Source organism: Collinsella aerofaciens (assembly GCF_040910245.1).
Lineage (GTDB): Bacteria > Actinomycetota > Coriobacteriia > Coriobacteriales > Coriobacteriaceae > Collinsella.
The window spans coordinates 51288-146522 of record NZ_JBDGAY010000003.1 but is presented as its reverse complement, the minus strand read 5'-3'; the positions used below and the strand labels follow the sequence as shown (position 1 = coordinate 146522).

General features: G+C 60.4%; 79 protein-coding genes and 7 tRNA genes. 19 read left to right on the top strand and 67 right to left on the bottom strand.

The window, feature by feature from the left end; translation table 11 throughout:
• Positions 1 to 289 precede the first annotated feature (289 nt).
• From AB5Z20_RS02305 to AB5Z20_RS02245, 13 genes are all read right to left on the bottom strand, one after another.
• The gene (locus tag AB5Z20_RS02305) at positions 290 to 910 is read right to left on the bottom strand and encodes a histidine phosphatase family protein (RefSeq protein ID WP_368156110.1); all 621 of its coding nucleotides are present in this window, start codon (positions 908 to 910) and stop codon (positions 290 to 292) included.
• A 39-nt stretch (positions 911 to 949) separates the two neighbouring features.
• Positions 950 to 2104 (bottom strand): cation diffusion facilitator family transporter, encoded by a 1155-nt coding sequence (locus AB5Z20_RS02300; protein ID WP_368156109.1) that lies wholly within the window; start codon positions 2102 to 2104, stop codon positions 950 to 952.
• A 149-nt stretch (positions 2105 to 2253) separates the two neighbouring features.
• Complete coding sequence (locus tag AB5Z20_RS02295) at positions 2254 to 3468, bottom strand: PTS transporter subunit EIIC (RefSeq protein ID WP_368156108.1); 1215 nt, start codon at positions 3466 to 3468, stop codon at positions 2254 to 2256.
• Positions 3469 to 3508: 40 nt separating this feature from the next.
• Positions 3509 to 5233 (bottom strand): acetyl-CoA carboxylase, carboxyltransferase subunit beta, encoded by a 1725-nt coding sequence (accD, locus tag AB5Z20_RS02290; protein WP_368156107.1) that lies wholly within the window; start codon positions 5231 to 5233, stop codon positions 3509 to 3511.
• Positions 5220 to 6563 (bottom strand): acetyl/propionyl/methylcrotonyl-CoA carboxylase subunit alpha, encoded by a 1344-nt coding sequence (locus AB5Z20_RS02285; protein ID WP_368156106.1) that lies wholly within the window; start codon positions 6561 to 6563, stop codon positions 5220 to 5222. The genes accD and AB5Z20_RS02285 overlap by 14 nt, the downstream gene beginning before the upstream one ends.
• A gap of 10 nt (positions 6564 to 6573) precedes the next feature.
• A complete protein-coding gene (gene fabZ / locus AB5Z20_RS02280) occupies positions 6574 to 6996 on the bottom strand; it encodes a 3-hydroxyacyl-ACP dehydratase FabZ (RefSeq protein WP_368156105.1) in 423 nt (140 codons plus the stop codon).
• Between the two features lie 9 nt (positions 6997 to 7005).
• Positions 7006 to 7482 (bottom strand): acetyl-CoA carboxylase biotin carboxyl carrier protein, encoded by a 477-nt coding sequence (gene accB / locus AB5Z20_RS02275; protein WP_368135049.1) that lies wholly within the window; start codon positions 7480 to 7482, stop codon positions 7006 to 7008.
• Between the two features lie 3 nt (positions 7483 to 7485).
• Entirely contained in the window at positions 7486 to 8733 is a 1248-nt protein-coding gene (gene fabF / locus AB5Z20_RS02270; RefSeq protein ID WP_368156104.1) for a beta-ketoacyl-ACP synthase II, read from the bottom strand.
• A 39-nt stretch (positions 8734 to 8772) separates the two neighbouring features.
• Positions 8773 to 9546, bottom strand: a complete 774-nt coding sequence (fabG, locus tag AB5Z20_RS02265) for a 3-oxoacyl-[acyl-carrier-protein] reductase (RefSeq protein ID WP_368156103.1) — start codon at positions 9544 to 9546, stop codon at positions 8773 to 8775.
• Positions 9547 to 9576: 30 nt separating this feature from the next.
• A complete protein-coding gene (locus AB5Z20_RS02260) occupies positions 9577 to 10503 on the bottom strand; it encodes an ACP S-malonyltransferase (RefSeq protein WP_368156102.1) in 927 nt (308 codons plus the stop codon).
• Positions 10491 to 11435, bottom strand: coding sequence for an enoyl-[acyl-carrier-protein] reductase FabK (fabK, locus tag AB5Z20_RS02255; RefSeq protein ID WP_368156101.1), 945 nt, complete (start codon positions 11433 to 11435; stop codon positions 10491 to 10493). Before fabK ends, AB5Z20_RS02260 begins: the two co-directional genes overlap by 13 nt.
• A gap of 2 nt (positions 11436 to 11437) precedes the next feature.
• Positions 11438 to 11674, bottom strand: a complete 237-nt coding sequence (locus AB5Z20_RS02250) for an acyl carrier protein (RefSeq protein WP_055285196.1) — start codon at positions 11672 to 11674, stop codon at positions 11438 to 11440.
• A 52-nt stretch (positions 11675 to 11726) separates the two neighbouring features.
• Positions 11727 to 12686, bottom strand: a complete 960-nt coding sequence (locus tag AB5Z20_RS02245) for a 3-oxoacyl-ACP synthase III family protein (RefSeq protein WP_368156100.1) — start codon at positions 12684 to 12686, stop codon at positions 11727 to 11729.
• A gap of 176 nt (positions 12687 to 12862) precedes the next feature.
• On the opposite strand from AB5Z20_RS02245, the gene AB5Z20_RS02240 reads away from it, so the two are divergent.
• Entirely contained in the window at positions 12863 to 13639 is a 777-nt protein-coding gene (locus AB5Z20_RS02240; protein WP_368156099.1) for a biotin--[acetyl-CoA-carboxylase] ligase, read from the top strand.
• Between the two features lie 115 nt (positions 13640 to 13754).
• Here AB5Z20_RS02240 and rpsJ read toward each other — a convergent pair whose 3' ends face one another.
• The 6 genes from rpsJ to AB5Z20_RS02210 all read right to left on the bottom strand — a co-directional run bounded on the left by rpsJ (position 13755) and on the right by AB5Z20_RS02210 (position 19265).
• Positions 13755 to 14063 carry a 30S ribosomal protein S10 gene (rpsJ, locus tag AB5Z20_RS02235; protein ID WP_022094184.1) on the bottom strand — a complete coding sequence of 103 codons (309 nt, stop codon included), beginning with the start codon at positions 14061 to 14063 and terminating at the stop codon, positions 13755 to 13757.
• Positions 14064 to 14123: 60 nt separating this feature from the next.
• Entirely contained in the window at positions 14124 to 16223 is a 2100-nt protein-coding gene (fusA, locus tag AB5Z20_RS02230) for an elongation factor G (protein WP_117790123.1), read from the bottom strand.
• A gap of 19 nt (positions 16224 to 16242) precedes the next feature.
• Positions 16243 to 16716, bottom strand: coding sequence for a 30S ribosomal protein S7 (gene rpsG / locus AB5Z20_RS02225; protein ID WP_006235013.1), 474 nt, complete (start codon positions 16714 to 16716; stop codon positions 16243 to 16245).
• 73 nt (positions 16717 to 16789) lie between these two features.
• Entirely contained in the window at positions 16790 to 17167 is a 378-nt protein-coding gene (rpsL, locus tag AB5Z20_RS02220; RefSeq protein ID WP_006235012.1) for a 30S ribosomal protein S12, read from the bottom strand.
• A gap of 552 nt (positions 17168 to 17719) precedes the next feature.
• Complete coding sequence (locus AB5Z20_RS02215; RefSeq protein WP_368156098.1) at positions 17720 to 18796, bottom strand: DUF4179 domain-containing protein; 1077 nt, start codon at positions 18794 to 18796, stop codon at positions 17720 to 17722.
• Complete coding sequence (locus AB5Z20_RS02210; RefSeq protein WP_368156097.1) at positions 18747 to 19265, bottom strand: RNA polymerase sigma factor; 519 nt, start codon at positions 19263 to 19265, stop codon at positions 18747 to 18749. Before AB5Z20_RS02210 ends, AB5Z20_RS02215 begins: the two co-directional genes overlap by 50 nt.
• Here AB5Z20_RS02210 and AB5Z20_RS02205 point away from each other — a divergent pair.
• Complete coding sequence (locus AB5Z20_RS02205) at positions 19158 to 19454, top strand: hypothetical protein (protein ID WP_368156111.1); 297 nt, start codon at positions 19158 to 19160, stop codon at positions 19452 to 19454. The genes AB5Z20_RS02210 and AB5Z20_RS02205 overlap by 108 nt on opposite strands.
• Positions 19455 to 19466: 12 nt before the next feature.
• Here AB5Z20_RS02205 and AB5Z20_RS02200 read toward each other — a convergent pair whose 3' ends face one another.
• The 6 genes from AB5Z20_RS02200 to AB5Z20_RS02175 all read right to left on the bottom strand — a co-directional run bounded on the left by AB5Z20_RS02200 (position 19467) and on the right by AB5Z20_RS02175 (position 31595).
• Complete coding sequence (locus AB5Z20_RS02200; RefSeq protein WP_175406066.1) at positions 19467 to 23945, bottom strand: DNA-directed RNA polymerase subunit beta'; 4479 nt, start codon at positions 23943 to 23945, stop codon at positions 19467 to 19469.
• A gap of 6 nt (positions 23946 to 23951) precedes the next feature.
• Positions 23952 to 27380 carry a DNA-directed RNA polymerase subunit beta gene (gene rpoB / locus AB5Z20_RS02195; RefSeq protein WP_438861063.1) on the bottom strand — a complete coding sequence of 1143 codons (3429 nt, stop codon included), beginning with the start codon at positions 27378 to 27380 and terminating at the stop codon, positions 23952 to 23954.
• 350 nt (positions 27381 to 27730) lie between these two features.
• The gene (locus AB5Z20_RS02190) at positions 27731 to 28639 is read right to left on the bottom strand and encodes a UTP--glucose-1-phosphate uridylyltransferase (protein WP_368156095.1); all 909 of its coding nucleotides are present in this window, start codon (positions 28637 to 28639) and stop codon (positions 27731 to 27733) included.
• 312 nt (positions 28640 to 28951) lie between these two features.
• A complete protein-coding gene (rplL, locus tag AB5Z20_RS02185; protein WP_006235005.1) occupies positions 28952 to 29329 on the bottom strand; it encodes a 50S ribosomal protein L7/L12 in 378 nt (125 codons plus the stop codon).
• 102 nt (positions 29330 to 29431) lie between these two features.
• Positions 29432 to 29953, bottom strand: a complete 522-nt coding sequence (rplJ, locus tag AB5Z20_RS02180) for a 50S ribosomal protein L10 (protein ID WP_117646079.1) — start codon at positions 29951 to 29953, stop codon at positions 29432 to 29434.
• Positions 29954 to 30458: 505 nt separating this feature from the next.
• On the bottom strand, positions 30459 to 31595 hold the full coding sequence (locus tag AB5Z20_RS02175) for a pyridoxal phosphate-dependent aminotransferase (RefSeq protein WP_368156094.1): 1137 nt from the start codon (positions 31593 to 31595) through the stop codon (positions 30459 to 30461).
• A gap of 93 nt (positions 31596 to 31688) precedes the next feature.
• Between AB5Z20_RS02175 and AB5Z20_RS02170 the strand changes: the two genes are divergently transcribed.
• The gene (locus AB5Z20_RS02170; RefSeq protein WP_368156093.1) at positions 31689 to 32348 is read left to right on the top strand and encodes a hypothetical protein; all 660 of its coding nucleotides are present in this window, start codon (positions 31689 to 31691) and stop codon (positions 32346 to 32348) included.
• A gap of 1 nt (position 32349) precedes the next feature.
• On the opposite strand, the gene AB5Z20_RS02165 is transcribed toward AB5Z20_RS02170, so the two are convergent.
• The 6 genes from AB5Z20_RS02165 to AB5Z20_RS02140 form a co-directional block, all read right to left on the bottom strand.
• A complete protein-coding gene (locus AB5Z20_RS02165) occupies positions 32350 to 32913 on the bottom strand; it encodes a DNA-deoxyinosine glycosylase (protein ID WP_368156092.1) in 564 nt (187 codons plus the stop codon).
• Between the two features lie 3 nt (positions 32914 to 32916).
• The gene (locus AB5Z20_RS02160) at positions 32917 to 34293 is read right to left on the bottom strand and encodes an alpha-amylase family glycosyl hydrolase (protein ID WP_368156091.1); all 1377 of its coding nucleotides are present in this window, start codon (positions 34291 to 34293) and stop codon (positions 32917 to 32919) included.
• Between the two features lie 153 nt (positions 34294 to 34446).
• Positions 34447 to 35643 (bottom strand): MFS transporter, encoded by a 1197-nt coding sequence (locus AB5Z20_RS02155; protein WP_368156090.1) that lies wholly within the window; start codon positions 35641 to 35643, stop codon positions 34447 to 34449.
• 121 nt (positions 35644 to 35764) lie between these two features.
• Positions 35765 to 38125: a ferrous iron transport protein B gene (gene feoB, locus AB5Z20_RS02150; protein WP_368156089.1), complete on the bottom strand. Its 2361-nt coding sequence runs from the start codon at positions 38123 to 38125 to the stop codon at positions 35765 to 35767.
• Between the two features lie 751 nt (positions 38126 to 38876).
• Entirely contained in the window at positions 38877 to 40340 is a 1464-nt protein-coding gene (locus tag AB5Z20_RS02145) for a basic amino acid/polyamine antiporter (RefSeq protein WP_368156088.1), read from the bottom strand.
• Positions 40341 to 40449: 109 nt separating this feature from the next.
• Positions 40450 to 41226 carry a dimethylarginine dimethylaminohydrolase family protein gene (locus AB5Z20_RS02140; RefSeq protein WP_117635364.1) on the bottom strand — a complete coding sequence of 259 codons (777 nt, stop codon included), beginning with the start codon at positions 41224 to 41226 and terminating at the stop codon, positions 40450 to 40452.
• A gap of 254 nt (positions 41227 to 41480) precedes the next feature.
• Between AB5Z20_RS02140 and AB5Z20_RS02135 the strand changes: the two genes are divergently transcribed.
• Positions 41481 to 42131 (top strand): GntR family transcriptional regulator, encoded by a 651-nt coding sequence (locus tag AB5Z20_RS02135; protein WP_368156087.1) that lies wholly within the window; start codon positions 41481 to 41483, stop codon positions 42129 to 42131.
• A 423-nt stretch (positions 42132 to 42554) separates the two neighbouring features.
• Here AB5Z20_RS02135 and AB5Z20_RS02130 read toward each other — a convergent pair whose 3' ends face one another.
• Positions 42555 to 43454 carry an alpha/beta hydrolase gene (locus tag AB5Z20_RS02130; protein ID WP_368156086.1) on the bottom strand — a complete coding sequence of 300 codons (900 nt, stop codon included), beginning with the start codon at positions 43452 to 43454 and terminating at the stop codon, positions 42555 to 42557.
• Positions 43455 to 43700: 246 nt separating this feature from the next.
• Between AB5Z20_RS02130 and AB5Z20_RS02125 the strand changes: the two genes are divergently transcribed.
• The 10 genes from AB5Z20_RS02125 (at position 43701) to AB5Z20_RS02080 (ending at position 55850) form a co-directional block, all read left to right on the top strand.
• Positions 43701 to 44264: a PTS glucose transporter subunit IIA gene (locus AB5Z20_RS02125; protein ID WP_368129915.1), complete on the top strand. Its 564-nt coding sequence runs from the start codon at positions 43701 to 43703 to the stop codon at positions 44262 to 44264.
• 234 nt (positions 44265 to 44498) lie between these two features.
• Complete coding sequence (locus AB5Z20_RS02120; RefSeq protein ID WP_368156085.1) at positions 44499 to 46433, top strand: acyltransferase family protein; 1935 nt, start codon at positions 44499 to 44501, stop codon at positions 46431 to 46433.
• Positions 46434 to 46569: 136 nt separating this feature from the next.
• Entirely contained in the window at positions 46570 to 47973 is a 1404-nt protein-coding gene (asnS, locus tag AB5Z20_RS02115; protein ID WP_117635367.1) for an asparagine--tRNA ligase, read from the top strand.
• A 250-nt stretch (positions 47974 to 48223) separates the two neighbouring features.
• A complete protein-coding gene (locus AB5Z20_RS02110; protein ID WP_368156084.1) occupies positions 48224 to 49012 on the top strand; it encodes a hypothetical protein in 789 nt (262 codons plus the stop codon).
• 159 nt (positions 49013 to 49171) lie between these two features.
• Positions 49172 to 50152, top strand: a complete 981-nt coding sequence (locus tag AB5Z20_RS02105; RefSeq protein WP_368156083.1) for an ABC transporter substrate-binding protein — start codon at positions 49172 to 49174, stop codon at positions 50150 to 50152.
• Positions 50153 to 50356: 204 nt separating this feature from the next.
• A complete protein-coding gene (locus AB5Z20_RS02100) occupies positions 50357 to 51280 on the top strand; it encodes an ABC transporter permease (RefSeq protein ID WP_349114972.1) in 924 nt (307 codons plus the stop codon).
• Positions 51273 to 52067, top strand: coding sequence for an ABC transporter ATP-binding protein (locus tag AB5Z20_RS02095; RefSeq protein ID WP_022093887.1), 795 nt, complete (start codon positions 51273 to 51275; stop codon positions 52065 to 52067). Before AB5Z20_RS02100 ends, AB5Z20_RS02095 begins: the two co-directional genes overlap by 8 nt.
• A gap of 297 nt (positions 52068 to 52364) precedes the next feature.
• Positions 52365 to 53132, top strand: coding sequence for a mechanosensitive ion channel family protein (locus AB5Z20_RS02090; protein ID WP_368156082.1), 768 nt, complete (start codon positions 52365 to 52367; stop codon positions 53130 to 53132).
• Positions 53133 to 53226: 94 nt separating this feature from the next.
• Positions 53227 to 55143, top strand: coding sequence for a BMP family ABC transporter substrate-binding protein (locus AB5Z20_RS02085; protein ID WP_368156081.1), 1917 nt, complete (start codon positions 53227 to 53229; stop codon positions 55141 to 55143).
• Positions 55140 to 55850 carry a metallophosphoesterase family protein gene (locus AB5Z20_RS02080; protein WP_368129906.1) on the top strand — a complete coding sequence of 237 codons (711 nt, stop codon included), beginning with the start codon at positions 55140 to 55142 and terminating at the stop codon, positions 55848 to 55850. Before AB5Z20_RS02085 ends, AB5Z20_RS02080 begins: the two co-directional genes overlap by 4 nt.
• 287 nt (positions 55851 to 56137) lie before the next feature.
• Here the strand turns inward: AB5Z20_RS02080 and rplA are convergent, their stop codons facing one another.
• The 17 genes from rplA to disA all read right to left on the bottom strand — a co-directional run bounded on the left by rplA (position 56138) and on the right by disA (position 67176).
• Positions 56138 to 56845 carry a 50S ribosomal protein L1 gene (rplA, locus tag AB5Z20_RS02075; RefSeq protein WP_022093892.1) on the bottom strand — a complete coding sequence of 236 codons (708 nt, stop codon included), beginning with the start codon at positions 56843 to 56845 and terminating at the stop codon, positions 56138 to 56140.
• Between the two features lie 117 nt (positions 56846 to 56962).
• Positions 56963 to 57391: a 50S ribosomal protein L11 gene (rplK, locus tag AB5Z20_RS02070; RefSeq protein WP_022093893.1), complete on the bottom strand. Its 429-nt coding sequence runs from the start codon at positions 57389 to 57391 to the stop codon at positions 56963 to 56965.
• 120 nt (positions 57392 to 57511) lie between these two features.
• Positions 57512 to 58048 carry a transcription termination/antitermination protein NusG gene (gene nusG, locus AB5Z20_RS02065; RefSeq protein ID WP_006234984.1) on the bottom strand — a complete coding sequence of 179 codons (537 nt, stop codon included), beginning with the start codon at positions 58046 to 58048 and terminating at the stop codon, positions 57512 to 57514.
• A gap of 3 nt (positions 58049 to 58051) precedes the next feature.
• Positions 58052 to 58390, bottom strand: a complete 339-nt coding sequence (secE, locus tag AB5Z20_RS02060; protein ID WP_006234983.1) for a preprotein translocase subunit SecE — start codon at positions 58388 to 58390, stop codon at positions 58052 to 58054.
• A gap of 76 nt (positions 58391 to 58466) precedes the next feature.
• Positions 58467 to 58542, bottom strand: a tRNA-Trp gene (locus AB5Z20_RS02055).
• Between the two features lie 13 nt (positions 58543 to 58555).
• Positions 58556 to 58705, bottom strand: coding sequence for a 50S ribosomal protein L33 (gene rpmG, locus AB5Z20_RS02050; RefSeq protein ID WP_022093895.1), 150 nt, complete (start codon positions 58703 to 58705; stop codon positions 58556 to 58558).
• A 279-nt stretch (positions 58706 to 58984) separates the two neighbouring features.
• Positions 58985 to 60175, bottom strand: a complete 1191-nt coding sequence (tuf, locus tag AB5Z20_RS02045; protein WP_035137538.1) for an elongation factor Tu — start codon at positions 60173 to 60175, stop codon at positions 58985 to 58987.
• Positions 60176 to 60271: 96 nt separating this feature from the next.
• A tRNA-Met gene (locus tag AB5Z20_RS02040) sits at positions 60272 to 60348 on the bottom strand.
• Positions 60349 to 60351: 3 nt separating this feature from the next.
• Positions 60352 to 60427 (bottom strand) — tRNA-Thr (locus AB5Z20_RS02035).
• Between the two features lie 10 nt (positions 60428 to 60437).
• Positions 60438 to 60519, bottom strand: a tRNA-Tyr gene (locus AB5Z20_RS02030).
• 784 nt (positions 60520 to 61303) lie between these two features.
• Positions 61304 to 61378: transfer RNA gene (locus AB5Z20_RS02025), tRNA-Thr, on the bottom strand.
• Between the two features lie 224 nt (positions 61379 to 61602).
• On the bottom strand, positions 61603 to 62280 hold the full coding sequence (locus AB5Z20_RS02020) for an NYN domain-containing protein (RefSeq protein ID WP_368129905.1): 678 nt from the start codon (positions 62278 to 62280) through the stop codon (positions 61603 to 61605).
• Positions 62281 to 62283: 3 nt separating this feature from the next.
• Positions 62284 to 63198: a 23S rRNA (guanosine(2251)-2'-O)-methyltransferase RlmB gene (gene rlmB / locus AB5Z20_RS02015; RefSeq protein ID WP_368129904.1), complete on the bottom strand. Its 915-nt coding sequence runs from the start codon at positions 63196 to 63198 to the stop codon at positions 62284 to 62286.
• Between the two features lie 255 nt (positions 63199 to 63453).
• Positions 63454 to 64920 (bottom strand): cysteine--tRNA ligase, encoded by a 1467-nt coding sequence (gene cysS / locus AB5Z20_RS02010; RefSeq protein WP_368129903.1) that lies wholly within the window; start codon positions 64918 to 64920, stop codon positions 63454 to 63456.
• Positions 64921 to 64923: 3 nt separating this feature from the next.
• Entirely contained in the window at positions 64924 to 65418 is a 495-nt protein-coding gene (ispF, locus tag AB5Z20_RS02005; protein WP_368129902.1) for a 2-C-methyl-D-erythritol 2,4-cyclodiphosphate synthase, read from the bottom strand.
• Positions 65408 to 66136: a 2-C-methyl-D-erythritol 4-phosphate cytidylyltransferase gene (gene ispD / locus AB5Z20_RS02000; protein ID WP_368129901.1), complete on the bottom strand. Its 729-nt coding sequence runs from the start codon at positions 66134 to 66136 to the stop codon at positions 65408 to 65410. The genes ispF and ispD overlap by 11 nt, the downstream gene beginning before the upstream one ends.
• Complete coding sequence (gene disA, locus AB5Z20_RS01995; protein ID WP_438265642.1) at positions 66136 to 67176, bottom strand: DNA integrity scanning diadenylate cyclase DisA; 1041 nt, start codon at positions 67174 to 67176, stop codon at positions 66136 to 66138. The genes ispD and disA overlap by 1 nt, the downstream gene beginning before the upstream one ends.
• Positions 67177 to 67551: 375 nt before the next feature.
• Here disA and AB5Z20_RS01990 point away from each other — a divergent pair, with 375 nt between their 5' ends.
• The 3 genes from AB5Z20_RS01990 (at position 67552) to AB5Z20_RS01980 (ending at position 70029) form a co-directional block, all read left to right on the top strand.
• Entirely contained in the window at positions 67552 to 68130 is a 579-nt protein-coding gene (locus tag AB5Z20_RS01990) for a manganese efflux pump MntP family protein (RefSeq protein ID WP_368129899.1), read from the top strand.
• 63 nt (positions 68131 to 68193) lie between these two features.
• The gene (locus AB5Z20_RS01985; RefSeq protein ID WP_368129898.1) at positions 68194 to 68721 is read left to right on the top strand and encodes a helix-turn-helix domain-containing protein; all 528 of its coding nucleotides are present in this window, start codon (positions 68194 to 68196) and stop codon (positions 68719 to 68721) included.
• Positions 68722 to 68724: 3 nt separating this feature from the next.
• Positions 68725 to 70029 (top strand): type II toxin-antitoxin system HipA family toxin, encoded by a 1305-nt coding sequence (locus tag AB5Z20_RS01980; protein WP_368129897.1) that lies wholly within the window; start codon positions 68725 to 68727, stop codon positions 70027 to 70029.
• A 125-nt stretch (positions 70030 to 70154) separates the two neighbouring features.
• Here the strand turns inward: AB5Z20_RS01980 and AB5Z20_RS01975 are convergent, their stop codons facing one another.
• From AB5Z20_RS01975 to AB5Z20_RS01890, 18 genes are all read right to left on the bottom strand, one after another.
• Positions 70155 to 71612 (bottom strand): aminoacyl-histidine dipeptidase, encoded by a 1458-nt coding sequence (locus AB5Z20_RS01975; RefSeq protein WP_368129896.1) that lies wholly within the window; start codon positions 71610 to 71612, stop codon positions 70155 to 70157.
• 213 nt (positions 71613 to 71825) lie between these two features.
• Positions 71826 to 74468: an ATP-dependent Clp protease ATP-binding subunit gene (locus AB5Z20_RS01970; RefSeq protein ID WP_368129895.1), complete on the bottom strand. Its 2643-nt coding sequence runs from the start codon at positions 74466 to 74468 to the stop codon at positions 71826 to 71828.
• A 192-nt stretch (positions 74469 to 74660) separates the two neighbouring features.
• Positions 74661 to 75350: a TetR/AcrR family transcriptional regulator gene (locus tag AB5Z20_RS01965; protein ID WP_368129894.1), complete on the bottom strand. Its 690-nt coding sequence runs from the start codon at positions 75348 to 75350 to the stop codon at positions 74661 to 74663.
• Positions 75334 to 79773, bottom strand: coding sequence for an acyl-CoA dehydratase activase (locus AB5Z20_RS01960; protein WP_368129893.1), 4440 nt, complete (start codon positions 79771 to 79773; stop codon positions 75334 to 75336). Before AB5Z20_RS01960 ends, AB5Z20_RS01965 begins: the two co-directional genes overlap by 17 nt.
• 281 nt (positions 79774 to 80054) lie before the next feature.
• Positions 80055 to 80603 carry a DUF2798 domain-containing protein gene (locus AB5Z20_RS01955; protein WP_270225813.1) on the bottom strand — a complete coding sequence of 183 codons (549 nt, stop codon included), beginning with the start codon at positions 80601 to 80603 and terminating at the stop codon, positions 80055 to 80057.
• A gap of 313 nt (positions 80604 to 80916) precedes the next feature.
• Entirely contained in the window at positions 80917 to 82485 is a 1569-nt protein-coding gene (locus tag AB5Z20_RS01950) for a threonine/serine ThrE exporter family protein (protein ID WP_329738358.1), read from the bottom strand.
• A 339-nt stretch (positions 82486 to 82824) separates the two neighbouring features.
• Positions 82825 to 84789 carry a lysine--tRNA ligase gene (gene lysS, locus AB5Z20_RS01945; RefSeq protein WP_368129892.1) on the bottom strand — a complete coding sequence of 655 codons (1965 nt, stop codon included), beginning with the start codon at positions 84787 to 84789 and terminating at the stop codon, positions 82825 to 82827.
• A 78-nt stretch (positions 84790 to 84867) separates the two neighbouring features.
• The gene (gene greA / locus AB5Z20_RS01940; protein ID WP_117820769.1) at positions 84868 to 85338 is read right to left on the bottom strand and encodes a transcription elongation factor GreA; all 471 of its coding nucleotides are present in this window, start codon (positions 85336 to 85338) and stop codon (positions 84868 to 84870) included.
• 107 nt (positions 85339 to 85445) lie between these two features.
• Entirely contained in the window at positions 85446 to 85721 is a 276-nt protein-coding gene (gene tatA, locus AB5Z20_RS01935; protein ID WP_152073393.1) for a twin-arginine translocase TatA/TatE family subunit, read from the bottom strand.
• 112 nt (positions 85722 to 85833) lie between these two features.
• Positions 85834 to 85910 (bottom strand) — tRNA-Pro (locus tag AB5Z20_RS01930).
• A gap of 49 nt (positions 85911 to 85959) precedes the next feature.
• Positions 85960 to 86856, bottom strand: coding sequence for a 4-(cytidine 5'-diphospho)-2-C-methyl-D-erythritol kinase (gene ispE / locus AB5Z20_RS01925; protein ID WP_270225810.1), 897 nt, complete (start codon positions 86854 to 86856; stop codon positions 85960 to 85962).
• A 2-nt stretch (positions 86857 to 86858) separates the two neighbouring features.
• Positions 86859 to 87155 carry a Veg family protein gene (locus AB5Z20_RS01920; RefSeq protein WP_006234957.1) on the bottom strand — a complete coding sequence of 99 codons (297 nt, stop codon included), beginning with the start codon at positions 87153 to 87155 and terminating at the stop codon, positions 86859 to 86861.
• Between the two features lie 113 nt (positions 87156 to 87268).
• A complete protein-coding gene (gene dtd / locus AB5Z20_RS01915; protein ID WP_270225808.1) occupies positions 87269 to 87715 on the bottom strand; it encodes a D-aminoacyl-tRNA deacylase in 447 nt (148 codons plus the stop codon).
• A 3-nt stretch (positions 87716 to 87718) separates the two neighbouring features.
• Positions 87719 to 88360 (bottom strand): RdgB/HAM1 family non-canonical purine NTP pyrophosphatase, encoded by a 642-nt coding sequence (rdgB, locus tag AB5Z20_RS01910; RefSeq protein ID WP_022094898.1) that lies wholly within the window; start codon positions 88358 to 88360, stop codon positions 87719 to 87721.
• Positions 88361 to 88500: 140 nt separating this feature from the next.
• Positions 88501 to 89226 carry a ribonuclease PH gene (rph, locus tag AB5Z20_RS01905; RefSeq protein ID WP_270225806.1) on the bottom strand — a complete coding sequence of 242 codons (726 nt, stop codon included), beginning with the start codon at positions 89224 to 89226 and terminating at the stop codon, positions 88501 to 88503.
• Between the two features lie 55 nt (positions 89227 to 89281).
• Positions 89282 to 90166 carry a glutamate racemase gene (gene murI / locus AB5Z20_RS01900; RefSeq protein ID WP_117778584.1) on the bottom strand — a complete coding sequence of 295 codons (885 nt, stop codon included), beginning with the start codon at positions 90164 to 90166 and terminating at the stop codon, positions 89282 to 89284.
• A gap of 53 nt (positions 90167 to 90219) precedes the next feature.
• The gene (locus AB5Z20_RS01895; RefSeq protein ID WP_270225804.1) at positions 90220 to 91131 is read right to left on the bottom strand and encodes an HAD family hydrolase; all 912 of its coding nucleotides are present in this window, start codon (positions 91129 to 91131) and stop codon (positions 90220 to 90222) included.
• Positions 91132 to 91165: 34 nt separating this feature from the next.
• The gene (locus AB5Z20_RS01890; protein ID WP_270225803.1) at positions 91166 to 92650 is read right to left on the bottom strand and encodes a Mur ligase family protein; all 1485 of its coding nucleotides are present in this window, start codon (positions 92648 to 92650) and stop codon (positions 91166 to 91168) included.
• A 333-nt stretch (positions 92651 to 92983) separates the two neighbouring features.
• Between AB5Z20_RS01890 and asnB the strand changes: the two genes are divergently transcribed.
• Positions 92984 to 94852, top strand: coding sequence for an asparagine synthase (glutamine-hydrolyzing) (asnB, locus tag AB5Z20_RS01885; protein WP_368129891.1), 1869 nt, complete (start codon positions 92984 to 92986; stop codon positions 94850 to 94852).
• A gap of 57 nt (positions 94853 to 94909) precedes the next feature.
• Positions 94910 to 94985: transfer RNA gene (locus AB5Z20_RS01880), tRNA-Val, on the top strand.
• Positions 94986 to 95235: the final 250 nt, after the last annotated feature.

Below are 95235 nucleotides of genomic sequence, written 5' to 3'. Positions count from 1 at the left end.
GGCCGCGGGGGCGTTCGGCTAACTGCGGGAACGGCCTATTCGCTCAATATGTTCGGTTGAGATCGGAAATCAACCGTTTACGCAGGTAAAGTGCGTGGAGTCGCCTGGGCTTGGCAGAGGGGCGGCGAAATATATTAAGTTTGCTGCTCTACAGTCCTGCGCAAGACGGAAAGCACATTAAGTGCTTTCCTTTGCGTGCGGAACTCGCGACAAACTTAATATATTTCGCCGCCCCTCTGCCAAGCTCGGGAGACGACACGTTGATGTCTGCTTAACTCTGCTCGCTCAGCTAATTACTTTGTTGGGGATCCACAATTTGTTGCAAGGTGAACTTGCATTGGGGCGTATCGTCCTCTTCTCGCGTATCGTCAAAATCGAAGACCATGATGGCGCAGTTGGGGAGTTTTGCTGGGAGCTCGAAGCCCTCTGGGGCTGCAGCCTTGATGAATTGGCGACTGGCGCTGCCGTGGCTTACTGCTAGGAGGGTTTCTATGCCCTCGGCGCCCATGAGATTGGTGAGGGTGTCTACCATGCGCTCTTGCAGCGCGCGGCTTCCTTCTCCTCCGAAGGGGACCAGGTCCTCGCCCGGATCCCAGACGTCGGTGGGCAGCGCGTCGTGCGGGCCTTCCTCGAAGGTGCCGTAGCAGCGCTCGATGATGCCTTTGCAGGGCTCGGCTGCTGCGTCTGCGCCGAGGAGTTCGGTTGCGACGAGCTGAGCTGTGTCCATGGCTCGACCCAAAGGCGACGAGACTACTTTGTCGGGGACAACGCCGTGGGCCTTTAGCCATGCGGCTGCTGTCTGTGCCTGATGACGGCCCAGATCGGTGAGCGGTGAATCGCAGCGACCCTGGACGAGCTTTTTAACGTTGAATTCTGTCTGGCCGTGGCGGAGTAGATATAGACGCTTCATGCTCTCCCCTTCTATATAACTAGCTTTATCGGCGCGGCTCTACTCGTGGGTATGGCCTACATAGTCTTCGTCGATCGTGATCTTGGCAATCGACTTGGGATATTCGGATTCGACACGTTTCGCCAGCGCGTGCTTTAAGTCTTCGGCACTCATCTGCAGATCCGAGGGACGCACACAGTCAAAGATCACGTTGGTGTGCGTAGGACCCGGCACACAGCGCAGGTCGTGAATCGAAAGGCGGCTATCGATCTGTTGGGCCATGGCGTTAATGCGTAAACGCATGCTCGCCACCTTGGGATCGTCGGTCACGATGGGGTCGTAATGGAGCGTGACAATCATGCCGTCTTCGTCCCTAAACGCCTGCTCGATGTTATCGAGCGTGTCGTGACTTTCCAGCGGGCTGGCCTCGGCTGCCATCTCGGCGTGAGCGCTTGCGAACTTCCTGCCCGGGCCGTAGTCGTGAACCATCAGATCGTGAACGCCCAAAACGCCGGGGTAGCTCATGATCTTGTCTCGAATGTGCTCGACGAGCTTAGGATCGGGCGTCTGGCCCAAAAGCGGGCTCACCGTATCTTGGATAAGCTCAAAGCCGCTCCAGCCAATATAGGCGCCAACGGCAAGGCCGACCCACGCGTCAAGATTGATGTGCGTCACCTGCGAAACAATTGCGCACGCCAGCACGGCGCCCGTGGCAAGGACATCGTTCTTGGAATCTTGCGCGGTCGCATGCAGCGTCTCGGACTCAATGCGATCGCCGAGCTTTTGGTTGAGGGCCGCCATCCAGAGCTTTACGACCATCGAAAGCACTAGAACTGCCACCAGGGCAAGCGAGAACTCGACAGGTTCGGGGTGGATGACGCGCTCAACCGAGGACTTCACCAGCTCAACGCCAATCAGCAGCACGAGTGCCGCCACGACCAGACCCGAGAGATACTCGTAGCGACCGTGGCCGTAAGGATGCTCGGGGTCGGCCGGCTTGCTCGCCAGCTTAAAGCCCAGCACGCTCACGATATTCGAGCTGGCATCGGACAGGTTGTTCATGGCATCCGCCACAATCGAAACCGATCCCGAAACCACACCAATTGCACCCTTCGCAGCACAAAGCGCAACATTGGCGACAATACACACCATGCCAGCTAACGTGCCCACACGCGCACGATTGCCCTGTGCGCGCCTAACAATCCACTCGACCATCTACATCCGCCCCCACGGTACTACCTATATATCTATTGCTCAAACGGATTGTAGTGTAGCCACTTTGTCCTCAAGATACAAAAGGCCGCAGCCCACACGAGCCACGGCCTTGGAGTGCGACATGCGGGACTGCACCTTTGTCAATCGATTTATGCGCTTGCCTCGGCCACGCTCTTCGAGGTTTTGGGCGAATCGGCTCCGTCCCCCGTCGCCTGCCCCTTCGCCGGCACCACGCCAAAGCAGTAGCTCAGCGCCGCAGACACCGCAAATGCTGTGCCGCCGGCAAAGCAGCACCACAGCAGGTTCGAAAAACCACCTGTGGCAAAGCCAATGACCATGAGGACATTCGTCATGCCGATGGTATAGGCCGTAACGTGGCCCACGGCAGCAACAAGGCCTCCGACAGCGCCGCCAATGGCCATGCACGTCAGGCACCTGCCATATTTAAAGCCGCAACCGTACAGCGCCGGCTCGCTTACGCCGCCAAGAACACCCGAGATTGAATAGCCCAGCATGAGCGCCTTCTCGTCCTTATCCGCAACGCGGAGCGACGCACCAAAGGGCATGCCCCAAACGGCAAACGTTGCCATCGTCGCGGCGATCAGGATGCACGAATCCGTTCCCATACTCATAAACTGCGCGTAGGCGAGCGATAGGACAACGTTGCTGACGCCCGCGATCTTAAGGAACTCCCAGCCCGCGGCAAGCCCCATGAGCGTGAGCAGCGACACGATGCCACCGGAATTGCCAAGCATAAACATAAGCTTGCCCAGCAACATTCCCAGATAGCTGCCCGCCGGCGCCGTGATACACAGGGATACCGGAACCATGACGAGCATGGTTGCAAACGGAACGAACGAAAACGCCACGGCCTGGGGGATAACGCGCTTAAAGAAACACTCCACTCGCCATAGCACGGGCACCGAGATGAGAACCGGAATAACGGTCGTCGTGTAATCGTTGACCGGCGCGGGAAGCAGGCCATACACGGAAGTCATCGATGCCCCCGTCGTCGGTGCGGCATCGACGAGCTTAAGCAAATCGGGCGCAATCAATACGCCACCCAGCATCATGCCCAGCTGCTCCGAGCAACCGAGCTGGCGAGCGGCCGCCCAACCAAGATAAATGGGCAAAAAGTAGTAGCCGGCGTTATAGAGCCAACTGTAGAACAGGCGATAGATTTCGGAATCGGCAGACCACAGGCCCAGCATGCCTTCGCCCATAATGACGGCGACGGTGCGGAACAACGCCGCGCAGACAATAAACGGCAGCGCCGACATCATGCTTTTGGACAGATAGTCCACCACGGCCATGGCGTTTGATGAAACCGTCGTTGTAAACGAGGTGTTAGAAACTTGTGACATGGAACGCCTTTCTCAATGTGACATGCGGACTGACCCTTTGTCACATCGTGCGGTACTGACCGATTGCGCGGTACTTTTCGTAGCGGAGGTTTGTGAGGGTCGCGTCGTCGAGCCGCCCAAGCGTATCGAAGGCAGCAAATGCCGAGGACATGACGGCGCCGGCGATCTCCTCATGCGACAGGCCCCTATCGTCGACAACGTCGTCGATGATGCCGAGCGCCAACAGATCGGGGGCTGTGAGCTTAAGCGCCTCGGCGGCCTCATTCGCGCGCTCGGTATCCTTCCACAGGATCGACGCACAGGCCTCGGGGCTCACGACCGAATAGGCCGAGCTCGAGAGCATCAGGATGCGGTCGGCCACGGATAGCGCCAGCGCGCCACCAGAGCCGCCCTCGCCTGTCACCACCGAGACAATCGGCGTCTTAAGGCCGCTCATCTCCACGAGATTCTGGGCAATCGCCTCGCCCTGACCGCGCTCCTCGGCACCGATGCCGCAAAACGCGCCCGAAGTATCGACCAGGCACAGAACCGGTCGACCAAACTTTTCGGCCTGGCGCATAAGGCGACGCGCTTTGCGGTAGCCCTCGGGATGCGCCATGCCAAAGTTGCGGCGCATACGCTCTTTGGTCGTGGTGCCGCGCTCGATGGCGATGACCGTTACGGGGCGTCCGTCTTTCCAGCCAATGCCAGCCACCACAGCGGCGTCGTCGCCAAAGTAACGGTCGCCGTGCAGCTCCACAAATCCATCCAGGCCCAGCGAGATCATCTCACCCGCCGTGGCGCGATCTGCCGAGCGGGTCTGCTTGACAATCTCGAGCGCGGTTTTTGGTGCCGGCGAGCGCTTAAACAAGTGTCCCAGCTTTTTGCCGCGGCGACCCGCATGCACGATCTCATGCGGTGCCCCCAGGCTGGGCGCATGCCCTTCGTGCAGCGCCAACAGCTCGCCTACCGTGAGCGCAATCTCGCCACGCGGAACAACGGCATCGCAAAAGCCGTGCTCCAGCAAAAACTCGGAGCGCTGGAATCCCTTGGGCAGGCGCTTGTGCATGTTCTGCTCGATCACGCGCGGGCCGGCAAATGCCGTTAGGGCATCGGGCTCGGCCAGGATAATGTCGCCCTCCATGGCAAAGCTCGCGGTTACGCCTCCGGTCGTGGGGTCGGTGAGCACCGTAATATACAGGCCGCCCGCCTCGCTGTGGCGCCTAACCGCCGCAGAAATCTTGGCCATCTGCATAAGCGAGGTCACGCCCTCCTGCATGCGCGCACCGCCCGAAACGGTAAAGCCGACAACTGGCAATCCCAGCTCGGTCGCACGCTCAAATGCGCGACAGATCTTCTCGCCCACCACGGAGCCCATCGAGCCCATCATAAAGTTGGCGTCCATAAAGAAGAGCGCGGTATCGCAACCGCAGATTTTGCCCCTGCCGCACACAACGGCATCGCGCTCGCCCGAACGCTCGCTCACGCTCTTGAGCTTGTCGGCATAGCCGGGAAACGAGAGGAAGTCCTCCGACGCCAGATTGGCATCCCATTCCTCAAACATGCCCTCGTCGACCGTCATGCGCATGCGCGCGCGACCGCTCACGCGAAAGTGTTTGCCGCAACGAGGGCAGACCTCGAGGTTGTCGTGCAGGCGTGCCTCATCGATCACACGGCGGCACTCCGGGCACTTGACAAACACGTGGCGCGCGGGAAACTCGGCGCACGACTCGGTTATCGGACCCTCGAGGACATTGACCGTCTTCGCTTTTCTATTCATCAGCATAGAGATGCCCCATCAGATCGGTGTGATACATGCCCGACAAGAACTCGTCGTTTGCCAGCACGTCGAGCTGAAGCTCGCTGTTTTCACTCACGCCCTCAATCACGAGCTCGCCCAGGGCCGAGCGCATCTTGCGAATGGCGCCGTCACGCGTGGGCGCACACACGATGAGCTTGCCGAGCATGGAGTCGTAGTACGGCGGAACTGTCGCACCGGTAAACATGGCGGAATCCCAGCGCACGCGCGGACCACCCGGCACACGCAACGCGGTGACCGTTCCACATGACGGCAGAAAGTCCGGCGTTTCGGCATTGATGCGGCACTCCATGGCGTGGTTGCGGACCGGCATGTCCTCCTGCTCAAAGGGCAGAGGTTGGCCGGCTGCCACGCGCAGCTGCCACTTGACCAAGTCGGTATCGGTCACAAACTCCGTAACCGGATGCTCCACCTGCAAGCGCGTGTTCATTTCCATAAAGTAGAAATTGCCGTCGTCCGAATACAGGAACTCGATGGTACCGGCTCCTTCGTAGCCGACGGCACGAGCCAGGTCACGCGCCGCCTTGTGCATGCGAGCACGAATGTCGTCGTGTCCGTCGAGGCACGGCGCGGGGCTCTCCTCGATCAGCTTTTGGTTGCGGCGCTGCACCGAGCACTCACGCTCGCCAAGCGAAAACACATGGCCCTGCTTATCGGCCATAATCTGCACCTCAACGTGGTGCGCCGGCGCGACAAACTTCTCCATGTAGCACTCGCCGTCGCCAAAAACGGCCTCGCCCTCGGCGCGCGCCTCGATAAACGCCTTTGCCGCATCTTCCACGCGCTCGACCTTGCGAATGCCGCGACCGCCACCACCGGCACGCGCCTTAATAAGCACGGGGCAGCCAATGCGTTCGGCCTCGGCCGTTGCCTCCTCGGGGCTTTTGAGCAAATCGCAGCCCGGAACGATGGGCACGCCCGCCGCGGCAGCCGTTCGACGTGCGGCGTCCTTGTCGCCCATGCTGTCGATTACCTCGGCCGAAGGACCGACAAACGCCAGACCATACTTGTCGCAGTCGCGCACGAAGCTCGCCTTCTCGGAAAAGAAACCATAGCCGGGATGAATTGCCTTTGCCCCCGACTTCACGGCACAGGTGAGCACGGCATCGTCGTTGAGGTAGCTCTCGGAAAGACGCGGGCCGCCGATGCAATATGCCTCGTCGGCAAGCTGCACGTGCAGCGCGTCCGCATCGGCCGTGGAATAAACGGCGACGGTCTTGATGCCCATATCGCGGCACGCGCGGATAACACGGACCGCGACTTCGCCGCGGTTGGCGATGAGCACTTTGTCGAACATGAAGCCTTCCTTAACTTTCGTGCATGAGTGCAAAAGACATATCGGCGCGGCAGCAAACCTCACCGTTGATGCTCGCAGTACCCGTCGCAAAGCGGAACGGCCCGCGCGCACGCGTGATGGAGCACACCAGATCAACCGTGTCGCCCGGGCGCACCGGACGCTTAAAGCGCACCTTATCGAGGCTCGTATAGAACGGCGTCGCGCCGCGCGCCTCCTCATCGCCCATCAGCAGCACGCAGCAGTTCTGGGCGAGCATCTCGCACTGAATCACGCCGGGGACGACCGGGTTTCCCGGAAAATGCCCCTGCAAAAAGTACTCGTCGCCCGTAATCGTGATCTTGCCGTGGGCCTCGTCGCCCACTAGCTCGGCTTCGTCGAGCAAAAGCATCGGCTCACGATGCGGCAACAGCTTCTTGAGCTCTTCTTTGTTCATGGATATCACCTATCCGATCCTCATGAGGCAGCTGCCAAACTCCACGAGGTCGCCGTCGGCCACGCAGATCTCGAGCACCTCGCCGTCTGCCTCGGCCGTCACCTCGTTGAGAACCTTCATGGCCTCGATGATGCAGAGGGTCTCACCGGCCTTGACCTTGGAGCCCACGTGCACAAACGGCTCGTCGCCCGGCGCCGGGGCAGCATAGAAAACGCCGACCATGGGAGCGGTCACCTCGGTGCCCTTGGGCTCCGGTGCGGCGACAGGCGCCTGCGCGGCGGGCTCCGGTGCGGCAGCAGGCATGGCGACAGGAGCCACCGCCGGAGCAGTCACGGCACCCGGCATAGGCATGGGCACGGCAACCGGCTGTGCGGCGCTCGCGCGCTCGAGCTCGACCGCGGTGCCATCGGGCTCCTCAACGCGCACGCGCGTGAGGCCGCGGTCCTCCATAACATCGGCTATCTCGGCAAGTCTTTTGGAATCCATGCTCTAGCTCCTTGCATATCTACGCAGCGCGATGGCGGCATTGTGTCCGCCAAAGCCCAGATTGGTCGAAAGCGCCCAGGTAAGGTCGGCGCGAACCGCGCGATTGGGCGTGTAGTCAAGATCGCAGGCGGGATCGGGTGTGTGGTAGTTAATGGTCGGCGGCACCACGCCCTGCTCGAGCGCCATGGCACAGGCCATGACCTCGATGGCACCCGTGGCACCGATCATATGGCCGGTCATCGACTTGGTCGACGAGACGTGCGCGGCTCGTGCCGCGTCCTCGCCGAGCGCTCGCTTGATGCCCGCCGTCTCGGACGAATCGTTGAGCTTGGTCGAGGTGCCGTGGGCATTGATGTAGAGACCCTCGGAAGGCTTGACGTCACCCTCGGCAACCGCCAGCGATATCGCGCGGGCAATGCCGGCAGCCTCGGGATCGGGGCTCGTGATGTGATAGGCATCATCGGTGTTGCCGTAGCCCACGACCTCGGCATAAATGTGCGCCCCGCGAGCCAGCGCGTGTTCCATGCTCTCGAGTACCAGCACGCAGGCGCCCTCGCCCATCACAAAGCCGTCGCGATTCGCATCGAACGGACGGCATGCCGTCGACGGGTCAGGATTAGTGGTGAGTGCACGGCAGGACGTAAAGCCCGCAACGGCATCGGGAATGATTGCGGCCTCGGCGCCGCCAGCCAGGATTGCATCGGCATAGCCGTGCTTGATGGCGCGGAACGCCTCGCCCACGGCATGGGCCGAAGTCGCGCACGCAGTCACCACGGGCAGGGTCGGGCCTTTTGCCTTGTGGCGGATCGCGATATTGCCCGACGCCATATTGGGAATCATCATCGCAATCATATAGGGCGATGCGCGGCGAGGTCCCCGATCGGCGATCGTGTGGACGTTGTCGACGAGTGTCTGCATGCCGCCCACGCCCGAACCCACGTAGACGCCCAGGCGCTCGCGATCGATGGCGCCCTCGACATCAAAGCCCGCATCGTGCATGGCCTCGTCCGACGCTGCCAGGGCAAACTGAACGCAGGGGTCCAGGTGCTTGGCGTCACGCTTGCCAAAGTACTCGTTGCCGTCAAAACCCTTGACCTCGGCCGCCACCTTAACGGCAAACGCATCGGTATCGAAGTGCGTGATCGGGCCGATGCCGCACGTGCCGGCGCACATGGCCGCCCAGGTAGCAAGCGCCGTGTTACCGAGCGGCGATACGGCACCGATACCGGTGATTGCAACTCTCTGTTCCATCATGGTCTCCTCATTCAAGCCGTTGTTCGGCTCTGGTTTCTACATCGCCATTCCGCCGTCGACGCGCACGACCTCGCCCGTAATGTAGGCAGCCGCATCACTCGCCAAAAAGCGCACCACGCCGGCCACTTCCTCGGGGTGCGCCATGCGCTTTAGGGGAATCTGCTCCTCGGTTGCCGCGCGAACCTTATCCGATAGCTTTGCCGTCATATCGGTCTCGACAAACCCGGGGGCGACCGCGTTCACTCGTACGCCGCGTGGCGCAAGCTCGCGCGCCACCGCCTTGGTCAGACCGATGACGCCCGCCTTGGAGGCGGCGTAGTTGGCCTGCCCGGCATTGCCCATCAGGCCCACAACCGAGCTCATGTTGATGACGCAACCGCCGCGCTGGCGCATAAAGGTCTTGGTGAGCGCGCGCGTCGTGTTAAACGTTCCTTTAAGATTGACATCGAGCACGCGATCGAAGGCGTCATCGCCCATGCGCATGAGCAGGCCATCGCGGGTGATGCCAGCGTTGTTGACGAGCGCCCAAATGAAGCCAAAGTCGTTGAGGACCGCTTCCACGCACGCGTTGACGGCAGCGGGGTCGGCCACGTCACATTGATATGCGCGCGCCGTGGCGCCAGCCGCCTCACAGGCTTCGCACGTCTCGCGCGCCGCATCTGCGCTACCGGCATAGACGACGGCGATATCAAAGCCGTCCTCCGCCAGGCCCACGGCACAAGCGCGACCGATGCCGCGCGAGCCGCCCGTGACAAGCGCCACGTGACGTGAGTCGTTGCGCTCGAGCGCGCCGTTGTTCAAGTTGCCCATGTCATTCCTTTCGGGTTACAGCCCTGTGAACTATGCGAGTTCGTCGGCAATAGCTGCGACCTGCTCGGCCGTTTCGCACGAATACACGCGAACGTCGCTCAGCGTACGCTTGACCAGGCCCGACAGCGTTTTGCCGGGGCCGACCTCAATAAACGTGTCGATGCCTTGATCCTGCAGAGCATGCAGCGTGTCGACCCAGCGCACGGCATGACTCACCTGGTTGGCCAGCACCTCCGATGCCGCCTGCGGGTCGGCCGGATAAGGCGCCGCCGTCATATTTGCCATAACAGGAATGAGCAACGGGAACGGCGCGTGACCGGCCTCGATATATGCAGCAAGGCCACAGGTCGCCTCGGCCATATAGGGGCTATGGAATGCACCCGACACCGCGACCTTCATGGCCCGGCCACCAGCCTCTTTTACCAGGACGTCGAGGGTTTGCAACGCATCGGGCGCTCCGGCCACAACCGTCTGCTGGGGGCTGTTGTAGTTGACCGGCCAGCAGTCCTCGCCGGCCTGTTTTGCCAAGCCCTCGACCTGCGCCGCATCGAGCTTGATGACTGCGCGCATGCCGCCCGGATGGCGCTCAGCCGCCGTGGCCATAAGCGCCGCGCGCTCGCACACAAGCTCAAAGCCCGCTCGCGTATCGAACGCCCCCGCAAAGGTGAGTGCAGCGACCTCGCCCAGCGAGAATCCCGCACAAGCGGCAGGCACCACGCCGCGCTCGCGCAGGGCGACGGCGACAGCCAAGTCGTGCACGAACACGCAAGGCTGCGTGTTCTCGGTCTGCGAGAGCTCCTCCTTGGAGGCGCTCCGGCACTGCTCACTGGTTCCCGGACGCACCTCGTCGGCGATCGCAAACACCTCGGCAGCCGCCGGTGATGCTTCGATGAGGTCGACGCCCATCGCGGGATGCTGGGCACCCTGACCGGCAAACAGAAACGCTACGCTACCCATGCGGACGCACCCTTCAGGACATGCTCGGCGCCATCGACCAGATCGTCGACGATTTCGCGTGCGCTCTGGCGTTCGTTGACCATGCCGGCAATCTGTCCGCACAAATACGAACCCTCTTCGTAATTACCGTCCTTTGCGGCTTTACGAAGCGCGCCCGTGCCCATGGCCCCGAGCTCCTCGGGGCTTGCGCCCGCCGCCTCGTTCTTGGCATACGCGTTGGTAAAGGGGCTCTTGAGGGCGCGAACCGGATGTCCCGTCGAGCGACCGGTCGCACGCGTCGACGTGTCGCCCGCCTTGAGCACCAGCTCTTTGTACTGTTCGGATACGGTGCACTCGTTTGCGACCAGAAAGCGTGTTCCCACCTGGACGCCGGCAGCGCCGAGCATAAAGGCGGCCGCCACACCGCGGCCATCGGCGATGCCGCCAGCCGCAACCACGGGAATATCGACCGCATCGACAACCTGCGGCACCAGCGCCATCGTCGAGGTCTCGCCAATATGGCCGCCTGATTCGGTACCCTCGGCAACCACGGCAGTGGCTCCGCGACGCGCCACGAGACGCGCCAGCGCCACCGAAGCCACGACGGGAATAACCTTGATGCCCGCATCGCCCCAGGCCTTCATGTACTTGGTGGGATTGCCGGCGCCGGTCACCACAACGGGCACCCGCTCATCGATCACCACTTGTGCGACCTCGTCGACAAACGGGCTCATGAGCATAACGTTGACGCCAAAGGGCTTATCCGTCTTGGCGCGCAGCTCGTGAATCTGATCGCGCAGCCAGTTTGCGTCGGCATTCATGGCCGCGATAATGCCTAAGCCGCCCGCCTCGGACACGGCAGATGCCAGCGAGGCATCGGCAATCCAGGCCATGCCACCCTGGAACACGGGTTTTTCGATGCCGAGCAGATCGCAGAGAGGAGACTTGAGCATCACTACTTCTCCAATGCCGCCTCGACCGTATCGACGAACTCGCCGACCGTCTTGGGGTTCTCCTCGGTATCGAGCTCAATGCCAAACTCGTCCTCGACGGCGACGAGGATCTCGACGGTGCCCAGACTGTCGAGGCCAATCTCCTCGAGCGTGGACTCGGGCTTCATCTCGACGTCGTCAAGGCCAGCGGTCTCGCGGATAACGTCGCAAACGCGCTCGAAGGTCTTCTGATCTGCCATGGTAGTTCTCCTTTGTTTGTGCCCTAGGGGCGTTTTTATTTCCTATGTGCGACTACTTCCAACGAAGCAGATAGCCACCTATATCCAGGCCGGCGCCAAATCCAACGAGGGCGATGGTGTCGTCCTCATTCAGTGCGTCGGTACGTGCCAGCCGGTCAAGCGCAAAGGGAATGCAGGCGCTCGAAATGTTGCCGGTCTCGCGTAGCGTTCGAACCACGCGCTCGTCTGGCACGTCGAGACGCTTGACCGCCTGACTCAGGATTCGTTCGTTAGCCTGATGGAATACAAAATGATCGATGTCTTCGACCGAAATGCCCGCATCGCTCGCAAGCTTATGGACCGTGTCGCAGATGGCGTTGACGCCGAACTTGAACACGCGGCGACCATTCATGGACAGCACGCTCGCGCTATCTGCGGAGTCCTTAAACGGCGAGGTGCCGACCAGACCGGGAACGCGCAACGTCTCGACGTCGGGCGCCGTCGAAAGCTCAACGGCAAGGGGGTTGTCTCCCCCAGCCCCCATCACTGCAGCGCCCGCGCCGTCGCCAAAGAGCACGCACGTGGCGCGGTCTGACCAGTCAAGGGCGCGCGTCATCTGCTCGGAGGCAACGACAAGCACATGCTTGGCTCGTCCTCGAGCGATATAGCCCTCGGCGACATCGAGCGCAAATACGAAGCCGGCACAAGCCGCCGAAACGTCGAAGGCTGGACATGTGGCACCCAGGCGCTCAGCAACGGCGCACGCTTCGGCAGGAACGAGATGATCGCCCGTCGTCGTCGAGCAGACGATAAGATCCAGCTGGCTCGCATCGAGTCCGGACGCTTGGAGCGCTTGCTCGCTCGCTGCCACGGCAAGGTCGTCGAGTGACTCGGCGGTGCACACATGGCGGCTCTTGATCCCCGTACGGGTAAAAATCCACTCATCCGAGGTGTCCAGGAACTCGGACAGCTCGTCATTGGAAACACTGCGCTTAGGAAGCGCCGAGCCTGTTCCAAGAATCGTGAAACCCATCACTAACCTCCTTTGAGTTGTTGACGTGTTTACATCGACCAAGAGAGGATAGCGCATTTCAGTCGTTGTTGACGTGTTAACATTAAATTGTCCAAATGCGACAAAGGCTTCACATTGTGTCTACTTCTCGACACCATTGCGTTATTCACTTATTCATTAAGGAGGTAGCAGCCGTTATGGATGCCAAATTAACGATAGTCGACGTAACCGGATCGACCAACGATGACCTGCTCGAAGCAGGAAAACAGGGAGCGCCGCACGGCACAGGACTTGCCGCACGGGCTCAGACAGCAGGACGCGGCCGACGCGGCCATAAGTGGGATTCAACCGCTGGTAACTTGTTGCTCTCGATTGTCCTACGTCCACGTGTTGATCCAGCCAAGTACTCCGGTCTTGCCGCCGTCAGCGGCCTAGCGGTGCTCGAGGCGCTCGAAAAGCAGGGTCTTGCAAACAAGATTGGCCTCAAATGGCCCAACGACCTCGTCGCGCGAGGACGCAAGCTCGGCGGCATTCTGGTCGAGGCCGCACGCGATAACGAAGGCAAACCTTTCGCCGTCTGCGGCATTGGCGTCAATGTGAACTATGTGCCCTCGGAGGTTCCCGATGGCGGCCTGCCGGCAATCGGTCTCTCGGATCTCAACGAGAACGTTCCCGCCGTCGATGTGTTACTCAAAGAGGTCTATCACACCGTCGTAAACGCTGTGGACGCGTGGGCAGAGCTGCTCGACGCCATGAAAGAAAACACCGGACCGCTCGCGCCCGTCCACGGCGAATACGTCACTCACCTCAATTGGATCGGAGAGCACGTTATCGCCCGTTCCCCTGCCGGAGACGAGCTGGCACGCGGCATCTTTAAAACCGTCGATACCTTTGGTCGCGCATGTATCGAAACGGAAGGCGGCTCGCGATCCTTCCATTTTGAGGAGGCATCGCTGCGTCCCTTGAGCGAATAGGGCGCTGCAGCCACCTACTCGGCAGTATTACCCGGCAGTCCAAACCATTATTCAAAACAAAAGAGCCCCGCTACCAACATGGCAGCGGGGCTCTTTAAGCTATGAGCGATATCGCTTAGAGCTTGATGTCGATGTCGACGCCAGCGGGGAGGTCGAGACGCATGAGCGAATCAACGGTGCCCGAGGTGGGGTCGAGGATGTCGATGAGGCGCTTGTGGGTGCGCATCTCGAACTGCTCACGGGAGTCCTTGTTCACGTGCGGCGAGCGGATAACCGTGTACAGGTTACGCTCGGTGGGCAGGGGGACAGGACCGGAAACGCGAGCGCCGGTCTTCTGAGCGGTCTCGACGATGAGCTTCGCGGACTGATCGACGACCTCGTGATCATAGCCCTTGAGGCGAATGCGGATCTTCTGGGTAGCCAACTTAAACCTCCAAAGAGTGCGAGAGATGTTCTCGCGGATTACGTAACAGGGAGCTCGAACTTAGGCGTTCTTGCTCATGACCTCGTCCACGATGGACTTGGGCGCGGGCTCATAAGAGTCGAACTGCATCGTGTAGGATGCACGGCCCTGGGTCTGGGAGCGAAGGTCGGTAGCGTAACCGAACATCTCGCCCAGCGGCACCTTGGCACGGATGAGCTTGCTGTTCTTGCGATCCTCCATGCCCTCGATCTTGCCGCGGCGACCGGAGAGGTTGCCCATAACGTCGCCCATGTACTGCTCGGGGGTCTCGACCTCGACAGCCATGATCGGCTCGAGCAGCTGCGGGTCGGACTTCTTGAGAGCGTCCTTGATAGCCATGGAACCGGCGATCTTGAAGGCGGCCTCGGAGGAGTCGACCTCGTGGTAAGAACCGTCGAACAGGGTGACCTTGACGTCGAGGACCGGGAAGCCGGCGATAACACCGGTGTTCAGGGCCTCCTGGATGCCCTTGTCGATGGACGGGATGTACTCCTTGGGCACGACGCCGCCGACGATAGCGTTGACGAACTCGTAGCCGAAGCCCTCCTCCATCTTCTCGAGCTTGATGACGGCGTGACCGTACTGACCGCGACCACCGGACTGACGGACGAACTTGCCCTCAGCCTTCTCGACGTCGTGACCAGCGGTCTCGCGGTAGGCAACCTGGGGCTTACCAACGTTAGCGTCAACCTTGAACTCGCGGAGCAGACGGTCGACGATGATCTCGAGGTGCAGCTCGCCCATGCCGGCGATGATGGTCTGGCCGGTCTCGTGGTTGGTGGACACCTGGAAGGTCGGGTCCTCCTCGGCGAGCTTGGTCAGAGCCAGGGACATCTTGTCCTGCTCAGCCTTGGTCTTGGGCTCGATGGCAACGTCGATAACGGGCTTAGCGAACTCGATCTTCTCGAGGACGATCTCCTTACCCTCGGCGCACAGGGTGTCACCGGTGGTGGAGTTCTTAAAGCCGACGCAAGCGACGATGTCGCCGGCGGCAGCGTCGTCACGGTCGATACGCTCGGCAGCGTTCATCTCGAGGATGCGGCCGAGGCGCTCGCGCTGACCGTTGGAAGCGTTGACAACGTAGGAGCCGGACTCGGCGCGGCCGGAGTAAACGCGGACGTAGGTGAGCTTACCGACGAACGGGTCGGTCATGATCTTGAAGACCAGGCCGGAGAAGGGCTCGTCGAAGGAAGGATGACGCTGGATCTCCTCGCCGGTGTCCGGATCGGTACCGGTGACGGCCTCAACGTCAAGCGGGCTGGGCAGGTAGTCGACGACAGCGTCGAGCAGCTCCTGAACGCCCTTGTTCTTGTAGGCGGAACCCACGAAGACGAGGTTGAGCTCGTTGGCCAGAACGCCCTTGCGCAGAGCAGCCTTGAGCTCCTCGACGGTGAAGTCCTCCTCCATGAGGATCTTCTCCATGAGCTCGTCGTCAAAGCTGGCAGCAGCGTCGAGGAGCTCCTCGCGCTTGGTGGCAGCGATGTCGGCGAACTCAGCCGGGATCTCGTCCATCGGCTCGGGGTAGGTCATGCCCTTGTCGTCGGCCTTGAAGTCCCATGCGGTCATGGTGACGAGGTCGATGACGCCCCAGAAGTTGTCCTCGGCGCCCATCGGGACCTGAGCGGCCACAGCGTTGGCGTCGAGACGATCCTTCATGGTCTCGATAGCGTTGAAGAAGTCAGCGCCCACGCGGTCATACTTGTTGATGAAGGCGATGCGGGGGACGTTGAAGGTAGAAGCCTGACGCCAAACGGTCTCAGACTGGGGCTGAACGCCGGCAACGGCGTCGAAGACGGCGACAGCGCCATCGAGGACGCGCAGGCAGCGCTCGACCTCGGCGGTGAAGTCAACGTGGCCCGGGGTGTCGATGATCTGGATGCGGTAGTCCTTACCGTCCTTGTTCCAGAAGCAGGTGGTAGCAGCGGAGGTAATGGTTACGCCGCGCTCCTGCTCCTGAACCATCCAGTCCATGGTGGCAGCGCCCTCATGGACCTCACCGATCTTGTGGGTCTTACCGGTGTAGTAAAGAATACGCTCGGTCGTGGTGGTCTTACCGGCATCGATGTGAGCCATGATGCCGATGTTACGGGTATCGGAAAGCTTGTACTTAGGCTTAGCCATGTTAGTTCCTTACCTTAACTTACCAACGATAGTGAGAGAACGCGCGGTTGGCCTCGGCCATCTTGAAGACGTCCTCACGCTTCTTGACGGAAGCGCCCAGGCCGTTGGAAGCGTCGAGGATCTCGTTGGCGAGACGCTCGGCCATGGTCTTCTCCTTGCGAGCGCGGGAGAAGTTGACGATCCAGCGGATACCCAGAGCGGTGGAACGACGGGAGTTGACCTCCATCGGGACCTGATAGGTAGCGCCACCGACACGCTTGGGCTTGACCTCGAGCGTGGGCTTGACGTTGTCCATAGCCTTCTTGAAGGTAGCGAGAGCGTCGCCACCCTCGGACTTCTCGGCAACGATCTCGAAAGCGGTGTAAACGATGCGCTCAGCGGTGGCCTTCTTGCCGTCAAGAAGGACCTTGTTGATGAGCTGAGTCACCAGGCGGTTGTTGTAAACGGCGTCAGGCTGAACCTCACGACGATTAGCTGCTGCACGACGCGGCATGTGAAATCTCCTTAAGTGTCTACCGTGCGGCGCTTAGGCGGCACACGGCGAAAGTATCAAAACGTTATCTGGCTTATTTGGCCTTGGGGCGCTTAGCACCGTACTTGGAACGGGCCTGCATACGGTTCTGGACCGGAGCAGCGTCGTAGGCGCCACGGATGACGTGATAACGGACACCAGGGAGGTCACGGACACGACCGCCGCGGACGAGCACGATGGAGTGCTCCTGCAGGTTGTGGCCCTCACCCGGGATGTAGGCAGTAACTTCGATGCCGTTGACGAGGCGAACACGGGCAACCTTACGAAGAGCCGAGTTCGGCTTCTTGGGGCTCGTGGTGAAGACGCGGGTGCACACGCCGCGCTTCTGGGAGTTGTGCTGCAGAGCAGCGTTCTTGGACTTCTTGGGCACGGAACGACGGCCCTGGCGAACCAGCTGGTTAATAGTAGGCAAAGCGTACTCCTTCTCGAATGATTCCAGCTTTCTGTAAAGTGCAACGGCTTGAATCGAGGGGTCAGCATCCCCCTACGAAACACGCAGTTCGATAGGATACGTGGCGTTAGCTGTGCCGTCAACAGACCACGCCGCCGGGCGTATCCCAAAATTGGCACATTTCCGCAAAGCCTACACAAAAGGAATCTTCTTCTGTGCGCGGGGGCGGATCCCCGGCCCGGGCGGCCCAGGTTTTAAGTTTGCTGCTCTACAGTCCTGGCTCGCGCGGAGGCCACATTAAGTGGCCTCCGGCTCGTGCGGAACTCGCGACAAACTTAACCTCCGCGCCGCCCGGGCCGGGAATCCGACGTGCTCGGCGGGGCAACGTTCCCTTCCAAATAGGGACAGGTTTATTATGGTCGGTTTTATCTGGGGAAACGTCGCACTCCAGCGTTGATCTGCTCTCATCTGTCGCATGGAAATCGGCGGCGTCTTCGGAAGTATGTCGCTCGGTCTAACCGTCCATTTAATGCAAAATGGGCCGCCTCCCCTAGTAGGAAGCGGCCCCAAATCTTACGAATAGACGATGGTAAAGGGTACTTCTGTTTCGGTCTCTCCTGTTGACGTGCACCTCGTGCCCTCAAGCGTTACTGAGACCACTTGGTCGACATCAATCAACTTCGTTGGCACCCAGATGTTCTCTCCGCTATTGCGCGCATAAGAAAAATATAAGTTGAACACCCCTGCGTCGTCATCTTCGATAATCTGCTCCGATCCATCCTTGTAGCTGACGGTCAGCTTATTATCAACTGCTTCATAGCCCAAATCATCGATGTGCGTCTGGATGGAAAACGGACTGATCTCGAGAGACGAGTCACCGGAGCGGAGTTCCTTTGTATCGACGTACGCTCCAACGCTAAACTCGGGCGTCGATGCTTTAAACTGCCTCGCACTCTCACCTTCGCCCTCGGTCCACTGGATATTCCAGGTGACCGCATGTTGAAAACCTCGCTCGCGATCCATAGAGGCAAAGTACATCGTGCCATTAATGACCGTGTCGCTTGATGTGTCCTTATCAATTGTGCAGCGTGTGTCAGCCCATTCCTCGCCGAAGTTCATGCTGGGCGTGCCGATTCCTTGTTCTTCTTCACCATAGAGAACAAGTTCGCCAGTCTCTGCTGCCGGCTTGTAGTAGTTAACACCATTTGGATTGGACAACGTAAACGTCACGGCACCGCAACCGTTTTTATCGATAGCCATATCATGAATGTCGAGTGTATAGCCGTTGCCCTCGACGGACAGATTGACCTTCTGTACTGAACCCTCCAAGCTTTGGGGCGCGATACCATCACCAAACTCTCTGGTGTAGGTATATTTAGTCCCCGACGAGCCACCTTGAGTCCAGGTAATGGACTCTCCGTTTCCATGGTTTCCCCAGGCAGAGGCAAAATAACTGGAATTGACGACGGCGTAGGCGACTCCTCCGGTCGCCAGCACTCCGGCAAGACATCCGATTACGGCAACATAGAGAGGCTTCGCGTGGCCCTTTCGATGAAGCGGCTCACCCGCAGCGGTATTAAGGACGCGATCTGCAAGATTGCTATCGGCTTGGATGGACTCGAAGGCCCGCTTGATTTGATTGGATTTCACGGTCGCCCTCCTCTAGGATGAATTTGAGCTTCGATCGACCGCGAGCTAAACGCGTTCGAACGGTAGCGGCTGGCACATGCAGTAACTCGGCAATCTCTGAGGTCGAAAAGCCCAGATAGTAATAGAGCACGATGGGAACACGGAATCGCTCCGGAAGTCGCATAACGTCTGACAGGACCGCCTTGGTCTCATCCTGCGCCGCCGAAAGCGAATCGGCCAGGTTCTCAATATCCTCCACACGCCTCCATGGCTTTCGAAAGAGCGATTTGCATTCATTGATCGTGACCCGGATAAGCCAGCGACGAAGATGTTCCCGACTTTCAAAGTGTCCATCGCTTTTAAGCAACTTAAGAAAGACGTCTTGGGCAACATCGTCGGCATCGGCGCAATCGCGCAGGTACGTCAATGCGATCCGAAACACGACATCCCGGTGATCTTCGACCGCCTGTCTAAATGCTTGTTCTTCCATAATCACCTCCCGGTGACGTTAATGATTATCGATGAGGCCCTCACCATAGATACGCTCTGGCCGGACGAATTGTTTCAAATTCAAGCAGGAAAAACCTACCAAAATAAACCTGTCCCTTTTTGGCAGGTTTTCTTCAACAAAAAAGACCCGCTTCCCTGTTGGGAAGCGGGTCTTTGGAAGGGCGGTTAACGTACTTGGAAGTTACTCCTCGTCGTTGTCCTTGGCCTCTTCGGCGTCGTCGGTGTCCACGAGCTGGTTGAGCAGCTCGTCGAGGGAAGCCATGTCCTCGTTGATGGCACCGTTGGCGGGAGCCTTCTTGTCGTCGATCGGGGCGCCCAGGAGCTCCTCGTCGGCGTCGGCGTGATGCGTCGGCGCGGCAGAGGTGCCCAGCAGGATGTCGTCCGGACCGTCGGGGCTAAAGACCATCTGCAGCAGCTGCGAGAGGTCTTCCTCGTCGGCAACGTCATCGTTGTTCTCGAGGATGTAGAGCAGGTCGTGGGCCTCCAGGCCGTCACGGAGCTCCTCGATCGCCTTGGCACCGATACCATCAATGCGCAGCAGATCCTCCTCGGACTTGCCGACCAGGTCGCCGACCGTCTCGATGCCGACCTCGCTGAACTTGTTGGTCCAGCGCTGCGACACGCCCAGGTCGTCGAACAGGTACAGGCGAGCCTTCTCGGCGGAGATGGTGTGGCCGTTGCGGGTGAACGAACCGTCAGCACCACCGAACTCGTCATAGCCGGCCCAGTCGAGCTGCTGCGGGAGCTGCTCGTCCAGGTCCTTGAGCTCAACCGGAGCCCACTCAGGCAGCGATTTGGCGTTGGGCGAAGCCGGGCCGTCGATGTCCACGTAGCCATCGGCCGTGCGATACGTCAGCTTGGCGTTGGCGTACGGCTTGAGGCCGGTACCGGCCGGGATCTTCTTACCGACGATGACGTTGGACTTAAGGTCGAGCAGGTGGTCGACCTTGCCCTCGATGGCAGCCTCGGTAAGGACGCCGGCGGTACGGATGAACGAAGCGCTCGACAGCCAGGAGTCGATGTTGGACGCGACCTTGAGCGTACCCAGGATGACGGGCTCGGCCACAGGAGCCTGACCGCCCAGACGGGCAACGCGCTCGACCTCGTCGGCAAACTCGTAGCGGTCGACGTACTGACCGAGCAGGTACTTGGAATCGCCGGGGTTGGTGATCTGAACGCGACGCAGCATCTGACGTGCGAGCACCTCGATGTGCTTGTCGTTCAGGTCGACGCCCTGGCTGGTGTAGACGTCCTTGACGCTCTCGACGAAGGTGTGCATCGTCGACTCGATGTCGGTCAGCTTGCGCAGGTTGCGGAAGTTGACGAAGCCCTTGGTGATCTGATCGCCGGCGCGAACCTCGCAGCCGTCCTCGATCTCGGGCATAAAGCGCACCGAAGCGGGGACGCGACGCTCGTCGAGGACACGGGTGTGGTCCTCGGAGTCGGTGAGCGTCAGCACGTACTCGGACTTCTCGGGCTTAATCGAGAGGTGACCGGAGTACGGAGCCAGCTCGGCCTCGCGACCCAGAATCTTCTCGTTGACGTTGCCGACGATATCGAACATACGGCTGACCGTAGGCAGACCCTGCGTAATATCGTCGACGCCAGCGACGCCGCCGGAGTGAATGGTACGCATCGTAAGCTGCGTACCGGGCTCGCCGATGGACTGGGCGGCAATAATGCCGACGGCAGTGCCGATGGCGACCGGACGACGGGTGGAAAGATCCCAGCCGTAGCACTTCTGGCACACGCCGTACTTGGAGCGGCAGGTGAGCAGCGCGCGAAGCTTGACCTTCTTAAGGCCCGCATCGACCATCTTCTGGATGTCGGCGACCTTCTCGATGTAGCCGTCCTGCTCAAAGAGCACGGTGCCATCGGGAGCCACGACGTCCTCAATGAAGCAACGGCCGACGAGGTCGGTGTTGAGGTCGGTGGTGCCGGGGATGATGAGGTTGTAGGTGACGCCCTCGTGCGTACCGCAGTCCTCCTCGCGGACAATGACGTCCTGGGCCACGTCGACCAGACGACGGGTCAGATAACCAGAGTCCGAGGTGTGGGATGCGGTATCGACCAGGCCCTTACGGGCGCCGTAGGTCGAAATGAAGTACTCGAGCGGCAGCAGACCCTCGCGGAAGTTCGCCTTAATGGGAAGGTCGATCGTCTCGCCGGACATGTCTGCCATCAGGCCACGCATGCCACCGAGCTGACGCAGCTGGGTCTTAGAACCACGGGCGCCGGAGTCGGCCATCATGTAGAGCGGGTTCTCCTCGTCGAACATGTCGAGCATGAGCGCTGCAACCTTGTCGGTACAAGCGGTCCACTCGTTAACGACTTCGATGTGGCGCTCCGTCTCGTTGATGAAGCCCTCCTCGAAGTACTCGTTGATCTGGTCGACGTTGGCCTGGGCGCGGTCGAGCAGTTCCTGCTTCTCGGCAGGGATGAGAGCGTCCCACACCGAGATGGTGAGGCCGGCGCGGGTAGCGTAGTGGAAGCCGGAGTACTTGATGGCGTCGAGAATCGGGCCGACCTTGGCCTCGGGATAACGATCGCAGCAATCGGCAACCAGCTTGGCCACGTCGCCCTTGACCATCTTGTAGTTCATGAACTCATAGTCTTCGGGCAGGCACTGGCGGTTGAAGATGATGCGGCCGATAGAGGTCTCGAAGCGCGCGGTCTTGTTGCCGGTGACGTCGTAGTCGACAAACTCGTTCTTGCCGTTCTTGACGCGGAAGATACGGGTGCCGTCCTCGTTGATGACGTTGGCATCGGCAGCGGACACGCGGACCTGGATCTTGGCCTGCATGTCGACCTCGGAGCGGCAGTCATAGGCGTGCAGCGCGTCGTCGAAGCTCGAGAACACGTGGTTCTCGCCCGGCAGACCCTCGCGAACCTGGGTAAGGTAGTACACACCGATGATCATGTCCTGCGAGGGGATGTTGACCGGCTTGCCGGATGCCGGCGAGCGCAGGTTGTTCGCAGAGAGCATGAGCACGCGGGCCTCGGCCTGAGCCTGGCTGGACAGCGGCACGTGGACAGACATCTGGTCGCCGTCGAAGTCGGCGTTGAAGGGCGAGCAGACCAGCGGGTGCAGGTGGATAGCCTTGCCCTCGACCAGCACCGGCTCAAAGGCCTGGATGGACAGACGGTGCAGGGTCGGTGCACGGTTGAGCAGCACGACGCGGCCGTCGATGACCTCTTCGAGGATATCCCACACAAAGGTGGCACCGCGGTCGATAGCGCGCTTGGCGCCCTTGATGTTCTCGACCTTGCCAAGCTCGACCAGGCGCTTCATGACGAAGGGCTTGAAGAGCTCCAGCGCCATGGTCTTGGGCAGACCGCACTGGTGCAGCAGCAGCTTGGGGTCGGTAACGATTACCGAACGGCCAGAGTAGTCGACACGCTTACCCAGCAGGTTCTGACGGAAACGACCCTGCTTGCCCTTGAGGGCCTCGGCGAGCGACTTGAGCGGGCGACCGCCACGGCCAGAGACCGGGCGACCACGACGGCCGTTGTCGAACAGGGCGTCCACGGACTCCTGGAGCATGCGCTTCTCGTTGTTCACGATGATCGCAGGGGCGTCCAGGTCGAGCAGGCGCTTGAGTCGGTTGTTACGGTTGATCACGCGACGATACAGGTCGTTGAGGTCGGACGCGGCGAAGCGGCCGCCATCGAGCTGGACCATCGGGCGCAGATCGGGCGGAATGACCGGGATGACGTCCAGGATCATGTTCGCGGGGCTGTTGCCACCCTTCAGGAAGGCGTCAACGACCTCGAGGCGCTTAACGGCCTTCTCGCGCTTCTGCTTCTGGGAGTCCTCGTCGGCAATGATGGCCTTGAGCTTCTCGGCCTCGGAGGGGAGGTCGATGGCAGCGAGCAGGTCGCGGACGGCCTCGGCACCCATGCCACCCTTGAAGTACATGGAGTAGTAACGGGTCATCTCGCGGAACAGCGGCTCATCGGAAATGAGGTCGCGCTCGCTGAGCTTCATGAAGGCGTTGAAGGCATCCGTGCGGAGCTGCTTCTCGTCCTTGCACTCTTCCTCGATGTCGACGATGCCGGAGGCGATCTCCTCGGGGGTCAGCGGCTCCTCGTCGGAGAACTCGTCAAAGTTCTCGGGGTTGCCCTGCTCCTTGAGGGACTCGATCTGGCGAGCGCACTCGGCATCGATCTCTTCCAGATCGGCGGCGAGCTCCTCGCGCAGGTCGTCGGCGTCGGCCTCGCGAGCCTCGTAGTCGACCTCGGTGATGATGTAGCTGGCAAAGTACAGAACCTTCTCGAGGTCCTTGGACTTGATGTCGAGCATACGGCTCATCGGGAAGCTCGTGGGGCTCTTGAAGTACCAGATGTGGGACACGGGAGCGGCGAGCTCGATGTGGCCCATACGGTCGCGACGCACCTTGGCCGAGGTGACCTCGACGCCGCAGCGCTCGCAGACGATGCCCTTAAAGCGGATGCCCTTGTACTTGCCGCAGGAGCACTCCCAGTCCTTGGCGGGACCGAAGATCTTCTCGCAGAACAGGCCGTCCTTCTCGGGCTTGAGGGTACGGTAATTGATGGTCTCCGGCTTCTTGACCTCACCGTGCGACCAGGAACGGATCTGGTCGGCGGAGGCAAGGGAGATCTTTACCGAGTCAAAATCAGTAGCTTCGAAATCTGCCACAGTCAACTACTCCTTATCAGTGGTCGTGGCGGCGACAGCCTCGGGCGCCTCGGCGGTCTCGGCATCCTCGGCCTCGACGTCGGCATCAACGCCGGCGAGCGCAGCCAGGTCGTCGAGAGCGGAGGTCTCCTCGGCGGTCACAGGGACGGAGGCGTCCTCGTCGGCATCGTGCATGGGCTCGATATCCAGTGCGAGGGAGCGAATCTCCTTGACGAGAACCTTGAAGGACTCGGGGATACCCGGGACCGGGACGTTCTCGCCCTTGACGATGGACTCGTAGGTCTTGACGCGGCCCACGGTATCGTCGGACTTGACGGTCAGGATCTCCTGCAGGACGTTGGAAGCACCGTAAGCGTACAGTGCCCAAACTTCCATCTCGCCGAAGCGCTGGCCGCCGAACTGAGCCTTGCCGCCCAGAGGCTGCTGGGTAACCAGGCTGTAAGGGCCGGTCGAACGGGCGTGGATCTTGTCGTCGACCATGTGGCCGAGCTTGAGGATGTAGGACGTACCCACGGTAATGGGCTCGCGGAACTCCTCGCCGGTGCGGCCGTCGAACAGACGGGTCTTGCCGCGCTCGTCAAGCTGGGTGACGAACTCGGGGCGCATGTGATCGCCAAAGGCAGCGGTGGCCTTGTTGAGCATGTTCTTGTTGGCACGACGGATGACCTCGGCGATCTCGTCCTCCTTGGCGCCGTCGAAGACGGGCGTCGCGGTGAAGAACGGACCGGGGACGTACTTGTCGGAGTCGGCCTGCTCGGTATCCCAACCGCACGCAGCAGCCCAGCCAAGGTGGCACTCGAGCAGCTGGCCGACGTTCATACGCGAAGGAACGCCCAGCGGGTTGAGGATAACGTCGATCGGGGTACCGTCAGCCATGTACGGCATGTCCTCGACCGGCAGAACGTTACAGATAACACCCTTGTTGCCGTGACGGCCGGCGATCTTATCGCCCTGCTGGATCTTACGACGCTGGGCGACGTAGACGCGCACCTGCTCGTTGACGCCGGGGGCCAGGTCGTCGCCGTTCTCGCGGCTAAAGCGGACGACGTCGATGACGCGGCCGTAAGCGCCGTGAGGCATCTTAAGGGAGGTGTCGCGGACATCGTGGGCCTTGGCACCGAAGATGGCGCGCAGCAGGCGCTCCTCGGCGGTCAGAGCGCTCTCGCCCTTAGGCGTGACCTTGCCGACCAGGATGTCGCCAGGGCCGACCTCGGCGCCGATGCGGATGATGCCGTCCTCGTCGAGGTTGGCAAGCATGTCCTCGGAGAGGTTCGGGATCTCGCGGGTGATCTCCTCGGGGCCGAGCTTGGTGTCGCGGGCGTCGATCTCGTGACGGGTGATGTTGATGGTCGTCAGCAGGTCCTCGGCCACCAGGCGCTCGGACACGACGATACCGTCCTCGTAGTTAAAGCCTTCCCACGGCATGTATGCCACGGTGAGGTTCTGGCCCAGTGCGAGCTCGCCGTGATCGGTCGAAGGACCGTCAGCCAGGGGCTCGCCCTGCTCAACGGTGTCACCGACGCGAACGAGCGGACGGTGGTTGATGCAGGTGGACTGGTTGGAGCGCTGGTACTTGGCCAGGTGATACTCGTCCATGCCGCCGGCATGCTTGACGATGATCTTGGCGGCGTCGGCAAAGATGACCTCGCCGGCGTTCTTGGCCAGGGTGACCTCGCCGGAGTCCAGAGCGGCGCGACGCTCCATGCCGGTACCGACATAGGGAGCGGCGGGGTGAACCAGCGGCACGGCCTGACGCTGCATGTTAGCGCCCATCAGCGTACGCTTGGCGTCGTCGTGCTCCAGGAACGGGATCAGCGTGGCTGCGACGGAAAGCATCTGACGCGGCGAGACGTCCATGTAGTCGACGTCCTCGACGGGCACGTCGGCGGGAGCGCCGAAGGAGCCGTCGAAGTCACGGGTACGGGCGATCACGGTGTGCGGACGGTCGATCTTGCCCTCGGCATCGGTCGTGATGAACTCGTTGGTCTTGGGATCGAGCGGCGTGTTGGCCGGTGCGATGATGTGCTTCTCTTCCTCGTCAGCGGTCATCCAGTCGATCTGGTCGGTGGCAACGCCGTTCTCGACGCGACGGAACGGGGCCTCGATGAAGCCGTACTCGTTGACGCGAGCGTAGAGGGCGAGCGAGCCGATCAGGCCGATGTTGGGGCCTTCGGGGGTCTCGATCGGGCACATGCGGCTGTAGTGCGAATTGTGAACGTCGCGGACGGCCGTCGGCACGTTGGTGCGGCGGCTGGAGCCCGACTTGTGGCCGGCAAGACCACCAGGGCCGAGTGCGGACAGACGGCGCTTGTGGGTCAGACCGGTCAGGGGGTTCGCCTGGTCCATGAACTGCGAGAGCTGCGAGGAACCGAAGAACTCCTTGATGGAGGCCACGATCGGGCGGATGTTGATGAGCGACTGCGGGGTGATCTCGTCGATATCCTGGGAGCTCATGCGCTCGCGGACGACGCGCTCCATACGGCTCATGCCGATACGGAACTGGTTGGCGACGAGCTCGCCGACGGTACGGATGCGGCGGTTGCCGAAGTGGTCGATGTCGTCGACCTTGAAGCCCTGCTCGCCGGCAGCGAGGGACAGGAGGTAGCGCAGCGTCGCGACGATATCCTCGTCGGTGAGCACCGTGACCTCTTCCTCGGTGGTGAGGTTGAGCTTCTTGTTGACCTTGTAACGACCGACGCGGGCCAGGTCGTAGCGCTGCGGGTTAAAGAGCAGGCCCTCGAGCAGGCTGCGGGAAGCGTCCACGGTGGGAGGCTCGCCCGGGCGCAGACGACGGTAGATCTCGATGAGGGCGTCCTCGCGAGTGAGGGCGGTGTCGCGCTCCAGGGTGCGCTTGATCACATCGGAGTTGCCGAGCAGCTCGATGATGTCGTCGTTGGTGACGGCGATGCCAAGGGCGCGCAGGAACATCGTGGCGCTCTGCTTGCGCTTACGGTCGATGGAGACCATGAGCTGGTCGCGCTTGTCGACCTCAAACTCAAGCCAGGCACCGCGGGACGGAATGATCTGGGCCTTGTAGATCTGCTTGCCCGAATCCATCTCGGAGCTGTAGTACACGCCCGGGGAGCGGACGAGCTGCGAGACGACGATACGCTCGGTACCGTTGATGATGAAGGTGCCCTGATCGGTCATCATGGGGAAATCGCCCATGAAGACGAGCTGCTCCTTGATCTCGCCGGTCTCCTTGTTGGTGAGACGGACGTCGGTCAGAAGCGGAGCCTGATAGGTCATATCCTTCTCGCGGCACTCCTCGACGGTGTGCGCGGGGTCGCCGAACTGATGCTCGCCGAAGGTAACCTCGAGAACATGGTTCTGGCTCTGGATGGGGCTGGATTCCTTGAACGCCTCACGAAGGCCCTCGTCCTTAAAACGCTCAAAGGATTCCCTTTGAACAGAGATAAGGTTGGGGAGCTCCATGGCCTCCGGGATTTTCCCGAAGCTGACGCGCTTGCGCTCAGTGGCAGTGTATGCGTAGGTCACCAGGTTTTTCCTCCTTCACGGAAATGCTCGGTGGGTTGGCGAGGCATAGCTTCGCCAGTTATCGCAACCTAATAGTTTATCAGGTACCGACCGTTGGGCAAGAAAAGCCTTGACGCGATTGAGTTTTTGGAGTAGCAAAGTTTTTCGACAGAAAACACGCAGGTAGATGTATGTGTATCGAACATCTGTTCATATATTTTCTGTGAACAGAGGGTCGGCAATTGCAGCTCTTATAAAAAACGGGCGCGAACCGAGGTCCGCGCCCGTAAATGTCGATGTCCGAAGGTTTATTTGCGCATCAAGCCGCCGCGCTCGTCGATGGCGTCCCAGAAGGCATCGGCAAAGCGGGGATCGCTTGCAGCCATGAGGGCGTTGGTGGCCATCCAGCCAGAGGGAGTGCCGGTGTCGTAGCCCGAGAGCGGGTCGATGACGACAGCGTACATGGCCTCGCGGTCGAGCGAACGGGCCATGGCGTCGGTGAGCTGGATCTCGCCGCCCTTGCCGGCCTGCTGATCTGCCAGCAGGTCCATGACCAGCGGGCTCAGCAAGTAGCGACCGACGATGTACAGGTTGGACGGAGCCGCCTCGGGAGCGGGCTTCTCGACCAGACCGCCGATACGCCAAACGGCACCGGGCTCGTCGTCGGCAGCTTTCTCGAAGCCCTCGAGCGAGCCAACGCGATCGCCGGCGATAACGCCGTAGCGGCTGACTTCCTCGGGCGAGCAAGCAGCGACGGCGATAACCGAAGCGCCACCGTGCTCCTTGGAAACGGCGAGCATCTTGTCGCAGATGTCGCGGTTAGGCACAACGTAGTCGCCCAGAAGAACCAGGAAGTTCTCCCCTGCCACGGCGTCGGCAGCAGAGCGGATAGCATGGCCGAGGCCCTTGGGCTCGTACTGATAGCGGAAGTCGACCGGCATACCGCCAGCGTGGGCGACGGCATCGGCATAGGCGTTCTTGCCGCGCTCGCGCAGCAGATTCTCGAGCGAGCGATCGGGCTGGAAGTAGCTCAGCAGCTCGGGCTTACCGGGAGAGGTAACGATGATGGCGTCGTCGACCTCCTCGGGGTCGAGCGCCTCCTCAACGACATACTGGATGACCGGCTTGTCGAGCACCGGCAGCATCTCTTTGGGCGTGCACTTGGTGCCAGGCAGAAAACGCGTGCCAAGACCGGCGGCGGGGATGATTGCCTTCATAGTATTCAGGGATCCTTTCGCAGGCGCAAATAGCGCCCGTGCATGCGGCTCACCGGCCGCAAACCAAATTGCGATACCGGATTATCTTACCGCTGTTAATTAACGTTAATGCAGGCAAGCGCCATTCTTCAGCAGGTCAACGCAAATTATTGCGCGAATGGTGCAACTTTATCGCCCAACGGTAGCGACCCCAAAGCACCGCAAGCGGAAGCAATTTGCATGCCGAGTCAGCAAAATAGAGGGATCATAACGAAAAAGACGGGGCTCGCAATGCGAACCCCGTCTGCAAAGAAATCTGGCGAGAAAGCCTGATTACTTGAGGGTGACAGCAGCGCCAGCAGCCTCGAGCTTCTCCTTGGCAGCCTCGGCGTCCTCCTTCTTGGCACCCTCGAGAACAGCCTTGGGAGCGCCCTCGACGACCTCCTTGGCCTCCTTCAGGCCAAGGTTGGTGAGCTCACGGACGGCCTTGATGACCTGGATCTTGTTGTCGCCGAAGCCCTCGAGCACGACGTCAAACTCGGTCTTCTCCTCGGCCTCAGCAGCGCCAGCAGCGGGAGCAGCGACAACAGCGGCAGGAGCAGCGGCGGAAACGCCGAAGGTGTCCTCGATAGCCTTGACGAGCTCGGAAGCCTCGAGAAGGGTCATTTCCTTAAGAGCATCGATGATCTCATCGGTGGTAAGCTTAGCCATTTCTAAGTCCTTTCGGTTTCCGTGCGGATGCACGGAGATCAGTTAAAACACGGCGCGAATGCGCCAGGGGTGCGGCGTTGCCGCCGCGGGCGAAAACAGCAACTAGGCTGCCTTCTGCTCGGAGACCTGCTGGATCGAACGAGCGAGACCAGAGGAAACGCCGTTGACGCAGACAGCGATGTCGCGAGCGAAACCGGAGATGAGACCGGCGATCTGGCCGAGAAGCTGATCCTTGGTGGGCAGCTCGGCGATAGCCTTAACATCATCAGCGGAAACGGCCTTGCCGTCGGAGATACCGCCCTTGATCTCAAGGACGCCCTTGGACTTAGCGGAGAAGTCCTTAAGGGTCTTAGCGGCCTCGACCGGCTCGGTCTCGTAGAACACATAAGCGACGGGGCCGGCGAGGATCTCGTCGAGCTCGGGCTGCTCCTGGTTCTTGAGGGCGATCTTGACCAGGTTGTTCTTGTAGACCTTCATCTCGGCGCCGCACTCGCGAAGCTGATGACGCAGCTCCTGAGCCTGCTTAACCGTCAGACCGTTGTAGTTGACGACGAACAGACCGGCGTTCTCGGCGATACGGGACTCGATCTCTGCAACCTTGTCGATTTTGTACTGCTGGGGCATGAATTACACCTCCTCGAATTCTTTCCGGGCACGGTCCGCCACAAGGACGTGACGGGGGCATGTCCAAAAAGAAAGCCCCCGCGCTGCATGAGCGACGGGGGCGAGAAGACATATCTACTCGACCACCTCGGCTGGCGGGATATCCCATTAAGCTCGCGGGCAATGCCCGTTTGCACCGGCTGTCTCTGGCAGCGGATTCGTGCGTGAACCGAAAGTATTATGGCGGGGACCCCGGCGTCGGTCAACGGAAAACCGGGCTGCACACAATTCCACCATCCGGCACGCGTCGCCGAAGGCCAGGCGCAAGGTTTTCGCTCGGTCAAGTCCTGGCTCGCACGAAGAGCACATTAAGTGCTCTTCGGCTCGTGCGGAATCTACGAAATCCTTGCGCCTGGCCTTCGGCGGCGCGTGCCTGCGTTGACTTTGGGCAGCCCGGGTTTTCGTTGGCTGACGCCCCCACTCATAATGCTTGGGTCGGTGGGCTGATGTTTTGGGTCCCGTTGGGCTACAGGGTTGAAACGAAGGTGGACAGGCGGCGGAGGCCTTCGTCCAGATTTTTGTCGGAGACGCAGTAGCTTAGGCGGATGTGGCCTTCGGTTCCGAAGCAGTCTCCGGGGACTAGGGCTGCGTTTGCCTCTTTGATGGCTTTGATGCAGAAGGCTTCGCTTGTTAGGCCGAATTGTTTGATGCTGGGGAAGGCGTAGAAGGCGCCTGCCGGTTCCACTACGTCGAGGCCCATGGCGTCTAAGGCTACGAGCACGCGTTTGCGGCGGGCTCGGTAGACTTCGAGCATGGGGGTTGGGTCGACGGTCAGGGCTCGCGCTGCGGCGTCCATCTCAAAGGAGACGGCGCTCGATACTAAGTATTGGTGGGCCTTTGCGATCTCGGCGATGACGGGGGCTGCCGCTGCGAGCCAACCCAAGCGCCAGCCGGTCATGGCCCAGGGCTTGGAGAAGCTCTCGATGACCACCGTCTGCTCGCGTAGCTCCGGGTGGCGCTGGGCAAATCGCTCGTAGCCATCCACATAGACCAGACGGTTGTATACGTCGTCGCAGACTACGTAGATGCCCGCCTGCTCCGCTACGCGCGCCACGGCGTCGAGCGATGCCGCGTTGAGAATGCAGCCCGTGGGATTGTTGGGCGAGCAGATAACGATGGCCTTGGTCGCCGGGGTCACGCAGGCGCGAAGCGCTTCCTCGTCAATCTGAAATTGCGCGGGCTCCGTATCCAAAAAGACCGCTTTGGCGTGGTTGGCAACGACGATGCTCTCGTACAGGCCAAAGGCAGGCGTTGGGATAATGACCTCGTCACCGGGGTTGAGCATAGCCATAAATGTTGCCGACAGGGCCTCGGTCGCGCCGTCGGTCAGAATGACCTCGTCGGTCGAAAACGTAAGGCCCACGTCGCCCATATATGCGGACAACGCCTCGCGCAGGGCGGGGCGGCCGTTGTTGGGCGGATAGTGCGTGTCGCCGCGGCCCAGCGCGGTGGTCACCTCGGCGCTAATCACGTCGGGCGTGGGAAAATCGGGCTCGCCGAGCGCAAGCGCGATGCATCCCGGATGCTGAGCGGCGAGCGCGTTGATTCGGCGGATGCCGGAGGGCTTGAGCGTGGCAAGCGAGGTATTCATAGGCAGACGCATGGCGTTCCTTTCGTAAGGGTTGCACTAGGATAGCGCGGCTAGGCGCCGCCAGACGGTGTAACCTAAACGGAAACGGACTGGAAAGGAGATGGCATGGAGGCGATCACACGCGGCGATAAGCCCAAAACACTGCAAACCATTGCGTATATCAGCATTCCCAATAGCTCCGATCTTGAGTTTTTGCTCTGGGACCTGCAAGATGCCATCGCGGCCTATGCCCGGCTTTCCGACACCGTACTCCCCCACCCGGTTGACTTGAAGGCGGATGATGCCGGTGCAGTCGATGGCATGGTGCTCGCTGTTGATGATGCATTTGACGATGAGGCTATGATCGCTGTCGAGCAGATACTCGATCGCCTTGGAAATACAGAGACACGCATCTATGTCGTCGTCCAGGCCGCGTCCAAAAACAACAAGCAGGCGGACGAAGTTCTCGACCGCCTGTATCGGGCATGTCTTCTGCGTGACCTGCCATGGTGCGACGGCGTTGTCATCTGTGCCGGCAGCGGCATCGCAGCACTTCGCCACTCCCCGCGTATGGGCCTCTTGCGTCGGCCATTTTCGGAAGCGATGGATAAGCTTGTGGGCGCTGTGCGCATGGGCTGCTCCATTGAGCATGCGCAGCTGCTTGGCGGCGGCGATGTCGGTAGCGTCGATGTCGACGGCATGGTGCGCGTCAAGCCCGCGCTGCCCGCACCGATCTGGCATGCCATCATGAAACGCCTCGGCACCAGCGCCCAATCAGATATCTAAATTACAGAGCGCCCCAGTCAACGGCCTCGCGCCAGCGCTCGATAAGGCGTTCCAGGCGCCATGCCGCATTGGCGGGACTTGTCGACGGCAGAGCGATGGCCGACAGCCCCGTGCGTTCTTGTAGGTAGCGCTTGTAGAGCCGACCAGCTGTACCACCGTTGCATATCACCTGCTCAATGGGAGCTGCGCCGGTAATGCGCTCGACATGCGCCGGAACGACGTTTTTGATGCTGGCGTCGCTTGAGCCCTTAATGTCGCAGCTCTCGATTACATCACACAGGGCCACGCCGCCGTTGAGCAGCATGGAGCGCTTGGCGGCAATCGAGGCATCGAGCGTCGCGGGCTCACCGCTTGCCAAAGAATCGCCCTCGTTGGGCGGCACGGGCGCACCGAGGCACGCGGCCATCACGCGCCAAAAGCGGTTCTGCGGATTGCCGTAATAGAAGGCATTGGCACGCGAGAGCACCGAGGGAAACGACCCCAGCACCAAAACGCGCGAGCGCTCGTCAAACACGGGTTCAAACCCATGCTCAATATGCTGATAACCCTCATCTGGCGTGGCCACGAGCTAGGCCCTCAACAGATAACGCACCTCATAGGGCGCAAGTTCAAGGGAGCCCGGCAGCTCGACCGTGGGCGCGTCGTCGGCAAGCAGGTCGACGAAGGAGCCGTTGAGTTCGCCGGCTCCAAAGGAATAGGGCTCGTTCACGGCATTGACCGCCACGAGCACCGTCGCGTCGTCGCAGGCGCGCTCGAACAGCAGTTGTTTGTTCTGGATCACCACGTTGCGATAGGCACCATAGTTGAGGGCACGAGCCGCCGCATCGTTTGCCGAGCGCAGGTGCGCCAGCTGCGTGACAAATGTCGTCAGATCGTTGGGCGCAGGCTCATCGAGCGCAGGACGCAGCGCCCAATCGCCATCGGAGCCGCCCTTTTCGCCGGCAATCCCCCACTCGCTGCCATAGTAGACGCACGGAATGCCCGGCATGCCAAACAGCATGCCATAGGCGGGGCGCAGGCAGGACTTGTCCGTCAGGATGCTCGCCAGGCGCGGCACATCGTGGTTGTCGACAAACGACAGCAGGTGTTTGCCACGGTAGATGCACCACGGGTCGCCGCCAAACTGACGGTGCAACGAATGGGCGATCTCGAACATGTTGACCGAGTTAAAGCTGGAGTATAGGCCCTTGTAGCACTCGTAGTTGGTGCAGGAGTCGAGCATTTCCTCGTTGACGATCTGGTTGTAGTCGCCGTGAAGCGTCTCACCAATCAGCACAAAGTCGGGCTTGAGCTCACGGGTAAAGGAGTGCAGGCGGCGCATAAAATCGCGATCGAGCATATAGGCAACGTCCAGGCGCAGACCGTCGACGCCAAAGACTTCGGCCCAGCGACGCACGGACTCAAGCAGGTAATCGACCACGGCGGGGTTTTGCAGGTTGAGCTTCACGAGTTCAAAATGGCCCTCCCAGCCCTCGTACCAAAAGCCGTCGCCGTAGCACGAGTCGCCGTCAAAGCTGATGTGGAACCAATCCTTGTACGGCGAGTCCCACTTGCGCTCCTGCACATCGCGGAAGGCCCAAAAGCCGCGACCGACGTGGTTGAAGACGGCATCGAGCACCACGCGAATGCCATGGGCGTGCAGTGTCTCGCACACGGCGGCAAAATCGGCATCCCCACCCAGGCGACGGTCGAGATGGCGCAGGCTGCGCGTGTCGTAACCGTGGCTATCAGACTCGAGTGGAGGATTGATCAGCACGGTGCCAATACCGAGTCCCTGCAGGTAGTCGGCCCATTGGGCGATTTTCATAATGGGAGCATCGGGGTTGGGTGCGGCGCCGGCAGCTTGGGAGAGTTCATCCTCGGCAACGGGCGCGGCGTTTTCGCGCGGAGCTCCACAAAAGCCCAGCGGATAGATCTGATAGAACGTCGTCTCGTATGCCCACATAGCAACCTCCCGGTAAGCTCAACACAACGACATCCATTGTATGCCCGGCTTGTATCCTCTTCCCCAAAATAAGTTGCGGTGGAATAGTTCCTGCTTGTGCCTTCAGAGGCCTTAAACAAGAACTATTCCACCGCAACTGATGAGGGAACGTGATTAGGCAACAGGCTTTGCGCGGCGAATGGCCGGGAACATCACCGTGATGGCGAGGATGACACCCACGGCGGCGATTGCGCCACCCGCGCAGCCGATCCAGGCGATACCGGGACCCGAAACCACGGCGCCGCCGATCGCGGTACCCGTGCCGATACCGAGGTTGAACAGGCCCGAGAAGATCGACATGGCGACGGCCGACGAATCTGCCGGCGTGTGCTTGATGAGCTCGGCCTGAAACGCCACGTTAAAGGCCGTGGCGCAGCAACCCCACAGTGCGCAGACGGCAAGCACTGTCACGAGCGACGATGCGGCCGGCCCCATGAGCAGCAGGGCCACCGGCACGCCGGAGAGCGTGATAGCCAAGAACGGGAAGCGATGCCCATCGAACAGGCGGCCGAACAGCCAGCTTCCGAGCAGACCGGAGCAGCCGAACGCCGTCAGCGTCATGGTGATAGCGCTTGCGTCGACATGGGCGACCTGAGCCAGGAAAGGCTCGATATAGCTGTAGCTTGCGTAATAGCCGGTCGCCATGAAGACCGTGACTGCGTAGAGCGCGATCAGTAACGGGTTCTTGAGCAGCTCGGGCAGTTGCTTGACGGTAAAGCGCTCGCCCGCCGGCATGGTTGGAAACACGGTCGCCTGGTAGACGACCGCGACAGCAGACAGTGCTCCGACCACGGCAAACGTCATACGCCAGCCCACGGCCAGGCCAATGGCGCGGCCGAGCGGCAGGCCGAAGATCTGTGCGATGGAAGAGCCCGTGGCGATCATGCTGATGGCGAGCGCCCCGTGGCGTGTGTCAACCAGGCGCGACGCCATAATCGAGGCGACCGACCAGAACACGGCATGTGCGCAAGCGACCACCAGGCGCGCGCAGACCAGGATGGGATAAGTCGGCGCCACAGCGGACAGAAACTGGCCGAGCGAGAACACGGCGAGCACGCCCAGCAGCATCCGCTTGAACTCGAAACGCGAAGCGAACACCATGAGCGGCAACGACAGCAGCATGACGCCCCAGGCATAGACCGAGATCATGATGCCCGCCTGGGCCTCGGTGAGCGAGAACGACGCGGCGATATCAGTCAAAAGGCCGATGGGCATAAACTCCGACGTGTTGAACACGAACGCACAGCAGGTGAGCCCGACGAGCGGGAGCCACTGCCTGAGCGTGATGCCGTCTTGCCTTGCCTGACTCATATATAACGTCTCCAATCATTTTGAGTGGAGGCGATTATATAGCAACGGCCCCGCATCCGTCAGCAACAGATGCAGGGCCGAAAACAATTCGATACACAGAGGTTGCGCCGTCAATACATAACTATGCCAACCCCAGCAATATGCCCGCCGAATGCACGACAAACGCCACGATCCAGGCGACTGCCACCTGAAACGCGAACACGGCAACGGCGTAGCGCGCGCCCAGCTCGCTCTTGACGGCGCCGATGGCTGCCACACAGGGCGGGTACAGCAGCGTAAAGACCAGGAACACGTAAGCAGTAAACGGCGAAAACATGGTCGACAGCGCCGCGGGTGACGTTGCACCCAAAAGCACCGTGAGGGTCGAGATGACACTCTCCTTGGCGATAAGTCCGGTGACGAGCGCCGTGGATGCACGCCAGTCGCCAAACCCAAGCGGCGTCAGCGCCGGCGCGATGATGCTGCCGAGGCCCGCAAGCAAACTCTGCGACTGATCGGCGACCACATTAAAGCGGATGTCGAACGTCTGAAGGAACCAGATGACCACGGTAGCGGAAAAGATAATGGTAAAGGCCTTGGTAATAAAGTCTTTGGCCTTATCCCATGCCAGCATCACCGTCGTCTTGACGCTCGGCAGGCGGTAATTGGGGAGCTCCATGATAAACGGCACCGGGTCGCCCTTAAATGCCGTGCGGTTGAGCACCAAAGCCGCGATGCAACCGACCGCAATGCCAATCAGATAGAGCGAGACCATGGCGGGAACCGTCGCCTGCGGGAAAAACGCCCCGCACAGCAGGCCGTAGACCGGCAACTTGGCCGAACAGCTCATGAACGGCGTGAGCATGACCGTCATCTTGCGGTCGTGCTCGGATGGGAGCGTACGGGTCGACATGATAGCCGGCACGGTGCAGCCAAAACCGACGAGCATGGGCACAAAGCTGCGGCCCGACAGGCCAAAACGACGCAGCACCTTATCCATGACAAAGGCCACGCGCGCCATGTAGCCCGAGTCTTCCAGAATGGAGAGGAACAAGAAGAGCACGACGATAATCGGTAGGAAGGTCAGCACGCTGCCCACACCCGTAAGCACGCCGTCGACAGCCAGCGAGCGCACCACGTCGTTGGTGCCGAACGCCTTGAGGCCCGCATCGGCCGAGGCGATGACGGCAGCGATGCCGTCCTCCATGAGTCCCTGCAACGCCGCGCCGATCACGCCAAACGTCAGCCAAAAGACGAGGCCCATGATCACCAGGAACGCCGGAATGGCTGTGTAACGACCTGTCAGGATGCGGTCGATCTTGACGGAGCGCACGTGCTCGCGGCTCTCGTGCGGCTTGACGACGCAACGCCCACACACGTCGCCGATAAAGCTAAAGCGCATATCGGCCAGCGCGGACAGGCGGTCGGTGCCGGCCTCGCCCTCCATCTGGGTAATGATGTGCTCGATGGCGTCGAGCTCGTTGCGATCCAGGTGAAGCGCCTCGGTCACCAGCTCGTCGCCCTCAACCAGCTTGGTCGCCGCAAAACGCACGGGAATGTGCGCCGTCGCGGCATGGTCCTCGATAAGGTTGGCGATGCCGTGGATGCAGCGATGCAGTGCGCCGCCGTCTGGGCCATCAGGTGCGCAGAAGTCCAGGCGGCCGGGACGCTCGCGGAAACGCGCCACATGCAAGGCATGGTCCACCAGCTCGCCGATACCCTCGTTGCGGGCAGCGCTAATGGGGACGACCGGCACGCCCAACAGACTCTCGAGCAGGTTGACGTCAATGGCGCCGCCGTTGGTCGTCACCTCGTCCATCATGTTGAGCGCGATGACCATGGGGCGGTCGAGCTCCATAAGCTGCAGCGTCAGGTACAGATTGCGCTCAATGTTGGTGGCGTCGATGATATCGATGATGGCGTCCGGGCGCTCGTCGAGGATGAACTGACGGCTCACGACCTCTTCGCCTGTGTACGGCGACAGGGAGTAAATACCGGGCAGGTCGGTAACGCTCGCCTCGGGGTGGTTACGGATGGTGCCGTCCTTGCGGTCGACCGTCACGCCGGGAAAGTTGCCGACGTGCTGGTTGGAGCCCGTAAGCTGGTTGAACAGGGTGGTCTTGCCGCAGTTTTGGTTGCCGGCGAGGGCAAAATGCAGGGGCGCGCCCTCGGGCACGGCCGTCTTTGCCGCACGGGGCGAATACGTCCCCTCGCCGAGTGCCGGGTGCTCCGTCGTGCCGATTGCGGCGTTAGCGCGCGGGCCCGTATCTGTGTCGTGAACATCTACGAGCTCAATGCGAGCAGCATCGTCCTTGCGCAGCGTCAACTCGTAGCCGCGTAGGCGAATCTCGAGTGGGTCGCCCATGGGGGCGTACTTCATCATGGTGACTTCGGTGCCCGGCGTTAGGCCCATGTCCAAAATATGCTGACGAAGCGCCTGGTCGTCTGATGTCACCGATGCGACAACGGCGTCCTTTCCAATCTCGAGTGTATCGAGCTTCACGTCCGTGTTCCTCCCCCGGCGCCCACAGGGCGTTGTATTTTGTTTACCATGGCTAACCGTTTGCCATGGCTAACCAATTGTAACCATGCATGATAGCGCGAACATACAGCAACGTTCAATCGCCAGATCGGTGCAATGGGGACAGATCGCTTTGCCCAATAGATGCGATGCGGAACAACCAGGCGCGGGAGGGGATTCCGGGACACGGTTTCCCAGACGGCACCCTTTCGGAAACCGCACCCCACTATTCAGGCGAATTCCGGGATGCAGTTTCCCGATGGGGGCTCCTGGGGAAACTGCATCCCACTCCGAAACGCTAAAACGGGACGGGCTTTCCGACTGAGGTCTCTAGCGGAAGCTGCGTCCCGGAATAGGCACTCAGACTGGGACGTATTTTCCCGATCGAGCCCCTCGGGGAAACTGCGGCCCGGAATCTGCGCCCGAAACGGGACGCGGTTTCCCCGAGGACCGAATCAGCCGCCCGCCCCTCGTCAAAATCATCCGCTTTCCTCCGTTGTATGCGGAACATCCAAGGAGTGTCCCGGAGTGCCGGCAATAGGAACGTCCCCAGCTGCCGGCAGCATTTCACCGCAACTGCAAAAACCCGCGCAGGCAACCGTAGTCACCTGCGCGGGTTTAGTGGGCGCTCACAAAGGTACGCTACAGAGGGCCACGTCAGTTATGGATTACCGAACGGCACCGGCACGCGATGCCTCAGTCGGCTTACCAGGCGATGAAGCTTGCCGCAGTCCTAGACAATCGGCGCAATGCCGGCAAAGTGCAGAAACAGCGAAATAATTGCCACGACAATGACCACCGCTGCGATCAGCTTGTCGTGCAGATGCGGAAGCACCGGCTTACCGCGGCCTCGCTCACCCAGCATATAGACGGGAATGGCCGGAGCAAAAAGAATCGTCGTGATCATAACGCCCTGAAGACCCGTCGACCACACCAGGAACAACGTGTAGATAAAGCCGAGTGTACCGAAGAAGCGGGCTTTGCCGACGCTTGGCGCATGCGGCCCGTCCAGATGTTCGTTCTTCCAGCCAATCACCATGTAGTAGGCTGCCGAGCACACGTACGGAACCAGAATCGTGTTAACCGCGCAGCTATAGAAGAACTGGTAGGTGCTCGCCGCCACATACGACACAATCAAGAAGAGCTGCGTGATACCGGAGCTCACGAGAACCGTTACCACCGGGGCGTCGTGCTTGTTCGTCTTGGCAAACGCCAGAGGGAAGGATCCCTGGCGCGCTGCCTCGAACGGCGTCTCGGATGCAATGATGACATAGCCCAGCATCGCGCCGACCAACGAGAGAATAACGCCAAGGTTTACGATGGCAGCGCCAACAGGACCGATTGCGCGCTCAAGAATTCCCGCCATAGAAGGCGTTGCGAGCTGTGCCATCTCCTCGCGCGGCATAATGCCAAGCGACAGCATCGAGATAATCAGATACAGCGTGAACACGGCAGCAAATCCGAGTGCCGTCGAGCGACCGACGTCACGCACGTACTTTGCACGGCCCGAGATGACGACAGCGCCCTCGATGCCTGTGAAGACCCAGACAAGGGCGATCATGGTCGAGACGACTTGCTCACCAAACCCAGGACCAGCTGGTTCTCCCCAGAAGTTGTCCATAAAGATATCGACGTTGAACTTACCCAGGAGCACAATGCTCAGAACAAAGAGTCCCAGCGGCACCAGCTTTGCCAACGTGACGATCGTGTTAATGCCCGCGGCCTCCTTGACGCCACGAAGTACAAGAGCGGTAAGGAACCATAGAAATACGCTGGCGCAGATGATGGAAAGCAGATTGTTGCCCGCACCAAACGCGGGAAAGAAATAGCCCAGTGCGCTAAACAGCAAGAGAGCAAAGCTCACGTTGGAAAGGCATGCGCTGATCCAGTAGCCCCAGGCGGAGTTGAAACCAATGTAATCGCCAAAGCCTGCCGCAGCGTATGCATAGATGCCGCCGGTTAAGTCGGGACGAGCCTGAGATAGACCGTTGAACACCATCATCAACGCAAAGACGCCTATAAAACAAATTCCCCACGAGACGATAACCGCACCGGTATTGGCTCCGCCCGCTGCCATATCGCCGGCGAGAGAAAAGATACCGCCACAAATACTGGCGGTAATGACCATCATGGTCAGACGAAAGAGATCGAGGCCATTAGGGTCGATAATCTCATCGTTTTGAGCTTTAGAGGCCATTGTATGTGCACCCCCTTCATCATGTGATCGAACAAAAGATGGCCCGGACGTCCCGAATCGGGTGCCGGGCCATCGGTCAAGCGATCATCAGACTGTTACAGCTATCGCGTTAGAAGCGCAGTGACAGGCAAGAAAGGCCACCGTCGACCTTGCGATACTCGGAGGTATCGACGACGAGCGTCTTGTAGCCCAGATCCTGCACGGCCTTGAGCACGGTCGGATAGCCCTCGGCAACGATGACCGTACCGTTGACCCAGATGCAGTTAGCGCCATAGGCCTCGTCCTCGGGCACGACAATCTTGTTGTACTGGGCAAAGTCGGGCTTATCGATGAACTCGCCGGAGACGAGCATGTTGTTGTCCTCGATGTAGTTGACGCCCGTCTTGAGGTGCAGGACCTCCTCCAGCGGAACCTCGGAACCCTCGAGGCCCCAGCCCTCGAGAATCTCGCAGAACTGGCGAATGCCCTCTTCATTGGTGCGAGCGGAGCGACCGACATAGAAATGATCGCCGACCATCATGACGTCGCCGCCGTCGAGCGTGCCGGGAGAAACAATGTGCTTGACATGCTCGTCGTCAAAGAAGCGACGGACGACTGGCTCGATCTCGTCCTTCTCGCCGTTGCGGCTGTCGGCACCGGGGTTGGTAATAATGGCGCCGCAGCGAGTGATGACGGCCGGATCCTCGACGAAGCAGCTGTCGGGATACTGCTCGAGGGCAGGCAGCACCGACACGTCCACGCCACACTGCTCGAGCGCATGCTCATAATCGTAGTGCTCCTCAATGGCGCGCTCGTAGATAGGCTGGCCAAGCTCGGGTGCGCTCGTGATGCCATTGCTCAGGGACTTGCCGGGACGACGGATGATAACGTGGCTGAACTTGGTCATGATGATCCTCCTTGGATCTCCTAGCCGAGGGCGAACTTCCTTGTGTCCGCCCTCCTTTCGATGGCTTAATCATAGGGCGGTTTTCCTGTTTTGTATATTGTATACAATCATGAACGGTAGATATTTCTCGGTGAGCGTACTCTCACGTTTCGGCACGAAGTAGCATGATTTAACTGGTCGTTCTATAATTCAACTGAGCTATTCAAGTGAAATGTATTTAGTTTTAAAAATATACAGTTAAAGGATATACGTTCATGGAAACACTCAGAAGGCCCCTGAAGGACCACGTATACGACTACATTTCGAGCCGCATTGACGCCGGCGAGTTGTCCGCCGGCGACCGTTTGAGCGAGCAAGCGATCTGCGATGCCATGGGCGTGTCGCGCACGCCGGTTCGCGAAGCGCTCATCCAGCTGGCAAGCGATGGCTATCTGGACAACCTCCCCCGCCGCGGATTCCGTGTCCGCGGGTTCGATCAGCAAAACGCCGTTGAAGTCTTCGAGATCATGGGGCCGCTGGACGGGCAGGCGGCGTACCTCGCCTGCCCAAACCTAACCGACGATGACATTACGCAGCTTAAATTTCTCGTCGGCTCCATGGACCTTGCGATCCAAGGCGGTCTTATCCGAAAGTACGACGATATTCAGCGAGACTTTCACCTTACGTACTTCAACCGCTGCGGCAACGACCGTCTGCGCGACATGATCTCGCAACTCGAGCGCTGCTTTATCAAGCGCGATTACGAGACTGTCGACCAAGAGACGGCGTGCAAACTGCTCAATAAAGCCAACAGCGAACATGCCCATATTCTTGAGTTGTTCGAAGCACGAGATGCGACGGGCGTGCGCGACTACGTTCGCGATGTCCATTGGAACAGAGAAAACGCCCAGTTCACCGTTTGGTAGGAAAGCAGCGGGCGGTAGCGGACCAATTCTTGGCACCGCCGCCCAAAAAGATCCGTTTTCCTCCGTCTCCGAGGGATCATTTGGAAAGCGCATCCCACCATCCGGGCGAATTCCGGGATACCGTTTCCCGATGAGGCCTCTCGGGGGAACTGCGTCCCAGAATTCTGGTTCGAAACGGGATATGGTTTCCCAAACAAGCCTCTTGCGGAAAATGCATCCCGGAATCCCCGCTCGAAACGGGACGCGCTTTCCCAGTCGAGGCCCTATGGGAAACTGCAACCCGCCTTCGAGGGCAAAACCGGGACACAGTTTCCGGGCGGGGCATCAAAAACAAAGTTGCGGTGGAATAGTTCCTGCTTGGGCTGGCTGAGACCTTAAATAGGGGCTATTTCACCGCAAGTTATTGAGGGGATGTCCGTCCTCTTACAGATGGCGCTCCAGAAAGCGGAAGGCCAGGCGGATCCAGGGACGGACGGAAACCTGCTTGTCCTCGTTGTCGACCGCGGTATTGGCGTTGCCAAGCGAAAGGCCGTGGCCACCCTGGTCAAAGACGTGCATCTCGCATGCAACACCCTCCTCGGCCATGCGCTGCGCAAACGGGTAGACCTGCGCGATCGGCGCCGTCTTGTCGTCGGACACGCCCCACACAAAGGTCGGGGGCATCTGGCGCGAAACGTGCGTGGTAGGGCAAATGTCGGTCAGGTGCTCATCGGTCGCCTCGCCGCCCGTCACCATCGACAGATAGTCGTTGAGCAAATCGCGCCCCGTCTTGCCACCCGTCTTGGGCACGCGCAGGTCGATGCGCGGGTCGCGCGTCTGCATATCGCGCACATAGGCAAGGTCGAGCAACGGATAGCCCAGCACCACGGCGTCGGGACGAATATCCTCCGGACGAGCCCCGGCAAGGCCCGCGAAGGGTCCGGTCTTCCACTGCGTTGCCAACGAGGCGCAGATCATGCCGCCCGCCGAGAAACCCACGATGCACACGCGCTTGGGATCGACATGCCACTCGTCGGCGTTGGCGCGCACGGTAGCGACCATCTTGGCGAGGTCCGCCTGCGGATGCGGAAAGCTCACGTCGCCCGTGGCGCTCGTCACATAGTTGAGCACAAAGGCCTGGTAGCCGCGGTCCAAAAATGCAAACGCCACCGGGTCCTGCTCGTGCGGAGCGATATGCGTAAACCCGCCTCCGCCGCAGATGATCACCGCGGGGCGGCGGCCATTGGGCTTGTCGGGCAGCGGCTCGGCACCCAGATACGTAAACGTCGCCGGATAATCCTCGGTCGGCTCCTCGCCCCACAGCGCATGGTTCTCGACAATCATATGTGCTCCCTTCGCGCAGATTATGCGCACTCGTTTTTCGCACCTTAGCGTACCCCACTTGAGCCCGTGGCGCAGAAACACCCCCGCAATAAGTTGGCCTTCAACTGATATATCACAAAATCGCTGTTCAGAGGTATCGTTGGGCAGCGTAAAATAGGGGCGCTGACCGTGCTGGGAAACACGTACGAAACGTTTCCGGCAAACCACACGCGTGCAACATGCGCGCCTGATACGTTGGAGGCATCTATGGGTCTGCTCGATTCGCTCAAGTCCACGTTCACTTCGTCGGGCGAGGCGTCCGTTCCGCCCGCAGCAAGCTTCGCCACCCGCGAAGGCGTCATCTACGCTCCCGTCAACGGCGTGCTCGTCAATCTGAGTGAAGTTCCCGACGAGACCATCGCCTCGGGCATGCTCGGTCAGGGCTACGGCATCGAACCAATTACCGGCACCATCTACGCCCCCGCCAACGGCCGTATCGGCGCCACCACCGTCACCAACCACTCCATCGGCATGATTACCGAGGACGGTCTTCGCGTGTTCATCCATGTTGGCCTGGGCACCGTGGAAATGAACGGCAAGGGTTTTGCCCGCTTTGTCGAGATGGGCGATGTGGTCAAGGCAGGCCAGCCGCTCATCAGCTTCGACCGCGAGGCCATTAAGGCCGCTGGTCACGAGGACATCGTGACCGTCATCGTCTCCGAGCTCGATCGTCTTAAGAGCATCGACCATGTCGGCGAGTCTGGAACGCTTATCGGCGGCAACCCGCTCGTCAAGCTTGGCGACCCGCTGCTGGTTGCCAAGACCAAGTAGCCGAGCATCATCGCATAAAGGCTCAACCACCCGTACGTCTTTGCCGCATCTGTGTTGTTGTTTTTGCCTATGTAGAGGTTCTGAAACGTTTCTATATAGGCAGCTGAGCATCAACGCAGGTGCGGCTTTTGCGTAGCGAGGCATCGCCCCGCGGCATGTTGTTCAACCGCACGAACCCCCTTCCTTTGTCCGCGCAGAGCGCTAGACTGCTAGGTCGACATTGGAGGAAGATCGATGCAAAACACACCCACGGACGCCGTACATGCCGCGCCTCAACGCTACCAACGCATCGTCGCGCTCGACGGGCTCCGCGCCCTCGCCATCGCCGGCGTCGTCCTATATCACCTTCGCCCCAGCCGCCTGACCGGCGGTTTTTTGGGCGTTACACTCTTCTTTACGCTGAGTGGCTATCTCGCCACCAAAAGCATTATGCGGGCTACGGCACGCGGCGGATTCTCATACCCGCGCTATATCTGCCGCCGCATTGCGCGCATGATCCCGCCGATCGTCGTGACCATCGCGCTTACCGCCATCGCCACCTACATCGCAGCCCCGAGCCTACTCCCTAAGGTGCAGCAGGACGCCCTGCCATCGGCACTCTTTTTGAGCAACTGGTTCTACATCTTCCGCAACGTCTCGTATTTCGCCGCCGCGGGGCTTCCCTCGCCGCTCACGCACCTGTGGTTCTGCGCCGTCACTATGCAGTTCTATCTGGTGTGGCCGGTCATCCTTATGGCGCTGTGCAGCAAAACCAGGTCGCGCAACACCGCCATCGGCATCGCGATCGCATTCGCGCTTGTATCGACGGCAGCCATGGTCCTCATGTTTAATCCCACCGCCGACACATCGCGCGTCTACTACGGAACCGACGCCCGTGCCGCCGAGCTTCTATGCGGAGCCTTAGCCGCCATCGCCGCGCCGCGTCTGCGCGAGATGCTGAGCGGTGACATCCATATCCCCGGCGCCAACAAGGGCATCTCAAAGGTCAACGCGATTTCTATCGCGTGGCTCGTTGCCATTATAGCCGGCGCGCTCATGCTGACTGGAGAGAGCGCCTGGCTCTACCGAGGCGGCTTTTTACTGTTTGCCTTCGTCACCGGGCTCCTTATCATCTGCGTGCAGAATACGGAGTGCATCGTGCGTCGCCTATTGTCGGTCAAGCCGCTCGTCTGGCTGGGCCAGCGCTCGTTCTCGGTCTATCTGGTGCACTATCCCCTACTGCTTCTTATGAACCCCGCAACCCGCACTACCCGCATCGCCTGGTGGGAGCAGGTATTACAGCTTGTACTGATCCTTGCGGTAGCCGAGGTTTTCTATCGCCTCGTCGAACGTCCTTGGTCCCGCAAGCCGGCCCAACAGGACAGCACGGCAAGAAAGCACGTCCTCGCGCCCGCCATGGTGCTCCCCGCGCTTGGCGCCGTATGCGTCGCCGCACTTGCCTTCGCGCCGCTTGACTGGGCAGGCATCGCCACCGCCCGCGCCGAGCAACTCCGTCCCGAGCTTGCCCAGAACGCGACCTCCGCCCAGGACAACGGAGCCAACGACAAGGGCGCCGAGCCCGCATCCGGTAAAGAATCCCAGCCCAGCGACACCGCATCCGAAGACGCCGCCAAGCAAAAACCCAAAGAGGGACCTATCGCCGAAAAGGTCCCGAAGAACCTTGACTGGAAGAGCTTTACCTACGACGAGGCGACCGGAACCTGCGACGCCCGCGTGCTCATGATCGGCGACTCGGTCACCGCAGGTGCCCAACCTGGCATTCAGGCGGTGCTTCCCAACGCGTACATCGACGGCGTGGTGAGCCGCCAGTTCTACACCTTCCAGGATGTCTACGCGCAGGACATCGCCAACTACGATCCAAGCGTGGTCATCTGCGCGCTTGGCACCAACGGCCTCATCCGCGACCCTCAGCAGGTGCAGGACGTGATTAATGCCGTGGGCGGCAAGCCCATCTACTTTGTGACCGTGCGTGTACCGCTCGAGCTACAGGACCGCAATAACCAGACAATCCGCGACGCCTGCGCTCAAAACGGCAACGCCGGCGTCATCGACTGGAACGGTGCCTCCGAGGGCCACAGCGAATACCTCGTCGACGACGGCACACACCTCACCCAGGCGGGAATCGACACCTACGCTGCCCTCATACGCCAAGCCATCTGCGGGCACTAGGCAACGCAAAATCGGCGCTTGCGCGGTGCCCACGTCACGCCCATACATCACACCTGACGTTTTGCTACGCCCCCACTCGCGGGTTAGAATGGTTAACTGTTTGGAAATAATCCGTACAACCGTTATGGGAGGATACGTGAACCGCACCAAAATCGCGCAGCTCTATGCCGATGCCGAGTCGCTCGGTGGCCAGACCGTCACCGTTGCCGGCTGGGTCAAGTCCGTCCGCGACATGAAGAACTTTGGCTTCGTTACGCTCAACGACGGCAGCTGCTTCCGCGACCTGCAGGTCGTCATGAACCGCGAGGCGCTCGACAACTACGACGAGATCGCCCATCAAAACGTCTCGGCCGCCCTCATTTGCACCGGCACCGTCAAGCTGACCCCCGATGCACCCCAGCCCTTCGAGCTTTCTGCCACCTCCATCGAGGTCGAGGGCGTCAGCGCCCCGGATTACCCGCTGCAGAAGAAGCGCGCAACCGTCGAGTTCCTGCGCACCCAGCAGCACCTGCGTCCGCGCACCAACCTGTTCCGCGCCGTGTTCCGTATCCGCTCTGTCGCGGCTGCCGCCATCCACCGCTTCTTCCAGGAGCAGGGCTTTGTCTACGTCAACACCCCCATCATCACCACGAGTGACTGCGAGGGCGCCGGCGAGATGTTCCGCGTGACCACGCTCGACCCCAAAAACCCGCCCCTCACCGAGTCCGGCGAGGTCGACTGGAGCCAGGACTTCTTTGGCAAGCATGCGAGCCTCACCGTGTCCGGCCAGCTCAATGCCGAGAACTTTGCCATGGCCTTTGGCGACGTGTACACCTTTGGCCCCACCTTCCGCGCCGAAAACTCCAACACCACGCGCCACGCCGCCGAGTTTTGGATGATTGAGCCCGAAATGGCCTTCGCCGATCTGAACGACTACATGGATAACGCCGAGGCCATGCTCAAGTACGTCCTTAAGGACGTCATGGCCACCTGCCCCGACGAGCTCAATATGCTCAACAAGTTTGTTGACAAGGGTCTGCTTGAGCGCCTGGACCATGTCGCCAACTCCGACTTTGCCCGCGTCACCTATACCGAGGCCGTCGAGATCCTGGAGCAGGCCGTCGCCGCCGGTCACAAGTTCGACTACCCCGTCAGCTGGGGCATCGACCTGCAAACCGAGCACGAGCGTTTCCTGACCGAGGAGCACTTTAAGCGCCCGACCTTTGTAACCGACTACCCGGCCGAGATCAAGGCGTTCTACATGCGCATGAACGAGGACGGCAAGACCGTCGCCGCCGCCGACTGCCTGGTTCCCGGTATCGGCGAGATTATCGGCGGCTCCCAGCGCGAGGAGCGCCTGGATCTGCTCGAGGCCCGCATCAAGGACCTGGGCATGAATCCCGAGCAGTACAAGTACTACCTTGACCTGCGCCGCTACGGTTCCTGCAAGCACGCCGGCTACGGCTTGGGCTTCGAGCGCTTGGTGATGTACCTCACCGGCGTGGGCAACATCCGCGACGTCCTGCCGCACCCGCGCACCGTGGGCAACGCCGACTTCTAATCGCCATAGCGCCACCAAACGCGTTCCAGCGCATCACGCCAGCGCCTTTCGGCAAGCCGAGGGGCGCTTTTTTTCAACAGCATCCGTCAAGCTTTTGGCAAGGTTTTGGTCAGTTAGGCAGGGTTGTTGAAAACTCGACCCGCCGTTTGCCGGCAACCATCGACCGTCCAAGGCGTCACGCGTCCTTGGCCAGACTCCGCACCCTAGGCTCTGATCTGCCATCACCAAAAAAGGAAAGGACGTGGGCGCTATGACCGAAGCCGTTGTTGAAAACTACGAGACCACGACCAGGGGCTCCGCCTCGATGGCAGCCTATCGCGCCGTACGCATCCTGCAGCTCTTGAGCGAGAACACCGGCGAGGACAAGGCGCTGCTTTCCGACGAGTTGGTCGAGCTCCTCGCCCATCCCAACGACCCCGCCCGCATGCCCATCTCGGCGGCACGCCGCAGCATCTATACCTCGATATCTGCACTTCGTCACGCCGGATACGAAATCGACTATAAGCGCGGCGTGGGCTATCGGCTCCTCACCCGCCCGCTTACTGATGAAGAGATCATACGGCTCCACGGCATGGTCATGCGCAACCGATCGACGCCCATAGCCATTCGAAAGAGCATGGCACAGCACCTGGTCGCCATGGCAAGCGCCGATGTTCGTGACTATCTCGATATGCCCGAACCGGCACCGGCCGCCAACGACGCACCCGTCAAGACAACGCGTTCGCACGCCAAGCGTATCGACACGTGCGAGCTCGTCGAACAGGCCATCGACCATGGAACAACTGTCAGCTTTGACATCTCAAACGTCCTGACCCGAGGCGAAATCGAGGTGGTGCGGATGACGGTCCGGCCCTTTGCCATCAGGCAGCGCGATGGCGTCTCGTATCTGCTGGGAACGGTCTACGACACCCGAGGCGCCGACGACACCCTGCGCACCGTTGAGGTCAGCCGCATGAGAAACGTCAGCACGCGTTTGCTCGACGGCAAGAAACTCTTTGCCGCGCTAGACGAAGAAGACAGCCCCGCACCCGCAGCATAAGCCCCGTTACCGTCCGTCGTTCCTCAGCACCGCCCATCCGGTTCAGTATTAAAAAACCCGCCAGGTTATTGTAAAAATGGACATCGGCGTTACTATAGTCCCACTTGCACTTTTTCCTAGTGCAGTGTTTCCAGCCATTTTTATACTGGGGGTAATGATATGAAGGACATCACCATCAGCCGCAGGAGCCTTCTTGTCTCCGCCGGCCTGCTCGCGCTCGCTCCGCTCGCCGGGTGCGGTGGCAACTCTGGTTCCGGCTCCGCTGCCGCCGGCTCCGACTACACCATCGGCGTTCTGCAGCTCACCGAGCACTCCGCGCTCGATGCCGCCAACGACGGCTTCGTCAAGGCCATCAAGAAGAGCGGTCTCAAGGTCAAGATCGACCAGAAGAACGCCCAGAACGACCAGTCCACGTGTAAGTCCATTGCCGACAAGTTCGTAGGCGACGGCGTCAACTTGATCTATGCCATCGCTACGCCCGCCGCGCAGGCTGCCGCCGGCGCCACCGCTGATATCCCCATCGTTGGCTGCGCCATCACCGACTACGCCGCCTCGGGCCTGGTCCAGGACAACGACAAGCCCGGCACCAACGTTACGGGCGCTTCCGACCTCACCCCGGTCGCCGAGCAGCTCGAGATGATGCAGAAGGTCCTGCCCGACGTTAAGAAGGTCGGCTTGCTCTACTGCACCGCCGAGTCCAACTCCGACATCCAGATCAAGGCCGCCAAGAAGGAGCTCAACAAGCTGGGCCTCGAGTACACTGACTTCACCGTCTCGAGCTCCAACGAGATTCAGTCCGTCGTCGAGTCTGCCGTGGGCAAGGTCGACGCGCTGTACTCCCCCACCGACAACACCATCGCCGCGGGTGCCTCGCAGGTCGGCCAGATCTGCAAGGAGAACAAGCTCCCCTTCGTGACCGGCGAGGAGGGCATGTGCAAGGCCGGCGGTCTGTTCACCCTCTCCATCAACTATGAGGACCTGGGCTACGCCGCGGGCGAGATGGCCGTCAAGATCCTGAAGGGCGAGGCCAAGCCCGAGGATATGCCGATCAAGCACCTCTCGAGCAAGGACCTGGTCGTCGTCAAGAACGACGAAATGGCCGAGGCCCTGGGCATCGACCTTTCCGCTCTGGACGCGTAGCGGCATGCGCGGCGATGTGCCTAGGGCCCATACTCGCGCCGTTGCCGTGCTATTCAATATCTGAGCCACAGGGGCGGACGCCAAAGACCGGCGTTCGCCCCGCTTGTTACGGATGAGACAAAACATCCGGCCGCAGCTCTTTTATGCAGTGTTACCGCTATTATGGAAAATCACGAGTCCACCCTATCCTAGGAGGTATGAAGCATGCTCATTGCATTGCAGGGCGCCGTTTCGCAGGGCGTCCTCTGGGGCATCATGGTGCTCGGCGTGTTTATCACGTTCCGCCTGCTCGACATCCCCGATATGACCTGCGACGGCAGCTTTGCCCTCGGCGGCTGTGTTTGCGCCGTGCTCATCGTCAACAATAACGTCGACCCGCTGCTCGCCGTGCTGGCCGGCATGTGCGCCGGCGCCATCGCCGGCGCTGTCACGGGCATCTTGACCACCGTTTTTGAGATTCCTGCAATCCTCGCCGGAATCCTTACGCAGATCAGTCTGTGGTCCATCAACCTGCGCATCATGGGCAAATCCAACACGCCCATCCTTGCCAAGGGCACCATCTTCTCATCCGTCAGCCACATGACGGGCCTGCCGCAGTCCACTGTTGCCATTATCCTGGGCATTGTGCTGGCCGTGGCCATCGTCGCCATCCTGTACTGGTTCTTTGGCACTGAGATCGGCTCGGCGCTGCGTGCCACCGGCAACAACGAGTACATGATCCGCGCCCTGGGCGTTAACACCAACACCACCAAGATGATCGCCCTCGTGCTCTCCAACGCCCTCATCGGCCTTGCCGGCGCGCTCATCTGCCAGAGCCAGAAGTACGCTGACATTGGCATGGGCACCGGTGCCATCGTTATCGGTCTTGCCGCCATTGTTATCGGCGAGGTGCTCGGCCGCCTGCTGCCCGGCGGTCTGACGCAGTTTAGTGTCCGTCTTGCCTCTGCCGTCTTTGGCTCCGTGGTGTACTTCCTCATTCGCGCCATCGTGCTGCAGCTGGGTATGGATGCCAACGACATGAAGCTGCTCTCCGCCGTGATCGTTGCCGTGGCCCTGTGCGTGCCCGTGGTTTGGGAGCGCTACAAGCTCCGCAGCTCCTATACGAGGGGAGATGAGGCAAATGCTTAAGCTCTCGCACGTCAAAAAGACCTTTAACAAGGGCACCGTCACCGAGAAGCGCGCACTCACCGGCGTCGACCTCACCCTTAACGACGGCGACTTTGTGACCGTGATCGGCGGCAACGGCGCCGGCAAGTCCACGCTGCTCAATATGATCGCCGGCGTGTATCCGCTCGATTCGGGCGTTATCGAGCTCGACGGCACCGACATCTCGCGTCTGAGCGAGTCGCAGCGCGCCAAGTACCTGGGCCGCGTGTTCCAGGACCCCATGCGCGGCACCGCAGCCGACATGCAGATTGCCGAGAATCTGGCCCTCGCCAAGCGTCGCGGTCAGCGTCGCGGTCTTTCGTGGGGCGTCACCAAGGCCGAGAAGGACGAGTACGTTGAACTGCTCAAGCGCTTGGACCTCGGTCTGGACACGCGCCTCAACGCCAAGGTCGGCCTGCTCTCGGGCGGCCAGCGCCAGGCACTCACCCTGCTGATGGCCACGCTCACCAAGCCACGCCTGCTGCTGCTCGACGAGCACACCGCGGCCCTCGACCCCAAGACGGCTTCTAAGGTGCTCAACCTGACCGAGGAGATCGTCGACGAGAACCACCTGACCACACTCATGGTCACGCACAACATGAACGACGCCATCCGCCTGGGCAACCGTCTGATCATGATGCACGAGGGCCATGTGATCTACGACGTGGCCGGCGACGAGAAAAAGTCGCTCACCGTGGCCGACCTGCTGCAGAAGTTCGAGGAGGTCTCGGGCGGCGAGCTCGCCAACGACCGCATGCTGCTGAGCTAACGACCTAGAAAACCACCAAAAACCTGCCAAAGAGGGACAGGTTTATTTTGGCAGGTTTTATCTGCACAAACGTCAAAACCGCCGCAAAGGGACAGGCGCCCTTGCGGCGGTTTTCGCATATCATGTCGATAATCCAGCGTCAGCAGGGACCACTGGTCAAGAACTAAGGAAACTGCCTTGAGAAGATTTCTTCCCCGCCGTGCAAACCTTATACCCACCAAGAAGCCTGTCCGAATTTGATCGGACGGGCTTCTTGGTGGGTATCATGGTTGAACGATCATGAGGAGGTTTCCCTACATGGAATTGTTTGAGCCAATTCTTCATTTCTTTGCACAACGATGGGTCCACAACATCATCTGGGCAGGTATCTTGGCCATCGGCACCGCCGTTGCCGCCAAGATCGCGTCCAAGACCCTGTACCACCTGCTCAACCGCGACGATAACCCACTCCCTTCATCAAGCATCTTCATCAACATCGCGCGCGCTGTCATCTGGATGATCGGAGGCAGCTTTATCCTCGACAACTGCTTTGGCATTAACGCAAACGCCCTCGTTGCCGCTCTTGGCGTCGGCGGCATCGCCATCTCGCTCGGCTTTCAGGACACGCTGTCAAACCTTATCGGCGGCATGCAGGTGACCTTTATGGGCATCATCAAGCCCGGCGACAATATCGAGGTCGGCGGCGTGTCGGGCGTGGTCCAAGACATCACCTGGCGCCATACGACCATCGAGGACGCCTGCGGGCAGACCATCATCGTCCCCAACTCCAACATCTCCAAGAACACGCTCGTGCACCTCATGCCCTTTGGACGCGTTGCCGTGCCCGTCGCGGTCAAGGACACGTCCAAGTGGGCTTCACTGGACGCGTTGGCAGATGAGCTCACCGACGCCACTAAGGCCGCCGTGCTTCCCATCTCGGGCTTTGACAAGGAGCCCTACGTGCTCTTTAGCGAGATCGGTGACTTTGGCATCAAGGGCAAGATCATCTTTATCGTCAGCGACGACAGCACCACTTTCACTGCAGCCGACGCCTGCATCCGCGCCATCGCCCCCATCATCGCCTAAAACCACCACAAAGAGGACAGGCACCTTCGTGGTGGTTTCGCATCGTGGTACCATGGTTTATATCGTTGTTTAAACGACTAAGGGAGTAAACACCATGGAAGAGGCCTATCGTCAAGCACGCAAGCGCGGCGAGCAGGGACGCCGTCGCGCCATCAGCCAAAGCGAGCACCCGTACCTTACGGACCTCGACGGCCTCGTTTCCCAGCTCCCCTTAGGCCAGCGAGAGAGCGTCGGTCTGAGGGACATTCCGCTCGAAATGGTCGTCGGCACGGTCACCAAAGGCCGTCAGTCTGCCTTTTCGTGTAACTTTATGCCCCTGCTGCCGTTTAACACCGAGTTCGCCCGCAAGTGGTCCAACCTCTACGACATCCAGGTGACCGAGGGCTATCGCGACCCCATCATCGTCACCGAGTTCATGCATCGGTTCTATGTCCAGGAAGGCAACAAGCGCGTCAGCGTCCTCAAATTCCTGGACGCCCCGACGGTTTCGGCCAAGGTCACCCGTCTCTACCCCGGCAAATGGGATTCCGTCGAAAGCCGCCTGTACGGCGAGTTCTGCGCGTTTTGGCGCGTCTGCCCCCTATACGAGATCGAGTTCTTGCGTGAGGGAAGCTACGAAACGCTCGCCAAAATGCTCGGCCAGAACCTTATCGAAAAATGGCCGCAGAAAAAGGTCGACTACCTGCGCCATACCTTCCTACTCTTTAAGCGCGCCTACCTGCGTGCCGGCGGCGACCATCTGGACATTACGCCCGCCGACGCTATGCTCGTTTACCTCAATGTGTACAGCCAGGACCGCCTGCTGGATACGCCGACGGATATCGTCGTAAACCGCCTGTGCAAGATTTGGCGCGAGCTGGTCATCGCCGGCAAAAATGACGAGGAGAAGGTCAATCTTGTCGAAGCGCCGAGCGTCGATGAGGATATAGCACCCGCCAAGTCCACCTCCGGCGTGCTCAACTTCTTTATGGGCAAGACCGTCTATTCGGCGGCCAACCCCCTGCGCATCGCCTTTATCCATGAATTCCCCTGTGCATCGTCGAGCTGGGACAGCTTGCACGACCAAGGGCGTCAGTATCTCGATGAGCACTTTGGCGGTATCGTGCGCACCGAGGCGTTCGAGGACTGCCACGATCCGGACGCGTTCTACGCCGCCGCGGAAACGGCTGTCAAACATGGAGCAAACGTCATCTTCTCGACCTCGCACCGCCTGATGGAATACACGCTCAGGGCTGCCGTTGAGTATCCTCGGGTTCGGTTCCTCAACTGCTCTATCGGCCTTCCCCACCAAAGCGTGCGCTCGTATTTTGGCAAAATGTACGAGGCCAAGTTCCTCCTGGGCGCCCTTGCTGCCAGCATGGCGGACAACCACCGCATCGGTTACCACGCGTCGGTCTTTGCGTCGGGCGCGCTTAGCGAGATCAACGCCTTTGCCATCGGCGCCTCGTTGCTCGACCCTCGCGCGCAGGTAATCCTTACCTGGGGCGATGTGCCCGCCGGCGGCCTTGCCGAGGCCATGTGCCGCGAAGGCGTGAGCGTCATGACCGGCGCCGACATGTCAAAGTCGCTCGAAGACCCCACGGCCTACGGACTCCACCGCCTGGTCGATGGCAAGGTCGTCGGCATCGCCATGCCGGTATGGAACTGGGGTCGATACTACGAGCTTATCGTGCGAAGCCTGCTGCATGGCACCTGGGATGAGACCAGTGACGATAGCCAGGTTCGCGCCGTCAACTACTGGTATGGTATGAGCTCGGGCGTTATCGACATTCGCTACGCTCCGGGCCTGCCTTATCAGACGCGCAAGCTTGTTCAGCTGCTCCGCAATGGCATCGTCGAGGGCTCCATCAATCCATTTGGCGGCGAACTCCATAGCCAAGACGGCGTGGTGCAGATCGAGGGTTTTCCCCCATTGCCGAGCACGCAAATCGTCGAGATGAACTGGCTGGCCGACAACGTGGTGGGCACCATTCCGCAGCCCAGCGATGAGCCGAAGGTCCGCGCCCTATGAAAATCCTTGCCGTAGCCGATACAGAAGAACGATGCCTTTGGGAATGTTTTCACAAGGAACGCTTTGAGGGTGTTGACCTGATTTTGTCCGCCGGCGATCTGGACCCGGACTATCTTGAGTTTTTGGTCACCGTCATCAACAAGCCGCTCATCTACGTGCGCGGCAACCACGATGACCGCTATGCACGTCATGCACCGGGTGGATGCATCTGCGTCGAAGACACCGTGTACGTGTATCGCGGCGTCCGCATTGCGGGGCTTGGCGGCTCCATGCGCTATCGAGATGGTGCCAACATGTACACCGAGCGCGAGATGACCAAGCGCATGCGCAAGCTCTCCCGCAAAGTGAGGATGGTCGGCGGCTGCGACATCCTGCTCACTCACGCGCCCGCCGCCGGCATGGGCGACTTGGATGATCTGCCGCATCGGGGATTCGACTGCTTTAACACAGCGCTTGAGTCCTGGAGCCCCGACTACATGGTGCACGGACATGTGCATCAAAGCTATGGTCCAGATTTTCAGCGCGAGCGGCAACACACGTGCGGGACAACGATCATCAACGCCTGCGGCTATACGCAGTTTGAGCTGGACGAGGCGCGCTACCCCATCCGTGGATGGCAGGCAGCCTGGCTCAATTCGCAAACCATGCGCCGCGAGCTCAAGCGCCACGAGGCAATCGAATCCTCAACCGCCAGAACACCCTGGTAACCACTTTTAAGGCTTGACGCTGCGCCGGCCCCAAGCGCCCCATCTCGCCCCTCAAGCCGTCGCTCGCGTACCAAAGTACGCGTCGCTCCTCTTTCGGGGCGACCTGGGGCACTTGGAACCGGCTCGCTGCGATGCCATAACATTGACGCCAAAGTGCCAAAACCACCACAAAGGTGCCTGTTCCCTTTGTGGTGGTTTTGGCCCGAGATAGCAAGAAACCCGGTCCTGCACGAGGCAGAACCGGGTTTCTTTAGCAATGCTTGCTTTGCTCAGGCAGTAACTAAAAGTTACTCAGCCAGGAAGTCGCGCTGGACAGCGGGATCGACCTTGACGCCAGGGCCCATGGTGGAAGACACGGAGATGGACTTGACGTACTTGCCCTTAGCGGAAGAGGGCTTGACGCGCAGAATCTCGGTGTACAGGGCAGCGTAGTTCTCGACGAGCTGCTGCTCAGAGAAGGACTTCTTGCCCAGGGGCACGTGGCAGATGCCGTAGCGATCGGCGCGATACTCAACGCGGCCGGCCTTGAGCTCGGAGACCATCTTGGCGACGTCCATGGTCACGGTGCCGAGCTTGGGGTTCGGCATGAGGCCACGGGGACCAAGGATCTTACCGATGCGGCCAACCTTGGCCATCATGTTCGGCGTAGCGATAGCGGCGTCGAAGTTGATCTCGCCCTTCTGGATCTGGGCGACGAGCTCGTCGGAACCGATGATGTCGGCGCCGGCAGCCTCGGCCTCGCGAGCCTTCTCGCCCTCGGCGAAGACGGCAACACGAACGGTCTTGCCGGTGCCGTGGGGCAGAGAGATGGAACCTCGGATGTTCTGGTCAGCCTTACGAGTATCGATGCCCAGACGGAAGTGGGCCTCGACGGTCTCGTCGAACTTGGCGGTGTCGAGCTCCTTGATGAGCTTGGCAGCCTGAAGGGGGGTGTAGAGCGTGGCGCGGTCGATCTTCTCGGCAGCGGCGTTATAGCTCTTACCATGCTTAGCCATGTGCATTACCTCCTGTGGTTAAACGGGCTTATGCCCTCCCACATCGTATCGTGTGCCCTATTGCACACATATAACGGGCGCTCCGGTCGGAGCACCCGTCATTACCTAAAGAAATCGTTACTCAGCGATGGTGACGCCCATGGAACGGGCGGTACCGGCGATGATCTTCTTGGCGGCGTCAATGTCGTTGGCATTGAGGTCCGGCATCTTGATCTCGGCGATCTTGGTGAGCTGCTCCTGGGAGAGCTGACCAACCTTGTCGGCCTGGGGCTTAGCGGAACCAGACTTGAGGTTCAGCTCCTTCTTGATGAGGTGAGCCGCCGGCGGGGTCTTGGTGATGAAGGAGAAGGACTTATCCTCGTAGACAGAGATCTCAACGGGGATGATGTCGCCCTTCTTGTCCTGCGTCTCGGCGTTAAAGGCCTGGCAGAACTGCATGATGTTCACGCCAGCAGCGCCCAGGGCGGGGCCGACGGGAGGAGCGGGGTTAGCGGCACCAGCAGGAATCTGGAGCTTAATGACGTTGGCAACCTTCTTCTCAGCCATGGTCATTCCTTTCGAATCACGAGTGTGAAGTACTTGCTATATCGTAAGCACGCACGTGTTAGAAGCACTCCTGAGATGAGCAGTCACAGAAGAAGCACGCTCGCGCGAACGGACGAAAACTTAAGCGATGACAGCGACCTGGTTAAAGTCGAGCTCGACCGGCGTCTCGCGGCCAAAGATCATCAGCGTGACCTTAAGCTTGCCAGCCTCGGTGTTAACCTCGGAGACCTTGCCATCAAAGTCGGTAAGCGGACCATCGGTGACACGGACGGACGTGCCGACCTGAATATCAACCGAGGTGCGCTTGGGCGAATCGCCCTTACCGGGACGACGAGTCATCTTGTTGTACTCGTCGCGGGAAAGCGGAGCGGGCTTGCCGTTGCCGCCCAGGAAACCGGTGACGCCAGGCGTGTTACGAACACACGTCCAAGCATCGTCATCCATCTCCATGCGGACCAGGACATAACCCGGGAAGATCTTGGAATCCTTGGTCTCACGCTTGCCACCCTCTTTAATCTCGGTGACACGCTCCATAGGAATCTCGATATCAAAGATACGGTCCTGCATGCCCATAGTCTCGATGCGATGCTCGAGATCGGACTTAACGCGGTTCTCGTATCCAGAGTAAGTGTGAACGACGTACCAACGCTTAGACATGGTTTAGCCCCTCAATCCAGAGAACAGAGCAAGAGCCTCGCCAAAGCCAGCATCGAGCAGAGCGATGACGACGCCGACGACGATCAGAGAAGCGCAAACGACGACCGAGTAGTTCACGAGCTCCTTCTTATCGGGCCACGTGACACGCTTCATCTCGGACTTGACCGAAGCGAAATACTTCTTGGTGCGGGCGAAGAAACCAGGCTTCTCGTTCTTCTTGGACTTCGCAGCCTTCTCGTTCTTCTTGGCAACGGCCTTCTTGGCCTCAACCTTGGAGTTGGCGGCAGCGTTGTTGGCAGGCGCCTGCTGCTGAGCCTTCTTCTTGTTCTTCTTGTTGGCCATTTGGGTTACCTCCGCGCAATGCGCTTATACATGAGTAAACCGTAAGCCCCCAATTGGGAGCTTACGGAATAATGACTGGCACGCCAGGAAGGACTCGAACCCTCAACACTCGGTTTTGGAGACCGATGCTCTACCAATTGAACTACTGGCGTATGTGACTAGAGACTAGCGAGTCTCTTTGTGCAGCGTGTGGTGACGGCACCAGGGGCAATACTTCTTGATCTCCATACGATCAGGCATGGTCGACTTGTTCTTGGTGGTCGTATAGTTGCGGCGCTTGCACTCAGTGCACGCAAGAGTAACTAGAGTACGCATGTATCCTGAACCTTTCATTTCCGCCCCGTACGGGCACGAGTTGATACTTTATCAGCTCTACGTAAGTGCTGTCAACGAAAACCTCGAATCAATTGGTTCTCGGTGAACCCATTCATATTTGGAACACATCAATGGAGCCAACGAGATCTAATCGACGGTGCACCCAGGACCATTATCGATCCTCTCGACACCAGCAACGGCTCAATATCCATTGCAGAAAAGAACCCGGCACCAATATAAGTGCCGGGTTCTCTAAGTCAGCTATATCAAAGAGCTAATTTACTCAATGATCGTGGAGACGATGCCCGAACCGACGGTGTGGCCGCCCTCGCGGATAGCGAAGCGCAGCCCCTCCTCCATGGCAATCGGGTGGATGAGGTCGCCCTCGATGGTGATGTGGTCACCAGGCATAGCCATCTCGGTGCCCTCGGGGAGCTTGACCGTACCGGTAACGTCGGTGGTACGGAAGTAGAACTGAGGACGATAACCATCGAAGAACGGGGTGTGACGGCCGCCCTCCTCCTTGGTCAGAACGTAGATCTCGCCGGTGAACTTGGTGTGCGGGGTAACCGAACCGGGCTTGCAGAGAACCTGGCCGCGCTCGATGTCCTCGCGCTTGATGCCGCGGAGCAGCAGACCGACGTTGTCGCCAGCCTCGCAGAAGTCCATGGACTTACGGAACATCTCGATACCGGTAACGACGGTGTTCTGGGTATCCTTGATGCCGACGATCTCGACGGGCTCGTTGAGTTTGAGCTCACCGCGCTCGACACGGCCGGTAGCAACGGTACCACGGCCGGAGATGGTCATAACGTCCTCAACGGCCATCAGGAAGGGGAGGTCGTTGTTACGAGCAGGCGTCGGGATGTACTCGTCGACAGCCTTCATGAGCTCGCGGATGGCGTCCATCCACTTGGCGTCGCCCTCGAGAGCGCCCAGAGCGGAACCACGGATGACGGGGATGTCGTCGCCGGGGAAATCGTACTCGGAGAGGAGCTCACGGGTCTCCATCTCGACGAGGTCGATGAGCTCGTCATCGTCGACCATGTCGCACTTGTTCAGGAAGACGACGATGTAGGGAACGCCGACCTGACGGGCGAGCAGGATGTGCTCGCGGGTCTGAGCCATGGGGCCGTCGGTAGCGGCGATGACCAGGATAGCGCCGTCCATCTGAGCAGCACCGGAGATCATGTTCTTGACGTAGTCAGCGTGGCCCGGGCAGTCAACGTGAGCGTAGTGACGGGCAGCAGTCTCGTACTCGACGTGGGAGACGGAGATCGTAATGCCGCGCTCGCGCTCCTCGGGAGCCTTGTCGATGTTCTCGAACGCAGTGAAGTCAGCCTTGCAGCCCTCGGTCTCGGAGAGAACCTTGGTGATGGCAGCGGTCAGCGTGGTCTTGCCGTGGTCGACGTGACCAATGGTGCCGATGTTAACATGCGGCTTAGTGCGCTCAAACTTCTCTTTGGCCATAAAGCCCTCCTCTTAACAGGTCGTCCCCGGACGGGACTTTGCCTTTATACCATAGTGGCCTCTCAACATACTATTGAGAAGCCACCGTGTTACCTATGGTAGCGGTGACTGGATTCGAACCAGTGACGCCACGGGTATGAACCGTGTGCTCTAACCAACTGAGCTACACCGCCGGATGGAGCCTGCAACCAGACTTGAACTGGTGACCTCTTCGTTACCAACGAAGTGCTCTACCGACTGAGCTATACAGGCACTTGACGGGTGGGAGCTATAGGATTCGAACCTATGTAGGCAGAGCCAACGGGTTTACAGCCCGTCCCCATTAACCACTCGGGCAAACTCCCAATCGTTCAAGTATCCGCAGGTCCTTTGGTCTTTTGGACCGCCGCCCCCGCGAACGAAGAAGATAATACGATGCCACCTTGGGGGCTGTCAACGAAAACCTCTAGATACACGGTGCCGGGCGTATCTATATACCTTTGACCTGCGGTTTTGCTGAGTTTGGATATGAAGGAAGGTGAATTTGCATATAGCGGTGACATTTCCCGAGGGAACACTTTTGCGTAGTGGAGTGAGCCTGCAGAATATTACTTCGATAACGACTCATTTGCACCTATATATAGGTTGAGATCGGGCTTCCCAGACAGAAGATTGCTCTTCCCAGGCAAAATCGAGCGTGGATAATCTCCCACTTTTGGCGTGCCATCGAGTCCAAAGTGGCAGATTATCCACGCTCATTAACTAGGCGGGAGATTTTCCACCCTCGTTTGTCCGGAAATCCTCGCTCAGCCAGGATGACTGGGACCGGTCCGGCCTTTATCTCAATCTGTAACATCTAGAGAATATTTTCTCCCCTATCTGTTACAAATCGAGATATTACGCAGAGACCCCAGCTTACGTCTCATTCTGTAACAGTATGAACGGTTTTCAGCTTCTTCGTGTTACAGATCGAGATGCTATCGGCCATCCCTTGGCATTGTCTCAATCTGTAACTATAAGGAGGGTTTTCAGCCTCTTCGTGTTACAGATTGAGACAAACCTGAAGCTTGGTTAGCACCAAACCTACTGACTTATCAACATAAATAGAAACGGGCCCTGTCCCACAAGGAACAGAGCCCGAAACTCTCATGGAGCCAGTGACAGGAATCGAACCTGCAACCCACTGATTACAAATCAGTTGCGCTACCGTTGCGCCACACTGGCACACTCGGCGCTTTCGCGCGAAGCCTGTTAAGAATAATGGAATTGCGGACGGGGCGCAACAGGCCCTTTGACCGATCACATCTCAAAACCCTTCGTCAGAACGAATAGTTTTATCTGTTCGCCAGAACCAAAAACTATTCGTTTTGACGAGGCCGACCTGCAACCCACTGATTACAAACCAGTTGGTTGGTCAATCGAGAAAGTAGCCCCCATTGAAGGTCTACCTACCTCCCGCGCAGGGCCTTGAGCTTGGCCAGGGCATCGGGGCTCAGGCGACTGCCCAGAGTCATCTTGATCTGCGGAGCTTCCTCTGCCTCGTGCACGTCGTTATCGATCTGTTTGATCTCGTCCACCAACATGCGGCTCGAGATGCGCGTAACACCCTTGCCCATGACGACGGCCTGGATCGTGCCGTCGCTCGACACCACGGAGCACGCGCGGCCTTCCTCGCGCGCCTCGATGCAGAGCTTCTGCACCACGGTATCGGCCGATACGCCCGTCGGCGAGAACTCGATGCGCACGCCGCGGGCAGGCAGATTAGGGCGCTCGCTGGAGATGTTTCCCGCGCCGTCGAACACGATCACGGCCTCGTAGCGGCCCTGGGCAAAGGCGGCGACGTCGTTGATGAGCGCGGTGCGCGCCATATCGTGGACGTCGCTGGAATATGGATCGTCGGAATGGTCGTAGATGAGCTTTTCGTAGCGCGGCGTGCAGTGAATCACGTTGTAACCGTCGACCACCAGCAGCTCGGGCTTATTGGAGTGCACCGTCGAGACCGGATCGGCGATGGCCTGCGCAAACGCATTGCCGCCCACGCCATAGGTCGCGGCCGAAACAATCGGCTTGGCCGAGCCTTCGCCAAAGCGCTTGGCCTTGGACTTGGCGCGGTTCTTCTTGGACATGTGCTACTCCTCCCCCATGAGCTCGCCGGCGTTGCGACGCAGCCACTCAAAGCACAGCGCCGTGGTCGCCTGGGCAACATTGAGGCTCTCGGTCATGCCGCGCTGGGGAAGCTTGGTCAAAAAGTCGCATTTCTCGAGCACCAGGCGCGAGATGCCGTCGCCCTCGGAACCCATGACAAGCGCCACGCGGCCCTCGAAGGGAGCATCCCAGCAACTGCCCTCGGCGTGCTCGGAGGCACCGCCCACCCAAAAGCCAGCGGCCTTGAGGTCATCGAGCGCACGGGCGATATTGGGAACCTGCGCGATGGGCAGATGCATGACGGCGCCGGCAGAAGTCTTGTAGCTGCCGACAGTCACACCGGCGGCGCGCTTGTTGGCAATGATGACACCCGCCGCGCCCACGACTTCGGCGGAGCGCACGATCGCACCAAAGTTGCCATCGTCGGTCACATGGTCGAGCACGACGACGAGTGCCGGTCCGTCACCCGCGCGGTCGAGAATATCGGCGATATCAGCATAGGGGAAGTTACCAACCTCGAGCGCAATGCCCTGGTGAGCGCCATGGCTCGACAGCGCGTCGAGCTGCGCGCGCTGCACATACTTAATGCGGACACCTGCGGCGTTGAGGTCGTCGACCAGGTGCGACAAGGCGGCATCGCGCTCCCCGCCCTCAGCGATGAGCGCGCACTTGACGGGAAAGCCGGTACGCAGCGCCTCGGCGGCAGCACGGCGGCCTTCGATAAACTCGCCCTTGGGAGCCTGGACAGCATCGCGGTTGCGATCGCGCTGCGGACGCGCGGCCTGGGTGCGATCGTGCTGGCCCTTGGGAGCGGCAGCGCGGTCATTGCGGCGAATCGAACGCGAGCCAGAAGCAGCCTGCTTGCCGCCACGAGGCGCACGCTTGCGATTGTCGGCCATAAAGCGACCTCCTAAATACAACTATCAAACGAAACAAATAGACCGACCGCCCGAGGTGCGGCAGATTGCCTTGAAAGAGGAGGGCATAGACCTTGAGGTCATGCCCGACGATTGAAAGGCAAGGTGCCGTGGCTCGGGCGGTCGGTACGGGTTTTCCAAGTGCCCGAGATTACCGTGAAAGAGGAGCGACGCGTACTTGAGTACGCGAGCGACGGTTTGAACGGCAAGGTCGGGTGCTTGGGAAACCCGCGGGGATTAGAGAGATTTGATACGAGTGCCCGCGGCAGTATCCTCGATCGTCAGCCCCAGGTCCTTGAGCTGGTCGCGGATGGCGTCGGCCAGATCCCAGTTCTTGGCGGCGCGGGCTTCGGCGCGGGCCTCGAGAATCTTGGCAGCAGCCTCGTCCACGTCGTCGCCCGTGTAGGCGACCAGGCCGGCGGCAACGCCTAGCAGACCCAGCGGCAGCTCGACCTTGGGCACGGGGAGCTCAACGCCAAACGTGTCGAGCAGCTCGACCAGCGTATCGGCGGCAGCAAGCGCGGCGGCCTTGTCGGCAGCATCGCCCGCCTGCTCCAAGTACTGGTTGCACTCGGTCACAAAGCCAAAGACGGCACCCATGGCACCAGCGGTGTTAAAGTCGTCGTCCATGCACTCCTTAAAGGCAGCACGAGTCTCAGCGGCCTTGGCGGCAAATGCCTCGGCGGCAGCCACATCGGCATCGGCCGTCGCATGGTTCGCGGCCCAGCGCAGGTTCTCGACCGTACCGGCGATACGCGTGAGCGAGTTCTCGGCACCCTCCAGGCGCTCCCAAGAAAAGTCGAGCGGCGAGCGATAGCTCGTCTGCAGCATCAGCAGGCGCAGGGCGGCAGCGGAGTGCTGCTCGAGGACCTCGGCCAGCGTAAAGAAGTTGCCGAGCGACTTGGACATCTTCTCGCCGTCTACCAGCAGCATGCCCGTGTGCATCCAGGTGTTGGAGAAGCCCTGGTGCCAGGCGCAGGTGGCCTGGGCGCACTCGTTCTCGTGATGCGGGAAGGCAAGGTCGGAGCCGCCGCCGTGGATGTCGATCGGAGTGCCCAGGTAGCGATGCACCATGGCGGCGCACTCGGTGTGCCAACCGGGACGGCCCTCGCCCCAGGGGCTCGGCCAGCTGGGCTCGCCGGGCTTGGCGGCCTTCCACAGGGCAAAGTCGAGCGGGTCGTTCTTGTCCTCGTTCTCCTCGATGCGCGCACCAACCATAAGGTCGTCGATGTTGCGGCCCGAGACCTGACCATAGTTGGGATCGCTGCGCACGGCAAAGTACACATCGCCGTTATCGGCTGCGTAAGCGTGGCCCTGCTCGATAAGCGTCTTGATCATGGCGATCATGGGGCCGATCTCCTTGGTGGCGCGGGGGCGCACATCGGGATCGAGCACGTTGGCGGCGCGCATGACGCCGATGAACTTGTCGGAGAACTCCGTCGCGACCTCGGCAGCCGTACGGCCCTGCTCGTTGGCGCGCTTGATGATCTTGTCATCGACATCGGTGAGGTTCTGGGCGAACGTGACCTCGTAGCCGCTCGCGATGAGCCAGCGACGAATCACGTCAAAGCTGATGAACGTGCGGGCATTGCCGATGTGGATGTTGTCGTAGACCGTGGGGCCGCACACGTACATGCGGACCTTGCCGGACTCGATGGGCTGGAACTCTTCCTTTTTATGGGTAGCGCTGTTGTAGATACGCATTCGTTACTCCTTAACGGTTTTCTGTAGCAGGCAGACGGCCCAGGCGCCGATTCCCTCGCCCTGGCCTTCCCAACCGAGCTTTTCGGTCGTAGTGGCGGCGACGCCTACATTTTCGACGTCAACGCCCAGGGCATGGGCAAGGTTGGCGCGCATGGCATCGCGGTGCGGGGTGATCTTGGGTTGCTGACAGGCAATGGTGCAATCGGCATCGACAAACTCAAAGCCCAGCTCGCGCGCATAGTCCATCACGCGAGCGAGCAGCACCATCGAATCAGCACCCTCGTAGGCAGGATCGGTGTCGGGGAATAGCTTGCCGATGTCTCCCCCGCGGCAGGCGCCCAGAATGGCGTCGGCCAAGGCGTGCACGAGCACATCGGCATCCGAGTGGCCCAGCAGGCCGCGCTCGTAGGGAATGTCGACCCCGCCGATGATACATCGACGCCCCTCCACCAAACGGTGGACGTCGTAGCCGTGGCCAATGCGCAGGTTACTGAACATGGGGAAGGTCCTCTCCCTCGGCCATGCGACCGAGCAGAATCGCGGTTACGGGACGCAGGTCCTCGGGCACCGTCACCTTAAGGTTATCGCGCGGGCTCTGGACACAGCGGACGCGCCCGCCCATGCGCTCGACCAGCGATGAATCGTCGGTACCGATAAAACCCTCGGCGATAGCAGCGGCGTGAGCACGCTTCATGGCGTCGACGCTAAAGATCTGCGGCGTCTGCGCGGCCCAATAGAGCTCGCGCGGCGGCGTCTCGACGATATTATCGCCGTCGACGATCTTGAGCGTGTCGATCGCGGGCTGACCGCACACGACACCGTCGAGCGAGCGGTCGCCCATGAGCACGTCGATAGCGTGGCCGATGGCCTCGGTCGTAATGAGCGGACGAGCGCCATCGTGGATGGCAACGTATTCAAAGCCCGCCGGAACCGCATGCACGCCGGCACGAGTGGAATCCTGACGGGTATCGCCGGCATCGGCAAAGCTGATGGGCGTGTCATAGTCAAACGGGTCGATGGCCAGGCGGCGCATCTCGGCACGGCGCTCGGCAGGACAAACCACGACGATGTGGCCGACCTTATCGCTACGATCGAACGCGCGGATGGACCAGCTCATGAGCGGACGGCCCGCCACGTTAACGAGCTGCTTGCCGCCGGGATTTCCAAAGCGCTGGCCGCTGCCACCGGCAACGACCACGGCGCATACGGGCGCCATTATGCGTTCCCCTGTTTGGTGCCCTTCATGCGGTACAGCGAGTCCGCAAGAATGGCAGGGTTGTTGACGCCAAAGTCGCCCAGGCGCTCCGGATCCTCGTTAATGTCGTCCATGAGCTCCTGCAGCGAGCCGTACTCGTCGACGATCTTCTCGGCCACGCCGTCGCGCACGACGGACACGCGCGAAAGCGTGCGCAGGCCCAGCGGCGTCATGACGGAGTCCTCGTCCAGGTCGTCGTAACCCAGAACTGCCGCCACGTGCTGCGGGTCGGACAGGTCCTTAGGCGTCATGCGAGCGAGCTCTGCACGAATCTTCTCGGCATTAGCCTCGGAGGAATCGCTCGCGTAGTCGCGGATCATCAGGTCGTATTCGGTATCCATGCTGGAACCGGCGAGCTGCTCGAGCTGCATCTGCACGAGCTTGCCCTGGTTGCCCAGCTTGACGATGCAATCCTTAAGCTCGGTCTTTGCCTGCTGCATGATCTCGAAGCTCGAGAAAATACCGGTAATGTCGGCGAGCGTAACGTAGTCGTCGAGCTCGAGGGCCGTCAGGCGCAGCAGGGAGCGGTCGAGCGACTGACGGGTGGTCTGGAGCGTGGCGACGAGCTGGTTGACCGAGCTCATGATGGTGGTGACGGGCTGGATCTCGTAGCTCTTGCCGTGAACGTACACGTTAACGACGGCACGACGGGCCGAGACCGAGATCACGATGGCATCGGTGAGCACCGACATGCGAGCGGCGGTGCGGTGACGCATGCCCGTCTCGCTCGTGGCAAGCGAGGGATCGGGATTGAGGTGGAAATTGGCGCGCAGGATCTGGGTGAGGTCGCCGTCGATGACGATGGCACCGTCCATCTTGGAGAGCTCGAACAGACGGTTCGAGGTGAACGAAATGTTGAGCGGGAAGCCGTCGTTACCGGCAGCGAGCACGTTTTCGGTGTCGCCGACGCAGATAAGGGCGCCCAGGTGACCGGCGATGATCATGTCGAGGGCGGTGCGGATCGGCTGACCAGGTGCCGTCAGGCGGATGGCCTGTTCCATACGCTTTTGCAGCTCGTTCTTATCCAAGGCATCGCTCCCATCGTATACGCTCCATAAACGCTAAATAGTTTCTCACGGTTTGTCCCCACGGCGCTTGCGAAATACGATGCTTACAGAATGAGCGAACACCGCTGAGGGCCCAACCCAAATGGGCTGCTTATGTGGTAGCATCGGGATTCACATGAATGAGGGAGTAGTCGCGTGACCGGATTCGCCTCCGGCGGCGCGGTAAGTCAACACACTGGCCGATGCGGCCTGGCTTGCCTTAATGAACGAGACTCGTGGCTGTGCGCGCAACGCGTACGCCACGGGTCTTTTTTGTTGCTCCCCCGCCAGAAGTACACGCGGGTTCGCCCGCAGAGAGGGAGCCAGACTATGGGACTCGCCGAGCTCGTGCTGCTCGCCGTTGGCCTTTCGATGGACGCCTTTGCCGTTTCCATCTGCAAGGGTCTCGGCATGAAAAAGATCAACCTTAAGGTCGCCGTAGTGCTCGGCCTGTTCTTTGGCGGCTTTCAGGCCGGCATGCCCGTAATCGGATGGGCGCTTGGCAGCCAGTTTATGGGCATCATCGGCCCCATCGACCACTGGATCGCCTTTATCCTTTTGGCCTTTATCGGCGGCAAAATGCTGTGGGAGGCCTTTACCGAGGACGAGGATGAAGGCGACGGCAAGGATGCCGAAAAGATTGACCTGGGCGAGTACCTGATCCTCGCCATTGCCACCTCAATCGACGCCCTAGCCGTGGGCATCTCATTTGCCGCGCTCTCGGTTGACATCGTGCCCGCTGTATCGCTTATCGGCGTCACAACGTTTATCTTCTCCGTCGCCGGCGTAGCGATCGGCCACACCTTTGGCGCGCGCTACGAAAAACCCGCCACCATCGTGGGTGGCGTCGTGCTCATCCTTATCGGCCTCAAGATTCTGCTGGAACACTTGGGGTTTTTGGCGCTGTAAAACACCCTTCAAAACTAAACGTCCGGGCAAGGTCTCATGCAGAGTTTTGCATGAGGCCTTTTCATGCAGACTTTTGCATGTCATACTGATATGCAAAAGTCTGCATGTTTGGAGATCGCCGTGGACACCCTTCCCATCACCACACCGCGCCAAGCTGGCATCTACGTGCGCCAGGCACGCGAGGCGCAGGGTCTCACCCGTGCGACCCTCGCTAAAAAGGCCGGTGTTTCGGAGCGCCTGCTCGCATCGCTCGAGCTGGGCGACGCCACCGGCATTCGACTCGACAAGCTGCTGGCGGTTTTCGGTGCTCTCGGACTTGCTCTAGTTGCTCAAGGGAATATCGACGACACGAAACATGAGCAGCCAACCGACGCCCCGCATGCCGATTTGCAACCTTGTAGCACCCCCAGGTGCCATCACGCTCAACGTCTTCACCATCGCAACCGACGCGGCGCAGCCATTCCAGCTCTTCCAGATACCCTCTTTACGTCCGAGTTCTACGACAAGGCCTTCGCCGATTTCGCCATGTCCAATCTCGGAGTCTCGATTGCCGCAAGCGCATCTGCCCAAACCAAGCCCGAAGGAAGATAGCCAATGGCCAGAAAAACGCTTCGGACTATTATTTGCGGTGTACCCGCAGGAACGCTCATGCAAGATGAGAGCGGCCTGGTCAGTTTTGCCTACGATCAAGATTATGACGGGCCAGCCCTATCGACCAACATTCCCGTATCAAATCGCACATACGGCCAACAGGTCATGAATCCGTACTTGTTTGGCCTTCTGCCCGACAGCGAGGACCAACGAAAAGCGATTGCCGCCGAATTCGACGCCAGGCCCAATAATCCCGTTGCGCTGCTCAGCCATATCGGACTCGACTGTCCGGGCGGAGTGCAGTTTTGCGCCGAAGAAGATATCGACGCCGTCTTGCATCGCACTGGCGAATACCGCCCTATAGACGACCACGAGATTGCCTTGCGCCTCAAGTCGATCAGAGATGACCGCGAGGCATCGTGGATGGGCCTAGATGAAAGTTGGTCACTTGGAGGCAATCAGGGCAAGTTCGCTCTCGCACTCATAGACGGTCGCTGGTGCGAATGCGTGGGCTCCTTGCCCACGACGCATATTTTCAAAAATGGCGTCATCGGATTTAAACTTGAGGCTCTTAATGAGTTTGTCTGCATGAAAAGCGCCCAGCGCGCGGGTATCGCAACGGCGAACGTTGAGTATCGCTTATTTGAGGACGAACCCGCCCTCATTGTTGAGCGCTATGACCGTGTGAAAGTCAAAGACGGAACAATCATGCGTCTACACCAAGAAGACCTCTGTCAGGCTCTTGGAGTGATGCCCGCTCAAAAGTACACGGCAGACGGCGGCCCGACCACCCGCGACATTCAAGAGCTCCTCGCAAATACGAGCCACCATCAACTTAACCTATATCTGTTTACGCAGATACTGTTCTTCAACGCCATTATCGGCGCACCGGATGCGCATGCGAAAAACTATTCCCTGCTCCTTGGAAACGACGGCGCAGTCATGATGGCTCGAATGTACGATGTCGCGTCGGGTTTGGCATATGAGCGTATGCGCCGCCGAGCGCGCCTCGCCATGAGCGTTGGCGGCGAAAATCGTGTGGGGCGCATCGGTCCAGGCGCTATCCGCCGATACCACGGTATGGGCGACCCCGCGCTGGAGGCGGCACTCACCGATGCCGGGCTATCCGAGAAGTTTTGCTTTACGACCATGATGGACCTCGCCTACGAGGTGCCCATTTGCATGGAAGAGGTCATGGATGAATACGCCGACCTGCCCGGCATGGCGGACCTGCGAGAGCATATGCTCGGCCCCGTCCGCGAAAACTGCCAGCGAACCCTCGACCTCATCAGGGCGGATATGGGCTAGGTGGCCACAATTTCCCATTTCTTAAAAGAAGAGAGGGGCACCCGTCGCAAAAGCTCGGATGCCCCCTCTCATAATGTCATTTGCAATCCACCGGCACGTAGCCCGGACTGCTGCTAGCGCAGCCTTTATGCAGCAAGGCGCTTGAGGACGTCGATGAGCAGCTCGTAGAAGCGCTCGGCAGAAGCGAGCTCCATGCTCTCGTCCGGGGTGTGGACATCGGAGAGCGTCGGGCCCACGGCGATGGCGTCCAGGCCGTGCAGGGCCTCGGCAAACAGGCCGCACTCAAGGCCGGCATGGATGGACTCGATGCGCAGCTCGGAGCCAAAGAGCTCACGATAGCTCTCGACAAAGATGTCGCGGACCGGCGAATGCTCGGCATAGCTCCAGCCGGGATACTCGAACTCAAACTTGGCGTCGAAGCCCAGGACATCGGCCAGCGTCTGCAGGCGGTCCTTGAACTCGTTCTGCAGCGAGGTGATCGAGGAGCGCGGGGACAGCATGATCTTGACCTGGTCGTCAGAGGTGGCAACCACGCCGATGTTGGAGGAAACCTCGACGGAGCCGTCGGTGGCGACGTTGCGGCGGATTACACCATTGGGGGCAAGACGCAGAGCGCGAATGAGGGCAAGTGCGGACTTCTGGTCCATGGCCTCGACCTCGGCGTCGTCGGCAATCTCGACGGTGCAGGTAAAGCCGGGGTCGAAGACCTCGAGCTCGGCAGTGACGTCGGCGATGATGCCCTTTGCGATCTCGGCCGCGGCCTCGGCGGCAGCGTGGTCGGCGTAAACCAGCTCGGCCTTGCACTCACGGTTGATGGCGTTGTCCTTGGTGCCGCCGTTAAAGCTAACGATGGCGGGCTCGCCGGCAACCATCAGGCGGTCGATGATGCGGGCCATGATGAGGTTGCCGTTGCCGCGCTCCAGGTTGATGTCGGCGCCGGAGTGGCCACCCAGCAGGCCAGAGATCTCGAGCGTAAGGGTGCTGCCGGTCTTGTGCTCGCGCACGATGGGGCAGGTGTAGGTAACAACGACGCCGCCGGCGCAGCTGACGGTGGCCACGCCCTCCTCCTCGGAATCGAGGTTGATCATGGTGCGGGCGCTGATCTGGGATTTGTCGAGCGTCTCGGCGCCGACCAGGCCAGTCTCCTCGTCGGTGGTGAATACGCACTCGAGGGCCGGATGAGCAATCGAATCGTCGTTGAGCACGGTGAGCATCAGAGCGACGGCGATACCGTTGTCGGCGCCCAGCGTGGTACCGTTAGCGGTGAGGACGCCATCCTTGACGACCAGGTCGATACCATCGGTCGTAAAGTCATGCTCAACGGAGCCCAGCTTGTCGCACACCATGTCGATGTGGCCCTGCAGCATCACGGTCGGGGCATTCTCGGCGCCGGCAGATGCGGGCTTGCGAATGATGACGTTGTAGACCTCGTCCTGATACACGTCGAGGCCGCGCTCCTTGGCAAACGCAACCAGGAAATCGCTGATGCCCTTCTCGTTGCCAGACCCACGGGGGATCGCGCTGATCTCCTCAAAGAAATGGAACAGCTGGGCGGGCTCGTAGCCAGTAATCTTGTAGTCCATGGTGCCTCCTTGGCGCAACTGGTTAGACAATAAGACATGCGCCTTGTATATTCCCAGACTTTACGTGCATAAACCAGTCGAAAACGCCGAGCGCCCTCGCATCATCGGCTAACGGTTGACCGCATAGCGTAACGGTCACAACTTCGCAGCTCTACAAATCGAGGCGCCCTTGCCAGAGCGCCTCGATTGCGCGTATCAAATTGTCGCCACGCCCTACAGCGCGCCGGAACCGGCTTGCATCATGCCGCCGGGGCCCGAGGTCACGCCGCCGCTCACGGGCACGGCGTTGCCGGTGTGCGGTGCCGCCGGGGCGGTATCGCCGCCGAGCGTGCCCGCCGGACGCGGGGCCGGGATCTCGCCCGTGCCGTGGCTAAAGACAAACTTGCCATCGGCCACGTCGCACAGGACGGTATCGCCCTCGCCCCACTCGCCGGCCAGAAGCTCCTCGGACAGCGGGTCCTCGATAAGCTTTTGAATAGCACGGCGCAGCGGACGCGCACCGTTGGTGAGGTCGGTGCCCTCGGCCACGATCTTGTCATAGGCCGCATCGGTGAGCTTGATGTTCATGCCGTTGGCAATCAAACGCTGACGCAGGTCGCCCACCAGCAGGTGCGCGATCTTGGTGAGATTCTCGCCCGAGAGCTTCTGGAACACCACGATGTCGTCGATACGGTTGAGCAGCTCGGGGCGGAACAGGCGCTTGAGCTCGCCCATCGCGCGACCACGGATCTCACTCGACGTGAGACCTTGCTCGCCGGTGGTGCCAAAGCCAACGCTCGCATCCTGCGCAATCTCGCGAGCGCCCACGTTGGACGTCATGATGATCACGGTGTTGCGGAAGTCGACCGTCTTGCCCTGGCTATCGGTCAGGCGGCCCTCCTCCAGCACCTGCAGCAAGATGTTGAAGATATCGGGGTGCGCCTTCTCGATCTCGTCGAACAGCACGACCGAGTACGGGTGGCGACGAACGGCCTTGGTGAGCTGGCCGCCCTCGTCGTGACCGACGTAACCCGGAGGGCTACCGATGAGCTTGGAGACCTCGAACTCGCTACCGAACTCGGACATGTCGAAGCTGATGAGTGCATCCTTGCTGCCAAAGAGGTACTCGGCGAGCGTCTTGGCGAGCTCGGTCTTGCCCGTGCCGGTGGGACCAAGGAAGATAAAGCTGCCGCCGGGGCGACGCGGATCCTTGAGCGGCGAGCGGCTGCGGCGCACGGCCTTGGCAACGGCCTCGACAGCCTCATCCTGACCGATAATGCGCGTCTTGAGCACGCTTTCGGCTTGCAGCAGGCGACGGCTCTCGCTCTCGGTAAGCGAGGACACCGGCACGCCCGAAGTCACGGACACGATATCGGCGATCTGGCTCACGTCGATGGTGAGCGGGCTGGCGTCGAGCTCGGCCGTCCAGGCGGCCTTGGCCTCGGCGAGCTCAATCTCGGCAGCTTTCTGCTGCTCGGTGATCTCGGCGGCCTTGTTCATATCGTCGCTCTCGGTGGCCTCCTGCGCGGCGGCCTTGAGCTCCTCCACGCGATGCTCGGCCTCACGCACCGGCTCGGGCGCGCGATTCGCGGCGATGCGAGCGCGGGCACCGGCCTCGTCAATGAGGTCGATAGCCTTATCGGGCAGGAAGCGATCCTGGATGTAGCGGTTGGAAAGGTTCGCGGCGGCCTCGATAGCACCCTGCGTATAGCGCACATGGTGGTGCTCCTCGTAGCGCGGCTTGAGTGCGGTCAGGATCTTGACCGTGTCCTCAACGCTCGGCTCCTCGACATCGATGGTCTGGAAACGACGCTCAAAGGCCGGATCCTTGGTGAGGTACTTGCGGAATTCCTCGGCCGTGGTGGCGCCGATAATCTGGAAGGCACCGCGCGCAAGCACGGGCTTGAGCATAGAGCTCGCGTCGATGGAACCCTCGGCAGAACCGGCACCGATGATGGTGTGCATCTCGTCGATAAACAGGATGACGTCATCGGCTTCGGTGGCCTCCTGGATCACGTTCTTGAGGCGCTCCTCAAACTCGCCGCGATACTTGGCACCCGCCACGAGGCCCGGCAGGTCGAGCGTCCAGATATTCTGGTTCATGAGGTTCTCGGGCACGTTGCCGGCTGCAATCTGCTGAGCTAGGCCCTCGACAATGGCCGTCTTGCCCACGCCGGGGTCGCCCAGAATGAGCGGGTTGTTCTTGGTGCGGCGCGAAAGAATTTCCATCATACGCTGGACTTCCTTTTCGCGACCGATTACAGGGTCGAGCTCGCCGTCGCGCGCCTTCTGTGTGAGGTTGGTCGCGAACTGCTTAAGCGTATCGGTGCCACTCCCCTTTTGCTGAGAGGCATCCGAGCCGCTAAAGAACGGCAGGCCCGCACCGGGACGACCAGCACCGGCGCCGGCGAGCGGACGCTTCTTGTCCTGGTCCTTGGCGGTGAGTTTCTCGATAGCCTTTTTGATGGAGGCGGACGACACACCTAGGCGCATGAGGATGTCCATGGCCATGCCGTTGCCCTCTTCGACGATGCCGATCAGCAAGTGCTCGGTCGACACGTAGGTCTGGTTGTTCTCACGCGCCACGCGGAATGAACGCTCCATCACGCTAATGACGAGCGGCGTAAAGGCGAGCTTGGCCGCCTCGGTCTCCTCACTGGGCTCGGGAACCGTGGTCTGGACCTCTTTGAGAGTATCCATGATGTCATCGTAGGAGATGTCGAGCGAACGCAGTGCCTCGGCGGCAATGCCCTCGTCCTCCTTGGCAAGCGCGAGCAGCAGGTGCTCGGTGCCCACCTTATTTGAATGAAGATCGAGCGCCTCCTGTTTGGCCATCGACATGACCTTGCGCGCTCGATCGGTAAATCTATCTAACATGCTCGTTTCCTTACATGAGTTCATCGAAATCAAAACGCCCGCCCGTCGGCGGCGCTTTTGTCTCTTTACCCACAGGTTGTCTATGTTAACAGCTGGAGGAATATCTATAAACCCGGCTCACATGAATGCAGGTTATGACCGCATCGCGGGACTCACCGCGCGATGCGCGACAGGCGCCCCGCAAGAGAAACCCTAGGCGTCTTTCACCACGTCGGGACTCGTCGCACGCGATGTGCGATAGGCATCGGCCTCCTTGGAGACGCGTTCGAGCAGCTCGGATGTATCGACACCCTCGACTTGCGCGACCGTTTCCACCGTCTGCATGGCGACCGCCCTCAGGTACGCGCACGCGCTGTCCCCCAGCTGCTCGAGGTCTATCTCCTCGCCGCCCTCCCGGGCAAAGCCGACCGCCATCACAAAGTCCATGATGCCCGAGACCAGAAAGCCCACCGCAAAGCTCGAATCCGCCTTGAGCTCTTCTCCGTCGGGGTGGACGATCTCTCTCACGCGGTCGATGATGATCGTATGGATGCCCTGCACGACCTGCTCGGCGGCACCCGCTCTCATGGTGATGACGATGCGCCGCAGCAGGCAGCGGACGTCGCGCCGGTCGAACGCCGAAAGGTCGCCCTCGCTCGAAAAATGCCAGAGGGCATCGGTGATGAGCTCGTTATCCTGCAGCAGCTGGGCTATGGCGATGGCGACGAGTTCATCGAAATCGTGAAAATAGTAGTAAAACGTTCCGCGATTGCACCGGGCGGCGCGGGTCACCTCGCCAACCGACAGCTCGAAGATGCTGTTGTTCTCGATGAGCTCCCAAAACGCCTCGATGATACGGGTGCGTGCATCGGGCGCATCGGCGTCCTTACGCGGTCTCGCCATGCGCCTCACCGCACCCCTGCGCCTTGGCGTTCATGATGAGCATCTGAAGACGGTTCTCCACGTTGGCGAAGCTCACGTCGGGATCGTAGTCGAGCGGCAGGAACTGCGCCGTGGGATACTGCTCCTTGAGCGCATGGATGAGCCCGCGCCCCACGACATGGTTGGGCAGACACCCGAACGGCTGCAGGATCACGAAGTTGCGGCAGCCGCGCTTGGCGTGCTCGAGGATCTCCGCCGGAATCAGCACGCCCTCGCCCGCATCGAACGTATGGTGCAGGATCTTATCGCTCGCGCGCACGAGCTCGGGCATGCGCGTCGGCGGCTCGTAGAGCGGGCTCGCCGCGCCCAGGCGGTCGCAACGGTCGTGCGCGAGCTCGAACAGGTTGTCCGCCGTGGCGTACCAGGCCTTTTCGGGCAGCGACAGGTCGACGTGGAACTCGCGCGACTGCGCATGCTTGTAGAAATAGGTCTTGCGGATCACGTCGGTCATGCGCGCCTCGATGACCTCGAGCCCGTTGTCCTCGAGGTAGCGCTCGATCTCGTGGTTGGCGCCGAGATGGAAATTGAGCAGGTACTCGCCCACGATGAGAACGGTCGGATGCGGGTTCGAGCGGTCGTACGGAACGGCGTCCATGATCGCAAGCGCGCGTTTGAAGCCCGTCGCCTGGCCTCTCAGCCCGGAGCGCTCCATGCCCTCGATAACCTCATCGAGCGCGCGGTCGAACGCAGCGTCCGCCGCGCCCTTCTCGAGCTCGTAGGGACGGATGCGCCTAAGCATGGCCTCGAGGGTATCGATCATGGGAAGACCGTAGGCGATCTGGATGCTCGGGCCAAGGCCGAGCTTGAAGCCCGGATGCGCATTGTGGGCATCGACGTCGTCGTTGGTGAGCACCGGGACATAGTCGTATCCCGCGTCGTCGAGCGCGCGGCGCAGCAGGGGCATGTAGTGCGTCAGGCGGCAGTCGCCGATATACTTGCCAGTCACCACGGCGACGTCGTGCGGGTCGTACTTACCGCTCTCGAGTGCCGCGAGCGCCTCGCCGATCACGATTTGCGCGGGGAAGCAGATGTCGTTGTGCACATAGCGTTTGCCCAGGCGGATGGCATCCTCGCGCCCGATATCAAGGGCCTCGGCGCGCACGCCCTGATTGCGCATCGCCGCGGTCATGAGCCTGCAGAACGCATGGGAGGTGTTGGGGACCAGCGCGATCTTGTCGTGCCGGTCGCGCTTGGTGTACTTGACCTTATACGGGTCGTCGAGCGGATGGACCGCGTGCACCCGGGCGCCCTCGGCACGCTCCTCCGCGCGACGACGGTTGACCGACTCGATAAACGAACGCACGCGAATGCCCATGGGACCGGCGACGTCGCTCTCATCGAGCTTGATCATCATCGGAACCTTGGAGCCCATCTCGCCCATCATGCGCGCGATCTCGTCGGTGAGATACGCATCGTGGCCGCAGCCGAAGCTGCCCATCTGCACGAGCTCGAGCTCGGGCGTCGATGCGACGATGACCGCGCACGACAGCATGCGCGCATGGTAGTTGTTCACGATGTCGATGCGGCTGTTGGAAAGATCGACGTTGCAGACCCCCGGCACCGCATCGGGCGTCAGCACGGGGATGCCGCGCTCAGAGAAGAGCTTGGGCAGCCCGTGGTTGACCAGCGGGTCGTTGTGGTACGGGCGCGAAGCGATCACCACCGCGTAGCCGCCGTCCTCGCGCACGTTCTCGAGCACCTGCCTGCCGCGCAGCTGCAGCTGGTTCTCAAACGTCTGCTGCGCGCGGTCCGCCTGCTCGGTCGCCTTGGCAACCAGGTCGGCATCGATATCGAAGGTCTCCTTGCACCACGCCTTGAGCTGGCGGTTTCGGTCGCCCTCGTCGTACCAGTGGAACAGCGGCGTATCGAACGGAACGCCGAAACGCTCCTCCGGGTTATCGGAATTGCGCATCACGTAGGGGTATCCCTTTACGACGGCGCACATCCACTCGCTGGTAGAGGCGGTGTTTTCGGTGGGCACCGTCGTGATGATGGGCATGAAGATGCGGTCGACGCCGGCGTCGACGAGATTGCAGATGTGCCCGTGGACGAGCTTGGCCGGGAAGCACACGGTGTCGGATGTGACGTGCGCCAGACCGCGCTCGTACATCGCCTTGGTGCTGCGTCCCGAGACGCGCACCTTAAAGCCGAGCGTGCTGAAGAACGTCGACCAGAACGGCATGGTGTCCCAGAACTCGAGCACACGGGGAATGCCGATCGTGACATCGCGCCCCCCGCAGACGGGAACCGTGGGGCATGACTCGAACAGCAGCTTCTCGCGGTCGACAAAGAGATTGGGGGCAGCCGCGGTTCGGTCGCGCCCCGTGCCGGGTGCCTGTGCCTCGCAAGCACCCTGCGGACGCAGCTCCTCCGCCGCGGGAACCTCGCGCACGAGCTCATCCCATGAGATGGCGCCGCCGCGCGGGCAGCGATTGCCCGTGACGTAAAGCGAGCCGTCGCCAAATGCCACGACCGCGCGCTGGCAGCGGTTGTTGCACCGACGGCAGGTAACGCCGCCGAACTCGCGATGCTCGAAGCGCTCCACGGCATCGAGCCCGATAAACGACGTGCCGGCGTCGCCCTTGCGGCATTCCTCGCGCGCGAGCAGGGCGATACCGATAGCGCCCATCAGCCCCGGGTGGGGCGCACGCGTGACGGGTTTGCTCAGATACTGCTCGAATGCGCGCAGCACCGCGTCGTTTCGGAACGTGCCGCCCTGGACGACGACTTTGTCGCCCAGACGGTTGAGATTTGAAACGCGAATGACCTTGGTGAACACGTTCTCGATAATCGAACGGCAGAGACCAGCCATGATGTCGCCCGGACCCTTACCGCGCCGCTGCTCGGAAACGACGCTGCTGTTCATGAACACCGTGCAGCGGCTGCCGAGAACGGCGGGGGCTTTGGACGAAAATGCCTCGGTCGCGATATCCTCAACGGCTATTCCGAGGTTTTTGGCAAAACCCTCGAGGAACGAGCCGCAGCCCGCAGAGCACGCCTCGTTGACGACGATATCGGTCAGCACGCCGTGGTTGAGCCAGATGGCCTTCATATCCTGTCCGCCGATGTCGAGCACGAAGGTCGCATCGGGAACGCATGCGCACGCGGCGCGGGCGTGCGCGACCGTCTCGACCGTATGGTAGTCGGCGTGGAACGCGCGCGCGAAAAGCTCCTCGCCGTATCCCGTGGTGCCCACGGCATCGATCGCAAGCGTGACTCCCGCTGTCTCCCAGCGGTTCTTCAAGCTGACAAGACCCTGTTGGGCGACGTCGAGCGGTCTGCCGTTATTAGACGCGTAGAACGAATCGACAAGCTCACCCGCCTCATCGACCAGGGCGAACTTGGTCGTCGTGCTCCCCGAATCGATACCGAGCGCCACACGCACCGTCTCTCCGGGCGCATACGCATCCGGACCCTTTGCCGGCGTCTCTTTGCCATGGCGTGCCGTAAAATCCGCCTGCTCGGCAGGTGTGGCAAAAAAGGGCTGGGCAAGACGTCCCTCCCCGCTTGCGGGCGCGACCGTCTCGAGCTTATCCAGCCGGACAAAAGCGTCGGGAAGGTCGATCGGTTGGGACGATGCGAACATGTCGGTCAGCGACAGGGCGGCACCGCGCGCGACCATGATCTGCGGATCGCGCGGGACGATAACCTGATCGTCCGATAGATTCAGTTGCTCCCGGAACACGCGGACCAGCGTGGGGTTGTAGGCGAGCGTACCGCCCTCGAAGATTACCGGCGGCTCGATGTCGATACCCTGGGCCAGACCGCCGATCGTTTGGCGGGCGACCGCGTGAAGCGCCGAAAGCGCCAGGTCGGTGGTAGGAATGCCCTCGTTGAGCAGCGGCTGGATATCGGTCTTTGCGTACACGCCGCAGCGGCCCGAGACCTCGTGGACGGTCGTTCCCCGGCTTGCGAGCTGCTCGAACTCGCCCGATTCGGTGCCGACCCCCATGAGCTTTGCCATCTCGTCGATAAATGCACCGGTACCGCCTGCGCACGAGCCGTTCATGCGCATGTCGGCAACCTCGATGTCTCCCTTATCGTTGGTGCGGAAGAAGATCATCTTGGCGTCTTGGCCGCCCAGCTCGATGGCGCAGCGCGTCTGCGGATAGAACCTGCTGATCGCGAGCGCGTTGGCGACCACCTCCTGAACGTACGAGGCGCCCAGCGCGGTCGCGATATCGCGCGCACCCGAGCCGGTCACCGCAACGCGCAGCGACTCATGGGGAAAGCGCTCGGCGAGCTCGCCGAGCATGGCGCGCACGCTCGCTGTCTGACACGCCCCGTGGCGGCGATATCCCCACCACGCCTCGGTCATATCCTCGTGCATCGCGTAAACTTTGGTCGTCGTCGACCCTACGTCCAGTCCTACTAGCAACGCCATAATGCTCCGTCTCTCGCATTTTTTCTGCTAGAGATATACCACTCTACGTAATACAACAGACTGTTGTATTTAAACTCCGTATAAAAAGCGGCTGCCGAAACGCTTCAGCAGCCGCCGAATGCACCAACAGATTGTTCTGCGCGCTAACACGTCGGGCAACGGAGCAGCACGGGGCCTCCGGTCATGCGCACCGCTCACGCCCGCGATGTCGCCGAGAGAGCTATCCACGCTTAGGGCTCCAACCAAGCAAGTCGCCCGCGCTCAGCAGATCCCTAAGCGAGCTACTCGCACTCAGGAGCCATAGCCTGCTCCAAGAGCTCGGCATGCTCCTCCTCGAAAACCGTCCCCACAGGGAAGGCGCGACGGAAGACGAAGTGGGAAATCGGACCGGCTACCAAAAGGTTCCACGGCAGCGCCATCACAAAATTATGCGGGATGTTGATCATCCAGATCGCGGGCACGGAATACAGGTTCGCAAGGATGCCGCCGGGCATGTGCGTCAGACCCTCGCAGGCACCGTACAGCGACATGATGATGACCATGGGAACGACCATGCAGGAGCTAACGGCGAGCGTCATGGCGAGCGGCGAGCTCTTGCCCGGCGCGACCAAGTACTTAAAGGCGAAACCCTTGGCGAGCGGGCTGGCGACGAACCAGTCGCAGCACATGGCAAAAATGTAGGCAACGGGGAAGCCGAGCCACGCAGCGGCAACGACCTCGCCGTTGATGGCCCCGTGCTGCAGGGCAACGTTGTAGATGCTCATCCAGAGCACCATGCAAAAGCACATGATAAAGGTGAACAGCAGGCTCTCTCGTTTGTTGATAGGCATAAAGGGCATGGTCCTTTCCGTGTTACGCCGCGGCATCACGCAACAAAAACGGGCGGGCAAGATGGAGCTGTTGGGACTTCATCTCGCCCGCCCGTGATACGTGCGTCTGCGACTACTTATGTGGTGGAACCAGCCTAGCACGAAAACCCCGCGCTTCGTAAGCGTTGAGTTTATGAAGATGCAGGGCACCAATAATCCCCCGACCCCCTAAGTTGCGGTGGAATACGGACTGTTTTGACCCTTTAAGCAGCAATTCAGTCCCTATTTCACCGCAACTCATTTGGTGCAAAGTAACATGTCCCCCTTGCACCAATTAGCTGGTATGGCGCCAGCGAGGGTCGGTGAGCGTACGTGCCACACCCAGGCCAACGGGCAAAAACGCCACGATGAGCACTGCACGCACAAACCAGCCGAGCATATTGACCGTGTCGAAGGTGCACATGTAATACATCGAGCGATACAGATACAAACCCGGCACCATAATGACAATCGATGGCACCGTGAGGGCGATACGTGGATAGGTGAGTTTGATTTCAGCTAAGCTCGCGAGCAGCCCCGATACCAGCGCACCGATAAACGCAGCCGCCTCGGGAGGCATGCCCGCACTCAGCCCCAGGAAGGGAAGCATCGTCGGCGCATCGACGAGCGCAAGACGCAAGGTATTGGACACGGCGCCGATGAGCCCTGCCGCCGCTGCCATCTTTACTGGGCTGTTGAACATAACCGAGAAGCCAAATACGCCGATAAAGCTCATCAGTATGCGCAAGAGCGTAAGAGCCAACGGTGAGAGGCCGAGCGGGGCGAAGTCATCCGGCGCCAGTCCCACGCACTCGGCAACCATCCAACCCACGAGGGTCGCCATCACAATAATCGATACGGCATACGAAAGGCGCTCGATACCGCTTCGCATGTCGAGCTTAGCGATGTCGAGGCCTGCCGTAATGAGCGGAAAGCCGGGAATCACAAAGAGCATGGCGCCGATATAGCCTTCTTGGTGCGACATTGCCCCCGGTATGACCTGGCCAAGGCCGAGCAATGCCAGCAGATACGAAACGCAAGCGAGCGCAACGCCGGTCGTCAGCGCGCTGAACTGACCAAGGCCCTGCTTAAGAATATGGGAGCGGGCAAAGTTGCCGACACCCGCGCCTACGAACGCGCATGCCATCTCAATAGGACCGCCACCAAGTAAAAAGACAAAGGCGCCACAGGCGCAGGCCGCCGCAAGGCCCTGTTGCCAAGGCGCGTAATCAGGTTTTGAACTCTCAACGGTCTTGAGCATCTCGTGATACTCGTGCACCGTGAAGCGACGACCATAGGTCTCGATTTCCTTGAGGAAACTCTCCATCATCCAAATGCGATGGGTATTGACGCCCGTTGTGGGCAAGCTGACGACCTCATTAAAGCAGTGGCCATCTTCGATGCAGGTGCACTCAAACGATAGGAGACTCAGGTCGACATGGATGGTGACGCCGAGCACGTCAGCAACACGATTCATGGTATCGCGCACGCGCCAGGCACCCGTTCCGCTCGCGAGCATAAGCATACCGGTGCGGCAGATGATGGATGATTTATCGGTGAGCGGCGCATCGACGGCAAGTTCATCGCCTGCCGTCACGATCTGGTGCCAGTCAGTTTTCATATGGAGCGCGCCGGCACGGACACCGTGGTGCATGGGGGCTCTCGAAAGCAGCGAGTCAAGGCGCGAAGGCTGTGAGGGCTCCGCCGATTCGCCCTCGTCCTCGTCGGGCTCTTCATCGACCAGATCAAAGGAATCAAGCGGCGCTGGCTCGCGACGGTCGATCAGCTCCTCGTCCTCATCATCAAAGTAATTGAACTGATCGAGCATGTCCTCTTCGATAGCACGCTCGCTCGCATCGTCCATCCCGGTGCTCCCTTCCTACCGACTAACCCCATCCTAGGCAGCAACGGCTAAAGGAAACATAAAAGAGACGGCTGTCATGCGAACCATGTGCGCAATAGCCGTTGAGCAGACGTTTAAGAGCGTCCCCAACGACTAGTCGTTTAAGAACGTCCCCAATGACTACTCCGACAACGTCGATGTATTGGCAACGCCAGCGAGCGGGTCGCATTTGTGACAAGGTGACGTGAAACGAAAGGGCGCTGACCTTCTGGTCGCGCCCTTGAAGTTGAACGTCAGATTGTCCAAATGCGGCCCGCGCAGCGTCGAGCCGTTACGCGGTTCGTAGAACCGCGTAACTAGTTAGTACATCTTTGCGCCGGCAGGGATGGAAGCGTCGAGCTGAATCAGGTTGAGGCGCTCCTCGCCCTCCTCCTCATGGATGGCGCTGATGAGCATGCCGCAGCTGGGGATACCCATCATCTTGCGCGGAGGCAGGTTGGTGATGGCGAGCAGGGTCTTGCCGACCAGGTCCTCGGGCTCATAGTATTCATGGATGCCGGAGAGAATGGTACGGTCAGTGCCGGTACCGTCATCGAGCGTAAAGTTCAGCAGCTTCTTGGACTTCTTGACGGCCTCGCATGCCTTGACCTTCACGGCGCGGAAGTCGCTCTTAGAGAAGGTATCGAAGTCGACGAACTCCTCAAACAGCGGCTCGACGGCAATCTTGGAATAATCGACCGTGGGCTTGAGGGGCTTGACGAAGGGGCTCGCGGTGTTGCCGGCCTCGGCAGCCTTGGCAGCAGCGGCACCGGACTGGAAACCCTTCTCGGGCTTCATGTGCGGGAACAGCAGCACGTCGCGGATGGAAGCCTGGTTGGTGAGCAGCATGACCACGCGGTCGATACCGATGCCAATGCCGCCCGCGGGAGGCATACCGTACTCGAGGGCGCGCACGTAATCCTCGTCGTACTCCATGGCCTCGTCGTCGCCGCCGGCCTTCTCGGCCATCTGGGCAGCGAAGCGCTCGGCCTGGTCGACCGGGTCGTTGAGCTCGGAGAACGCGTTCGCGTACTCGTGGCCGGCGATGACCAGCTCAAAGCGATGGGTCAGGCGCGGGTCATCCTCAAAGCGCTTGGCAAGCGGGCTAACCTCGATGGGGTAATCGCACACGAAGGTGGGGTTGACGATGGTGTCCTCGCCCAGCTCATCGTAGATCTCGGCGATGATCTTGCCGGCGGTCCACTCGGGCTTGATCTCCAGGCCCTTCTCGCGTGCGGCGGCAGCGAGCTCCTCAACCGGCGTGTCGATGGTGACCTGCTTGCCGAGCACGTCGGAGACGATGTCGGTCATGGGACGGCTGGCCCACTCACCAGAAAGGTCGATGGTCTGGCCCTGATACTCAATAACCTCGGGGTTGCCGATAGCCTTGTTAGCGGCCTTAATGACGCCCTGAGCGAGCGCCTTCATGCCCTCGAGATCGGAGAAGGCGCGGTAGGCCTCCATCGTGGTGAACTCGGGGTTGTGAGTAAGGTCCATGCCCTCGTTACGGAAGATACGGCCGATCTCGAACACGCGCTCAAAGCCACCGACGATGCAGCGCTTGAGGTGCAGCTCGGTAGCAATGCGCAGGTAACACTCCTGGTCGAGCGCGTTGAAGTGCGTGATGAACGGCTTAGCCGTAGCGCCGCCCTGGATAGTCTGCAGAATGGGGGTCTCGACCTCCATGTAGCCATCGGACTCCATAAAGCGGCGGAACGTGGAGAGAATCTGCGAACGCTTACGGAAGGTCTCGCGAACGTCGTCGTTGGCGATCAGGTCGACATAGCGCTGGCGATAGCGGGTCTCCTTGTCGGAGAGACCGTGGAACTTCTCGGGCAGCGGGCGAACGGCCTTGGACAGCAGCGTCGCGCTCTTGGGGGCAACGGAAAGCTGGCCACGCTTGGTGCGCACGACTACGCCGGTCACGCCCAGGATATCGCCCAGGTCGAGCGCCTTGAGCGTGTTCCAGGCGGCCTCGTCCATATCGTTGATGCGGCAGAACAGCTGGATCTCGCCGGTCGCGTCGCGCACGACGATGAACATGATCTTGCCCTGACCGCGCTTGGCAACCACACGGCCGCCGATCTTCACGACGTCCTCGGTGTCCTCGCCATCGGCAAGCTCGGCGTACTTAGCCTCGATATCGGCGACGTAGTCCTCAATCTCGGAGTGCTCGGGATACGGGTTCTGGCCCGCCTCGAACAGGGAGGCACGCTTGGCCAGGCGGGTGGCGCGCTCGTCGTTGAGCGTCGATGCCTGATCGGCGGCGTTCTGGTTTTCTGCCATAGTTAGCTCCTCAAACTAAAACGCTCCCCAGGATTCGGTCCCAGGGAGCGAAAACATACCTTTACGCGGGACCGTGGTCTAGCGTGCAATCTTGGCGATGGTGTAGACGCGAGTCTTGCCGGAAGGCGTAACAACCTCGACGGAGTCGCCCTCGCCATGACCAATGATGGCGTGGCCGACCGGAGACTCGTTGGAGATCTTGTGCTCGAGCGAGTTGGTCTCGGTGGTACCGACAAGCGTGACCTCGATGAGCTCACCGTTGGGGTCGACCAGGGTAACAGTCGAGCCGATGGAGACGGTCAGGTCGCCCGTGCTGGCAGCGATCTGAGCGTTGGCAAGGATGGCCTGGATCTCGGCGATACGAGCGGCGTTCTGGGCCTGCTTGTCCTTGGCGGCATCGTACTCGGAGTTCTCCGAAAGGTCGCCGAACGCGCGAGCTTCCTTGATGTCCTCGACGATCTCCTTGGCGTAATCGCCCTCACGCCAAGCGAGCTCCTCGACGAGCTTCTGGCGGCCCTCAGCGGTCAGTACGATCTGGCTTGCGTCCATACGGATATCTCCCCAACTATGATGTAACGATCAACTGTCAACAAAAACGAAAAAGACCGGCTAGCCTGCGGGCAAGCCGGTCAGGTGCTCACCCCAAAGGGATGGGACTACTCTGCGTCCGCGTCGCTGTCCTCTGCCTTCTTTTGCTTGGCAGCAGCGAGCTTGGCCTCGAGCTCTGCGATCTCCTTGTCCTCCTTGGACTCCTCGACCACAACGTCCTCGGCCTGCTTGGTTTCGCCCTTATCGTCGCCCTCCATACCCTCGCGGATATTCTTGACGGTAGAGCCGAGGGACTTACCGAGCTTCGGCAGGTTCTTAGGCCCAAAGATAATCAGGACAACAACGAGAATAATGATGAGCTCAGGAGCCCTCAGTCCAAACATGTAGACCTCCACAATACAGCGAGACAAGCTCGAATGAGTATACCGCGGGTATCGCGGTATCACAACAATAGCTAAAAAAAGGGACCGCAAGAAGCGGTCCCTCCTCATGCTCTGGTCGGGTTGACTGGATTTGAACCAGCGACCCCTGCGTCCCGAACGCAGTGCTCTACCAAACTGAGCCACAACCCGTTAGCTCGACTATAGTAACAAAGATTTCCGTCGTGTGCCAGAGAAATTTTTACTTCTTTGGCGCTTCAATGCGAACCGTGTCGGAAATGAGCTCCGTTGCATAAGCCCACCAGCCGTTTTGTTGAGCGACTGCCGCAAGATTAACTGCCGTGGCGGCAGTATCGCAAATGGCAAACGAGCAGGCACCCGAACCGCACACGTTTGCGGCAATGATACCGTCCTGTGAACGAAGCCAGTCGAGCACCGTTTGAATCCGCGGCTCCATCTGCGCGGAAATGACTCCCAGGTTGTTGTGGACGAGCGCGTAGGCCGCCTCTGCGTCTCCCGAGCGAAGGGCAGACGCGATCGCTCCGGGCTTGTCCGCAGGCGCTGGGGTCTCGTCAAAACGTCGATAGGCTTCAATTGTTGAAACGCTTGCCTCGCGCGGCTTGACCAGCACGACGGGTGTCGCGGGAAGTGCGGGGTACTCGGTTGCCAGCACGTCTCCCCCACCCACGCAAAATGCAGGGCTGGCATGCAAAAAGAAGGGAACGTCGGCGCCAATGCCGCGCGCGATGTTGTCCAGCGCGGGATCGGCACGGTCGATACCCCACAGCTCTGCCAAGGCGACAATGACCGCCGCGGCATCCGTCGAAGGACCGCCCAGGCCGGCACACAACGGGATGCGCTTCTCGATCGTGATGCAGACGTTGGCTTCACGACCATAATGCTCGGCCATAGCGAGCGCAGCACGATACGCCGTATTCTTTTGCATGGGAAAGTCGGATGTCGGAATCGTCTGGACGGTCAGCGCCTGTGCCGGCGTAACCGTCACGGTATCGACAAGACCGACGGCTGCCATCAGGGAATCGACCTTATGGTAGCCGCGGTCGTCACGCTCGGTATGAACCCCCAGATAGAGGTTGATCTTTGCCGGCGCGGAAAGGGTCAGGGACCAATCGGTCACCGCTAGTGCTCCTCGAGCTGATTGCCGAGCGGGGTAAAAATGTGCTCGCCGCTCTCGGGGTCGAACAGCTCGACCTGGCCGGTGAGAACATCAATATACTGGTAGGACTGACGCGACTTGCGGCCACGGCGCTCGTCGACCTCGACGATAAAGACTGCCGGATGGACGCTCTTGATGGTGCCCATGCGCTCGACGACGCGGGTGCGGCCCATGTTGGCCTTCACCTTAACGCGATCGCCCACCATATCGGTCAGCTTCTCGTGGATGTCGTCGACGTGATTGACTTCCATCTCTTCCATGAACAGGGCCTCCAGAAGGTGCAATTCAAAAAGGGGATAATACCCCTAAGATAGACAAAACTCTAATACTATAGCACCCTGTTGTGGCCATACGCAAGTAGCTAATTAGCTACTTACAGAGCATCGGTGTCCAGGACGATGGTGAATGGACCGTCGTTGACGAGGTCGACCTTCATGTCGGCGCCGAAGATGCCATGCGCTACGTGCTCGACGTCCTCGCGCACAAGCGTCAGGAAGTACTCGTAGAGCTCGTTGGCGACATCGGGGGCGCCAGCATCCGTAAACGATGGGCGGCGGCCGTGACGGCAATCGGCGAACAGCGTGAACTGCGACACCACGAGAACCTCGCCGTCGACATCGGCAAGTGCCAGGTTGGTCTTGCCGTTCTCGTCCTCGTTAATGCGCAAGCCCCGGAGCTTGCCCCACAGCTTATCGGCCTCGGCGCGCGTGTCGCCGTGACCCACGCCCAGCAGTACCAGATAGCCGCGCCCAATTTTGCCCACGCACTCGTCGTCGACCGTCACGCCGGCGTTGAGCACGCGCTGCACTACTGCACGCACGGCCTACTCCTCGCCCGTCAGTTTGGCGGATAGGTGCTCGAGCGCATGGAATCGATGGCTGATGGCGTTCTTCTCGTCCGCCGTCAGCTCGGCCATGGTCTTGCCCGGCGTGTCGACCGGCAGGAACAGCGGGTCGTAGCCAAAGCCGTGATCGCCGCGACCCTCGTGTGCGATAACACCCTCGCAGGCGCCCTCACCATAGGTGACCAAACCGTCCGTGTCGATGAGCGCGACGACGCTCATAAAGCGCGCAGTGCGGTCCTCGTCGGCCACGCCTTCCAGGTTAACGAGCAGTTTGGCATTGTTGGCGGCATCGTCGCCGTGAACGCCCGCGTAGCGCGCGCTATACACACCGGGCTCACCATCCAGCGCGTCAACGACCAGGCCCGAATCGTCGGCAATGGCCATGAGCCCCGTCTCTTCGACGGCAGCCTGCGCCTTGATGATGGCGTTCTCCAAAAATGTCGTACCGTTTTCCTCGGGGTCCTCAAAATCGCCCAGCTGACCGAGCGCCACAAAGCGAACCTCGGGCATAACCTTGCCCAAAATGGCCTCGATCTCGGTGAGCTTATGGGCGTTGCCCGTTGCCACGACGATGGTCGCCGCCGGGTCGAGGGTGTCGATGTCGATCTTCTCAAGTGCCATGAGTGGTCTCCTTGTCCGTATAGCAAAGTCACGTAAAAGGGACCGGTCCGTCGACGTCTCCCCTTTCATGTGGCATCAACCTTATCTATCGGCGTTTCCGCAGATAAAACCTGCCAAAATAAACATCCCTTTTTGGCAGGCTAGGCGAGAGCTTGGCGCTGGAGCTCGATGAGCTCGGCAATGCCCTTGTCGCCCAAATCGAGCAGGGAATTGAGGCGCTTGCGGTCGAAGGGCGCCTGCTCGCCAGTGCCCTGGAGCTCGATCATCTCGCCGGTGTCGGTAGCGACGAGATTCATGTCGACCTCGGCGTGACTGTCCTCGGAATAATCCAGGTCGAGCAGGGTGTTGCCATCGACAACGCCCATGGAAATCGCGGCGACCTGGCCCGTGAGCGGGATGCGCTCGAGCTTACCCGCCTCGACCCACATGGCAAGGGCGTCGTGCAGTGCCACCCAGGCGCCGGTAATGCTCGCCGTTCGCGTGCCGCCGTCTGCCTGAATCACGTCGCAGTCGACGGTGACGGTGTACTCGCCGAGCGCCTTCATGTTGACGACGGTGCGTAGGCTGCGGCCGATCAGACGCTCAATCTCCATGGAGCGACCCTTGCGGTTGGCGTGCTCGCGCTTGCAGCGCTTGCCGGTCGATGCCGGCAGCATGGCATACTCCGCCGTTACCCAACCGGCCTTGGCGCCCTTGCGCCAGCCCGGCACGCCCTCCTCGATGGTGGCAGCGCACAGCACGCGCGTATCGCCAAACTCGGCCAGGCACGAACCGTGGGCGTGCTTCATGACACCGCGAGTAAGCTTGATGGGGCGCAGCTCATCGGCGGCGCGGTCGTTGGCGCGATTGACCTGCATGTACTCCATAGAAATATCCTTTCGGCAAAAGGTGAACGTGAGCCTTTGGTCGGTGACCTTATATCTATTTCAGTTCGTCGATATCGATATGCTCAATGCTTTTGAGCGGCTGGCCAAAGATAAAACTGCCCGCCACCGCAAACTCAGCAATGTTATCGGCCGTCGTTGCAAAACGATGCTGCGGCTCGGCCGCGTCGCCCGCCAGCTGCTCGCGGCGCGTGAGAATATCGGTCAGCTCGCGCGTGGTCTCCTCGGCGGAGCTCACCACGCGCACTCCGGGACCCAGCGCATGGCGAATAGGCCCCACGAGCAGCGGAAAATGCGTGCAGCCGAGTACCACGGTATCGATGCCGTGGTCGCGCAGCGGTTCAACCGTGGCGCCGACCAGCGCGCGTACGGCAGGCGTATCAAAGATGTCCTCGTTCTCGAGCCACTGCTCTTGCAGATGTGCGCCCGAGGCGAGCTCGTGCTCAACGACCTCGACAAAGCTCGAGGCAGGGCAGCCGTATACGTCGACGCCGGCATCCAGGTCCTGGATGGCACGCGTGTAAGCGCCTGAGCGAATGGTGAGGTTGGTGGCGAGCACGCCCACCCGGCGCGTGCGGGTGCTGTTGATTGCCGCGCGTGCGCCCGGTGCGATCACGCCGATGACGGGGACGTCGAGCACCTGCTGGGCCAAACGCAAGGCCGCAGCGGTCGCTGTATTGCAGGCGATGACCATGATCTTGACGTCGTGCTTCGACAGCCAACGGCCCGCCTGCAGTGCAAACGAGCGCACCTCGTCCTCGGTGCGGGTGCCGTAGGGGCAGCGCTTGGTGTCGCCAAAGTAGTAGACGGACTCGTGCGGCAACGCCGTTGCGATGGCGCGTGCAACCGTCAGACCGCCCAGACCAGAATCGAACACGCCAATGGGACGTGTGTCGCCAGCCAGATTCTCGATATCGGACATTACCTCACCAGATTCTCTCTCGAAAAGATATGGCTCAGAACTATAGGGCCGCGCTACGAACGAGCCGCGACGAGCAGCTCTGCCGTTGCCGCCCAGCCGTCGACAATCTTGCCGCGCGTGACGTAGGCGTTATCGCAGGTATCCAGGAACTCGGGCGCGCCGGCGCTGGTCAAACCGTTCTCGACCAGGCAGAACGTGCCCACGTGGTCAGCCATGTAGAAGTCGGACTCGGAATCGCCGAGCGCCAGCGTCTCCTCGCGCTCGATACCCAGGTGCTCGCAGAAACGTGCGATGGCAACGCCCTTGTTGAGACCGGCGGGATTGATGTTAAACGCGCGGCCATCCTCGACGCGTTCGAGCTCGAGCGTCGTCGGCTTGGACAGATGCGTCAGATGGCCGTTGCAGGCCCAGACCAGACCGCAGCCAGCCTCGTCAAGAATGGCCTGGACCTCGTCGTCGGGCACATCGCCGCGCATGCCGACGGTGACCTCGCGGTACTTGTAGCCAGTCGACATGTCGTTGTGGTACTCGATCTTATGCGGCCAGCGGGCAAGGATCTTCTCGCACACGCCGGTCTGCTCGATCACCTGATGCGGTGTGAGGCCGCAGGCGGGGTCGTAAGGCATGTCGCCGGTCAGATACTCCCAATCGTTAGCTTTGAGGTCGTACATGACCAGGCCGCCCATCTCGCCGATGTAGGAGTTGAGGCCGAGCACGCGGGCGTCTTCGTGGATCATGGTGCGATTGCGACCCGAGGTGGGGACCACCTGGATGCCGGCACGAGCGAGCGCGACAACCGCCTCGACGAGCTTGGTCGAGGGATTGCCGTCGTTATCGCGCAGCACGCACGAGCCGGGTGCGAGCATCGTGGCGTCCAGGTCGGTAAAGACGTACTTAACCTTGGCAAGACGCTCGCGCATCTCGCCCGAAAGCTCAGCGACGGTCGGCAGGGTATTGTGGGACATGGTCACTCCATTTACGTAGAAGGGGCTTCTGGTCTTAGGCATCGTACGCCGCAAGGGTGCGCTTGAGAATCGAACCGTCGCGCTCACAAGGCTCGGGTCCGTTCTTGCGCAGCATACACTCTTCCTCGCCCTTACCGGTCACGATGACCACGGCAGGACGGACGGTCTCGCGCACGGCAGTCTCGATAGCGGCAACGCGATCAGTCACGATTTGCCAGTTATCATTTCCCTGCGCTTGAACGTTGCGCGCGATCTCGGCGCAAATATCCTCGACATCCTCGGGGCCGGGGTCATCCTCGGTAATCACGATTCGGTCGGCATACTTGCCAGCGGCGATGCCCATCGTGGTGCGTCGATCGACACCCTTACCGCCCGTAGCGCCAAATACAACCGCCAGCTCGCGCTCGGGATAGTTCTCGCGCAAGTCGCGCAGAAGTGTCTCGAGGCTCATGCCGTTATGTGCAAAATCGACGACGCCCAAGATTTTGCCCGATACGGACGGATAGAGCTCCATACGGCCGGGAACGAAGACGCCCTCAAAGCCATGGACGATACCCTCTTCGGAAATGCCCAGGGCCTCGGCGCAGGCAATAGCGGCAAGCGCGTTGGACACATTGAATTTAACCGGCGTGGGAATCACCATGTCGCGCGTAAAGCGGGGCGTGCGCACCGTTGCCACCACGCCGCAGTCACCATTGCGAATCGCCAGCGCAAGCACGTCGGCACGCTCGTCGGTCAGGGAGAACGTCACCGTACGTTCGCAACGAGATGCCGCCTCGAGCACACGATCGACTTTATCCATATCGAGATTGACCACGGCAAAACGGCTCTGCGAGAAAATTTTGAGCTTGCTGGCAAAGTAATCCTCGAGCGTCGGATGCTCAATCGGCGAAATGTGATCCTCGCCGATATTGGTAAAGGCGCCGACTTCAAAGGCGATCTTGCCCGTGCGCTCGTATTTGAGGCCCTGGCTCGATGCCTCCATAACCAGCCACGGGGCACCCGCCTCCGCAGCATGCGCGATGCGAGACTGCAGCATGAAGGATTCGGGGGTCGTCAGTTTGGAAGGGCCCGTCTCGATGCCGTCGTCGAACTCAATGCCCGTATTAAGAGCGGGTCGATGACAGCCCGTAATCTTGGCCTCGTTGGCGAGAATGCCGCGCAGATAAAAGCTACAGGTCGACTTGCCCTTGGTGCCTGTAAAGGCGCAGACCTTCACCTTACCCGACGGGTGCCCATAAAAGGCATCTGCCACCACGGCGAGCGTGCGACGAATATCACTCACAATCACCGCGGGAAGATCAACATCGTAATCAACCTCGGAAACGTAGGCCACGGCGCCATCGGAGATTGCCGAAAGCAGGTACTCGCGCTTAAACGTACGGCCCTTGCAGACAAACAACGTGCCCGGACGCACCTGGCGCGAGTCATCAGTTGCAAACTCAATGCGCTGGTCGCACGAAGCGCTCGGTCTGGAAACAACAAGGTCATCTTCCTCGAGCAACTCTATATAGCGCATCAGAGTTAGCTTCTCTTGTGTCGGACTCGACATACAAAGACCTCTCTCGCTAAGCCCAGCCTCAATTGCCTCGAGACCAAACCGATTCAACAAAACCCTTTCAATACTAGCAGCCATCGTAATATGCCGCCCAATCTTGTATCGGGCACAGATTGCTAAATCTTGGAACCGCTACCGGAAGCCCGGACGAGTCACGCCGTGGTTTTTTCGGTTCGCTCGGCGCTTATGCCCTATCACGAAACAAAAGATTGGCATGATAGTAAAGATTATTTGACATCAGCTGCCGCGATCCTTGCGGCAGTACACCTGAGCCGTCAGCAGAAAGGATCTTGCATGTGCGGTTTTGTCGGTTTTACCGGTACAGATGAACAGAGTGAGCTGGTTCTCACGGCCATGATGAATCGCATCATCCACCGTGGTCCCGATATGGGCGGCCAGCATATCGTCGACAACGTTGCCCTTGGCTTCCGTCGTCTTTCGATTCTCGATCTTTCCGAAGCTGGAGCTCAGCCCATGTCGAGCGACGACGGCAAGGTCACGATTGTCTTCAACGGAGAGATCTACAACTTCCAGGAGCTTCGCGCCGAGCTGGAGGCAGCCGGCTACGCCTTCCACTGCAACGCCGATACCGAGGTCCTGGTACACGGTTACGAGGAGTGGGGCGAGGACCTGGTCAACCGCCTACGCGGCATGTACGCGTTCGTGATTCACGACCAGAACAAGAACAAACTCTTCGGCGCTCGCGACATCTTTGGTATCAAGCCGTTTTATTACTACCAGGCATCCGATGGCTCACTGCTGTTTGGCTCCGAGATCAAGAGCTTCCTGGACCATCCCAAGTTTGAGAAGGCTGTCAACCACGACGCGCTACGCCCCTACTTGACGCTGCAATTCCCCGCCACGGAGGAGACCTTCTTTAAGGGCGTGTTCAAGCTTGCCCCGGCGCATTGCTTTACGTATGACCTGACGACCAACACCATGGACATCAAGCGTTACTGGAGCTGTGACTTCACCGACGACAACTCCAAGACCTTCGAGGAGTACGTGGACGAGTGCGACAAGGTCGTGCACGAAAGCGTCGCTGCGCACCGAATCGCCGATGTTAAGGTGGGCTCGTTTCTTTCTGGCGGCGTGGACTCCAGCTACATTGCCGCCTGCCTTATGCCCGACACCACGTATTCTGTCGGCTTCGATTACAAGAACTTCAACGAGACCAACTACGCTGCCGAGCTTTCCGACAAGCTGGGCATCAAGAATGTGCGCAAGATGATTACCGCCGACGAGTTCTTCGATGCGCTGCCCGATATCCAGTATCACATGGACGAACCGCAATCGAACCTGTCCAGCGTGCCGTTGTACTATCTGGCGCAGATGGCTTCCGAGGAGGTCACCGTCGTCCTTTCGGGCGAGGGTGCCGACGAGCTGTTTGCCGGCTATGAGTGGTACGAGGACACCCCCGAGATGCGCTCCTTTAAGAAGCGCGTGCCGCTCGGCGTACGTCGCGCCCTGGGCTCGCTCGTTCAGCATCTCCCCTACTTTAAGGGCCACAACTTCCTGACGAAATGCGCCGAGGTTCCCGAGCGTTGGTATGTGGGTCAGGCAAAGGTGTTCGATCCCTCCGAGGTCGACGAGGTGCTCAAGCCCGCTTATGACACCGGCAAGAACGCCGCCGAGATGTGCGCCGAGTACTACAAGCAGGTTCCCAACTGCTGCGAGCTTTCCAAGAAACAGTATCTGGATATGAACATGTGGCTGCCGGGCGACATCCTGCTCAAGGCAGACAAGATGTGCATGGCGCATTCTCTGGAGCTTCGCGTCCCGTTCCTGGACAAGAAGGTCATGGAGTTTGCCGAGCACATTCCCGCCAACTACCGTGTTAACGAAGAAGGCTGCAAGCTCGTCCTGCGTCACGCCGCCAACCGCACGCTGCCCGACGAGTGGGCAACGCGCAAGAAGGTGGGCTTCCCCGTACCGGTCAAGTTCTGGCTTCGCGAGCAAAAGTACTACGACTACGTAAAGGAATACTTCACCGCACCGTGGGCTGCTGATTTCTTTGAAACCGATGCGCTCATGAAACTGCTTGACGATCACTTTGAGGGTCGCGCGCTCAACCAGCGCAAGATCTATACCACGCTGACGTTCCTCATCTGGTACAAGCGCTTCTTTATCGACGAGGACAAGGGCGCCGAAGTCGCCGCGTAAGTTTCGTTATGGATTAGCGGTGAACAGCACGGGGTTTCCGCTATACTCAATCCCTGCGGGCGATTGGCGCAACGGTTAGCGCAGGTGCTTTACACGCACAAGGCTGGGGGTTCGAATCCCTCATCGCCCACCACTTGATTGAAAAGGCTCCCAGCGATGGGGGCCTTTCCTTTTTGGGCCCCGTGCAGAGGGATTCGAACCCGCAAGGGTGCGGAGCTGAGGAAACGCGTAAGCGTTTTCCAGCGCAGCACGCGAGGAGCGAAGCGACGAAGCGGGGCGCGGGCGGCGCCAGCCGCACGCGGACACCCCTCATCGCCCACCACTTGATTGAAAAGGCTCCCAGCGATGGGGGCCTTTCCTTTTTGGGCCCCGTGCAGAGGGAT

Excerpts from the sequence above, each read along its gene's own strand:
- AB5Z20_RS02305 (WP_368156110.1), bottom strand. The coding sequence starts at position 910 with ATGAAGCGTCTATATCTACTCCGCCACGGCCAGACAGAATTCAACGTT.
- AB5Z20_RS02300 (WP_368156109.1), bottom strand. The coding sequence starts at position 2,104 with ATGGTCGAGTGGATTGTTAGGCGCGCACAGGGCAATCGTGCGCGTGTG.
- AB5Z20_RS02295 (WP_368156108.1), bottom strand. The coding sequence starts at position 3,468 with ATGTCACAAGTTTCTAACACCTCGTTTACAACGACGGTTTCATCAAAC.
- accD (WP_368156107.1), bottom strand. The coding sequence starts at position 5,233 with ATGCTGATGAATAGAAAAGCGAAGACGGTCAATGTCCTCGAGGGTCCG.
- AB5Z20_RS02285 (WP_368156106.1), bottom strand. The coding sequence starts at position 6,563 with ATGTTCGACAAAGTGCTCATCGCCAACCGCGGCGAAGTCGCGGTCCGT.
- fabZ (WP_368156105.1), bottom strand. The coding sequence starts at position 6,996 with ATGAACAAAGAAGAGCTCAAGAAGCTGTTGCCGCATCGTGAGCCGATG.
- accB (WP_368135049.1), bottom strand. The coding sequence starts at position 7,482 with ATGGATTCCAAAAGACTTGCCGAGATAGCCGATGTTATGGAGGACCGC.
- fabF (WP_368156104.1), bottom strand. The coding sequence starts at position 8,733 with ATGGAACAGAGAGTTGCAATCACCGGTATCGGTGCCGTATCGCCGCTC.
- fabG (WP_368156103.1), bottom strand. The coding sequence starts at position 9,546 with ATGGGCAACTTGAACAACGGCGCGCTCGAGCGCAACGACTCACGTCAC.
- AB5Z20_RS02260 (WP_368156102.1), bottom strand. The coding sequence starts at position 10,503 with ATGGGTAGCGTAGCGTTTCTGTTTGCCGGTCAGGGTGCCCAGCATCCC.
- fabK (WP_368156101.1), bottom strand. The coding sequence starts at position 11,435 with ATGCTCAAGTCTCCTCTCTGCGATCTGCTCGGCATCGAAAAACCCGTG.
- AB5Z20_RS02250 (WP_055285196.1), bottom strand. The coding sequence starts at position 11,674 with ATGGCAGATCAGAAGACCTTCGAGCGCGTTTGCGACGTTATCCGCGAG.
- AB5Z20_RS02245 (WP_368156100.1), bottom strand. The coding sequence starts at position 12,686 with ATGGGTTTCACGATTCTTGGAACAGGCTCGGCGCTTCCTAAGCGCAGT.
- AB5Z20_RS02240 (WP_368156099.1), top strand. The coding sequence starts at position 12,863 with ATGGATGCCAAATTAACGATAGTCGACGTAACCGGATCGACCAACGAT.
- fusA (WP_117790123.1), bottom strand. The coding sequence starts at position 16,223 with ATGGCTAAGCCTAAGTACAAGCTTTCCGATACCCGTAACATCGGCATC.
- rpsG (WP_006235013.1), bottom strand. The coding sequence starts at position 16,716 with ATGCCGCGTCGTGCAGCAGCTAATCGTCGTGAGGTTCAGCCTGACGCC.
- AB5Z20_RS02210 (WP_368156097.1), bottom strand. The coding sequence starts at position 19,265 with ATGGAAGAACAAGCATTTAGACAGGCGGTCGAAGATCACCGGGATGTC.
- rpoB (WP_438861063.1), bottom strand. The coding sequence starts at position 27,380 with ATGGAGCTCCCCAACCTTATCTCTGTTCAAAGGGAATCCTTTGAGCGT.
- AB5Z20_RS02190 (WP_368156095.1), bottom strand. The coding sequence starts at position 28,639 with ATGAAGGCAATCATCCCCGCCGCCGGTCTTGGCACGCGTTTTCTGCCT.
- rplL (WP_006235005.1), bottom strand. The coding sequence starts at position 29,329 with ATGGCTAAGCTTACCACCGATGAGATCATCGATGCTCTTAAGGAAATG.
- rplJ (WP_117646079.1), bottom strand. The coding sequence starts at position 29,953 with ATGCCCCAGCAGTACAAAATCGACAAGGTTGCAGAGATCGAGTCCCGT.
- AB5Z20_RS02175 (WP_368156094.1), bottom strand. The coding sequence starts at position 31,595 with ATGCGTCTGCCTATGAATACCTCGCTTGCCACGCTCAAGCCCTCCGGC.
- AB5Z20_RS02170 (WP_368156093.1), top strand. The coding sequence starts at position 31,689 with ATGGAGGCGATCACACGCGGCGATAAGCCCAAAACACTGCAAACCATT.
- AB5Z20_RS02160 (WP_368156091.1), bottom strand. The coding sequence starts at position 34,293 with ATGTGGGCATACGAGACGACGTTCTATCAGATCTATCCGCTGGGCTTT.
- AB5Z20_RS02155 (WP_368156090.1), bottom strand. The coding sequence starts at position 35,643 with ATGAGTCAGGCAAGGCAAGACGGCATCACGCTCAGGCAGTGGCTCCCG.
- AB5Z20_RS02145 (WP_368156088.1), bottom strand. The coding sequence starts at position 40,340 with ATGGCCTCTAAAGCTCAAAACGATGAGATTATCGACCCTAATGGCCTC.
- AB5Z20_RS02140 (WP_117635364.1), bottom strand. The coding sequence starts at position 41,226 with ATGACCAAGTTCAGCCACGTTATCATCCGTCGTCCCGGCAAGTCCCTG.
- AB5Z20_RS02135 (WP_368156087.1), top strand. The coding sequence starts at position 41,481 with ATGGAAACACTCAGAAGGCCCCTGAAGGACCACGTATACGACTACATT.
- AB5Z20_RS02130 (WP_368156086.1), bottom strand. The coding sequence starts at position 43,454 with ATGATTGTCGAGAACCATGCGCTGTGGGGCGAGGAGCCGACCGAGGAT.
- AB5Z20_RS02125 (WP_368129915.1), top strand. The coding sequence starts at position 43,701 with ATGGGTCTGCTCGATTCGCTCAAGTCCACGTTCACTTCGTCGGGCGAG.
- AB5Z20_RS02120 (WP_368156085.1), top strand. The coding sequence starts at position 44,499 with ATGCAAAACACACCCACGGACGCCGTACATGCCGCGCCTCAACGCTAC.
- AB5Z20_RS02110 (WP_368156084.1), top strand. The coding sequence starts at position 48,224 with ATGACCGAAGCCGTTGTTGAAAACTACGAGACCACGACCAGGGGCTCC.
- AB5Z20_RS02105 (WP_368156083.1), top strand. The coding sequence starts at position 49,172 with ATGAAGGACATCACCATCAGCCGCAGGAGCCTTCTTGTCTCCGCCGGC.
- AB5Z20_RS02100 (WP_349114972.1), top strand. The coding sequence starts at position 50,357 with ATGCTCATTGCATTGCAGGGCGCCGTTTCGCAGGGCGTCCTCTGGGGC.
- AB5Z20_RS02095 (WP_022093887.1), top strand. The coding sequence starts at position 51,273 with ATGCTTAAGCTCTCGCACGTCAAAAAGACCTTTAACAAGGGCACCGTC.
- AB5Z20_RS02090 (WP_368156082.1), top strand. The coding sequence starts at position 52,365 with ATGGAATTGTTTGAGCCAATTCTTCATTTCTTTGCACAACGATGGGTC.
- AB5Z20_RS02085 (WP_368156081.1), top strand. The coding sequence starts at position 53,227 with ATGGAAGAGGCCTATCGTCAAGCACGCAAGCGCGGCGAGCAGGGACGC.
- AB5Z20_RS02080 (WP_368129906.1), top strand. The coding sequence starts at position 55,140 with ATGAAAATCCTTGCCGTAGCCGATACAGAAGAACGATGCCTTTGGGAA.
- rplA (WP_022093892.1), bottom strand. The coding sequence starts at position 56,845 with ATGGCTAAGCATGGTAAGAGCTATAACGCCGCTGCCGAGAAGATCGAC.
- rplK (WP_022093893.1), bottom strand. The coding sequence starts at position 57,391 with ATGGCTGAGAAGAAGGTTGCCAACGTCATTAAGCTCCAGATTCCTGCT.
- nusG (WP_006234984.1), bottom strand. The coding sequence starts at position 58,048 with ATGTCTAAGCGTTGGTACGTCGTTCACACTTACTCTGGATACGAGAAC.
- secE (WP_006234983.1), bottom strand. The coding sequence starts at position 58,390 with ATGGCCAACAAGAAGAACAAGAAGAAGGCTCAGCAGCAGGCGCCTGCC.
- rpmG (WP_022093895.1), bottom strand. The coding sequence starts at position 58,705 with ATGCGTACTCTAGTTACTCTTGCGTGCACTGAGTGCAAGCGCCGCAAC.
- tuf (WP_035137538.1), bottom strand. The coding sequence starts at position 60,175 with ATGGCCAAAGAGAAGTTTGAGCGCACTAAGCCGCATGTTAACATCGGC.
- AB5Z20_RS02020 (WP_368129905.1), bottom strand. The coding sequence starts at position 62,280 with ATGTCCAAGAAGAACCGCGCCAAGTCCAAGGCCAAGCGCTTTGGCGAA.
- rlmB (WP_368129904.1), bottom strand. The coding sequence starts at position 63,198 with ATGGCCGACAATCGCAAGCGTGCGCCTCGTGGCGGCAAGCAGGCTGCT.
- cysS (WP_368129903.1), bottom strand. The coding sequence starts at position 64,920 with ATGCGTATCTACAACAGCGCTACCCATAAAAAGGAAGAGTTCCAGCCC.
- ispF (WP_368129902.1), bottom strand. The coding sequence starts at position 65,418 with ATGTTCAGTAACCTGCGCATTGGCCACGGCTACGACGTCCACCGTTTG.
- ispD (WP_368129901.1), bottom strand. The coding sequence starts at position 66,136 with ATGGCGCCCGTATGCGCCGTGGTCGTTGCCGGTGGCAGCGGCCAGCGC.
- disA (WP_438265642.1), bottom strand. The coding sequence starts at position 67,176 with ATGGAACAGGCCATCCGCCTGACGGCACCTGGTCAGCCGATCCGCACC.
- AB5Z20_RS01990 (WP_368129899.1), top strand. The coding sequence starts at position 67,552 with ATGGGACTCGCCGAGCTCGTGCTGCTCGCCGTTGGCCTTTCGATGGAC.
- AB5Z20_RS01985 (WP_368129898.1), top strand. The coding sequence starts at position 68,194 with ATGCAGACTTTTGCATGTCATACTGATATGCAAAAGTCTGCATGTTTG.
- AB5Z20_RS01980 (WP_368129897.1), top strand. The coding sequence starts at position 68,725 with ATGGCCAGAAAAACGCTTCGGACTATTATTTGCGGTGTACCCGCAGGA.
- AB5Z20_RS01975 (WP_368129896.1), bottom strand. The coding sequence starts at position 71,612 with ATGGACTACAAGATTACTGGCTACGAGCCCGCCCAGCTGTTCCATTTC.
- AB5Z20_RS01970 (WP_368129895.1), bottom strand. The coding sequence starts at position 74,468 with ATGTTAGATAGATTTACCGATCGAGCGCGCAAGGTCATGTCGATGGCC.
- AB5Z20_RS01965 (WP_368129894.1), bottom strand. The coding sequence starts at position 75,350 with ATGGCGAGACCGCGTAAGGACGCCGATGCGCCCGATGCACGCACCCGT.
- AB5Z20_RS01960 (WP_368129893.1), bottom strand. The coding sequence starts at position 79,773 with ATGGCGTTGCTAGTAGGACTGGACGTAGGGTCGACGACGACCAAAGTT.
- AB5Z20_RS01955 (WP_270225813.1), bottom strand. The coding sequence starts at position 80,603 with ATGCCTATCAACAAACGAGAGAGCCTGCTGTTCACCTTTATCATGTGC.
- AB5Z20_RS01950 (WP_329738358.1), bottom strand. The coding sequence starts at position 82,485 with ATGGACGATGCGAGCGAGCGTGCTATCGAAGAGGACATGCTCGATCAG.
- lysS (WP_368129892.1), bottom strand. The coding sequence starts at position 84,789 with ATGGCAGAAAACCAGAACGCCGCCGATCAGGCATCGACGCTCAACGAC.
- greA (WP_117820769.1), bottom strand. The coding sequence starts at position 85,338 with ATGGACGCAAGCCAGATCGTACTGACCGCTGAGGGCCGCCAGAAGCTC.
- tatA (WP_152073393.1), bottom strand. The coding sequence starts at position 85,721 with ATGTTTGGACTGAGGGCTCCTGAGCTCATCATTATTCTCGTTGTTGTC.
- AB5Z20_RS01920 (WP_006234957.1), bottom strand. The coding sequence starts at position 87,155 with ATGGAAGAGATGGAAGTCAATCACGTCGACGACATCCACGAGAAGCTG.
- rdgB (WP_022094898.1), bottom strand. The coding sequence starts at position 88,360 with ATGGCACTTGAGAAGATCGACATCGACACCCTCGACCCGGCGGCGACC.
- rph (WP_270225806.1), bottom strand. The coding sequence starts at position 89,226 with ATGGAGTACATGCAGGTCAATCGCGCCAACGACCGCGCCGCCGATGAG.
- murI (WP_117778584.1), bottom strand. The coding sequence starts at position 90,166 with ATGTCCGATATCGAGAATCTGGCTGGCGACACACGTCCCATTGGCGTG.
- AB5Z20_RS01895 (WP_270225804.1), bottom strand. The coding sequence starts at position 91,131 with ATGTCCCACAATACCCTGCCGACCGTCGCTGAGCTTTCGGGCGAGATG.
- AB5Z20_RS01890 (WP_270225803.1), bottom strand. The coding sequence starts at position 92,650 with ATGCGCTATATAGAGTTGCTCGAGGAAGATGACCTTGTTGTTTCCAGA.
- asnB (WP_368129891.1), top strand. The coding sequence starts at position 92,984 with ATGTGCGGTTTTGTCGGTTTTACCGGTACAGATGAACAGAGTGAGCTG.